Consider the following 115,343-nt stretch of genomic DNA (forward strand, 5'->3'; position numbering starts at 1 on the left):
CCTGTCCCAGACGTGAGCGCTCGCGAGCATCTCGCTCTCTGGCCGTTAGTCGCTATCATGCTGCTCATGGGAGTCGCTTCTCCATACTGGATGCGCGCGATCGATACCGCCGGCACCTACCTTGCGCGAGAGCCGCTACCCTCCGAACCAGCTGCTTCCATCAGTCCGGTTGACCAACAGTCGCAGACAACTGCCACCCAGGAGGCCAAGAAGTAAATGTCCCCTAACGTCCTGGCCCTTCTACCGGAGTTGGTCCTTACCATCACTAGCGTCATCGTCATGCTGGCCGAACCCTGCCTCAAACTCAACGCCAGCCGCAAGCCGCTTGGGTGGCTCGCCATCATCGGAACGATTCTTTCTATCGTTGCCAGCTGGTACCAGATCGAGTTCGGAACGGTGCACGCTTTCTACGGAACCATTCAGGTTGACGCCTTTTCGATCCTCTTTCACTTTGTTATCGGTTCGGTCTTGCTTGTAACGCTCCTTGGCTCACTGGACTACTTCGAAGGCAACGCCAGCCACACCGGAGAGTACTTCGCACTCACACTCTTCGGCACCGTGGGCATGATGCTGATGACCTGTTCGGTCGAACTTTTGATGGTATTTGTCGGTCTGGAGATTTCCTCGATCTCCACCTACATCATGTGCGGCTTTCGCAAGGGTCAGGCAACAGGTACCGAGTCCTCTATCAAGTATTTCCTGCTCGGCTCCTTCGCTACAGCCTTTTTCCTCTATGGCGTAGCCTTGGCCTTCGGTGCCACGGGCTCGACCAACGTCTACGCAATCGCCCACGGCCTTGAGACCACTACGACCCCAGCCCTCGCCTTTACCGCGCTGGCGCTGATCCTGATTGGCCTTGGTTTCAAGGTGTCCGCTGCTCCCTTTCACGTCTGGACTCCGGATGTCTACCAGGGCGCGCCCGCCCCGGTCGTCGGTCTTATGTCGACTGCGCCGAAGGCAGCGGCCTTTGCCGTCCTGCTTCGCATTACCTTCACCAGCTTCCCGGTCTACCAGCATCGTTGGTCCATCCTCATGTGGTGCCTGGCTGCGCTATCCATGACGATAGGAAATCTAGGAGCCCTGCTACAGCGCGACGTCAAGCGTATGCTTGCTTACTCCAGCATTGCCAACGCCGGCTATCTTCTTGTCGCCTTCACCGCCTTCCCCTTCGACGGTATCGCCGCGGCCTGTTTCTATACTGCGACCTACTCCGCAATGAATGTCGGGGCCTTCGCGGTCATCACCCAGATCAGCGGCTACGACGAACGCGTCCGCACCATCGACGATTACACAGGACTGGCCCAGAAGCGTCCGTATCTTGCCGCGCTGCTCTCCCTGTTCCTCCTCTCGTTGATAGGAATCCCCTTCACCGGCGGCTTCTTCGGCAAGTTCTACGTATTTTCTGCTGCAATCCACGGCGGTAACGTTTGGCTCGCTGTCATCGGTTTGCTCAACAGCGGCGTCGCATGCTTCTACTATCTGCGTCTGCTGGCCACCGTCTACACACGGCCCGGCACTGAGAGCACCCGCCTCGAACAGCTTCGCCCAATCAGCGTCCCTGCGGCCGTCGGCCTGGCCCTTGCTGCGGTTGCGACCCTGGCTCTCGGAATTCTGCCCAACGGCGCTGTCTCCTTCGCGGAGTTCGCCAGCCACTCGACCTTGATCGAACAAGGCCGCCAGGAGTGTGCGGCGTCTCCTGACAACTGTCACCTGCAGCTCGACTTCGACGTCAAATAGGCAGCGATAGCTAGCCAACAACAAGGAAGGAAAAGCCTCCGCGAGTCGCGGAGGCTTTTCCTTGCTACAAACTTCAATCGTTGAAAGCTTACTTTACCTTCAGGAAGATGATGACGAACGTGAAGAGTGCAAGCGACTCGATGAACGCGAGGCCAAGAATCAGGAAAATAAAGATTCCAGGACGTGCGCCCGGGTTACGTGCCAGCGCCTCGGTTGCTGAAGCGGTCGCCTTACCTTGACCCAGGCCGCAAAGACCAGCCGCGAGGGCCATGCCCAGACCTGCAGCCAGCGGAACCCACTGGTTGGCAACTTCGCCACCCTGCGCAAAAGCCGGCGTTGCAAGCAGCATCGCGGCCAACGACATAAACAGATATTGCAACTTCTTCATGGTGTTACTCCTGCCTCCGTTGGATACGCCGCCAGTGGGTGGTTGATGCTCACCGTGCTGGCACCCTCACGCTATGCGGCGTTGTTGCACACTGCGAGAGGAGGCCCCAAGCAGCGAAGCTCAAAATTTCTAGTGATCGTGTGCCACTGCGAGTGACAGATAAATCGCCGCCAGCAGCATGAACACGTAAGCCTGAATAACTGCCACACCGAGATGCAGCCCCAGAAACACCAGAGGAATTCCAATCGGAATCAGCGAGAAGAACGCGATGGTCAGCAGGTCACCGGCAAACATATTCGCGTACAACCGGACGGTCAGCGACAGGACACGCGCAAAGTGCGAGATGATCTCGATCGGAAGCAGCAACGGGTACAACCACCAGACCGGACCGAGAAACTGCTTAATATACGCAACGCCATTCTCCCGGACACCATGGTAGTGGTAGTAAAGGAAGGTAATGATCGCAAACCCCAGCGGCACAACGACGTTCGCAGTCGGCGACTCGAGACCCGGGATTAGGCCGAGCAGATTGCTCAGTAGAATGAACAAAAACAGCGCCGTTAGGTAGCTTACAAATCGCTCGTATCCATGGCCGATGATCTGCTCGCCCTGTTCCGAGACAAACTCGTGAGTCATCTCCGCCAGATGCTGCACGCCGCCTGGTTTTTCAACGTTCAGCGACACCCGCACCAGGGCGAAGTAGGCAACCAGGACCAGAAACACCAGCAACTCCATCGCGAATGCATTCGTGATCGGAGCCTGGGGATAGGTCGGGTGCACATGCAAAGCACTCAGAAACGCCGTCACGGGCGCGGCAAAGTACTGATTCAGAATTCTGGTAAGTAGTAACTGTGTTGGCATATAGAAAATCAGTAATTCTGTTTCGGAAGTCACGAATGCCCGGTCTAGACCGTCCACGCCTTTATCAGCCTCAAACCTTCAATCGTGAGTGCGAACACACCCAGAGCGAGGCCAGCGGCAAGCGCGTAGACCGAACCATTCAGAACCTTAAGGCTAACATAAAGAAGCACCACGGTCAGCCCTAGGCGCAAGAAGAAACCGAACAGGAGCAACCCCATCGGCTTTGCCTTTCCGCCGCCATCCATCCGCACCATAACGGCCGTCATCAGGCGCAGCCACTCGAACAGCCCCGACCCCGAGATCAGCGTGCCCACCAGTAGCAAAACGGCAGATTGCCATCCCAGCTTCCACCACACCAACGGCGCTGCCAATACCGTAATGATCACCAATAGCCGCAGCGCGCTCAAAATCGTTCGCTGAAAGTCCGCGTCGCTGAAATTCTCCAACGTTCTCACTTCCCTGCCCTCATTTATCTCTTCAGCCGCGTTTTATATATCGCGACGCTGTCCTGAATATCTGCACAAACCCCGCTGCCGCCCCCAACAGGATCCCCACAATCGCGATCCAGCTCTGATGAAAGTGATGGTCCAGCCAACTCCCCCCCAACCAGCCAATCACGCACCCAGCCGGTAGCGCAAGCGCCAACTGAATCATCGACTCGGCCTTCACCAGGTCTCCGAGCGCACCCTTCCCCCCGCCACCAGATGCGTTACCGTTGTTCCCTGCTCCATCGTCCGCCATAGAAGGACTATTACACCACGCATACCCTTCAAAGGGCATATTTGTCTCGCCAGAGATCTGCCAACACCTCGCTATACTGAGATGTCAGCAACATCCAGCCAAAGGATCCATAGTGTACGAGTCGGAGTTCGAAAAAAATCTCTACCAGCAGCGCCGTGACAAGCTTCAGCAGATAGCCGCCCTCGGTCAGCTCGACGGCCTCAGCTATGCGCAGGCAACCTACCCCAATAGCTACGCCGCCAGCCACACCATTCCAGAGCTCCGCGCTGCCTATAACGACTTCACCGCTGAGCAGCTTGACGCGAATCCTATCCGCGTCAGTATCGCCGGCCGCATCATGGCCATCCGCGTCCAGGGTAAAGCTGGTTTCGCGCAGCTCCAGCAGGGTGGTCAACGCTTCCAGATCTACGTTCGCAAGGACGACGTCGGAGAAAACGCCTTCGCTATCTACAAGCTCCTCGACTTGGGCGACCACATTGGTGTCCATGGCCATCTCTTCCGCACACGAACCGGCGAGCTCACCGTCCACGTCGGCAGCTTCGACAACCTGCCCGCCCTGACATTCCTTGCCAAGGCGATGCTAGCGCTACCAGACAAATACCACGGACTCGAAGACACCGAGCTTCGCTATCGCCAGCGTTATGTCGATCTCTTCATGAACACAGGCGCTGCCAAAGCCGCTGCAACAGAACCTGGTGATGGATCACAGCCTGCTCCCGCAGCCGCCGAACCTGAAACCCCCAATGTCCGCGAGGTCTTCGTCAAGCGCGCTGCCATCCTTCGAGCCATCCGCAAATTCTTTGATCGTCGCGAGTATCTCGAAGTCGAAACTCCCATGATGCACCAGATCGCGGGAGGGGCCGCGGCGCAACCGTTTATCACGCACCACAATGCGCTCGATCTCGATCTCTTTCTCCGCATCGCACCCGAACTCTATCTGAAGCGGCTAGTTGTCGGCGGCCTCGATCGCGTCTACGAGATCAACCGTAACTTCCGTAACGAAGGCATCAGCACACGTCACAACCCCGAGTTCACCATGCTCGAGTTCTACCAGGCGTACGCTAACTATCACGATCTGATGAAGCTCACTGAGGAGCTTGTAACCTTCGTCGCTACAGAAGTGAATGGTTCTCTTCAGACCGCCTTTAACGGCCATGAAATCGATCTGAGTAAGTGGACGAGGCTTTCCATGCGCGAGGCCATCATCAAATGGTGGCCGAAAAATGCGCCGATTCAGCCCACAATGGACGATTTTTCTTCAGAGTCCAAATTTAGGACCTTGCTAACCGAAGGAGAAAAGCTGGCTTCACCAGAAGTCGCAGATGGGCGAGTACTCAATGAACTGGGCGGCGATTGCCACTTCGTTCTCTTTGAACTTATGGAAAAACTCAGTGTTCCTTACGGCAAAGCGATCTCGGACTTCTTCGAGTTGAGAGCTGAGTCGATCAAGTCCGCATCGAAGTGGAGCGACGAATGGGAAGAGCCATTGATTCAACCCACGATCATCTATGACTTCCCGCTCGCCGTTAGTCCCTTGTCCAAGAAAAAGCCCGACGAACCTAACTGGGTCGAACGCTTCGAGTTTTACATTGGCGGCTTTGAAGTCGGTAATGCCTTCTCCGAGCTCAACGACCCCGACGACCAACGCGCACGGTTCGAACAACAGATGACGGAGAAGGAACGCGGTGACAACGAGGCCCATCAGATGGATGAAGACTACGTTCGCGCCCTCGGCTATGGCCTCCCACCCACCGCTGGCGAAGGCATCGGTATCGACCGTCTCACCATGCTCCTGACCAACTCCAAATCCATTCGCGATGTCATCCTCTTTCCTCTCCTCCGCCCTCTAGCGGAAGCCCAGACCAAACAAGTCACTGCTCTGGAAGCCAAACATGGAGAGTCGGCAGAATAGCCCGATAGGGGCTGCGTTGCCCGTCGCGCGGCCCCAAACGAGTTATCCTTATACCGTGGCTACCTCCGCAACAACCGATAACGTACTTGCGACAGCGAAGCCCCACTCCCTGCTCGCTGACTACGCCACGCTCTTCAAAGTCCGCATCTCCACTATGGTCATCATCACCGCGGGAGCCGGTTTTTATCTCGGCTGTCTTCGCAGCGGCATCAGCCCATTCCAGATCGACGGACTTAAGGCTCTCGTCGCCATCGCCGTCGTCACCTGCGGCTCCAGTGCGCTCAATCAGGCTCTCGAACGGAAGTCTGACGCGCTGATGAACCGCACCTTTGACCGTCCCATGGCCGCCGGACGCATCTCTCTCTCACACGGTCTCATTCTTGGTTTCGCAGCAACCTTTCTCGGCTCCGCTTACCTTGCCTTTACAACCAACCTTCTCACCGGAACTCTCACTCTGCTCACCGCAGTCGGCTACGTTGCAATCTACACTCCGCTCAAGCGCGTCACCACCATCAATACCTTCATCGGAGCCTTTCCCGGAGCGCTTCCGCCCCTCATAGGCTGGACCGCAGCCCGCGGCATGATCGAGTGGCCCGGCGTCGCTCTCTTCGCCATCCTCTTCGTCTGGCAGTTCCCACACTTCATGGCCATCGGCTGGATGTATCGAGAAGACTACGCGCGCGCCGGTATTCGGCTCACAACAAACCTTCCTAACACTCAGTACGCCGCGCAGAGCACAGCCATACAAGCGCTCTTCTACGCAGCCCTCATGATTCCGGTTAGCCTTTGGCCAGCTGTACTCCACTCCACCGGCTACGTCTACGCTACCGTTGCGACTGTCCTTGGCCTCGGCTACCTTTGGTACACCATCCGCTTTGCGCGAATCACACGCGACCCAGTGTCCGATGCATCCCTCCTTGTAGCTCGCAATCTCCTTCGTTTTTCCGTTATTTATCTTCCGCTCCTCCTAGCCGCCATGATGCTTGACGCCAAAGGACGCCTCATCTTTTAGACCAATGCACTCATCCACGAACCAGGTCAACCCGAACTACCGGACCCCATCCTCAGTCATTGCCTCGATCATCGCCGTCAGCGCTGTCGCATCACTATTCCTCGCATGGTTGGTCTACTATCATCCACCGGTCGACGTCGCGGGCACTCATCTGGCATTTCTCCCAGCGCTCGACGCGGTCCTCAACGCCCTATGCGCCATCTTCCTCGTCATTGGGTATCGCTACATCCGTCACCGCCAGGTGACAGCGCATCGCAACAGCATGTTCGGCGCTTTCATCGTATCGAGCGTCTTTCTCGTCGCCTATATTGCCAACCACGTCCTCCATGGCGACATGCTCTTTCCGAAGGCCTACCCAACGGCACGCTTCATCTACCTGTGGATTCTGCTCACGCCGCATATCCTCCTCGCGATCATCTGCCTGCCGATGATTCTCATTACCTTCTTTCTCTCTCTCACCGGACGATTCCCGGCACATCGCCGCCTCGCGCGCTGGACCTACCCCATCTGGCTCTACGTCTCCGTCTCCGGTGTCATTGTCTACGCGATGCTCGCAGCCTACCGCTAATCAGTCTTTGAACTCTCAAGCCACCACCGCCCCTATGCAGCCAGACACCCGCAAGCTCCTCCGTACCGGCCTCTTGATCTTCGGCACCGGAGCCGTCGCTGCCGCGCTCATATTCACCAGCTTCGGCGGTATCACCCGTCACCAGGGCCCGCACACCAATCTTGGCTGGCTTTCGCTGATGCTCGCCATGGGGTGCCTTCCCACCGGCTTCCTCACTCTGCTTCTCGCAGCGCTCAAACTGATCGGCGACCGCCGCCGCTAGTTCCCTGGGCGACCCGCCTTCGCACAGCGTCCCATCTGCTATCCTCAACGTTGCAAACCTGCATCGACCGGAGCATTTCACATGGCAAAAGGCGTCAACAAAGTCTTCCTTCTCGGCAACGTCGGCAAAGATCCCGAGATTCGTTCCACCGCCGGCGGCATGACCGTCGCCAGCTTTTCTCTCGCCACAGCCGATCGGCAGAAGGACGCTCACGGAAACTGGGCCGACAAGACCGAATGGCACAATATCGTCTGCTTCCAGCGCACCGCTGAGGTCGTCCGCGACTACGTCAAGAAGGGATCACAGCTTCTCATCGAAGGCAAGATCCAGACTCGCTCCTGGGACGACAAGACCAGCGGCGAAAAGAAGTACAAGACAGAGATCCTCTGCAACGAGCTCACGCTTCTTGGCGGAAAATCCGACGGCAGCGGCACAACCACCGGCGGCTACTCAAAATCCAACACTGCCAGCTTCGATCAACGCACCCCAGCCAGCCAACCAGACTACGCTGACGTAGGCATCACCGACGACGACATCCCATTCTGAGGTTTACCTGGGTTGATTCGCCAACAACTCTAAAAACTAGATACCTCGCCGCCGCCGTAGCTGTGGGAAAGTGGGCAACGCGCAGCGTTTTCCAAGCGATGTGGGAAAGTCGTTTCGTGACTTTTCCATATCGCGACTTTTCCACAGCTACTTCGCCGTTATGGGCGATTGCGGAGACCGTTACGCAGCGCCCAAGACGTTGAATGGACCATGTAAATCTTTATTTTTCTTTGATTTACGTTCGCGATCACTTCCGTCACCGGCGAACGTGCGCTTCAGTCCTCAACCGACGTCATGCTCGGGCTGGACCCAGATCAAAGGCCGGCCGTATTTCGTACGGCAGATGAAAAACATGAAGGCATCCATCCCCATCGAATGGCTCTCCGGCGATGCCTTTAACTTCTACGTGTGGGCTTGTGGTGCAATTCTGGCACGGGCTCACGCTCGCACTACCGATATCGCACTCATTGCTGGCTACTGCGGGAAAGCCTCAGTCCTGGGTGAGGCTCTCATCGAGTGGGCCGAACGCTACGGCGACCAGACCGAACTCGATCACGCAGCCCTCGTAGAGGCTGTGAAATATGACAGGCAGGTGCAGGCGATGATGGGGAAATGATAAAAAAGAGCGGGCTTCTCAACATGGCCAATGCTAACGAAGCCGGAGGAGTTATGAATCAGGTTGACAATCCATCGCGACCGTTTCTCCTTATGGAGGGCGGTCCATTCTTCAATCTTCAGAAACGCCTCGGCCTCATCAAGCAGAACAGCAATCTGATTAAGAGAAGAGCATTGCTGGCCGCACTGATGACATGGTTACCGCTGCTTCTATTGGCGGCATTGCAGCACCGCGCATTCGGACATCTTGTACCTGTTCCTTTCGTGCGCGACTTCAGCACCTATACTCGATTTCTTCTCGCGATCCCACTACTCATCCTTGCGGAAAACATTCTTGGGCCGAGAATCGCAAGCGCGGCTGCGCACTTTGTCAGTTCGCGTCTTGTACTTGAGAAGGACTATCGACGTTTCGACCAGTTCATAGCAGCAGGTCTTCACTCTAGAGATTCCATTATTGCGGAAGTTGTATGTGTGGCCCTTGCCTATTGCCTCTCGATCGTTGCATTCAGAATGACCGCAGTCCATGTAGACACGTGGTATGCCTCTCGCACAGATGATGGCATGACGCTTACTTGGGCTGGTTGGTGGCTCGTAGGATTCTGTATACCGCTCTTTCAATTTCTGGTCTTGCGGTGGCTCTGGAGACTCTTTCTCTGGTTTCAGTTTCTTGCGCGCGTTCGCAGTCTTGATTTGCAACTGTTTCCGACGCATCCGGACGAGGCTGGCGGTTTGGGCTTTATCGGAGAAGCACAGCGCTTCTTTGGCATTCTGCTCTTCGCCTTTTCCGCCGCATCCGCAGGTGTTCTCGCAAATGACATTGTGTACGACAAGATTCCGCTGCAAAATTTTGTGACCGCAATCGTTGCCTACGCTATTGCGATCTTGATAATTTTTGCTGGCCCCCTCGTTGTGTTTTCCGGGACACTTCGCCGAGTAAAACGTCATGGTCTTCATCAATACGGAAAATTGGCAACGGAATATACGAGTGCATTTCACAAGAGATGGATTGAAGGTGAAAACCCGAACCACGAAGCCTTATTGGGTACTGGAGACATCCAATCGCTTGCAGATCTCGGTACTAGCTTCAGCATTGTTGAAAAGATGAAGCCACTTCCGATCGATCCTCTCGACCTACTTCATCTCGTCCTGGCAAGCCTCCTTCCCATTACCCCGCTTCTGCTAACAGTCATGCCTCTCAAAGATCTTTTGAAGCTCTTACTCAAGGTGGTGGCCTAAACGCCACGTTCGGGCGGTCGTCGCGACCCGCGATCACGTAAAACGCTCAATCCAGGCTTCATACCACAGCGAAAGATTCTTTTCAGCCGGGATTCTGCACGAATCCTTTCACATCGACGATGCTCTTTTGGAGGCTCCTCGTCTATGGCGCGATCTCGACAATCCTGCCGTCGTTTCTTCTTCCGCAGCTCGCAGTGACAGAACTCCCTGGCGCGACCGAGCCGGACCTAAGGTTGTTCCACCGATTTGTAGAAACAGGACTAAAGTCGGGTTTCAGCAAATACATTTGTTCACCCGTCGCAGAAGGAGACCCTTCAGGTACATGAACTCCGACAACTTGCGTGGCAGTCGGACGGAACTGGTGATAGAAACTTGCTGTAACTTGGTTGTCCAGGCCCTCATGTGGGCGCTCGTTATTGAACACCTAGCGAAAGTTATCGAAGCGGCTTTGCTGTGCGCGAAGGGCTCCAGCCCTAATATTGAAAGCAGAGACAAGAATGTTGAAGCAATCAATGCACAAATTTGAGGTCTCGACGCGTGGCCAAGGGCTCTATGAGGTCACCTCGACCATCAGCGACTGGACAGAACACCAGAAGATGCTAGCTGGCCTTCTTACAGTGTTTTGCCGACATACCTCGGCTTCACTCTTAATTCAGGAGAATGCCGATCCTTCTGTACGCGGCGACATCGAGGCATATTTCGACCGTCTCGTACCGGAGGATGGGCCCTACGATCATAATGCCGAAGGACCTGACGATATGCCCGCTCATCTGAAAACGGCACTGACCCAGGTACAACTCTCGATACCGGTCATGAATCGCAGTCTCGTGTTGGGCACTTGGCAGGGCATCTATCTTTTTGAGCACAGGGTACGCCCTCATCGACGAGAGATAGTGCTGCACTTAATCGGAGATTAGCCTGCTCCCTCCCATCCAGATCTGCTGATGAGTAGGCTCGAGCACGAGGTGACGCAAGTCTTCTCGCTAACTCCACAAGCCGACTTGCCGTTGCCGATCCTTCTCATCTCGCGTATCAGGCCGGGATGAACAGCCATCCCGGCTTAAGGTTCTACCGATCCATATGCTCCAGAATTGGCGCGAGTAGATATGCAACGAAAAAGCCTCCACTCCAGATGAGGGCTGAACCCCAAAGAACGACTCTGCTCAGTTTGCTAACTTCACCGCATGTTGTTGGATCGTCTGCCGCACAGACGTCGCCGCGCTGAAGACGTGGTGCTACAACGTATGTCATCACAAAGCTCGCCGCGATCAGCGTTCCGGCGACACTGAAAGTCCATATCTTGTGACGGGACAAGCTCACAAGCCACGGCGCTGCAGATAGCAAGGAAGCAACCGCTGTGCCCATGCCGAGCAACACCAAAACGGATGGCAGAGCACAGCAGATGAGTGTGCTGAACGAACTGAACAGGGAGAAGTAGTTGAGCAGGGCCGCACGTCTGGCCCTTTGCTCTGGAGCGAGAGGAAGAGGCGTCAAGTTCATCGGACCTCCGTGATCGTCTTGTATCGCAGTGTGTCGGAGAGTTTCCCTTTAGGAGCCTGTGGAAGGACACCACTGACAGTCACGGTCTTGCCGAGCAAAGACACAACATCCAGACTGGCAGCCGTTGGAAACAGGGTATAACGATCCTGGGTGCCAGAGACTTCGAGAACCGGTGCGTTCGCCGTTCCTGTCAGCTTGCCCTTAACGATGATGTCCGCATCTTTGTGAGTGAATCCGTTTTTCTCTACCGCCTGGTTGAACTGCGCCATCGAAGCGCCGTTGCCAGGGACCAGTTTGATCGTGACAAGGCCGGTGTTGAGGTCGACATCGACCGAATTGACGCCCTCGATGCCTTTCATCGAGACACGGATTGCATGGGCACAGGGGGCGCAGTCCATCCCAAAGACCGTAAGGTTGACCTGCTCATACTCCGCGTGTGCCGCGAGTGGGAGCAAAGCAAAGAACACTACTGTAATCATCTTTTTCATAATGCTTCCTTTCAATGGGAGCTCGTGTGTGAGGAGTATTTGAGGTAGCTGAAGTTGATGGCGAAGCGAAGATGCTCCCGGCCGTAGATCGAGTCCGAAGCGTCGCGAAAGATGGGCCCCTGCACGCCGCCAGAGATGGCGACGTCTTTGAGGATCGCAAGAACGGAGGGTCCTAGCCAGACGGTTGTCGTGCTGCTGCCGGGCAGGATCGTGTCACTCTTCAGAACATTCCCGGTGTGCTCTCCGGTAAACTCTGCAAAGCCTCGATAGTCCCACTGGCCGTATCCGCGGCGAAGTTTGGCCGGACGATATCCATAGACTCCACTCCAGGAGATAGTGTCGGGACGGAGATCCTCCGAGGCCTCTGCAAACCTTGTATAGCCGATGCCGGCCCAGAGATACTGGCTCCTTGAAGCGAGGCCGGTCGCCAAAGTCCCGGCGACTCCCGGAGCGCGGTGGAGGCTCGCGAGTACACCAGAGTCCAGTTGCGGACCGGGAACGACAACGCCAAGTGACGCAGTCGATTCGATCCGCTTTCCGACGCTGTTGACCGAGTGGAAGAAACGCCACGAGGCACCCGCCGACCACTCGCTTCCAGACATGATGCGACTCTCAGGCAGCGATCCGCTGCCAAAGGTCGCGGGGAGAAAAGCGTTGATCGTCAGATGCGGAGTAAGACCGTATCCGACGCTGGAGCCGGTCGAAAGTTGCGTCCCTGGGAGCCGCTTCGACCAAAGATGCCGGTGTCGAAACTCAACTCGCGTTGCGAATTGACTGGGGTTGCATAACTGAAGACAGGGCCGTGGTCAGCAGCGAAGGCGATGCCTGACAGTGCAAACGCACATGCCAGAACCAGATAAAATTTCATAGATGCTCCTTTGTTTGAGCCAAATGAGGCGCACGCACACGTGAGGTGTGCAGGTCATCGGATCAAGGAGCGAATCAGATTCGGAGAACAGTTATTCTTGCGATGATTAAGCCTGGTGGCGAGTACGCATCGGCTATCTCGATAACGGAGGGCGGGACGCTCTGAGCCTGGAAGACAAACGGCTCAAGCCAATCCACGACCGCAAGATGAGAATCGATCACCGGAACGGAAGTTACAAGTTGAGGATGCTCGTCAGTCCGAACCTCGGTCCGGCAGCAGCCCATCTTCTCCATGCCGCCGCATCTGCCGTGCATAGCCTGGCAGCATGCACTCTCCTCCCGGCTCATCGGGCTGTCTGACATGCAGGCCAATAATGGCGCTGCCGTCAAGAGCAGGATGAAGATCGCGAAGATACTAGCCAAACGACGCATGCTTGTCCCAGTATATCCCTCAGCGAAGCGCACAGACATTGGCCTCAACAACGAGGCAGCGTAAGTAACGAGAAACGCTCTTGTGGTCAGTTGGATGAGAAGTCGGTCACTCGACTGATCTTCTGCGAGTACGTTACGGCTGCCAGCCTCCGCCGAGCGCCTGATACAACTGAACGTAGTTTTGCATCTCAGTATTCCAGGCAGCTGCCAGCGCCAGCTCTGAAGTAAAGAACTGCTGTTGAGTAACTAGCACTTCGAGGAAGCTCGTAACTCCGCCTGAATAACGTACGTTCGCAAGGCGCGCAGTCTCTAGGTAGGTATTTGTCTGCTCTTCGATCTTCATCCGAAAGAGTCGCGACTGGTTGTAACCGACAAGGCTGTTGGCTACATCGCCAAAGGCGTTCAGCGCTGTCTGTTTATAGGTCAACTCAGACTCATTACGCTGTGCCCAGGCAAGCTTGTAAGCACTCGTGATCGCGCCACCGGCATACAGCGGCTGTAACACCTCTCCACCCACCGACCACAACGTTGCTGGTCCTTGAAGGAAGCTGGTCAGGGCAGTGCTTGCCGCACCAAACTGACCTGTCAAAGATATCTGTGGGAAGTAGGCCGCCTTAGCCACACCCACGTTTGCATTTGCCGCAACTAAAAGTTCTTCACTCTGCCGGACATCGGGCCGGCGTTCAAGCAGGGCCGATGGAAGCCCGGTCGGAACAGTGGCCAGATGCGGTTGATCGACCAGAGCCAAGCCGCGAGCGATCGGCCCCGGGTTACGTCCCAGCAGAATGCTGATCTGGTTCTCAGTCTGAGCGATCGATTGTTGGCTGTTGATGACCTGCGCCTGAGCTTGTTGCAGCAGCAAGTCAGCCTGATACACATCGGTAATTGCAGCGTCGCCACCCGTGTATTTGATGGTGTTAAGCCGCACGATGTCGTTATCAGCAGCGACATTCTTCTGCGCATAGTCCAATTGATCGTCAAATTGCCGCAGCGCGAAGTAGGCGATCGCGATGTCAGAGATCAAGGTCGTTTGGACAACGTCTCGGCCATAGGTGGTCGCGAGCAACTGCGCACGCGCGGCCTCAGTCGCGCGCCGATACTTCCCCCAGAAGTCCACAATGTAATTGAGCGAGATGCCCAGCGAGTCGATGGTTGGCCCATTCAGAGCGAAAGAGTTGCGCTGATAATCCACGCCGCCTGAGGCAGAGAGATTGGGCAACTGGTTGGCACGTGTTATCCCCACCACCGCCTGCGCCTGCAGAATGCGCGAAGCAGCGATCTGCATGTCGTAGTTATTGGTCAGAGCTTCCTTGATGAGTGCTCGCAGCGCTTCGTCCTGGAAGACCGTCTCCCATTGCATCTCTGCAAATGGCTGTGCAGCAGGCTGGCCGGGCAGGTCAGGCGCAACGGCTCGGTATTGATCCGGAGTCACCACCACTGGGCGTTTGTAGTTTGGCCCTACTTTGCAACCGCTCAGCAGGAGAGCCAGCGCAAAGGCCGTGAGATTTCTCGTGCTGATCATGTCGTGGTCCCCTTCGAAGCGGACTCATCCTTCGCCTCGGGCGCCTTTTCCTTGCCGAAGAGGTTGCCGAAGCGTTCAATCACATCAAAGCTAACGGGAATAAAGAAGATCGCAAGCAGTGAAGCTGCCAGCATCCCGCCAATCACCACCGTACCAAGTACCTGTCTCGAGATGGCGCCCGCGCCCGAAGCTCGCCACAAAGGAACGCACCCAAGAATAAAGGCAAACGCGGTCATCAAGATCGGTCGAAGCCTCAGCTTTGCTCCGGAGAGCGCAGCATCGATCAACGATTTACCACCCTCGTACTCCGCCTTGGCAAACTCGACGATGAGAATAGCGTTCTTGGCAGACAATCCGATGAGCATCACGAGACCGATCTGCGCATAAACGTTATTGTCGAGCCGTCGCAGATAAAGTGCTGCAAAAGCACCAAAAACTGCGATCGGAACGCCGAGCAAAACGCTCAGCGGAAGCGTCCAGCTCTCATACTGAGCAGCCATGATCAGAAACACGATAAAGAAGGAGAGCCCAAAGACGACGATCGGCTTGACCCCCTGCGCGGCCTTGACCTCTTGAAACGACATGCCCGAATAGTCGAAACCCATCTGGCTGGGCATCGTCTTCTTGAATACATCTTGAAGCGCCGCAATCGCCTCAGTCGAGCTATACCCAGGCGCTGCGGAGCCGTTGATCTGCACGCATTGAAACTGGTTGTACTTCATGATGAACTCTGGCCCGCTTCGTGGGCCATTTCCCGTCAACGTGCTCAACGGCACCATCTGTTGGGTGGCGTTGGTCACATAAAACTTGCCCAGGTTGTCAACCGAAGTTCGATAGCTACTCTCTGCCTGGACATAGACCTGCCACTGCCGCCCGAATCGATTGAAGTAGTTCACGAGCGATCCGCCCATAAACGTCTGTAGTGTCTGGTAGACATTTGCCAGGCTTACCTGTTGCGTGAGCACCTTCTCCTGATCGACAGTGATTCCAACCTGTGGCACTCCAAACAACGCAGTGGTCATCACTCCAGCCAGCTCCGGCCGTTTGCGCGCCTCTGCCATAAATACCTCTGCATTTTTTGCAAGAAACTCAATTGGGCTTCCGGATCGGTCTTCAAGAATGAAAGTGAATCCGCCCGATGTTCCCACGCCCGGGATAGCCGGGGGCGGGAAAGCAAAAGCGATTCCCGCTGTAACTCTGGAGAGCGCACCCATCAAGTGTCGTTTGATTCCGAGGTAGCTCTCCTCGACAGTTTTGCGCTCGTCCCAATTTTTGAAAGAGACAAAGAAAAAGGAGCTGTACGTAGTATTCACGCCGCTCAGCATGCTGTAGCCGATGACCGTGCTGACATATTGCACGCCCGGCGTATCCATCATGATCTTCTCGACGACCTTCGACGCGTTTGAGGTACGTTCCAGCGACGATGCGTTCGGCAACTGCAACCCGCCATACATGTAGCCTTGATCTTCATCAGGAAGAAAGCCCCCCGGTGTCTTGTTTCCGAAATATCCGGCACCTACTGTGAACACCAGCAACAGTAGAAAAGCGAACCCCGCTTTATGAATGAAGTGCCTACAAGCGCTAACGTATCCATCAGTCACTCTGCCGAAGACGCGATTGAACCAGCGAAAGAAAGCTCCCAGCGGGCCGCGAGATTCTTTCCGTGGTCGCAGCAACATGGCCGAGAGAGCAGGGCTCAGCGTCAACGCATTAAACGCTGAGAACGCGACGGACACTGCAATGGTTACGGCAAACTGTTGATAGAGTCGTCCTGTGATTCCAGGAATGAACGCAGTCGGAATAAACACCGCGCCCAATATCAATGCAATCGCAACCACCGGGCCGCCTACCTCTTCCATCGCCTTGATGGTCGCGTCATGCGGAGTCATACCGTGCTCGATATGATGTTCGACGGCTTCGACAACGACGATCGCATCATCGACCACCAGCCCGATCGCCAACACCAGCCCGAAGAGCGAAAGCGTGTTGATAGAAAAACCCAGCAACGGAAAGATCATGAACGTTCCGACAAGCGAGACCGGAACTGCAAGCAAGGGAATCAGCGTAGCTCTCCACCCTTGCAGGAAGATGTAGACCACGATGATGACTAGCACCAGCGCTTCGAAGAGCGTGTGTTCAATCTCCTTGATACCGGCTGTAACTGCGAGCGTCGTGTCGAGTGCCACGATGTAATCAAGATCTTGTGGGAAGCGGGTCTTCGATTCCTGCATCAGCGCCCTGACTCCGGCGGCAGTCGCAACCGCATTCGCACCGGGAGCCTGGTAGATAGCAACCAGCGCTGCAGGCTTGCCGTTCAAACGGCCAATCATGTTGTAGTTCTGCGCGCCCAACTCCACTCGCGCTACATCCTTCAGGCGCAGAATGCCCTCACCTGACTTCGCCCGCACAATAATCTCGCCAAACTCCTCTGCAGAAGGAAGACGCCCCGGAGCACGCACCGTATAGGTGAACTGCTGTCCCAGCGGAGCAGGATTACCGCCGATCTGGCCCGCAGGGTTCACATTGTTCTGAGCTTGAATTGCGTTGATAATCTCCGGAACCGTGATGTTCAGGCTCGCCAGTTTATCCGGATCGACCCAGCATCGCATCGCGTACTGACCAGCTCCAAACACCGATACCGAAGCGACGCCCGGTACCCTCGTCAGTGCATCGTTCAAATTGATCGTGGCATAGTTCGCCAGAAAGATGTTGTCATAGCTGTTGTTGGGCGACGTAAGATCGATCAGCATCAACGGCGCCGCCGTCGACTTCTGTACCGTGATCCCTTGGTTGATCACCGCGCTTGGCAACTGCGAGTTCGCCTGCGACGCGCGCATCTGGGTCAGAATCTGATCAGTGCTGGCGACAGTATCGATGTTAAAGTCCACCGTCAATGTCATCTGACCGTTGCTGGCGTTCAGCGAATACATATAGTTCATGTTGTCGACGCCCGACATCTGCTGCTCAATCGGCGTCGCCACCGATTGCGCGACAGTCTGAGCATCTGCACCCGTATAGTTGCCGATAACCTGGATCTGCGGGTCCGCAATGTTCGGAAACTGCGAGGTCGGCAAGCTCAACATCGACACGATGCCTGCGAGAACCATCAGGATCGAGATAACAATCGCAACGATCGGCCTGTTGATAAAAAACTTGGACATAGTCAGTTGCCCTCGGGCACGGACGCAACGACATATGGTTTAGCACTGACGGGTGTACCTTCTCGCACCTTCATGAAGCCCTGAACGATGACCTTCTCTCCAGGCTTCAGCCCCTGCGTGATAATCCAGTTCGTCCCCACGCGATCGCCCACTTTGACCGGCCGAAACATCGCCTTGTTCTCCGGACTGACCACAACCACTTGATACATCGACTGCACTTCAATAACAGCTGCCTGCGGAACCAGCAGCGCACCTTTGGTCGTCCCGGTTTCAATGCGAACGTTGCCGAAACCGCCGGGACGAAGTATTCCCTCTTTGTTCGGAAAATCCGCTGCAAGCTGAATCGTCCCCGTCTGCGACGCAATCTCTCGACTGACCAGCATGATCTTGCCTCTCGCCGGAAAGGTATCTCCATTTGCCTGGATAAACTCGACCGGGAATGACGCTGACTGTCCTTTGCCGCCCCGGACCGCCCGTGAAATCAACTGCGCTCTGCCAAGGTAGTCGCTCTCACTGATGTTGAAGTATGCACGGATCGGATTGATATCCGAGACCGTCGTCATCTTGGTTGCAGTCCCCACAAGATCGCCAACGTTCGAGTTGGAAATACCCGCCAAGCCGTCTATGGGAGACAACACCTTCGTCCACGAAAGGTTCAACTCAGCCTGAACCATGTTTGCCTTCGCCGATTGAACCTGCGCCGTATTCGCCGCCAGAGTAGAGATGTCGGTGTCCAACTGTTTTTGTGGTATCGCGTGCTGCTCAGCGAGCGGTCGGTCACGCGTGACATTATTTTCCGCCTCCGACTGATTTGCCACAGCTACCGCTACCTGCGCCTTTGCCTCGTCAAGCGCGGCGATAAAAGGACGAGGATCGATCTCGTAAAGCAGTTGACCTTTGTGAACGAAGAACCCCTCGGTGTAGGCGCGCTTCAACAGATATCCCTGCACCTTCGGAGTGATATCCGCATTCACCTGCCCATTCAGTTGGGCTACCCACTGCTCATAGTTCGGAACATTCTGTTGCACGACGTTGGCAACTTCAACTTCCGGGGGCATGGGTGCTGGCGCAGCTTCCTTCTTCTCGCAACCGAGTCCCCCAAACAGCAGGATCGTACCCACAACGATCACGGCAACATCAGCGCTGAGCTTCGGTTTATCCGGCGAACAAGGTACGTCCGGATTGCTCCTCGGAAAAAGACTCCGAACTATAGATCGCACGTGCATTTTGTTCCCCCGACTAAAACAGGAGCCATATAGCTGATGAAGTATGTACTTGCCTTATATCTCACCTCGCTCTAAGGCACGACTAGCAATAGTGCTAGATTGCACCGCCTTTTATGCACCCAGTCGCCGTAACAGTATCCATTCGAGCCGAAACCATGTGATCTGAACTCATCAGACACGACATATTTCGTCAGTCTGACATAAGTTACGGCACAAATTCCGAACGCCGCGTTCGACATACATAAGTGATCGCGGTAAGAGAGTTCATGCAGGCCAGCTAGTAATCGCAATGTTGATTACTAAGGTGTCCTCCGCTTCACGCAAACACCTAAATTATGTAGTTACATGCAGCCAAATCGCAGTTAGACTGAAGCTTCTCTTGAATATCCGAAGTACCAGCTGAGTCTTTCGATTGTTGAGATTATGCCCCGATGAGCCAATCTGATTCTTGCGACAAAGACCACGCTCAATCGAGCTTACTGATTATCTCTTCTGTATGGTGGCCATCTTCTGCCAAGTTAGCCGTTGCGTTGGCCAACTATGGCTGCAAAGTCGAGGGCGTCTGTCCGCCGGACCATCCATTCTCCTTTGTCGACGGCATAACTAAAATCTATCCCTATCGTGGTCTGGATTCGCTGCAATCCCTCTACGACGCGATCTGTCAGAGCCAACCCTACCTCCTCATCCCGTGTGATGACGGCGTTGTATGGCAACTGCACGAGCTTCACCGAACCAGACCGGAGCTTAGACCGCTGATCGAGCGGTCCCTCGGCGCGCCTTCAGGATACGAACTCCTCTCCGGCCGCGCGGAGTTGCTGCAACTCGCGCAGGAGCTGCACATCCGAGTGCCCCGGACAACACAGGTCGCTAAGCCGGCTGACCTCGAAGAATACTTTTCCGCACCAGGCAGACCAGCCATTCTCAAACTCGACGGAACGAATGGTGGCAAAGGAGTACAGGTCGTACATTCACTCCAGGAGGCCAGGCGGGCGTTAACCATGATGCTTCGGCCGGCAACTCTTTTAACAGCCGTCGGACGCTGGCTTGTCATTCACGATGCGTTAGCACTCTGGAGCAGAACGAATCGACGACGCCCTGGTCTGGTACTGCAACAGTTCATCGCCGGTCGGCCAGCCAACACGATGATGGTCTGCCAAGACGGCAAAGTTCTCGCAATGGTAACGGTGGAGGTGTTGTGCGCACAGGGCTCAACCGGAGCTGCCATGGCGGTGCGTCTGATTGAAAACCAGGAGATCTGTACGGCAGCCGAACGGATCGCCGAGCGGCTCCAACTCTCAGGCTTTCACGGCCTCGACTTCGTCCTCGAGAGCGAGACTGGATACGCATACTTGATTGAGATGAATCCGCGTTGCACCCAGCTGGGACATCTTCCTCTTCCCCTTCAAGGTGATCTCGCTGGCATATTTTGCAGAGCGTTCACGGATGCCAATCCCCAACAGCAACAAAAGTCGTTCTGCGAGAACACAATTGTGTTCTTCCCCCAGGCGATCATGTCGAACGCAAAGTTCCCGTATCTACAGACCTCCTATGTTGATGTTCCGTGGGGCGAACCAAGACTGGTGCGCGAGCTCATGAACAGAGACTGGCGTGACCGCAGTTTTTTCGCCAGGCTTCATAACATGATCTGGCCCCCCGTTAGGGCGGCGGTAGATTTTGAAGCAATGGCGGGTCAAAGCGACCCGATCACAGAAATGCCGACGGTCGGTCCAAAAGGGCATTAACGTGCTCTCTAAATTACCGAACGGATTCATCGACATAGAGTTGGTGCGTGCTTCCGTTGGAAAAGACTCAAAGTCGACCCGGAAGATGTTTTGAATCATGCCCATTTGAAACGCTATGAACTCATGCTCGATTTTGCTCATCCGTTCATGCGGCAATTTATTGCAGGTATGTGAAAAAAAAAGTTCTCTCTGCAACTTCATCTCGAAATGTGTGTCTATGTGTTACACATCGATCGCAAGTCAAATTACCACCTGGGGCTCAACAGCGTAATCAGAGGTTGGGAAAATGAAGCAACCCATTGCGTTAACCGACGCATCTCCTTAACCTGATCCCAGACAGAATTTAGCTGGAAAATAGTTTGTAGCTAGTTCTGCCTATTTCGTGTTACCTTAGTCCCGAAGGGACTAACCCTTTTCGGTTCTTTACACTTTTTGTATTGCTACGTGTTCGCTGATCGAGACTTCTGTACTCGGAGGGATCACTTGACTACTGCACCTCATGTTCCTGTCTCTCCAATTGATTTGTTACGACCGAATTCGTTTAAATTCGACCAGAGATCGCAGCGCGTCTCCCGAGCCATATGTGCTTCGTGGGTAAAGCTGGACTTGCTCCTGCTGTCTTTCACGCTGCTCATGCTGCTGCTTGGCCCTGAGATCCGTGGTCACCAGCTGAGCTTGGCAAGGGTACTGCAGCTCCGCGTATCGCTTCTTAACTTTATGTTGGCCGCCACGTGCCTGATCGCCTGGCGCCTGAGCTTCAATCTCACCAAACTGCACTTTGACCGATCTAACGCTTCAGTGGCAATTCTTGGGGTCGAGACATTTCTACGCGTAACCTCGTGCGCCGGAATCGCAGCAATCATCATCTATCTTCGTCATCCGGATCGTCTGTCGATCTACACCATCGCGACCTTCTGGTTCGTCAGCATGATCCTGCTCACCGTTGGCCGCGCCATCCTCATTGCCTTTGAATACTATGTGCGGCCGTTGCTGCGTCAAAACAGGCAGGTTGTTATCGTCGGCAGTGGTCCCCGAGCCCAGCAAGTCGCGCACGAGTTGACAACCCACCCAAAGTGGCACTACTTCGTATTGGGCTTCGTTGACTCGGAGCCTCAGTGTGATCCACGTTGTGTCCTGGGCGGAATCGAACAGCTCGATTCCATCCTCATGCAGAAGGTCGTCGATGAAGTGATCATCGCCCTTCCAATGAAATCCATGTACGACAGCATCCAACAGGCGATTCTGGCGTGCGAACGTGCAGGGATACAGTCTGGCTACTCTCTGGATCTGTTCTCAACTGAGGTTGCCAAGCGGAGATCGTTTGAAGAGCACGACGCCTCCTCGGTTGTGCTTCACATGGTGCATAACGGCCACCACAAGTTCCTGAAACGTTCGCTCGACGTCATCTGCTCCGCCATCGGAGTCATCATTCTTGTGCCCCTGATGATACTCGTCGCAATTGCCATCAAGGCGACCAGTAAAGGCCCGGTCATCTTTCGTCAGAAGAGGTACGGACTCAACAAGCGAACCTTCTGGATGTACAAATTCAGAAGCATGGTGGAAGATGCCGAGGTCCGTCAGAAGGAACTCGAGCACCTCAACGAAAACGATGGCCACGCCTTCAAGATGCGCGATGATCCACGAATCACACGCATCGGGCAGATCATTCGAAGAACGTCCATCGATGAGCTTCCTCAGTTCTTCAACGTATTGCTCGGCGATATGTCGCTTGTGGGACCCCGGCCGCTACCAATGCGCGACGTTAACAACTTCTCGGAAGCCAGCCTGATGCGCCGCTTCAGCGTAAAGCCTGGGCTTACCGGCCTCTGGCAGGTGAGTGGAAGAAGCAATACCTCATTTGCCAACTGGATGAAACTGGATCTCGAGTACATTGATCGTTGGTCTCTTCTTCTCGATATGAAGATTCTGGCAAGGACCATCCCTGCTGTCTTCAAAAAGAGTGGCGCCCTCTAAAACCGCAACTCGTGACTTCATTCCATCTCTACGAGCCCCTGATCAGGGGCTCGTAGCTGTTTAATGCATCGTTCCATCACATGACAGCGGCTCCAGCGCAACAAGGATTCGTCTGGCCTTACCCTTCATCGGCCATCGCTCGCTAGGAACCGATGCAATCAAATGACGGTCATATGACAAGGCGATGACAACGTGGCTCTTCACTCTAACTAGTCTTCCACTTGACCGGATATAGCCATTCATCCGGCAAGTGATCTGCAACAAGCAGAGAAAGAAAAGTGAAGATCATGCCAAAAGTAGTCTGTCCCACCGGCCCCGTAGTCGATAGCCTCACCTCGCGTCGCGCCCCGTTTCAACCAATCAAGGCCAGCGCCGCCAAAACCCTCATCGCTCTTCTCGTTGGAGCATCCTCCTTCGGCGCCGCGGCCATTGCCCAGACCGCCGGCACCTATCAGGCAACCAACATCCTGTCAGACGGCTCGGTAACTGCACTCAAGACTGACCCCCAGTTCATCAATCCCTGGGGCGTGTCTGTTGGTCCTGCCTTCTGGATCAACACCCAGGACACCGGCCTTGACTACGTCGCCACCGCCACCGGGACCATTCCATTCAAGGTTGCCATCCCCGCAGCCTCAGGAACGGGAACCGGCACGCCGACAGGCACTGTCTTCAACCCATCGGCCAGCATCTTCAAACTGACCAACGGCTCCGCTTCCACCTTCCTCTTCTCCTCGCTCGACGGAACCATCAGCGGCTGGAACAGCGGTCTCGGCACGACCAACAGCACCGCCCAGACAGCCATCAACAACAGTGCCGCGAGCGCCGTCTACACGGATATCGCGCTTCTCACCAACTCTACCGGCACCTTCCTCCTCGCCGCCAACTTCGGCGCCGGCACCGACATCGAGGTCTACGACAGCAACTTTAAATCTGCCACACTGCAGGGCACATTTACTGATCCCACCCTCCCGGCGAACTACGCACCCTTCGCCGTCCACACCATCGGCTCTCAGGTCTTCGTCACCTACGCACTGCGCACGACCACCACGCCAAATACCTCTGCTCCTGTGGGCGGATATGCCGTTCCCCGTGCCGCCGCCACCACGTACATTCAGACCCCCGGCACCGGTAACGGAATCGTCGACGTATTCGACACTAACGGCAACTTCCTCAAGCGCGCCATCGACGTCGGCGGCAACCTCAACGCACCCTGGGGAGTAGCACTCGCTCCTGCCGGCTTCGGCATCTTCGGCGGCGACCTTCTTGTCGGCAACTTCGGCGATGGCATCATCAACGCCTACAACCCCACCACCTTCGCCTTCGCCGGTCAGTTGACCGACGGAACAGGCAAGCCCATCTCCTATCCCTCACTCTGGGAGATCACCTTCGGACAAAGCAACGCGACCCCAGCCGGCGCAGGCGACCCCAACACCCTCTACATCGCAGCCGGTCTCGCCAACGAAGCCCACGGCCTCTTCGCCGGAATCGCCAATACCACCACCGCAACCACCGCAGCAACCTTCGGCTTCAGCGCCTCAACCGCCGCAGCAACAGTCAAGGCCGGCTCATCCACAACAGCGACCATCAGCGTCGCCCCCACCAACAGCTTCAGTGGCAACGTAACGCTCGCCTGCAGCGGACCAACCGGCGTCACCTGTACCTTCTCTCCCAGCAGCCTCACGGTCACGCCTACCGTAGCAGCGACCACCACTGTCACCATTCAGACAGCGGCCAGCATGGCGCGCGTCGAACACAGCAAACCCTGGGCACAAGGCGCGGCCGCCATCACAGTCGCGTTCCTCATGCCCTTCGGATCGATCCTGGTCTTCTCCCGCAAGCGCGCAACCGGCAAAGGAAATCCGCTACAACTACTCGGCCTCGTCGCGCTCCTGCTTGTCTCCACCGGCATGGTCATCGGCTGCTCCAGCTCAATGAATCCGGCTGCCTCACCCGTTGCCTCTGCCCCAACTACGCCGACCACCCCAACCACGCCCGGAACACCGGCTGGCGTACAGATGGTCACAATTACGGCGACCTCCGGCAGCATCACCCAGAACACGATCATTGCCCTCACCGTGCAATAGGTCAGACGTCCTACCTCACCGGCCGCTGCAATCTAGGCGGCCGTTCTTTTTTTAACGAACTGGAAAAACATGAGCGATAGAAACTGAAGCCGCCTGCCACTTCGAGTCCCATTCAAGAAAACCGCCGTCGCAATGTTGTACGATAAGCCATGGGAATGAGGTCTCCCAAAACCGCCTGAGATACGGCTGATGACCTCTGCCAATTCGATGTTCTTAAACTGAAGAATAGCGAGAATTAACGAGGCAGATGATGTCCTATCTCTGGGTCACAATCGGTAGCGCGCTGGGTGGTCTCTTACGTTACGCAATCACCAGGCTGACACTCACACAAAGCATCGCATTTCCCTACGGCACGATCTTTATCAACGTGCTCGGCTCCTTCGTCATCGGATACTTCGGAACCCTCACGTTGCAAAGCGGCAGATATCCGGTCTCCGACAACGTTCGCCTCTTTGTCATGGTGGGAATCTGCGGAGGCTTCACCACCTTCTCTTCCTTCAGCCTTCAAACCTTCGATCTGCTCCGTTCGGGCGCCTGGGGCAGAGCGTTAGGCAACGTCTTCCTGTCAGTCATCCTGTGTCTGGCCGCAGTGGCTGCCGGACACCTCCTCGCGTACCAGTCAGTAACAAAAACTGCCATCGCCGAAACCGCAAACGAAGAATATACCGGCTGATACGGGCCTCCAAAACAACGCCGTACCACTTCATCGATCATGCGAGCTACACTACCCACATGATCGACGAAGCCACCTTCCGCCGCGAATCCGACCGTGCCCTTGAAGCCCTGAAGCAGTCCCTCATCTCTGCCGAGGACGACAACGGCACCTTCGAGTTCGAAGACAACAACGGCGTTATGAACATCATCTTCGAAAACGGCTCCAGCAAGTTCGTCATCACCCCGAACACTCCCATCCGCCAGGTTTGGATCTCCGCTCAGGCCACCAGCTTCAAACTCGACTGGTCCGAGGACGCCAACGCATTCGCTCTCGCCAAGACAGGAGAAGACCTAAAGACTCTTACCCAACGTCTCCTCCGCGAACACCTCAACGACCCCACCATCTCCCTCCCCTAGCCACAAAAGCAGTTCGCAGGCGTGCAAAACAAAAGTGCAGCAGTTTGCACAAAGCAAGTTAGAATGTCCTCACTGCCGGTGCCAATCTCAGCCCGGCTGGACAAATAGACAACCTACAACGAACTGCTCCGTACTTGGGAGGATGGGATAGCCATCATGACGCCGAAGCTGTCCGTTGCCATCATCACGTTAAACGAAGAGGTGAATCTCGCCCGCACCCTCGCCAGCGTTCAATTCGCCGACGAGATCATCGTCGTTGACTCCGGCTCCACCGATCGCACCCTCGAGATCGCCGCATCCTTCAAAGCCAAGCTCTACCTCGAGCCCTGGCAAGGCTTCGCCGCTCAAAAGAACTTCGCGATCGAGCGCTGCTCCGGCACCTGGGTTCTCTCTCTTGATGCCGACGAGGCCCTGACCACCGAGCTCCAAACCGAGATCCATCTCCTCCTCTCGGGCCAACCCACGGCGGACGCCTACCTCCTCCGCCGACGCAACTTCTTTCTCGGCCGCTGGATGCGTCACGGTGGCTACTATCCCGATCCCCATCTCCGGCTCTTCCGCCGTCACGCCGCAAACTTCGCTCCTCCCGCCCGCTTCACCGATCGTCCCGTGCACGAAACCATCGCCATCGGTGGGACCACCGAAACCCTTAACTCCGACCTCATCCACCACGCCTACCCAACACTCGAAAGCTACATCGAGAGCCTCAATCGCTACAGTACCCTCGGCGCCCAGATCGTCATCGAAAAGGGCCACACCAGCAGCTCCGCCCTGGCCCTGTGCTACAACGTACTCCTTCTCCCAACCCTCACCTTCATTCGAAACTATCTTCTTCGCCTGGGCTTTCTCGACGGCCGCGAAGGCCTCCTGCTCCACCTCTACCACTCCACGTACACCAGCTGGCAGTACGCCAAAGCCTGGCAGACCGTGCGCAAATCCACCACAACGCGGTAAAGTTTGCCGCTCCATCTCACGACTCTCGCTTCATCTCCTGGTGTAAAACAATCTCATGCCGAAACGCCTCGCCCTGGCTCTCCTCGTTGTCTCCGCGATCCTTCCCGCCACGCTCTCCGCACAAAACATCTCCACCAAAACAACCGGCATGAAGCACATCGACGGCTACCTCCCGCTCGACTGGGACGCCAAAGCCGGCAAGCTCTACCTCGAGATCCCCCACCTCGAAACCGACATCCTCTACACCCACTCCCTCCCCTACGGCACCGGCTCCAACGACCTTGGCCTCGACCGCGGCCAGATCTCCGAAGGACAGATCGTCCGCTTCGAGCGCACTGGCCCCAAGATTCTGCTGGTCCAACCCAACCAGCAATTTCGCTCCAGCTCCACCGATCCCGCCGAGTTTTTGGCCGTCCGTCAGTCGTTTCCCGAGTCCGTCCTCTTCGGCTTCAAGGTCGAAGCAGAAGACCCAAACGGCACCGTCCTTATCGATGCCACTGACTTCTACCTCCGCGACGCCCACGGCGTAGCCGAAGCCCTCAGCAATACCAAGCAAGGCAGCTACAAAGTCGATCTCACCCGCTCCACCATCGCCCTCGACGCCACCAAAGCCTTCCCCAAAAACACCGAAGTCGAATCCACCCTCACCTTCACCACCGACGATCCATCCAAAGGCGAGTTCGTCGCCAACGTCACGCCAGATCCTCACGCCCTCACCATCCGCGAGCACCAATCCTTCATCGAACTTCCCGGCCCCGGCTTCACCCCACGCCGCTTCGACCCAAGCGCCGGTTACTTCCCTACCAGCTACCGCGACTACAACGTCCCCGTCAGCGAATCCCTCGACCAGCAGTTCATCATCCGTCACCGCCTCATCAAAAAAGACCCGTCCTGCAGAGACGCTTGCGAGCCGGTCACCCCCATCCAGTACTACGTCGACCGAGGCGCAGCCGAACCTATTCGCACTGCCCTTCTCGAAGGTGCGCGATGGTGGGATCAGGCCTTCCAGGCTGCAGGCTGGGCCAAGGGCACCTTCCGCGTCGACATCCTCCCCGCCGACGCCGACCCCATGGACGTCCGCTACAACATCATCCAGTGGGTCCACCGCTACACTCGCGGCTGGAGCTACGGCGCCGCTGTAGTCGATCCCCGCACTGGCGAGATCCTCAAAGGCAACGTCACCCTCGGCTCGCTCCGCAGCCGACAGGACTACATCATCGACGAAGCCCTCCTAAGCCCCTACCTCGACGGCAAGCCACTCCCACCGGCAACCGATCCCATGTTAGCGATGGTTCTCGCCCGCACCCGCCAACTCGCCGCCCACGAGACCGGCCACACCCTCGGCCTCGCCCACAACTTCGCCGCCAGCAGCTTCCCCCACACACCAGAAGAGTCCGTCTCCGTCATGGACTACCCCCACCCCTGGATCACGCTGGATAAGAACGGCGTCCCCAATATCGCCCAGAGCTACGCCGTCAACATCGGCATCTGGGACAAGGTCGCCATCGACTACGGCTACCGCGAATTCGATACCGCAGGCAAGCCAAAAGAAGACCCCACCGCCCTCTACGCGATCCTCACCGCCTCGGAGAAGACCGGCCTCATCTACATCACCGACGAAGACGCTCGCCCTCTCGGCGGCGCACATCCCCACGGCCATCTCTGGGACAACGGCACCGACCCCGCTGACGAACTCGATCGCATCCTCACCATTCGCGCCGCCGCCCTCAAGCGCTTCGGCGAAGACGCCATCAGGACCGGTACCCCAATGGCCCAGCTCGAAGACACCCTAGTCCCCCTGTACCTCCTCGAACGCTACCAGACCGAGGCTGCGGCAAAAGAGATCGGCGGTCTCGACTACCGCTACAACCTCCGCGGCGACGGCCAGATCAACCCCACCATCGTCCCGGTCGCCGCCCAGCGCAAAGCCCTCTCCGCAGTCCTAAAAACCCTCTCCCCCGAAACCCTCACGCTCCCCGAATCGCTCCTCCAGATCCTTCCACCCCGCCCCCCAGGCCTTCCTCGCACTCGCGAATCCTTTCCCTCCGAAACCGGGCTCACCTTCGACCCCATCGCCACAGCCGAGTCCTCGGCCGACCTCACACTCGCCGTTCTCCTGGATCCCGCCCGCGCCTCGCGCCTCGTCCAATATCACATGCGCGTCCCGGACGCTCCCTCCCTCCGCAGCGTCCTCGAAGCCGTCTCCAAAGCCACTGCCGAGCGCCCCGAAGGCGGACACACCATGTCCTCTGAGGTCGAACGCGCCGTAGAATTCCGCGCCCTCGAAGCGATGCTCTCGCTCGCAGTCAATCCACAGGCATCCTCGCAGGCACGCGCCATCGCCCGCTCCCACGTCAGCGATGTCCTCAAACAGATCACCCTCGAAACCCAGGCCCCCCAGACCGACACAGCCGAAGCCATCCACCGCGCAGCCCTCATCGACCGCATCAACCAGTTCGAGCGCGACCCCGCAAAATTCGTCCCCTCCGCGCCCATCCCAGCCCCACCCGGCATGCCCATCGGCGACGACGAGGAGATGGACTGACCCATCCCAGCGATATCGTCCCACTCCCTAAGAACGAATGCGGACAGAGAAGCTGAGGTAAACCCCAGCCCTCTAAACATCGTTACACGAGGGCTACCGTACGTTCATCGGCTCAGCCACCGGATATTTGGCTGCGAGAATCTGCGCATACGTATTCTCCAACCGTTCGCGATGCAGCTCCATACCCCATCCCGGAGGCGCCCAAAACTTCTTATACGCCGCCTGTCCCATCCGGGCAGCCACTTCGGGATCTCTGAGGATCGCCATCTTCGCCTGAAGATCCGCTTGGTCCCCGCTCCGGAAGTACAAACCCGTAACCCCATCGACGACAGACTCGCGGGCAGCACTGGTATCCGGAACGATGCTGGGCACCCCATTTCCTGCGGCCTCTAAAACCACCAACCCGAGAGTCTCGTACCACAGCGACGGAAAGACAAGAGCACGCGCCTCACGCAGCCCATTCACTCCATCACGATGATTCATCCAGCCGGACAGAATCGCCTGTGGATTTGCTCGCGCAACTGCTTCACGGGCGCTTCCCTCCCCGATAAACCGGCACCGCACACCCTCCGCCGCAGCAGCACGCGCGAACAACACAGAACCCTTCTCCTGCTCCAGCCTTCCGAGATAAACAAATGTCTCACTCTCCGCTACATCCGCTGGTTCGTTACGATCAACCTCAATCGCGTTCGGCACCGAGTGAAAGTTCGCATCTTTCGGAAGATACGGACGGAGAACATCGATCGCTAACTGCGAAGAATAAATAAAGTTCTTGATTCCTGAGGGGATGTAACCAAACTGATCCTGCACCACACGGCGCCCCACCCGCCACAGCTTATGCTGGTAGCTCCTCACATCGCAGTCCCTGCAGAGACACGCAGCACTCAGTGGACGTAGTGTGCACTTCTCAAGCGTATCCTGCAGAAAAAACGTCCCGGTAGGACACGCAAGCAGGAAGTCATGAATCGTGAACACAATCTGAAAGTCGCGATCCACCGCTGCCCGAACCGCGCTTGAGGAGAGCGCCTTGGTCCAGCTGTGAACATGCACGATCGTGTTCTGCCGATCTAGCGTATCCAGAACCTCGCCTACATCTTTACGCGACTGCGGATTCCACCATCCTTTGCCGATGGCGCGCAACCGATTCGGATCATCGACGATATCGAAGTGGCCAACACAATGCACCGTCAGATTTGGTTGATTCCGCAGCTCTGGTGCTATCGGTCCAACACCGCAAATCAGAGACACCTGATGGCCGGCTTTTGCCAAGGCACGCGCACCATCCAGCGCTACCTTTGCAGCCCCGCCATTCACTGATGCGGTGTCGCTGAGCAAAACAACATTCATTTCGTTCGCCTCTCCGCTTCGGCAGTCGCCGCTTCCCTGGTCCTGCTCGCAAACATCTGCGACACCCATTGTTGCAACACTACCAAGACAAACACGGTATTTCCAACAAGATACCGCTTCCAAAGCCGTCTCGGCTCCATGACAAGCCGCCAAAACCACTCGAGGCCCGTCTTTTGCATCAGCAACGGTGCGCGCTTCGTCACACCTGCAACCAACTCAAAACTGCCACCAACACCAACCATCACCTTCGCAGACAGGCCGGAATTATCACGAATCCAGTACTCCTGTTTGGGCGCGCCCAGCCCCACAAATAGAAAATCGGGCGCTGCCTGTTGGATGCGCCCACACACCTCCGCGGCAAGTTTCGGATTATCCATAAAACCCATCGGGGGGCAATCGATCCCAACTACACGCAGGTTTGCATTATCCTCCGTCAGCTTGCGGGCCGCGCCTTCGCCTGCCCCCGGACGACCGCCAAGAAAGTAGACGCTATACCCATCCTCTGCAGCAACTTCACACAGGCGCACCATCAGATCCGTTCCATTCACGCGTCCAGGGATAGGCTGGCCCAGAAACTGGCATGCCCAGACCAGAGATACCCCGTCAGCGACACATAGATCGGCGCCTCGAATGAGGCCGGCAAACTCAGAGTTGTTTCGCGCAAGCTGAACGAATTGAGCATTGAGCGTAACGACGTGAATACTGTTTGACCTGGCATCACCCATCAACGTCGTAATGCGGTGAATTGTTTCATCCATTGTTACCGGATCAAGTTCGACCTGACCGAGACCGACACGATTCATTCCAACTCCTTTCAGCGGGCAAATGATCCGAAGCCGTCTCCGGGCATAGCGCTTTCTTATCAGAATCCAGCAGGTCTTTGTCGGCGTGTCGAGCAACCACTACGAATGAACTCTACTTAATGCTTGTTCCCAAAATAAGAGCGAATGGGGACATTCCACATGGTCCTGAAACTGTAGTAAAGATTCCATAATCGATACTTCAAGCTGGCGTTAGGTCGGAACGCATGCTCCCACCGACGCCGTGCGTGTATTAATTTCCTTCGTTCCGAATCCGTGAGTGCCGGCTCCAGATGATCCAGCACGAGCATCGTGCCCATCAACATCTTCTCTTGAGCCTGTGAAGTATTGGAGCCATGTTCGCGATATTCCAATGTACAGAAGGTATGCCGGACCAACGGTCTCTGCCTCGCAATCCTGAGGTAGAGATCGTAGTCTTCACCCATCGAAAAAGATTCGTTGAACATTCCTGCAGCCACAAAACTCTCTCTTCGCATCATGACCGCTCCCGGAGAGCCGATCAGATTGCTCTCCAGAAGAGGAAGGAAGTACTCCTTTCGCGGCCTGCAGATATGAGCGGCCCGCACCTCCACTCCATCATGATCAATGATCTTCGTAGGTCCAAAGCTCAGGCCAGCCTCAGGGTGACTCTCGAGAGCCCGCAGATGCGCCTCAATGGCGCCCGGCATCAGTCGATCATCCGCGTCCAGGAAGATAAGAAACTCTCCTGAACTCTTAGTGAATCCAAGATTTCTCGCAGCCGAAACACCTCGGTTCTCGGTGCGCAGTATCGTTATTCCCGGAGTTCGCTCGATCAAAGAGTCCGCAGGCACGGTAGATCCATCGTCCACCACGATGATCTCGACATTGGGATAGTCTTGATTCTTTGCACTGAGCACCGCCTCGGTCACATACTTCGGCTGGTTGTAGAAAGGAATAATGATCGAGACCAACGGTTTTAGAATATCGGCCGTGCTCATGATCAGTGACCCTCGCTCTGCAACGACTTGTGTTGTTTCTTTCCCAAACTTCCTGCCCTCTCGCTCCAGAAGACTCCAATTCAAAAGAGCGAGCGTACCGTCGGTTGCCAGACTCGACCATGCGGCACCGTGCCAACCGTAAAGAGGAATCAGCCAGACATTCAGTCCGAAATTCAAAGCGACAACGATAATCTGCGTGATACTTCGATAACGTTGCCGGCCAATCGCTGTAAGAACGCTACCCGAGGTAGCGTGCACACTCCTGAAGATAGGGATGAAGCAAAGCCAGCGCAAGGCCGAGGTGCCTTCACTGAATCCGCGGCCCGCCATAAGCGGGATCAACGGAGCCAGAACATACATACCCAAAGCAGTAGCTACGCTTACCAACAAACTATGTTTCATTAAGCGACGGCCAAGTCGAATCGGCCGATCGAAACCGGCCTCGGCCAGTTGAAACAGCCGCGGCTGCGCGGCAAGCTGTATCGATGTGAGTGGCGCTGTGCCCATCTCTATGATGCGATAGGCCATACCATAGATGCCATTCGCCGCGCTCATCCCGTAGTGACTGAGCATGGTCTTGTCGAGATCGTTGTAGGCGCTCGTCGTCGATGACGCAAACGCGTATTCCACACCCTCCTTCCCGTGTCGCCAGGCCAGGTATGGTAAGAACTGGGGCCAACCTAGTCGACGAGTCACAACAACCAATGCGGCAATCATTGCGATCGCAGAAGCAGCAGCGGAAGCTACCACCCACTGCCGCGCCGATGCACGGTGCAAAGTCACAAGCATGCCTATAGCAACAACCGTTCGAAACAGCGATGTCATCTGATTGAACAAAGCTGCAGTCCGCATATCCTGAAATGCTTGAAACGCCTGCGTTGCGCTTACGGTGATCTGTTCAAAGAAACAAGTGCCAATCGCCGTAATAAAAACAATTGCCGCCGTGGCCGGACTAACAATATGAGGAGCAATCAGATGCAGAACAAGGATCAGCAGACCGCTCATCACGGACGTAATCATCAGGATGTTGCCCCAATAGACCGCGAACCGGTTGTGGTCCGGCGATACATATCGCAGCAATACCATCCCGCTGCCTAATCTGCTGTACTCCGCTACCAGATTAACAAGTGCAAACGCCCCAACGACGATACCGTATTGCAATACGCCTAACAGTCTCGCTATGACGATGAAGTACGCCATGCGTAGACCGTAACCAAGTCCTTGCCCGAGGAACATCCATCCAGCATTCTTAGCAAGCACACTCTTGGACAAAAATTTCATGAAAGCAATTCCTGATGAAGACGTTCATACTTATTATTTTTATAACTGCTGCCGAAAATATAAGAATTCAGCGTCAGAAGAGGGACAGCCCAAAGAACATGGATGAGGTACGTCAAGTCCTGTCGAAGAGTGTTCGTTATAGATCTCGCTAAACTTCCCCCATGTTTGCCAAAGACAGTATGTGACCTGCCGGACGAGGGAGAGACAACGCTCAATCCGCGCGTCCCGCCCTCGGCTTTTTCCCTTCGCAATCGCGCCGCCCCCATCGCCAATCCACAACACGTCACAACGTAAAGAACCGAGAGTAAGTCGTTGGGCCAAACTACAGTGGCTTCGTCAATGTTGTAGAAAATTGTGATGACAACCAGTCCCACATACCAATCGTAAGTACCCTGGTAGTCGTTGCGGAAACAATACCAGGCATCTTTGATCGCTTTGAAGAGAGTGATAAAAAACAGGACGACACCCGTCGTACCTAACTGGAGAAATATCTCGATGATTCCGTTGTGGGCATAACCGAACGTCCAGTGGGTCAGGTAAATAACCCTCCCCGACTCTCCTTTGACCCCCTGCCAGAAGGCAAAGTAGCCATAGCCAAGCAGGGGCCGTTTGAGAATGGAGATTGCCAGAGCACGCCAGATTGCGGTTCGACCGGTCAGAGTTGGATTTCGCCCAAAGGCCTTCAGCACCTCCGCGCCGTACTCGATCCCGATAAAGGCCGCAAGCATAGCGAGGAATCCCCCTATGACAATGGCCATGACCAGAAGCCTGGAATCAACTCTCCGGCTTACCCGTAGTACGACCAGAAACATCAGGTAAATGAAAAGGATAAAGATGGCTGTAACCGAATGCGCCATATAGATCATCGCTAACATCAATAAAATCGACAGGAGCCAGACAACCGTGCTCCGTTTCCCTCGAGAAATTAATGCAGGACTTATCAGGTAGACGAACGACTTCGCTGCTCCCGTTCGATCGCTGAAGAGCCCCTGCCACCCCGAACCATTTCGAGCATCCCCGTGGGTCAAGCCAAAGCGTGGAAGAAGAATGACCACAAGAAGGCCGAGCACCGCTGTCAAAACGCCAAGCCTGCTCACCATCTCCATGATCTCGTCAGGTTCGAAGCGGATCACAAGGTAATAACCGAACAGAGTACTGACGAGATAGAGTGCTCCATAAAAAAGGGACTTTGCTGGACTCTGCGACCAGACAGCAGAGGCCATTGCAAGCAATGCGAGTAACGTCAGAATCTTGAAATGCACAGCAAGTGAAATAACACCGTTCAGCTTGGTTTGAATGAGCCATGCCACCATCAGATAAGAGATAGCCGCAAAAGCGTATCCGAAAATACCAGGGTCGTGTGTCGAAACGCCGCCCGGAGAGAACCCCCCGACCGCAGTACCCGACTGGAAAGAAAACGTGCCGTGAACGATAAGAAAGAGGAGAGGCACCATGAGCGCCCAGCTCAAACCCTGCCGTCCGGAAGAAACAGACCGCCGTGCCTCGTTTCTCGAATGACTCGGCTTTACTATTGCAGTCGACATCTGATCTCTCGTGAAAGTGGGCTATCCGGCAAGTGACGCAGCTAAAGTTTTACGAAGAGAATCTCTCCGGTGGATCATGGTGAACGCTCGATCCAGAAATAATCCGTTGAAGGCTCTCTGATCTACACAACTACGGAATTGGGTCTACTCCATCCGGTAGATCGCCTTGATATCTAGCGGCTAAAGCCACTTATAAAGCTTCTCAGGAATCGGGTAGGTTCGCTTGTTCAGTACAGCGCCCAGGATAGAAACGTGCGACGATCGGAGATTGGTCGCTGCCATCTGCGCAGCTTCCCGCCGCGTCGTCTCTGCTTCAAGAACCATGACGATTCCATCGCTGAGCTGCCCGAGCGCAATCGCATCTGCATACCGTGTCAGTGGCGGAGCATCAACAATGACGAAGTCGAACTCCGAACGTAGCTCGGCAACTCTAGCTTTGATTGGCTCTGAGCTCAGAAGGCTCGTCGAGTCCGCGGTAAGCCTTCCACAGGAGAGAAGCCACAGCTTGTCGATGCCGACCGGATTCGCAAACGATCGTATCGGACCGTCTTGCAGCAGTGCGTCCGTGAGGCCGAGAGGGTTGGTTGATCCCAGCAAATCTGGGAGTCCAGGAGAGCGGAAGTTAGCTTCGACAATGCAGACCGATCCGGATGTGTGCTTTGCCAGCGTCTCAGCGACCGACGCGCAGATCTGCGTGCAGCCGTTGCCGTGATCAATACCGGCAAACACCACAACACGCGGCGCATGCTGCGTTGGTGTGAGAAAAATCTGTTGCACCAGCCGAAGGGCTTCATCACTCGCCCAATCCCCGCCGCTATAGTGACTCTCCTCAAGTAAGGAAGAAACCGAATCACTTCGTTCGCGCTGCATCTGCTGCAATAATTCAAAGTTTTTACTCATTGGCTGCCTCCACTGCTCGCTTGCTCGAAGATGGACGTAATACGCTTCATGCCGATTCCGATAGTTCATTCTCAAGAACGAATAGAAACTGTGATCCAGAGGAATACGAGTTGAACCGCTCATGAAGATCTGCGAAGTCAGCCCATCTTGACGAAGTGGGATTCATCGCTGCTTCGTTGCGGCGGATTTGTTTATCGAATCGCATCAATGAGAATCCATCCTGTAACGAATAGCACTGCACCTGCAAAACCCAGTATCGGAACCCAGCCTCCGAAGCTGCGCTTCAACGCTGGAGCTAAATTCGAAAAAAAGCGTCTTCCCTTATTCCCCGACGCAGGCTCAAGAAACTTTGCAGGATCAAGATCAAGATCCCCCATCACTTCTTTGATAACTCCAGCGTCGATCATGTTTCTCTTCAAAGCACAACCCAGCGACAACGCGTTGAAGCAAATATTGTTTATATTTCGAGGAATTCCTTTACTCTGCTGAGCAATCACCTTAATCGCCGCCGACGTAAACATTGGCTTATCCGACTTATAACCCGCGACTCGAAGCCGGTGTGCGACGTAGAGTCCCGTCTCCTCCTCCGAGAGCGGCCGCAAATAAGCGATCATCGAAATTCGTTGCCGTAACTGCATCAGTTGGGGAGATGCCAGTTTTGCCGCAAGCTGCGGTTGGCCCGAAAGAATAATCTGTACCAGCTTTTGCTGCTCTGTCTCGAAGTTCGACAGCATCCTCGCAAACTCGAGCACAGAGTCGTCAAGATTTTGTGCCTCATCAATTACAACGACAAGGCGTTCTCCCTGACGCGCCTGTTCCACAAGAATGTCATTCAGTTTCGCCTGCAGTGCGATCAGACCTCCGCTCGTGTCTTCAACTCCAAGATCCGCAAGCAACGCAACCAGAAATTCGTGGGGGCTGGAGATCGTCTGGAAAAGAAAAACCGTCTTGGTACTTCCACGAAGCTGACGCATGCTTTCAAACAACAGGGTCGTCTTACCCATGCCAGGCATTGCAATCAACGCAACAAACCCGCGCCCCGCACCGACACCATACAACAAGGAAGCCAACGCTTCCCTGTGCGTCTCGCTGGCAAACAGAAACCGCGAGTCAGGTGTAGCACCAAAAGGCTGTTCACGCAGTTTGTAGTAGTTCAATATCATCGTATGAACCTAAGCTGCCTTCTTGGGCATACCCACCACAATTGGAATTCCAAGTGTCTCGATGACCTGATTGGGGGTATGAAATGTAGCATCGAAGTAATTGACGGCATAAGCAGTTGCGATGCTGAGGAAAAGGGCTAGGCCGAACGCGACAACCAGGACAATCGGCACACTGTATACCGGCAAAACAGGGATGGCCGGAGGAACAGCAATGGCCACGTTCGCGATTCCTGTCTTGTCGAGCGCATCCGTGGTTCGCTCCTGCTCCCGCTTCGAAAGGTAAAGCAGATAGTTATCTTCATCTGCCTTCGCTTCGCGCTGAAGATCATGCTGCGTCAAAGCCTTCTGGTCGAGATCGACCATCTGGTTTTGCATGCTCTTCAAGCTGAGCTGGGCCGCTGATACCGTCGCACGTTGAGCAGCAAGATCCGTTTGGGTCTTGGCTATGTCCTCACGCAACAGTTCATACGTAGGATCTCTGTCCGTGGTCTGCGTCAGATACTGCGTCTTCTCAGCGTCTGCAATAGCAGCTTGCGTCTGAGCAATCTCTTGGTCTACCTCTTGCACCAACGGATAATGCGGATCATATTTCAAAGCTAACTGCGTCCGTCTCGTCTGCGCCGCGAGCAGTGTCGCACGGTACTGATCGAGCAGACGGTCCGCTGAACTGGACGCTTGCTGCGTAGCGGATCGCGCTGGGATCACCGACATCTGTCTCTTATCGCTTTGTAGCTTCTGTTCATCTGCTGCCGCTGCCTGTTGAGCAGCATGTAGTTCACCGACAGTGAGAGCTAACTGCTGCGCCATGTCCGTGCGCACCATGTCAGGAGCAGCCACGCCCTCTTTTTGTCCGTACTCACGCAGCTTGCGCTCTGAAGCCTCCAAGGCCTGCCGGTATCTATCCGTCTCATCGGAAAAGAATTGATACGAACCCGGTGAGCGATGAACCAATACGTGTTTCTCCAGATAGAAATTAGCAAGCGAGTTCAGTACCGCATAAGACGTCTTCGGATTTTTTGAGCTATAAGTCACATCAATCAAATTAGAGTTGATTTCATTTGTAACTTTAATTTGCTTCGCAAGCTCCTTCACAGCAAACGCCACTTTATCTTCTCGTGTCCGGAACGGATGCAACAGCTGCCATACCGAAAATCCATGGTCATCCGCCAACCCGGTAGCGAGAACGACCTTCTCGAGTAAATCCGCGCTTTGAAGAAGCGCAGCCTCAGAGGTAATCTCCTCGAGAGTTACTTCCTGCGCGCCAGGTGGTAACTGAGCCGTGGACTCCGTACTTACCAGTGGATCCTGGCGCTCGCGATTAACCAGGATCGACATCTGAGATTTGTAAGGTGACGGAAATAGGAACGACAAAATAACAATGGCCGCAAAGGTTCCGAGGAAGACAAGAAACAGTAACTTCTTCCGGCGAAATAGCGGTGAGATCAGCTCTCGAGGCGAAATCATCCTAGGAACGTCTTTCGCCAAATAATCTGTAGTCATATTTGTCATGCGGTGACCACCTTTTGATTGCAAACATTAACCGGTTTTCTTCGCGATGATAGAAACGCACTCAGAATTGAGCTGGATCAAGGAAGGTGCCAGCGTTGAACGAGTACGGCACATACTTCTTGAACTGCACAATGAACTTCTCCGGAATAACAATCATGTCGCCCGGCCTCACTGTGGCGTCTTCCTCTAAATTCTTCCCGTTCAATACAGCCTTCAAGTCGAACTTCTGCACCTGGAACATGGATCCGTCGGGAGTTCGATGAAACAGGAATATCTGAGTCTTCGCCGTAGGCTGCAGTCCGCCGGCAACTGCGATTGCTTCCGAAACGGAGATGTTTTGCCGAAGCTCATACTGGCCCGGCTTGGCAACTTGACCAGTCACCGTAAACAGCGGCTTTTGAAAATCTTCCAGGTCGACATTCACGATCGGGTCGTGCAGCACTCCCGAGTAGGCCTGCTTCACTGCATCTGCCAGTTCAGGCACCGTAAGCCCTTCAACGTGGATACTCGGAGCGCTCTGCAGGTTGATATAGCCGTCGGGCTGTACCGTAACCGTCTGATTCAGTTCAGGAGACAGCGCGAACTGAATCAACAAAGAGTCCTGGCGATGAATCACATACCGAGGAAAGTGTTGTTGAAGTTGAGGCCGCGGACCCGAGCCTGCGGTTTGATTGGTTGAATTAGCCGCTAACGCTTTCGGTTGCTGAGCAACCATCGTGGATCCTGCAACTGCCAGGACCGCTGAAAGATAGAATGCATGATTGACGTTGATCCTGATCATAGGTTTTGCTCGCCTCTCCTTTTGGTTGCGACGGGCCGCGAAGCGCGTATACAAAAAGCGATTCAATCCCAGAACAATTGGCTCCCGGAACAGCTCTTGATGCTGCGATTCCTCAAACAAAAAAAACCGGGAACCCGACACAACACCACTCAACAAAACGAGTCGGCCAAATACAGTTCACATAAATGCAACACTGATGCCTCTCGCCTCTTTCAACACCGACCCTTCTCAATCAACACAATCGACTTATGTAACTAGCTTCAATCGTGCTTACCCTTAGCCTACAGGGAGTACAAGAAGCATCCAAGAACTAAATTCACTTAAGTGGATTGCAGTTTGATGTGTTCATAACTCGACTACATTGACATGTGCCTACTTTACCATTGAAGGACCAATGATTAGTGCGAAAACTTATGCATGCTATTCTCTCCTTCTGAGGCAATCATTTCGCAATGGTTCGCGGGAGGGCCAACCGTGAGAATCGCCAGACTGGATGGGATTCGCGGTTTAGCAATTCTGATGGTGCTGTTGCATCATCACGAGTTGCTGAACACCGGTTGGACCGGAGTCGATCTTTTCTTCGTGCTCTCAGGTTTTCTAATCACCGGCATACTCCTGAAATCCAAAAATAATGAAGACTACTGGAGCAACTTTTACCGGAAGAGAGTGTTTCGTATTCTGCCTCCTCTCATCCCCGTACTCGCTATCGGCATCCTGTTTTCACCTCATATAAGTCCATGGGCAGCAGCGGGATACATCTTCTTCCTCGGCAACGTTGTAGACGCAACAGGACACCCAGTCCTCATGCTCTTCCATACATGGTCTCTGGCTGTAGAGGAGCACTTCTACCTGCTATGGCCTATTGCAGTGCTTTATCTAAGCCGCAGAAGGCTTGCCATATTGGCGTGCGCGGTACTGCTCCTTGATCCGCTCCTACGTCTACTATTCACCCCTCACGTACCCGCAGTGGCCATCTACGTGCTTACCCCCTTTCGCCTCGATGGGCTCGCCGCCGGAAGCTTACTTGCTCTCTGCATGAGCCACGAGAGAACTACATCCATTCTTAAAACAATCTCCGTGTGGGCTTGCGCGGCAGCGTTGTTGATCTATGGTGGCGTGCATTGGTGGCTTGGAGAGGCATTCTCCTACCCCGAAAATCACCTTCTCTTCAATGGCATCGGTTACAGCCTGATTGCGGCAATCGCCTTCTTTATCACCGCACACATTCTTCTGAATGAAAATGCGATCTTCAGCCGCATCTTTTCATTTCCTCCATTGGCGGCTCTGGGTCGAATCAGTTACGGCGTCTATCTATACCATGCAATCGTCATCGTGGCGGGAGAAAAGCTATTCGGTCTAACCAGTCCAGTGTCAAAACATTCCCTTCGCCTCTTAGCCATCTTCGAGATCCCAGTGGCAATCACAATCGCGTACCTGTCGTTCCGTTTCTACGAGCAACCCATCATGCAGTGGGGTTCAAAACGCGCCGCCGCAGCTGCCTTAGCTCAAGCGCCCCAGCAAGTAGCATCCTCATAGCTGACTCGATCTGCAGCAACACCCAGTCAGACCCCCTAGAGGGATAAAAATGGTAAACACTTAGTAAGGGGTATATCTCTGTGAAGACGGTCTATCATCTGCTCGACGAAAGAGAGCCTTTCTCCGAAGTAAACGGCGGCGCCATCTCCAGATGGGCTGCCAATACGCTGCGTGATGGCGAAGAAGTTGTCATTTGCCCCTCATTCGATGACTCTTACGGATTCCCAATCGAACGTCTCTATGAGCTCCCACGTTGGAGTTCAGTCGGCACAGTTCATCCCGTGATCTACAGATCGCCCTGGCCAATTCAAAAATGGACCTATATCTACCTCTTTCAAGACTTGCTGCAAAGAGTCAAAGCAGGTGACGTGGTCTATGTCCATAATCGTCCCGCATGTGCCGCTACACTCGCGACGATTGCTGACAAATACGGCATCCAGGTCGTGCTGCACATGCACAATTCAATGCTCCTGCAAGCGAACAGCGGCCAGATCAACGCCCTTCGACACACGCCGATCGTCTTCTGCAGCGAGTTCCTTCGACGAGAAGCAGCTGCAGCATTGCCGAACAAATTTGAGAAGACATACATCGTCTACAACGGCGCAGACGGCGTAAAGTTTCGTCCACCGGAGCGAGATCACAACTCAATCCCCACTGTGATTTTCACCGGCCGCCTCGTTCCATACAAGGGCGTGCATGTATTGCTTGAAGCGATGCGGATCCTCGAAAAAAGCGGAGTCGTCGCAAAATGTCAGATCGTAGGCGGATCCGGCTTCGGCAACAGCAAAGGCACCCGGTACACAAGAAAACTGGAGCGCCTCAAGGCAAACAACACGGAACTCGTCGGCTACAAATCCGGCGCGGCACTCGCCGAGATGCTTCGCAACGCCAGCATCTTCGCCTGTCCCTCCATCTGGAACGATCCCTTCCCTCTCGCCCCCATAGAAGCAATGGCAACTGGCCTTCCCGTCGTCGCCTCCAATGTCGGCGGTATTCCAGAGGCGTTAGCCTACGGTGGCGGCCTTCTTGTCCCACCGAACAACCCCGAAGCACTGGCAGGCGCTCTCAGAAAATTGATCGAAGACCCAGCCTATCGCCAGGAGATGGGGCTCCGAGGTCACGCCTCCTATCTCGACTACTTCGTCTGGGACAAGGTCAGAGATCAGTACGAAGTAGTGATCGAAGAACTATCTGCGGACGCCATCGTTCACGCAACAGTAGGCTCAAAGGCGTAAAGGCCAGCCAACAACAGTCGAACGACCACTGCGTCCCTGAAACATCTTCTGCGTGCAACGTCCCTCTCACGAAGGAGAAGCTCCGATGAAAATTGAAGCCGTATGGTTGACAGTTCTATGGATCATCTCGACCACCAACCTGCATCGCGCGGCTGCGTTCCAGGCCGCCGCAGGAGCCTCGGATATCCCACCCGGCTCCGTCTTCACCCCACCCAAAGAGAACGCCTGCCAGTCGAAGTACGATCAGTTCTACATTGCGGAGCCCGGCGTCTACGTCTACTGGGGCTTCTGTGAGGCCGGCACTCCCGTTCCACTCTACGACTACGTTGGCCAGTACGATCTCACGTCATCAGCACACTCCTTCGGTGCAGGAGGAGTTACCGGAGGCGCCGAAGGCCCGGTAAACGACGGAGAGACGGCAGCCTCTGTCAAAACTGCAAGCTATGGCATCGCAAACCAGGGGCTTCCACTCAACACGCATCAAGGAACCGTCTCCGCCTGGATCAATGCGGACGCGCCCAACTACCCTGTTCCCGCCGTCCTGCTGCCCGCGGTCAAAGGCAAATCGATCGTCGCTCTCAGAGCTGGGAAGACCAACAACGAAATCTGTTTTAGTGGACTTTACACAAACGACGCCGCAGCGGCAGCGACGGTACAGAAGTGTGGCTACACGCCGAACACCTGGCACCGGGTCGCCTTCACCTGGTCCCAGGGCACTCTCAATCTCTACGTTGACGGCGTCCCCGTCGCCACCGGCAAGTATGAAGGCTCGCTCGACAACAAGGTCTTCTTCTACAAGCTGTTTCCCGGTTGTTGTCAGTCCACAACGCAGATGACGCTGGCCAAGATATCCATCTCGCACCTTGCGTGGAGCCCAGCCCAGGTCGCCGCAGACTTCGCACCTCAATTCCCTAAGATCCCCGAAGGCGGCGTCTTCGTCGGGTCACAAAAGCTCGGAACCATTCACAAAGATGTACTCGGCTTCGCTGGTCTGAGTCCCAACACCTCAACTCCACAGGTGCGCAATTCCCTGCTCTCCGGCCTCAAAGAAACCGGTGTAACCTCGCTCCGCTACGCCGAAGGCCAGGGAGGAATCGACGCCGATCTACAGGATTGGCAAGGCCGCGGCGCATGCACAAAAACGCAGGGGGCCGCAGGCAAGGTTGCCAGCACCGCCTCCAAGCCCGGTCCCGATGACTACATCGAAGGCATCGCCAAGCCGCTGAAACTCAGCATCGTCTACACCGTCAACTACGGAACCAACCCCCCAGCCTGCAACGCCGGCGGAGATCCTGAAGTCAACGGAGCCAGCCTCGTCCGCTACGCAAATCGAACCAGGGGGTACGGAATAAAATATTGGGAGATTGGCAACGAAGTCTATTCCAACTACAGCGAAACTGACTTCCATGACCAGCCCAACTCCGGCGATAGCTACGCAAAGTACGAGCCCGCTTTCTATAAAGCGATGAAGGCCGAAGATCCCTCCATCAAGATCGGCGTGCCCGTCAGCCTCTCCATCTACTCCTACCAGGCCGGGTTCAGCCTTCCCGTCTTCAATGGCGCCAGCTACGATGCGGTCATCTTCCACAACTACCCCGTCCACGATCCCATCACCGACGGCGCCACCCTCTATCAGGATCGTGTCGCCTCAAACGCAAGTCGTCTCCGTGGCGGACTCCTCGCCATCCAGACGGCTCTCCTCAACGCAGGCAAGTCTGCCGACTCCATCTGGGTCACCGAGTGGGATGGTGAGCAGGCCGGAAACATGTGGTCCAAGCAAACCATAGGAGCCGTCACCCCGCTCTTTGTCACCTCCCAGCTTGCCGAATACATGCAGGCCGGTGTCCAGGTTGCATCATGGTTTGCCCAGGGCAGTCCGAACGTCTGCTCCACCTTCAACTACGACTACAAGGGCGAAACAGCTTACAGCTGGTGGAAGTGCGGCATCCCCGCACTCGTCTTCACTGGTTCGGTTCCGAACAAAGGAGAGGTCGCCATCGGCATTCACCCCGGAGATCTCTATCCCGCTGGCCGCGCATTTCAGCTAATCTCGCAAAGTGGATTTGTGACCGAAGGCGAGCACATGCTCCGCACCCAGACCGACCTGCAAAAAGCTCCATGGCTCTTAAGCTACGCCGCGACACATGGATCGTCCTACGCAGTCATCCTCATCAACCGTGATCGAGATGAGGCCCACACGGTCCCAATCGCGTTTGCAAACAAGGCCGCAGGCAGATCGGTGCAGCAATGGACCTACGGCAGAGCCCAGTACGACAAGACACGTCAGGGCGATTGGTCGGCCGCCCCCGTCTCTTCAAAGAACGGACCGTGGAACTCAAACTTCACGGCAACCCTGCCGCCGTGGAGCATCAACGTATTCGTCTTCGACAACTGATCGAACATCAAACCAATCAGTCCTTGCAGTCACAAATTGAAAACGGATAGAGTGAACCTTCAAGCGGCACCAACAAATACGGGGATCTGTAACAAATGAAAACGCTCCTGCTTTACCTCGCAGTCTTCGGCTGGCAACTTCAAAGCAACACACCACAGACCGTCGTCCGCCTTGTCCATAGCGCGTCGATTACCGTCGCTGCTCGCGGAGAGATGATCGAACTCCTCAGCCCCCATGACGTAGTAGGTCTGCCCGTAAAGGTTCCAGGGCCCGACAACAACGGTGTCGCTTGGTTCGTCGATATCCGAAACCTCGGCCCCAACGACGTAACCATTCAAGGCTCTAATGTGGCTACCGTAGACAACGGCCCTCAATTTTCGATCCTTCTCCACCCCAAGGACGTCACCAGAATCCGCGCCGCCGGATCCAAGTACATCGCCACCAGACGCAACTAAGCCACCCACCAGGGAGCAGCCGCCTGTCCTCGCCAACGAATCGACAGTTGGCAGGATTTTTCTGCGGTAGATACTCGAAGAGGAAAATAGGCATCAAAGAAAGAAGAGTCCGGACGGCATCTTGCTGCAACGCTATCTCTCTATTTTTTTTAGAGTAATGCCGTAGTTGGTGTAGTCGCTTTCGCCTTTTTTTGTTTGTCATTCCCGAAGGGAATCTGCGTTCTACACCACGAAGAAAATTGCCATAAGGAGCGGATGATGAAGCTTGTTCAAACCCTACCGTGGAAGCGATGGATCTTTGCCGCAGCGTGCGGAGCGACGCTGGCTGGTGCGTGTGTGATGGCTCGATCGGTTCGGGCCCAGGCTGCCCAGACGACAACAACGCAGGTGATAACGGTTCCAGTTAAAGGACTTCCCGACACCCTCACCCCGGCAGACCAAAGGAAGGCTGCGCCAGACTTTACGCTGAACGATACCCAGGGCCATTCCGTGAGTCTGTCCGGATACAAGGGCAAGGTTGTTCTGCTCGACTTCTGGGCGACCTGGTGTGCGGCCTGCCAGTTTGAGGTTCCCTGGTACAGCGAATTCTCGAAGAAGTATGGAGAGAAGGGACTGACTGTAGTCGGCGTCTCCATGGACAAGGATGGTCTGACTTCGGTCAAGCCGTACATGGAACAGAAGAAGATGGACTACACGGTGGTGCTTGGCAACGACTATCTAGTGCCGCAATTCGGCTTGAAGACGATCCCAGTCACCTGGCTGATCGACCGTGAGGGCAGGGTCGCAGTCGCGCACGTCGGTATGGCCGACAAGGAGAGCTTCGAAGCGAATATTCAGAAGTTGTTGCAGGAGGGCGCTCCGCAGTAGTGGCCTGTCGGGAGAAAGCATTGAGAGTGAGGTGCCCCGTTATCGACGTTCTCTGCGAAAGTTAACAACTGTCGTGCAGCCGCCAGATAACGCCACTTCACAAGCTAAGCGCGATCTCCTCGATCCATCCGCAACGTCGTCCTCGACCCACACTCCCAAACGATCACGTCGATCTTGACGGCCAAGCCGGCACTAACACCAGATTCTCCCACGCGCCATCCTCGATTCAGCCAAGGCCTTTCCCAGTCTCAATCTTCTACTGCGGAACTGCTGACGGCATACCTAAAATGCTTTGTAGACGATCCCGGGAGCGGGCTGGTTAAGCAAGACGGTCACGACAAAAGCCACCAGCCCCAATGCACTGGCGTAGACCACTCGCGCATAACGACTGTCGAGCAGTGGCTCATCAGATAACTTGATCGACAGCAGAGCCGCTCGAAGCCACTCCCACGATGCCAATACCGCTGCGGCAAAAAGCCACACCGTCGCCCAGACTCCAAGCCATTGTGCGGCAGTCAAGGCAGCAAAGACCTGATCAATCTGCTTCCAGTCTGCCCAGAACCAGAAGAGCGTAAATGCAAACCAGCTGAAGGTCAGGCCTCGGCCAAACACAATGTAGATTGGGTTTGCCGCCAGCGCTTTATAGCCCTTGCGGCCCAGGCGACTGGTAAGCCATACCTGCCACAGCTTGTTGATCGCGACCCCTCCCCCTTGCAACACGCCGAAGACGACGAATTCCGTAGTCCGTCCATGCCAGATACCAATCAGAAAGAACGTCACGAAGAAACAAATGACAGCGAGGTACGGCTCCAGGGTCAGCGATGAGATGCGTCGCATGAGCGCCACCAGCAGCGGGTTGTAAACATATGTCTTCAGCCAGTTGGATAGCGTCATGTGCCACCGGCTCCAGAAATCCAGAAACGAGGACGCCGAGAAGGGACGATTGAAGTTTTCCGGGAGTTCAACGCGCATCAACCGTGCCAGTGCGATCACAATGTCGATATAGCCGGAAAAATTCGCATACAGAAACAATGGGTACACGATAACCAACCGGAAGGCGGCAAACAGCTTGAGCGACAGTGGTAACGGTTGAGAGATCTGCGTCAGCGCATCGGATCGCACCGCATCGAACAACATTGCCAACACATTGACTTTAAAGAAGCCGCGAACGATCCGTTCCAGTTGCAGGCCGATTACGCGCGGCCCAAGCGGGATTGGTTCTTCAGCAAACTGGTCCCTGGAGAACTCGTCAAACCGCTGGATCGGCCCGGAAACAAGTGTTGTGAAGTTAAGCGTGTAGATCAGGTAAGCAAAAATGCCGATATGCTGCTGTCTCTCGCGGTTGTCTTTCGCTTCAATCAATAAGTGAAGAACACGAAAGAAAATATAGGAAAGTCCAAGAGTGAAATAAGAAAAGTGTAAAAAGCTTCCGCCCGGAAGAAAGGTGTACTTCTTCAGCCAGACATAGGCGAGTAGCACAGCCAGCAGGCTTACGAGAAACGATCGCGACCAGCCGCGTTCCAGAAGAACAAGTCCGACATAACCCAGCAGCAGAAAGCCGAACAGCGGCAAAAAGACAATCGGGTTGTGCGCCAGCAGTCCTAGAAAGACAACACTGGCCGTCATGAGCACAATCGAACGCCAGACCCGAGATCGGCTCAGATTCGAAATCAAAGCGACGGCTAGGCCGAAGGCCACGAACTGAAATGACGCGCTATCCATCGTTATTTGCCCACCATCGATGCAGCCAGCGGCGACGATGCCGGATTGAGCGCAGGCACCTCCCCGTTGGTCAGTTCCTTGGCTAGAAGTTTCGAAATGACCGCATGACCATCGGCGTTAGGATGGCCATCCACTGCGAAGTAATCCTTCTCTGGGTTAGGTATCGCACGAAAGTCTCTCATGATGTCGATGTAAGCCACACCGTGGCTCGTCATGATGGAGCGAAGCTGATCGTCCACCTTGTAGGGGTCGATGTCCGCTGGCCAGTCGCCTCTTGAGATCAACGTGGCCTGGGCGCGATTCGGAAGTAACACTGCTGCCACAGGCACGCCTGCCGCCCTCGCTTGCCCTTCGATATCCGCAGCAAGCGCGTCTATATGCTGAAAGCGAGTCTGCCATTGCGGGTTCTGATCGGCTCTGAGAAACTCATTAGCTCCCCCCGATACCGAAGCCTTCACATAAAGACTTTGACTCTGATACATCAAGTGCCTCAGAAGCAACATCGATCGCGTATCGTCAAAGAGTTTTCGTAAGGCTTCCGAAACCGATCTTCCGGCGAACGCGGACTTGATCACATCCCAGCCGTTGGACCTTGAACTTGTGTGTGCTTGCACCGGGACGGCATCGTTCCCGTCAGACTTGCGCATTGCACGATCTGAATCAGTCAATGTCGGCAGGTCAGCCGTTATATCCACGGGGGTAAACACCCAAAGAATCATACTGGGATGCGCCGCCAAAACATCCCTCATGTGGAAGTTAAGAACCGACCCAAACCCCCACAGTTGGCCTTCGTTATAGAGTTCAACCTTGCGTCCCGTCAGGTGCGAAAGTTGCACAGGGAGCTCCGCGGCAAAGGTGTTCTCCCTTGCCACGCCATACCCAAACGCCATCGAACCACCGATCAACACAATCTTGTATGCATCCGGTGACTGAGCCCCACACTCGACGCCCGCCCGATGACCGCAGCTATTCAACTTGTTCTCCACCAGCGGGCCTTCCGGCACACGAGCCCACACGGTGCAGTTTGGAATAGCTTGCACACCCGTCGAAGGAAAATGGAGATTCAGGCAGTCCTGCACAGGGGTTTTATTCCTCGGAAACATCCGAGATCCCACCAGCTCCGTGCACGCCAATGTGAAGCAAATAGTCAGCAGACCAAGCGCGGGTAAGATTATCCAATCCCGCCGCGGCAACCTGGCCTCTGTTGTAATTCCTGGGTCGTTACGATCCGATTGAGTCATATTTAAGTTAAAGATTCTTCATGGACCGCAGCAAACCCCTGCGAAACCACTTTCATCGGTGCACTCTCCGGCTCTGCGCCCTCGACCGTCAATTCCCAACGTGTCAGTCCGGATTCTTCTTCCACCACTTTGGTAAACCCGAGCTTGGCATAGTGTTCCACTACCAGCTTGTTGCGATCCGTCGGACGATACGTTCCATACAGACTCCGAACGCCGGCTGCACGTGCATGCTTCAGAACCTCACGCAGAACCATGTGTTCCACTTTGCGTCCGAGCACGCGGCAACTCATCAACCACGTGTCGATCTCCCATGTTTCAGAGTCCCATGGGCGACAGATGACTACGCTGATCATGCCGTTGTTGCCGAAGATATCGTCCAGCCGCACTTGCAGCGTGAAGACGGCTAGATCGTTCTCCGCATCAGCAACCTCAGGATCAGTGTAGCGGCGAGTCGTGAGGTTATATTGATTCGACTTATTGATGAGTTGAACAATACGCGCCCTTCCAGCGTCATCAAAAGGCTGAAAGGTAATGGTCATGTCCAGCGAAGCAAGGTATGCATCAACGCCGCCAACCTGTTTTTGCAAGTCCGCTCGCTTGGCGTTGTCCTGATAGAACCCGGCGCGCTTCAGGTCTTCACTCGCAAACGCAACCGCCTCGAAGTAGCCGCCAGCAGCAAGGGTCCGCGCGTAATAAGCCGGATCTTCCGGAAGTTCAGGTACGGACACCTGCGGAAGCAGTTTGCGCACCAGGCCGCGCTCTGCTGGATTGTCATCGAGAAACACGAGCGAGTCGATCCCCAGCGACAACTCGTCGGCTATCGCTTGCAGGTTTGTTGCTTTGTCATTCCAGTTAGCCTGAAAGACCGCGATGTGGTCCAGCTTAAGCAGCATCTCGGGATGTTTCAGAAACGGCTGCCGCGCCACCTCGTCAGTATTCTTTGAGGACACAGCCAATACGATGCCGCGTTGCCGCAGATCGAGCGCCATCCGTTGCACCGCGAGATGCGCCTCCCCACGAGCATCGCCCTGCGCAATCTTGATGCCCTCCAGACCGTCGTCTCCTATCACACCACCCCACACGGTGTTGTCGAGATCCAAAACCAGTACCTTCCCGCTCTTACCGCGGATGGCCGCGACCTTTCGCGCCACATGATCGGAGTAAAGAGGTATGAGCGAATCGGAAAAAGAAAACTTGCCCATGTTCCACAACTGCGTATCGTGCCAGTCCGCCAGCCCGACTGTCTCTGCAAGTCCGGCTAGATCGAAGAGCACATCTCCCGAGCCGAGCACATACGCCGCAAGTTCGCGGTTGATGCCGTCGATCAGGCTTCTAAGAGTGCCAGGCAACGCGCGGTCGAGACTCCCAAAGAGAGTTTCGACAGGCGGTGCGAACGTCTGAAAGATGCACACCGCATTCGAGTTCGTCTTGATGCCATCGCGCAGGGCCTGCAAGTAGCCCATCACTCCCTGCACTGTTGCAGAGGAGGCGTCCGGGTCCCCCAGGGACAACTTCAAAGGCAACGCATGATAGTCAATGGCCAGAAGCACTGCATCCGGCTTTGAACTGTTGATCTTTGAATCTGGAGTAAGAGCCTCCTGCGCTACCTGATCGTACGAAGGCTGGATGACTTCAAGCGCGATACCGCGCCGCGCGGCGCTCGCCACCAGGGCCGGGACAAGCAAGTCGATCGTCGCGTTGCTAAGAACCGCCAGCCGGAACGGCACAAGCGGATCGAGAGACTTGTTCTCCGATTGTCTACGCGTGATCACCTTGGCCAATTTCGTCAACTGGTTCAGGTCCAATCCAAACTGTGCAAGGGATTGCAATTCGCGCCCCAGAGGGGCAGCAGAATCGTTCAACGCTTTTAGCCTCGCGGAGAAATCTGCGGGTGCGCGGGGTAGCCACTGTAAATCCGAGTAGAGTGAATTCATCGGTAACTTACCGTCCTCGTCCTTATGTAACTTATGCTGTGCCAAATAAGAGCGTAGATTGTCCGAGGCTTGGTCTATGCCTACGCCTTGAAATAAGACCTATAAGATAACGAACATTTTCCAGCTTGCCGATCTCAGATGTAGAAGCCTTGATGTCGAACTTCTTCTCAACGGTAAATATCAGGCAGATCGAGGTAAGACTATCCCACCCGTACGCATCTCTTGCTAATAATTCGTGGGTAAGCTCAGTTGAATTGTCATCGAAGACGCCTTTCAAATACGTTGAAAGTTGAGTCTAAAGCTATTAACCCATACTCACGTCCCTGACAGGTTTTGTCAACAACTGGTTCAAATACAGTTGCAAACTGCCAAGCACTCCAGTCAGGCGAGTAGCCATATGGTCTGCGTAGAGTGAATGTATCGGTAACTGAACTTCCTCGTCCTTAAGTACCCGCACTTCAAGTAAGAGCATAAATTGCCCCAAGGAGTTGGCCTATGCCCGCGCCTTAATAAGGCTCACAAGATCGCCAACATTTTCCAGCTTACCGATCTCAGAAGTAGAAAACTTGACCTTGAACTTCCTCTCAACGGTAAGTATCAGGCGAATATGAGAAACACTATCCCAACCGCTCACATCTTTTGCTGACAATTGAGGCGTAAGCTCAACCGTATCGTCATCGAAGACATCTTCGAATACCGTCGAAAGTTGAGCGTATATCTGCTGTTCATCCATCCTGAAAAATCTCCTGACTCTCTGATGTAGAGTACACTCTGCTACCCACATCAGAGCAGACGCATTAAATTTCAGAGAGCAAAACATCTGCGCTCATGGTCCGCCTAACAAAGTTTATCGTGCCGAGTCAGCCGACCGATGAAACTCTCCGACATCTGAATCCGCACAAATGCAGTGTTGTTTCTTCCGTTCTGAGAGCGAACACATCGGCTCGCTCTCTCTATGAGAGGCTGGGCTTAGTTGCCACTGAAGAAACTGCCCACCACTGCGCGTGCGTCTTGTTTCATAACGGCAATTTTGGAAAGTGAAACACGCTTCCGACTTTGCCGACTTCGCGGGCAAGTGATTCGTAAGTATCGCCAGAGTAATCAAAACGAGAAAGTCTCCCGTCGAAGACTTCTGTTGCGAGCAAAGGCTTCACTGCAATTTGAATTTGTAGATTTGATCCCTTTGGGTCCCCCGCTGAAGCAGTTTCTGTCAAGCTCTCTATGGTCCCACAGGTCTCAAGAAATTCCTCTCAGAACTGATATCGCCGCTCTGCCCGTTCCCTGGGTAAACCCCATTCGCAGGCAGGCTCTCAATCTGTGCCATTCTGGATTCACACTCCCAAACGATCGCACGCTATCTCGACATACAACCCGACACTTACACCAGCGATAACTCCACGCTTCACCACCCAATCACCATCGAAGCACCACGAATTTGCACTAAACGGACACGGAATATCGCTCGCGCCATCCCAACGTGAGACGCAATCGGACCCCGAAACCCGACGCGTGCTGAGGTCCCGGCACGTCCCTCCTCGTACGTACCGAAAATCCTGTCAAGCCCCTAAGTAGCGAAACCCCACGCCAACACAGGCGATTCCGTTGGCGTATCTACCCCCTCCAACTCCCTATAATTAAAGAAGGAAGGCAAATCATTTAGAGAGGGGCAGACATCGCAAGAAAAATACTCGATGGCCGGGCTCATCTCGAAACCCGACCATAACTATCTGATTCCAGATATCTTGCGCGCAACCCAAACAGAATCAATATCTTACAGTCACACGCACTTTCTAAACTAAACAAAACAGGCTACTTCCCCGCAAGATACCCAAGGGGGAGGGGGGTACCCAGCAGCCAACAGAGCCCGATATACTCAGAACCCGATGCCATCCACTCCTCCAATCCGTGTTCTGGTCGCAAAACCCGGCCTCGACGGCCACGACCGTGGCGCAAAGATCATCGCCCGCGCCCTCCGCGACGCAGGGATGGAGGTCATCTACACCGGCCTCCGCCAAACCCCGGAGATGATCGTCTCCGCCGCCATCCAGGAGGACGTTGACTGCATAGGCCTCTCCATCCTCTCCGGAGCACATAACGTCATCGTCCCGCGCATCACCACCCTCCTGCGCGAACAAAGAGCCGAAGACATACTCCTCGTTCTGGGCGGCACCATCCCCGACGAAGACCAGCCCAAACTAAAAGAAAACGGCGTCTCGGCCATCTTCGGGCCGGGAACGCCGCTTGAAACCACCATAAACTTCATCCGCGAGCATGTAAAACCTCGCCGCCTCCTGACGATCTAGCAACAACTCGGGCGCCCCACATCTCGACTCTGAGATGTGGGCATTCGCGCGAGAGCGCGAACCGCCTTCCTTACCAGGGCAACGGCTTCCCCAAATGGACGTAAGCGCCATTCGGCCCGCTATCCTGCAGCGTCGCCAACTCCACCGAGGTCTTCGCGCCCGTCTCGATGTCGAGCTGTGCGCCTTCACCGCCCATATCCGTCTTCACCCACCCGGGGTGGGCAGAGTTCACCTTGATCTTTGTATCTTTCAACTCATGAGCGAGATGAATAGTGAAAGAGTTGAGCGCAGCCTTCGAAGCGTCATACGCAAACGTCTTCGCATCGTAGACATAAGACCCCGGCGTAGCATGCAGCGTATTCGAACCTAGAATGCTCGAAAGATTCACGATCCGGCCACCGAGACTCTTCTTGAGGAGCGGCAGCAGAGTCTGAGTCAGCTCCACCACAGCAAAAAAATTCGTTTGGAACGTCTTCTGCAAAACATCTTTCGAAGTCGTCGAGGTCTCATTCGCCTTCCGGCCATCAAGGAAGATGCCCGCATTATTCACCAGAATATCGAGCCTTCCGTAGTCCTTCTCGATTAACTTGGCAACCGCCGCAAAATCGGCCGAGTTTTCCATATCCAGCTTCACCGCCCGAGCCTCGACGCTATCCTTCTTCAGCTCCGTAACCGCAGCCGCACCTTTGGCCTCATCGCGAACACCAATCAGCACCGTAATCCCAAGCTTCCCCAACTGCCGAGCCGTCTCCAGCCCAATCCCCTTGTTTCCACCCGTAATCAGCGCAACCTTCTTGTCAGTGCTCATCAACTCACCTCATCCTCTAGTCTGACTTCAAACCACCTCGGTATGAGATGCCCGAGACTTCAGATAAGCACCAAAACGTTCCGCGTATTTCGGCGGCAGACTCTGCTTCTTCATATCCTTGCCTACAACGACGTGAACCGTCTCCCCTTCGCACAGCAGCACACCATCCGTTACCCGCAGCACCTTATACCCGAACCGGATCACAGCGCCCCGCGCCGCCAACAGCCGCGTCTCCACCACCAACTCATCGTCGTACCGCGCCGGAGCACGATACCTGACATGCACATCCACAACCGCGATCCCGCAGCCCTCTTCCGCTTCCATCCGCTTGTAGTCCAACCCCATGCTGCGAATCAGCTCCACCCGCCCGACCTCAAACCAGATCAGGTAGTTCGAGTGGTACACCACCCCCATCTGGTCGGTCTCGGCATACCGCACCCGCACCCGCGCCTCACCAACATGTCTCGCTGCCAACACTTCAGTCATCCTGATAGTCTACCGAATCTGAACCGCGATTCAGACCGATGTCCTGGGTCAGGACTCCTAGTTAAGTCGTTCCCCAAACAGGCTTCCTCTTCTCCAGGAACGCCGCAACACCTTCTCGAAAGTCATGCGTCGTACGCGCTTCTGAGCTCGCTGCCAATGCTTCTGCAATTGCCGAATCCAACCAGGCCTTACTCTGTGCACGCAAAAGCCGCTTTGTAGCGGTAAGCGCCTCAGGGCTATTCGTCTTTAGCACACTCACCAATTCCACAGTTCGAGCGGCCAGCTTATCGAGCGGCACGACCTCATTCACCAGTCCCAATCGTTCCGCTTCCTCACTCGTAAATAACCGCCCCGTCAACAGCAGGTCCCGCGCCGCCTTCTCTCCAATTTGAAGCACAAGAAACGCTGATACCACTGCGGGCACGAATCCGATTCTCACCTCCGTATACCCAAACTTGGCGCCCGGCACGGCCAGTGTGAAGTCGCACATCGTAGCCAACCCCGTCCCCCCAGCTACTGCCGCGCCATGAACCGCTGCAATCGTCGGCTTCGGCAGGTCATACAGCGTCCGAAACAATAACGCGATTCGTTCGGAGTCCTCTTCATGTTCCGCCGCTGACCTGTCATTCATACCTTGGAGGGCACTCAGATCAAGCCCTGCACAAAACGACTCACCTGCTCCAGCAAACACCACCACGCGACAGTCTCCCGCTGCCGCCTCGCGCATCGCTGCAATTAGTTCCTGTTGCATCTCTGGCGTCAACGCATTCCGCCGCTCGGGGCGGTTTAATGTAATCGTGCAGACACCATATTCCTCTGTCACCAAGATCGTCGAATAACTCACGAACCCTCCCCAACGTGCTTCACTGCACCCTCTCCCCATACTTTCGCGAGATCTCCGCACTGGCTGCCAACAGCCCATCCAGCGGACGAAACGGTTCCAGCTCTGCACCCAACTCCTTCAACTGCGCAAGCAGAACCTCCGTCGCAACGTTCCCTACCAACGCGTCCTGTGCGAACGGACACCCACCCAAGCCGCCAATCGCAGCATCGAACCGACGGCACCCAGCCTCATATGCCGCTCGAATCTTCTCTGCAGTCTGATCCGGTCTCGCATGCAGATGAACTCCGATCTCTGTCCCCTCATGCACCGCAAGCACATCTGCGACGAGATCACTCACCTGTTTCGGCGTTGCCAGCCCGACCGTATCCGCCAATGAGATCTGAGTCACGCCGTTATCTGACAGCAGATCGCATGCCGCCACCACCTCATCAATGTCCCAGGCTTCACCATAGGGATTCCCGAACGCCATTGAGATATACGCCACCACATCCATCCCCGCCTTGTAGGCCAGCGTGCCAATCTTCTCCAACTCCTCCAGCGACTCTTCCGGCGTCTGGTTTTGATTCCGTTGCAAAAACGTTGGCGACACCGAATAGGGAAACCCTAGCGTCTGCACGCTTCCAGTCTTCACCGCCCGCTCCGCGCCCTTGGCATTCACGACGATCCCGATGATCTCCACATCATCCGGCGGATCGAGATACTCCAGCACCAACTCCGAGTCCGCCATCTGCGGCACTGCTGATCGCGAAACAAAACTTACAGCGTCGATATGCCTGAAGCCAGCAGCGATCAAAACCCGCAGATAGTCCGCCTTCACCTCCGCCGGCATATTCTTCGGCAAACCCTGCCAAGCATCCCGCGGACACTCGATAATCTTCACTACATTCGTTGCCACGTTCAACTCCTAATCTTCGTTTACCAATCACCTTAAACTTTTGCCATTCTGAGCGTAGCAGAGAGAATTCCTGCATTTCGCTTTTGCTGCTGCTTGTTTCTTGCTTGTCATTCCGCAGCGAAGCGGAGGAATCTGTTGTTACCACGTGCGCCGCGAGATCACGTCTGCAAAACTCCCGGATTAAACCTTGCCACCTGCGGATTCAAACTAGCCGCCTCCAGCGCAGTGATCAACACGTCCCGCGTCTTCACCGGATCAATAATCGCATCGATCCAAAGCCGCGCTGCACCATATCTCGGATCGGCCTGCGCATCATACGAAGACTTGATCTCGTCATAGAGTGCCTTCTTCTCCTCCTCCGAGAGCACCTTTCCCCCACGCTCCATTTGCTTCGCTCTCACCTCGGCCAGCGTATTCGCTGCGCTTGCACCGCTCATCACCGCATACCGCGCCGTCGGCCACGCGAATAAAAATCGCGGATCATAAGCTTTCCCGCACATCGCATAGTGCCCCGCGCCAAAGCTCCCGCCGACAATGACGGTTATCTTCGGCACAACCGAAGTACTCACCGCAGACACCATCTTCGCGCCTGCGCGAATGATCCCACTCCACTCCGCATCCTTTCCCACCATGAACCCATTCACATCATGAAGAAAGATCAGAGGAATTAAATTTTGGTTGCAATCCATAATGAACCGCGCCGCCTTCTGCGCACTCTCGGTATAGATCACTCCGCCAAACTCCGTCCGCTTCTCCCCTGCCTGCGGACCAACTGCCACCGTCTGTGACTGATGCATCTTCTGGTTCGCCACAATTCCCACGGCACGACCGCCAATTCGCGAATACCCACACAGCACCGTCCGTCCAAAATCCGCTTTGTACTCATCGAACTCCGACCGATCGACGATCCGAGCAATCACTTCGCGCATGTCATATACATTGCTGGCAGCCTTCGCCGGATCGGGATCGATCAACCCGTACAAATCCTCCGCAACAAACTTCGGCGCGTCCTTAGCAGCGTCATAGTCGACAACACTAAATGGAGCCTTCGCCGGCGAACCGATCTTTCCCACCAGCGAGCGTAACCGAGCAAGACACAAATGGTCGTTCGGCTCTTTGAAATCCACTGTCCCCGAGATCTCAGCATGCATAGCCGCCCCACCCAACTCCTCCGCCCCGGTCTTCTGTCCAATCGCCGCCTGCACCAACGACGGCCCGGCCAGAAACAGCCCGCTGCCTTCCGTCATCAATACCGTATCGGTCATCACCGGCAGGTATGCGCCGCCCGCCACACACATCCCCATAATTGCAGTGATCTGCGGCACGCCAAGCGAACTCATCACCGCGTTGTTGCGAAATACTCTGCCAAAGTCGTCCGTATCCGGAAACACATCCTCCTGAAGCGGCAGAAATACTCCAGCTGAGTCCACCAGATACAGTGTCGGGATCCGATTCTCCAGCGCAATCGTCTGCGCGCGCAGTACTTTTTTCGCTGTCATCGGAAAAAACGCTCCCGCCTTCACCGTCGCGTCATTCGCGACGATCATGCACAGCCGTCCGCTCACCCTTCCCAGCCCAGTCACCACTCCGGCTGCGGGTGCCCCGCCGTACTCCCCGTACATTCCATGCGCCGCCCAAAGCCCAAGCTCCAGAAACTCCGAACCTTCATCAAGCAGCAACGCCAATCGCTCACGTACGGTCAACCGGCCCTTGGCCTTCTGCGCCTCTGCAGCCTTCGCACCGCCACCCAGCCGAATCTCACTCTCCTCAGCGCGCAACGCCGCCATCAGCACCCTTAGTGCCGCCTGATTCGAACCAAACCGTGCCGCTTTCACATCCAACTTCGACCCCAGCAAACTCTCCAACTTCAATCCTCCGCCCCTGCATCGTTCAAAAACATGTCAGCTTAGCATCTTAGCTATACATTGCACTCACCGTCTTGCCCGAACACGTGTAGGCTATCTTCGATACAAATCCAGATCATTTATACGGAGACGGAATGACCATCCGCACTCAGCTTGCAACCCTGATCCTACTCGCCGGTACGCCCCTCTTATCCACTCTTGGAACCGCCCAAACCGCCCCGACCGACCTCGATAAATCCATCGATCTCTCCGTCAGCAGTCACGTCAAGGTCCAACATCTTTTAACCGAGCTTCAACAAGCGGTCTCTCAACACAACGCCGCTGCCGTCGCCGCGCTCGTCCACTACCCCATAAAAGTCAATCCGGGCAAGCACCCCATCACCATCAAAAACCCGAAGGCATTCATCAAGGACTACGACCAAATCATCACGCCAGACATCGCAGCCGCCATCTATAAGCAGAAATACGACGCTCTCTTCGTCAACTCTCAAGGTGTCATGATCGGCGACGGCGAAGTATGGATCACAGGCTTCTGCCTCGACAAAAACTGCAAAAACTCAGACATCAAAATCGGCACCATCCAGGACACCAAAAACCTAAAACCGTAACTCGTTGCATAGTTCAAATCTGTGAGAAGTAAGTGCTGTCCCGCCTCTGCTATATCTTCGAAGGAAGATGCTTATACCTAAGCAACGGACCGACGCACTCCTCGTCATCGACGTCCAAAGCGACTTCACGCCCGGGGGCGCCTTAGCTATAGCAGATGGCGACACCATCATTCCCCTTATCAACACCCTCGCAAAGAAATTCGATCACGTCATCCTCACCCAGGACTGGCACCCCGCCCAGCACATCTCTTTCGCGACCACCCACTCCAACAAGCAACCGTTCGAAACCATCGAAGCTCCTTACGGTCCCCAGACCCTGTGGCCCGAACACGTCCTCCAACACACAGAAGGCGCAGCCTTCCACCCAGATCTAAAAATCCCACACGCCGAGCTCATCCTACGCAAAGGATTCCGCCGACACATCGACAGTTACTCGGCGTTCCTCGAAAACGACCGCTGCACCCCGACAGGACTCGCTGGCTACCTTCGCGAACGTAACCTACAACGCCTCTTCCTCTGCGGCCTCGCCTACGACTTCTGCGTCTGCTTTTCCGCCATCGACGGCAAAGCCCTCGGCTTCGAAACCATCGTCATCGAAGACGCCTGTCGACCAGTCAACTTACCTGGCTCCGTCGACGCCACCAACGCCGAGTTGGCCACAGCCAGCATCCCTCGCATTCGCTCAAATGACCTGCTGACGCGCTAGTCGGCTGACCCGCTGCCCGCGAGTCCCAACTCGCCAGCCCGAGCCTGCATCGCCCGTAGACAGTTCCCTACGTGCTCCTCTACGCTTAGCCCCAACAGCTCCGCACCACCGGTAATATCCTCTCGCAGCACCGCCCGCGCAAACGCTTTGTCCTTCATCTTCTTCTTCACGCCAGCCACCTCGACGTCATGAATTGACTTACTCGGTTTTACCAGCGCACACGCGGTCAGAAACCCTGCAAGCTCATCGCAGGCAAATAGCGCCTTATCCAGATGCGTTTCCCGCGGCGTCCCAGAGTAGTCCGCATGCGCGAGAATCGCATGAAGCACCACTTCTGGCCACCCCAACTCGCGTAGCCGACTTACGCCCACAAACGGATGCTCATCCAAATTAGGGTGCCGCTCATAGTCCATATCGTGCAGCAGGCCCGCGCTCGCATACATCTCGACCAACGAATTGGCGTCAGCCCCACTCAGCCCCAACCTCGCGGCCTCCAGCGCACCATATGACTCGGTACAAATGGATACCGCCATGCCGTGCTTCCGCAAACTCTCGCCCCTGGTCCATTCTTGCAACAACTCCAATGCCTGCGCTCGCCCAAACTCTCCAGCCATCCAGCACTCCCCTCTTTCTCTCGCCTAAGCTCTCGCTTCCACCTTTACAAGTTACCAACTTGGTTCATCTTCGGTTTTTTTAGGTCTTTTTAGCCGAATCAGCGGGTTTCCCCTTGACTCCAAAGTACACCAGTGTCAATCTAGGCACATCACACGCTCCGTTATCGGACATGTGTGGGTCCTTGCTCTGGGTCCCTTCGCTACAAGACAACTTATGGCAACCATGATGGCACCTGTCGAACAACGTGAGGTACTACGTTGCGACCACTGCAGTTTGGTGCAGTTCCGGACAGCCAACACGCTGTGCCGCCGCTGCCACAAATGCCTCGAGGTCGAAGAGCCCGAACCGGCTCCCGCACCACTGGCGCTGGTTCCCCCACCCACACCCCAGGAAGGCGGCCTGCAAGTAGCCCACGCCGTTCGCGACCTGCGCCACGTGCGCAATCTATCGCAGCGTCAGCTTGCAGCGCGTATGGGAGTGCCACGCACCTATATCTCCAAGATCGAGAACGGCAAGGCCATGCCAACCCTGTCCTCGCTCGACCGTCTCGCCCGCGCTCTCCAGGTCGACATCTCCGCCCTGCTGCGCGACTCCAACACACGTCACCGCGATGAGACTGCGGTCCTCATGACCGATCCATTCCTCGCCGAGATCGCACTGTATACATCGCAGCTCGACGAACTGCAACGCTCCATCTTCTTGAACCATGTTCGCGAGCTCGCCGCCGGACGCCGTCGTACCGCCTAGATAGCGGCCTGCAGCTCCGATCGCCACCTCCATGGAGAGCGCTGTAACCAACAAAAGCGCTCTCCTCTCCGTCCAGCGCTCATGAGCAAAAAGCTGCGCTGAGCGTTACTACAACAAAAAACTCCACCCAGGTCCAATCGATGGGCAGCTAAGTCATCCGAAAACGGGTAGCCCATGCGACCGGCGATTGGCTGAGAACAACCGCAAGTTCTGGCACAGATCCGCGTCAATGATCACTTTTTAGGCTCTTCAAGATAGAGGCGTTCATTGCACACCCCACATCGGTGTGCTAGCGTCAATATCTGCGAGGTCGCTTTGCGCGCATCAACACCTTTATCGAATCACAGCCGCGTCCCTAATCGCAGCCATGAGCTCTCTCCGGACGAGCAGAGTATCTACCGCCAGCTAGATCCAGCAAAGATTCCCCAGCATATCGCCATCATTATGGACGGTAATGGCAGGTGGGCCGGCAAACGCGCGCTCAAGCGCTTCCTCGGCCACCAAAAGGGTGCCGAATCCGTGCAGTACGTGGTTGAAACAGCCTCGCGTATCAACCTGCCCTGGCTCACCCTCTACGCTTTCTCGCTTGAAAACAACCTCCGCCGCCCAAAATCTGAGGTCAGCTTCCTGATGAAGCTCCTCAAGAGCTACCTCGTCGGCAACGTGAAGCGCATGAACGACAATAACGTCCGCATGGCATATATCGGCCGCACCCACGACCTCCCGCAAGAGGTTCAGGACACCATGCAGTGGGCATCCGAAGCCACGTCAAAGAACACCGGCACAACCCTCACCCTGGCTCTCAACTACGGTGCCCGCTCCGAGATCGTGGATGCAGTCCGCAGCATCCTCACCGATCTCACCACCGAAGCCCACACCCGCGGCTGTTCCGTCGAGGATCTCCTCGGTGCAGGCGCTCTGGAATCCCTTGACGAGTCGAGCGTCGCTCGCGCCCTCTACACCGCGCACATGCCCGACCCCGACCTCGTCATCCGCACCTCCGGCGAACAGCGCATCTCCAACTTCCTCCTCTGGCAGATCGCCTACTCCGAAATATTTGTCACCGACCGCCTCTGGCCTGACTTCAACGGCCTCCATCTTCTCGAAGCGATCAACGCCTATCAACACCGCGAACGCCGCTTCGGTGGCCTTGGCGAAAGCTTCACCGACGAAGACCTCGACAACCTGCAACCTGCAGAAGAGGTCGCCGCCGAGATCAAGGATCGCCTTATCCCCAAATCAGAGACTAAGTCCGAAGCAAAACCCGACGCAGTCCTCACTCGCCGCTGAAATTTTCTACCCGCGACAAGCCGCGTAAAAAGAGCGCATACTCCTGCGGATATAATCTCTCTAAACCGTGCAACCTTTTTACTATCAGCGCATTTAGCACATTCACGATACAACTTCCCTTGACTTCATGGTTTCAATGAACCAGAGGAAAAGAAGTCAAAGGAAGGAAATCATGAATACCCTGTTACGTAAGCTGCTCTGCTTTTCTCTTGCCTCGGTTCTCGTCTCCACTCAACTGGCTCTTGCTCAATCAACTACCCCGACGGACCCCGTCCCATCCCAGATCCAACAAGCCCAAACCATCTTCCTCACCAACTCCGGCGCCGACCCCAACTTCCCCATCGACGAAACCAAAGCCTTCAACGATGTCTACGCGGCCCTGCAGACCTGGGGCCGCTACAAGCTCGTCAACTCCCCAGATCAAGCCGATCTCGTCTTCAAGCTTAAAGACATCGCCCCTATTACTGATGTGACCGGGAATCGCGTGGGCGTCTATTCCGTCTCCAGCCCAGCCTTTCAGCTCACTATCCTCGACCCCAAATCCCATATCGCTCTCTGGACCATTACCTCGCCCGTAAATGTTACGGGTAAGAACCAGGTATTAGCGCGCTGGGTCACTATCGCGGAGACCAATCTTGTAAGCCGAGTCAAGGTCGTCGCCGGTCAGCCGCTCTCTTCAGACGAGACTGCTGACCTCACCACCGCCCCCAAATACCACACCACCAGATCAATACTGATCCTCACCGGGGTCGTCGGCGGCGCTGCCGTCGCAGGTGTACTTATCGCGCACCACGAGTTGGCCAATCAGAAATCCTCGCAGGATGCCTTTTGCAACGCAAACAACATCCCTCTATCCCAGTGCGCGGGCGGCTAACCGCCCTGAGTCTCGAATCAACTAGCCTAAAGCAACCCGCCCGGACCGTCAGTCACGACGGTTTCGGGCAGCTGCTTCAACCCGCGGACAAACTCCCCCAACGCCGGACGAACCGTGGCAAACATCGGGTCATTGCTCTGCATCAGCGCAACCTCTGAAAACAGCTTCAGGCCAATGCCAAGAGATGCGACCGTATCGCCATCAAACGGCAACCGAGCCCGCATCCGCTCCACGATCCCAAGAATGTCGTCATGGTTTGCGGCTTCAAAGGAAAGAGTCCGTCCTTCCACCGGCTCTCCCTTCGCTCCCGTCAGCGCTTCAACCGTAATTTTGTAGCGGTAAGAGTTCATCTCAAGCCCTCTCGATCTGCTTCGCTGCGGCATCGATGATGTCGGTGATCGCATGAATCTGTTCGGTTGTCAGCGGTCCCTTTTTCATTCGTAGCGCCATGCGAAAGTTTTCGACTGCCCGTTCAATCTGCGGCGCGCGATCGCTTCCCTGTTCGCTGCGTGTCCGATCCATCCTCGCGAAGATCGCTTCTACCATGGACTTGTTCTCCGCCAGCGACTTTGAGCCCTCCTCGGTAATCGTGTAGAGCTTCCTTGCGCCGTCCGAAACCACAGTTGCGTGTCCCATCTCTTCGAGCATCGTCAGCATCGGATACACCACGCCCGGGCTCGGTGCATACGTCCCTCCCAGCCGCTCCTGAATGGACTTGATGATCTCGTACCCGTGGCTCGGCTTCTCTGCGATCTGTTGCAAAATCACGTACCGCAGGTCCCCCGCACCGAAGAACCGCATCGGCCCTCCTCGACCGCCGCGAAACCCATGCCGCGCACCTCCGAAATCGCCAAATCCTCCCCGATGTTTATCGTCCCTATGTCTCTCTCCGCGGCTTTCTTCTTCTCCGCAGAAACCTCTGAAATGTTGATGTAGTATTCTCATGTCCAGATAGTAATAAGATATATCTAAACATGTCAAGATATAAAATAAAATATATTCCGATCATTCGATATATCCTGTTCAAGCCAGCATGAAACGCATTCTTACCGCCACAGTCCTCATCCTCGCCGTCTTCGCTCTCATCTTCTTCGGGCAGCTCTGGATGATCACCCTTTTCTCCGCTATTGTGGCCGAGCTGGCCGCCTACGAATATCTAAAACTTGCCGCAGTCGGCGCCGAAGCCCACGGTGCCACCCTCCGCATCCCCGTCTGGTGGATGGCCCTTGGCACCGCCCTCGCCTTCGTTGTAACGCTACCCAACGTGCCGGTTGAATCGCAGTTACCAGTCCTCAGCGGTCTTACCCTAATCCTCTTCGCCTGGAACGGATTCCGCGCCCCCCTTATTCAGGTACTACCCGACACAGCCCAAGGCCTCTTCGGCCTCATCTACATCGCCTATCCACTCACCCTCGTTCCTCTCCTCTGGAAGCAAGAAGACGGTCCCGCCCTGGTCCTCTTCCTGATGGTCTGTGTCTGGACAGGCGACATTGCCGCCCTTTACATCGGTCGCGCCTTTGGCAAGCGCAAGCTCGCACCCCGCCTGAGTCCGGGCAAGACATGGGTTGGCTCCATCGCTTCGATTGTCGGTAGCATGCTGGCAGCCAGCATTGTCATTGCCATCGCCGACGCCCTCACCGCTCGCGGCAATACCCTTCTTCACATCTCCGAACCAATCTGGCAGTCGCTCCTGCTCGCTGCGATCCTCAACGTCGCAGCCCAGCTGGGCGATCTGCTTGAATCAGCCATCAAGCGCGGCGCTGGCGTCAAAGACTCCGGCACCATGCTTCCCGGTCACGGCGGCATCCTCGACCGCATCGACGCGCTCCTGCTCGCTGCTCCCGTCCTCTGGTTCGCCCTGCTGCTGAAAGACCACTTCAATCTTGGCCGCTTCTAGCTACTCCATCCGCCAACGTCCAAGGTCAACCTACTACTTTTAACAGTTATCGACTTCGGGCTCCAACAAGTAGCTTGGTGCCAGCAGGTCGAGGACTTACGGCGTCGGCTACCTCTGCCCTAATAGGGCTAAGGTCCAATTGTTCCGCCTGTACGATAGGCCTACCGTCTGCCTTGCACATGATCTAGCCAAACAAATCTGCACTTTCACCCGAAAAATTCGCGAGGTAGAAAGAAAAGATATGAGCTTATTCGAGAGATCTTCCCCCCACTCGGCTCCAGAGTCTTCACCCACCCCTCAGCCTGATTCGAAACTAACCTGGCTCATTCCTAAGACGACGAGCAAGCTTGCGATCTTGACCGCGACAGTAGCGACCATCCTCTCTTTGCCAGTCGGATCGCACGTCTTCGCAAAGAGCGGACAGCAGCCCGAAGCAAAAGAGGCGTCCTCCAACCCAGCTTCCTCCATCGATCCCGACGCCATAGATGCGGTAAAAAAAATGGCCGCCTATCTACACACGCTAAAGTCGTACCAGATCATCGACAATGTCACCGAGGATGACGTCCTCGACGACGGATTGATCGTTCAATCCACCAGCAAGGTCGATTACCTCCTCGCACGGCCCAATCGTATGCGGATCGAGGTCACCTCCGACGATCAGCACAGGCTATATCTTTACGATGGCAAAAACTTCACCGTCTGGGGTAAGCTCGTCAACTATTACGCTACCGTTCCCGCCCCGCCAACCATCGGTCAACTCTTCGAAGACGCCATTGAAAAATACGACATCGAACTGCCCTTGTACGACCTCTATAACTGGGGCACAAAAGACGACGATATCAAAAAGATCAAAACCGCAATCGACATTGGCCCCAGCGCAGTGGACGGTGTCACCTGTGAACACTATGCCTTCCACCAGGAAGGTGTCGATTGGCAGCTCTGGATTCAGCTCGGAGAGTTTCCTCTGCCGCGCAAGCTCGTCATCACGACCCTGACCGACGAAGCCAGGCCGCAGCACAGCGACACGCTCACCTGGAACCTCGCACCGTCATTCAACGACGGCGCCTTCGCCTTCGATCCGCCGCCTGATGCCAGGCGCGTCATCCTCGAAGGTGAGAACTCCGACGCCACAAAGACAGGAAAATAAAGGGATATCTATGAAGCGATCAACTCAGCTCTTTGCCGTCTTCGCCATCGCCATCCTGGTATCTGGAATGACACTTTCCGCCCAACGCGGAGGCCGCGGAGGTGGTGGCGGCGGCGCGCGGGGTGGTGGTGGAGGCGGTAACCGTGCCAGCGCCAGATCCAGCGTCAACTCCCCCCAAACCCGCAACGTTAACCAGAACCGAAACAACAACGTAAACCGCAATAACAATACCAACATAAACCGCAACAACAACGTAAACGTGAACCGCAACGTCAACGTAAATGTCAACAACAACTACCACGGTGGCGGGTACTACGGTGGCGGAGGTTATTACGGTGGTGGTTGCTGTTACCACCCCGTTGCAGTTGCTGCTGCAGTCACAGCCACGGCAGTCGTAACGGCCGCAGTCGTCGGTTCCATCGTCAACCAGCCGCCCGCTGGCTGCGTTACTACAATCGTCAACGGACTTGCCTACCAGCAGTGCGGAAGCACATGGTATCAGCCACAAATGTCAGGAAGCTCGACGACCTATGTCGTCGTTAACGCACCAAGATGACCGAGCCAGCCCTCGAACGCCAACTTCGAGGGCTGGCTGAAGCTTTAGAGGCTGAGTAAAGACTCATCTCCGCTCGTAGTCTTCAAATCTGCGAAAATAAAGAACGTGAAAAAGTTAGCGATCCTCGGCTCGACCGGCTCGATCGGCCACAGCACCCTCTCCATCTGCGAATCCTTCCCCGACCGCTATCAAGTCATCTCTCTCGCCGCCGGCACCAACATCGACGTAGCATTCGCTCAGTGCCTGCGCTGGCGTCCAAAGGTCATCTCCCTCGCCACTGAAGGCTTAGCCACGACTCTCACCGCCCGTCTCAAAGCCGAGGGCGTGACCAACATCGAGATCGTCCACGGCACAGCAGGTAGCGTCTACGTGGCCACCTTGCCCGAGGTCAACTTCGTCGTCTCAGCAATCGTCGGCGTGGCCGGCCTTGAAGCCACCTACGCGGCAGTCTGCGCAGGCAAAACCATCGGCCTCGCCAATAAGGAGTGCCTCGTTGCCGCCGGCGAGCTCATCATCGCCGCTGCAAAACAGCACAGCGTCGCGCTCCTTCCCATCGACTCCGAGCACAACGCCATTCACCAGTGCATGCGCGGCGGAACCGCAGCCGAGGTCAAGCAGATCTGGCTCACCGCCTCCGGTGGCCCGTTCCGCAACACCCCCCTCGCCGACTTCGAGCACATCACCCCGCAGCAAGCACTCAAACACCCGACCTGGGTCATGGGACAACGCATCACCATCGACTCCGCCACCATGATGAATAAGGGGTTCGAGGTCATCGAAGCCTGCCGCCTCTTCAACCTGCCCGCAAAGCAGGTCCGCACCACCATCCACCCTCAATCCACCGTCCACTCGCTGGTCGAGTTCGTGGACGGCAGTATCCTCGCCCAGATCTCCGTCACCGACATGCGCCTCCCCATCCTCTACGCCCTCGCTTACCCCGAGCGCGTCGCCGTAACCGACAAGGAAGCGCTCACCTTTGACCTCACCACCCTCAGCCAGCTCGACTTCTCCGTTCCCGACTTAAGCCGTTTCCCTTGTCTCCGCCTCGCCTACGAAGCGGCAGAGGTCGGCGGACAGGCCTGCATCGCCCTCAACGCCGCCGACGAGATCGCCGTGGCTGCCTTCCTCGAAGGACGTATCCCCTTCCTTGGCATCCCGCGTACAATAGAGACTGTGCTGCAGCTAACATCCGGTAAACATCCGGCGTCTATCCTCGATGTGCTAGATGCAGATCTTGCCGCGCGTGAGTGTGCGCGCGAAGTGATTGCCCGCCAATTAACCGGCGCCCGAAGGTAGCAATAAACTCGAAGCAAAGGTAACGAGGTCCCGCTCTCTCCATGTCAACAATCATCCAGCTTGCCATCGTTCTTGGCATCATGGTTCTGGTCCATGAATTCGGCCACTTCGCCGTTGCCAAGCTCTGCGGCATTCGCGTCGAAGTCTTCTCCATCGGCTTTGGCAAGCGTCTCTTCGGCTTCCGCCGTGGCGACACGGAGTACCAGATCGCCGCCGTGCCCCTCGGCGGTTACGTCAAAATGGCCGGCGAGATGGGTTTTTCCGGAAACGAACTCTCTCCTGGCAGCGTGGCGCCCACTGACCCAGGCGACTTCAACGCACATCCACGCTGGCAGCGTATCCTCGTAGCCCTCGCTGGTCCCTTCGCGAACTTCATCCTCGCTCTTGGCCTCATGACCGGCGTCTCCATGCTCCACAACGAGGTGCAGGAGTTCATCGATGGCCCGGCCAACACGGATTACATCGCGATCAATACGCAGGCCGCAAAGGCCGGCATTCGCAGCGGCGATACCATCGTTCACTACGACAGCATTGAGAACCCCACGTGGGATCAGGTTGGCATCCGCTCGCTTCTGAATCTTAATCAAACCATTCCGTTCTCTTTTGTTCATGACGGTCAGCGCTCGGACACCAAACTCTTCATTGAATCCAAAGGTGCGCCGGACGACTTCTCGCTCGACAAATTGGGACTCGTTCCGAGGATGCAGGCCACGCCTGTCCAGGTCGACTCGCTTGAGCCGACGATGCCCGCGGCTCGCGCCGGTCTTCAGCCGCACGACAAGATCCTGAGCATCGACGGCCTCCAGCTTCACTCAGTTCAGGCTTTGCTTGGATATCTGCAGGACCAGGCTGGAAAACCCGCTTCCTTACTCATCCAGCGCACTGGTGCGGACGGTGTCGCTCAGACGATTCCCATCCAGATCACGCCTGAGCTTGCAGAGACTCCTGGTGGGCCTAAGGAGAAGGATTATCGGCTTGGTTTTGTTGCGGTTCAGCCGCCGGTGAAGGTTGAGCGTCTGCCTCTGGGCAAGGCAATGGCTGCGTCGTGGCAGTTCAATAAAAAGGGTTCGCTGCTGATTGTTGAAGTTCTTAAGCGGCTGTTTACGCGGCAGGTTTCGGTCAAGAGTCTGCAGAGCCCGATAGGGATTGGACAGCAGATTCATCAGGCTGCGCAGATGCCGGGGTGGATGCCGCTCATCGGATTGATGGCTTATATCTCGTTGAATTTGGGGATCTTCAACCTGCTCCCCATTCCGATTCTCGATGGTGGCATGATCCTGTTTCTGTTGATCGAGACGATTATGCGGCGGGATGTGAATCAGCAGATCAAGGAGCGGGTGTATCAGGTGGCCTTTGTATGCCTGCTGGCGTTCTTCGCGTTTGTGATCTTCAACGACCTGACGAAGCTGAATCTCTTCACCAAACTCAAACCGTAAATCTGAAGATTTTCGCAGAAAAATTTACCCCGGCTCGAGCCTGACTCGATCCGGGGTTTCTTCGTTTTTGCTGGTGTTTTTGAGGGGTGTTTTGGAAAAAGTGTGTTTTTAACGTGGTGTTTCGATGGTGAAAACGTGGTGAGTTGCATGGTGAATGTGGTGCGTTGACGACCACTTTTTGAGCCGCGAAAAATACGCCACCATATTCAACTATTTTTTGCGTTGTGCGACGAAGCCTGACGCAGCTCAGCGACGATCTCGCCGACAGCCTTGCGTGCGTCATCTTCCCTGTCCGGCGGGAAGCTGATTGCTCCCACGCGGGCGTGGCCACCGCCGCCGTAGCGCTCGCAGATCGCCGCCAGATTTACCAGCGCAGAAGGAGCTAGCTTGGTCCACGGATTTGTACCGACCGACACCTTGGTGCGAAAGCTCGATTTGCTCAGCCCCACGTTGTACGTCGCGTCCGGATGCAGGTAGTACGGAATGAATTTGTTGTAGCCCTCTGTCGGCTGGTCGGTGATGTCGAACGTAATCACGCCCTCATCGACCGTAGCGCGTTGCCTGATCAGCTCCAGCGCTGCCCAATGCCGCTCCATCAACGGCCCCAGAAGGGCCTGCACGAATTCTTTGTCGAGAACCTGTTGAAGACTCATCTCGGTAAGCAGTGGAATCAGCCGCGGTACCAGAGTGTTGTCCGGGGAGCTCTCGATTACCATCGTCAGCTTCATCGCAGGCTCGGCCATCTCGACTGCGGCCTTCGCGCTCTCATAGCGAGCGCCATCGACTATATCCGCCCACTTGATCAGCTCCAGCACGGGTGCGGTGTCGAAGCCAAAGTTGACCTGCGCGATATCGGCGATCAGGCTCGTGCATGAGATGTAGTTCGGGTCGAAGAACTTTCGCATCCGCTGCGATCCGTCGGCCTGGCCAGCCTCAAAATTCTTCTGGTCTTCCGGAGTGAGGAACGCGCTCTGATGATGATCGAACCACCACGTCACCTTCGGCGAGGCGGAGTATTTGAAGTCCACGATCGCATTCTCTTCGCTGCTGAACGCACTCTCGTCAAACAGCGCTCCAGCGCGGTGGACCAGACCGTGATAGGAGTACGAGTCGGCCGTCTTCACGCGTTCCCTGTGGAACCGCGTGAACAGCGAAGCCGAGCAGGCTCCATCGAAGCACTTATCGTGATAAAAGATTTTGCAGTCCAAGCGACGATCTCCCGTGCTCGACACCTCTCTTACAGGTGCGAAGACTCCAGCATAGCGCACATGGTATGCTCTGCAGCCAATCCTCCCTGCGGAACTTCCGGTTGCTCAGCCGCGTATACAGTTTCAAACCAAGAGGACACCCATTGGATACTCATCAGATCGAAGCTCTCTTCTCGTCGGACGAGAACACGCAGCCACCAACCACGCCGCATAGCGAGCCACCGTCTGCGTGGCATCGTGTCTTCTTCGGTCCCGACGGGCTGCGAGCCGGCTGGAGCATTCTTATCTTCATCGCTCTCTTCGCCGGATACCTCTACGCGGCCAACATCATCTCCCATAAGATTCACCCGCCTACGCACCACGGCGCGTCGGACAATACCTTTTCGCCAACAGTCATGTTCATCAATGAGGCTATTCCACTGCTGGGGGTTCTTCTCGCCACCTGGATCATGGCGAAGATTGAACGTCGCCGCGTTGGGGCCTACGGTCTCGGCGGTACGCGCAAGGCTCCTCACTTCATTGCTGGTCTTGCGTGGGGCATTACGTGTCTTACACCACTCATCTTGATTTTGTGGAAGGGTGGCTACCTGGTCTTCGATAGCCGTCTTCTCTTCGGCAGCGACATCGTACGCTACGGAATCTGCTGGATTGGCGTCTTCTTCGCCGTTGGTTTGCTTGAGGAGTACTTCACCCGCGGGTATCTCCAATACACCCTCACGCGTGGCTTTACCGGGCTCTTCCGGTCAGTCTTCAAGACGCGTAATAGTGAGGCGCTTGGCTTCTGGACCTCTGCCGTGATCTTTTCTGTCCTCTTCGGGGCCGCTCACGGCAGCAACCCCGGCGAATCTCCAATCGGCTTGTTTACTGCGAGTCTCGCGTCGATGATGTTCTGCCTGAGTCTATGGCGCACAGGCTCTCTCTGGTGGGCGATCGGCTTTCACACATCATGGGACTGGGCCCAATCCTTCCTCTACGGGGTAGCCGACAGCGGGACGATCGCAGAGCACCGATTTCTTGCCACTCATCCGGTCGGCAAGCCTCTTCTGAGTGGAGGCGCCACTGGCCCTGAGGGCAGCGTCTTTATTCTTCTCATCATTGCGCTGATCGTCGCGGTGATCCTCGTTACCCTGCCGCGCACCCATGCAGGCTATGAACGTCTGCCTGCGGAAGACGTCGAGCTGTAGCCAGCATCAGGCGACTGACCCACCCTGGTACCGGCTGTAGGCGAGATCCAGTTCACGTTCCATCGTACGCAAGACGTCGTCGCCGATACGGCCTTTGTCCCTAAGACCGATCAGCGTGCGCCGCTCGGCCTGAAGCGCCTGATCCATGATTGTGCGCAACCTGAAGATGGCTTCGGTATCGACAGCTTCGAGTTCTCCGTCGCCGCCTCCACCAACCGCAGCCAGCTTGTGGCGGTAGCGATGGATGATGTCGTCGTACAGGTGCTCGGCGCCCTTGCCTTCGATCTTTCGCCCCTCTTCGAGCTGGTGAATCGCGGCTGCCAGCACAATTCTTCGCGCTTCTTTTTCTTCCGGATCCATACCTGGCGAACCTGCCAGTCCGAGCCTGCGAATGAGCGCGGGCAGCGTCAGTCCCTGAAGCACAAGCGTTACCAGAATTACGCAGAAGGCCAGAAAGACGATCAGATTTCGCGTCTCCGGCGGCCTTCCGTTTCCCAACACCTCCGGTACTGAGATCGCCGCAGCCAGAGCCAGAACGCCGCGCATCCCGGTCCATCCCACCACGAACACCTCTGTTTTTTTGAGCGGCTCCTCTTTGTGGCCCATACATTTGTTGCCTAGAAACTCTGCGATCTTGACTGCTGGAAACACCCACATCATCCGCAGCAGGATCAGCACGAAGGTGAACACCGCGCCATATAAGATCAGGGTTCCTGTCCCAAACTTTCCTCGTATACCAGCGAGCACATACGGCAACTGCAGGCCAATCAGGACAAAGACGAGGCCGTTCAGCATGAAGGTCAGCGCATCCCACGCTCCGTTCACCTGCAGTCGCACCGACGGCGAAAAGAAGTTCACGCTCTGCCTGCTTAAGTAGAGGCCGCAGACTACGACAGCGAGGACACCGGAGGCGTGAGCGCGTTCGCCCGCGATATACGCGGCATACGGAACGACGAGGCTGACCACCAACTCGATCGGTCCGTCGTCGATGAACTTCTCCAGCCATCCCACCACAACGCCGATCAGCAGACCGATTACGACACCACCCACGACGAGAGTGAGCAGCCGCACCGCACCACTCGCAACCGTGGGCGATTCTCCGCGAAGAATGATGCCAAGGCCCATCTCCAACGCCAGCAGGCCGGTCGCGTCGTTCAGCAGACTCTCGCCTTCTAGGATGTCGACGATTCTTCTTGGCAGCCCGATGCTCTTCGCGATGGATGTTGCTGCAATCGCATCTGTCGTCGCGACGACGGCGCCCAGCAGAAATCCTGCTTTCCAATCGAGCGCTGTGATGAAGTGATCGGAGAAGAGCGCTACACCCCACACGGTGAAGGCAACGAGGCCAAACGCCAGCAGACCGATCACCACTCCATTTCGTTTGAACTCTCGCAGCGACGCCGACCACGCCGACGCGTACAGAAGCGGCGGGAGAAAGATCACGAACACAATATCCGGATCGAGCGGGATGCGCGGCATACGCGGAAAGAAGCTGATGACCAGCCCCGCGATGACGAGCACGATGGGATATGGCACCTTCAGCCGGTTCGCCATCACGGCAAAGAACGCCACCAAAACCAGCAGCAGCAAAATCAGTATCTCTACTGCATGGAAGCTCTCACCCAACTCCATCGCCAACCCTCCGTATCGTCTCGTCCGGCCATCGTAGATCCCTACGCTTCGTAGCGTCGTCCTCAGTAAAACAAATTAAACTCCAGCGCGCTGATTTCTCAAGCCCTTAATGCCAGAACGATGTGGCTTTCGAGCTATTTTCAGGCTTGCTCCATTTACACTTCGGTCAGGCCATGAACCCGTACGAAGCCATCTCCGCCGCTACTACTCCCGAAGAAACCCGTGCCGCGATGCAAGCCCGACGTCGCCTGAGACTCGTCCGCATTGTCGTTATCTTTACCGTGCTGGTGGTCGTAGTCGCCACAATCGGTTTTTTCTACGGTCGCCACTGGACGCGCCAGGCGATGCGCGATGCTCTGCCTCAGCTCGACGGATCCATTTCTATCTCGGGCCTCTCGGCTCCTGTCACGGTGCTGCGCGATAGCCATGGGGTTCCGCATCTCCGCGCCAGTACGCTCGATGACCTCGTGATGGCCCAGGGGTACGTGACCGCGCAGGACCGGCTGTGGCAGATGGATGCTCTCCGCAGGCACGCCTCGGGAAACCTCGCGGAGATCCTTGGAGCGTCGCTCATCGCACATGATCGCGCTCAGCGTACGTTGCAGATTCGCGCTGCCGCCGATCGCGCGTTGGCCATATTGCCGCCCGATCAGCTTCATCTTCTGGAGAGCTACGCTGCCGGTGTTAACGCCTCGATCGCCACGCAGAGCGCCCACCTTCCGCTTGAGTTTCGCCTGATTCGCTACCAACCCGCTCCGTGGACGCCGCGAGATTCGCTGCTCGTCGGCCTCGTCATGTTTCAGGACCTTACGACCAGCTTTCCGCAGGAGTTGAACCGCGAGGCCCTGACGGCGCGGCTCCCGGAGAATCTCATCGCCGACTTGTATCCTGTCGGCTCGTGGCGTGACCATCCGCCTGCGCAGCCCATCGTCGATCTCACTGCGCCGCAGACGGATATTCCCGACGTGCCGCTCGACGAATCGCAGACGAAGCTTCGCAGGCCTGCAGTCTCCTCGGCATCGGTCGAAGATCTGCTTGCCTTGCAGCAGACTCTGAAGAACCCCGTCTGCGAAGGCTGCTTTGCTGGCTCCAACGACTGGGTGGTTTCGGGGGCGCACACGGCGACGGGCAAGCCGCTTCTCTCGAACGACATGCACCTCGCCCACAACGTCCCCGGGATCTGGTATCAGGCAGACCTTGAGGCTGGCGATCTGCACGTATCGGGCGTGTCTCTGCCAGGAGTGCCGTTCATCATCGTCGGCCACAACGCTCACGTCGCGTGGGGCTTTACCAACCTCGGCGCGGAGGTGCAGGACGTTTACGTCGAGCACACTCGCGGCTCGGGGAGCACTGGAGAATACGAGGCTGCGGACGGTAGCTGGCACCTGCTCCTTCATCAGCAGGAGATTATCCACGTCAAGGGAGCAAAGGACATCGTGCTCGATGTCCCCGCTACACAGCATGGCACGGCCGTCACGCCGATCATCTCCGGGATCTTTCCCTCAGAGAAGCGCAGCTTGTCGCTCCGTTGGACGATCTACGATCCTGCGAACGTCACCCCGTCGTTTCTTGCGATCAATAGCGCAACAGACGGTGCGAGTCTCGTCTCGGCCTTCTCCACCTTCGGCGGACCTGCGCAAAATCTCGTCTATGCGGACGATCAGCGCCACATTGGATACCACTCGGTCGGCAAGATCCCCATTCGCGGCAGCATCGCGGCGCCCAGTCCCATCAGCCCCGTGCCCGCCGACGCGCTCGACGCGACGCAGGAGTGGGTCGGCACGATTCCCTATGAAAATATGCCGCGATCGCTCGATCCTCCGAACGGCATCCTCGCCACCGCCAACGCTCGCGTCACCAGCGACGACTACCCATACCCCGTCACGCTCAACTGGGCCGCGCCCTACCGCAACGAGCGCATCTGGAAGGTGCTCGCCGAACGATCCGCCGCCACGAAAGACCATCTCACGCCAGCCGATATGCTCACGCTCCAGACGGATGTCTACTCCGATCTCGACCACGTCATCGCGCAACGCCTCGCCTACGCCATCGACCACACCACCAAGCCTGAGTTCACGACCGACAAGTCTGCCGCTAAGCGCCTTCACCAGGCTGCCGACCTTCTCCGCGACTGGAATGGAAGCATGGACGCTGACGCGGCTGCACCCGCCATTGTCGTTGCTACCCGCGCTGCCCTCTGGACTCTGCTGCTCAATCCTCAATTGAAAGGCCAGCCGGAGGCACGGTTCGACCTTCAGCCCAGCTCAACTCCCCCCACAGCCGCATCGCTGTATACGTGGGGCAACAAATCGTACGCCGAAGAGTGGCTGATCATGCACACGCCCAGTCGCTGGCTTCCCTCAACCAATGTCACCTGGGACGATCTCCTCACCGCTGCCGTCTCCAAAGCTCTTGTTGATGCGCACGCGCCGGCAGACCTCACGAAGTGGCGCTTCGGCCAGTTCCACCCCATCGACATCGAACACCCCATCTACAGTCAATCGCCCATTCTGCAGCGCGTCATCGGTCTTCCCATCGGCACGGGCGTTCAGCCTCAGAGCGGCGACGACGCCACGGTCAAACAGGTTGGCCGCAGCTTCGGCCCTTCCGAGCGGTTCACCGCCGACCTCTCCGACCTCGACCACAGCACGTTGAACCTTGTCCTCGGCGAGTCGTCCAATCCTGCCAGCCCGTGGTTCATGGACCAATGGCCTGCGTGGTATCACGGCACAACCTTCCCCATGCCCTTCACCAACGCTGCCGTTGACGCCGCAGCGACTCACACCCTAACCCTTACGCCCCGTTAGCGGCTCCGTGAAGTAAAGGCCTAATCTCTGTCTGGGCATTCACAACGAACAAACCACCTTCTTTCACTCAGAGTATTTATTCAGCCAGACGCACGTCAGAATCCCGTCATACACTAAACAGCAGATGCGACCCTGCCTTATTCTTCTTGCCCTCACTCTTCTCGCAACACAAGCACATGCTCAATGGGACATCGAAGAGTCCCACACCACCGCCAGTTTGCGCGGCATCCATAACGTTGGCGGCGGAGTCGCCTGGGCCAGCGGCACTAACGGCACAGTCCTTCGCACCGAAGACGGTGGCTACCTCTGGCAGACCTGCACCATCCCACCGGGCGCAGAAAAACTCGACTTCCGCGGTGTTCAGGCCTTCGACGAGAACACCGCAATCGTCATGTCCAGCGGCCCCGGCGACCAATCCCGCATCTACAAGACCACCGACGGTTGCCAAACGTGGAAGCTCGTATTCACCAACCCCGACAAAGAAGGCTTTTTCGACGCGCTCAGCCTTATCGCACCGAAGCGAGACGCACTTGGCCGTCCCCTCAAAAGTTCGCATGGTTGGGGTTACGTACTCGGCGATCCAGTGGATGGACTCTTCCGTCTTTTCTCGACGAGAGACGGCGGCGAAACATGGCATCAAAGGCTTGCAACCGAACGAGGAGCAAAGGGGGAAGGGTGCAAGATCGACGACTTCAGGGCGAAGAGGAATGAAGCGGCGTTTGCGGCGAGCAATCAATCGCTTCTTACGCTCACCGGCGATTATCTTCTGTTCGTGAGTGGCGGCTCCGAGCCTCGTCTCCTCTACAATGACGTTTTCTCCTTGGACGGTTCACTCTGCCACGAGTCCATTCACTTCCTCAAGCTTCCTTTAGCAAGCGGTGGGCCATCGTCCGGAGCCTTTGCTGCAGCCCCTACCCCTGACTACCGGGATCGTAGCAATCGCCCCGACAAACTAGTGATCGTCGGTGGCGATTACTTACACCCGGACGATGAGGCAGGTACCGCTGCCACCGTAGTCTCGGCAGGAGTACCTTTCCGGCAAAGCGTGAAGGAAGCCAAAACTCCACCACGCGGCTATCGCTCCTCCGTAGCCTACGACGCAGACCAAAAATTCTGGATCACAGTAGGCCCCAACGGGACTGATATCTCAGATGATGACGGTAAGAATTGGCGTCCGTTGAAGCCCTCAGCTACCGATCCAACCGATGCTGACAAAAACTGGAACGCGCTCTCGCTTCCCTTCGTCGTTGGGTCGCACGGACGTATCGGGAAGCTCCGCACCATCACGCAAAGCGCTCCGGCTGCGCCTGACAAACTCAAGAGTTCGCCATCAAACTAAGTTCACTGCTGCTGTTGGGGTGTGGTTGGCTGCGTGGGCGACGACGTGCCAGTACCCGAAGTCGGGCTCGATCCGAATCCCGAACTAGGCGTCGAACCAAACCCCGAGCTTGGTGTTGAGCCGAAGCCCGAACCCGGCGTTGATCCAAAGCCTGTGCCGCCGGTCGCCCCTGTTCCCGAGTTCATCGACCCTGCCGACCCAAGACTGCCACTTCCCGACGCCGTAGCCGGCCCACCGCCGAACATACTTACATTGGCCTTCAACTGCTCGATCCGAGGATCGTAGATGAACTCCCACGTGTTGTACGTCGTCTGTTCGTTCAACACAATGATCGAAGTCGCTTCCTTGGGAAGCCCCACGCCTACGAACGGCGCTCCGCCTCCCGTAAAGCTCGTCGCCGATTGGCTCGTAACGCCGGGAGAGCCCGAAGTTGTCGCCCCCGAGGTATCGGTTCCGCTCGTAGCTCCACCTGTTGGAGTCGAACCCGCCGTCGGCGAACTTGTGGCTCCCAAGCTATTCGTTCCTGGCGACGAGGAACCAAACGCACTTGATCCTGATGATGAAGAACCGAAGGCGCTCGACCCTGATGACGAAGACCCAAACGCGCTCGATCCAGAGGAAGACGAACCGTACGCACCAGCACCCGGTGATCCGAACGCCGACTGTGAAGTGGAGCCGGTAGCGCCCGCGCCGATCCCGCCAGACGAAGCAAGCCCGGCCGCCGAACCCAGCCCTGGCGCCAGCCCGGTCAGCGGCTTGCCGAAGAATCCCTTTACCGTCGTCTTCGCCTCGCCGACATGAATCAGCCGCCAGTCCGCCTTTCCGGTCATTGGATCGACATAGCGCTGGCGCAGGTAGCGCTGATTGTTTGTCTTCTCGAGCGCCTCCATCGTTGCCGGAAACTGAGCGCCATTCTTTCTGCCGTAGAGCTGGATCGCCCGCACATACTGGTTTCCGCGATGCACTGCCTCGACCTCACGCTCGCGCTGCAGCTCCTTGGACACCTTGGGTGCCGCAATGCTCAGCACCAGCAGAATGAAAAAGATCGCAACGATGAGCCCCACCAGCATGAAGCCCTGCTCACTGTTCGCACCACAGGTCTTGTCCGCGCGTCCGCAATATCTACGCGAATCGAAACCACGATGCCGAAGCCAGGAGCAGACCTTCTTCATCCTCAACCTTTCAACGCGCCAGCAACGGCAGCGTCTGCCGATTGTTATTCGCCATATCCTCCACGACAATGGAGTTCGCCGAGATCGTCAAAATCTTATACTTCCGCTGCACGATCTCGCCATCGGATGCAAGAAACACATCGTCTCCATGGAGCAGAAATGCTCTGCGCGTCCCATCGGCTGCCGTCGCGGTACCGAAGAACTTCAGGTCGATCGGCGGTGGCGGTGGTGGTCCAGGCGGAGGTGGCAGCGGCCCCGGCGGCGGTGCTTTAACCTGTCGTACCGGCGCAATCGGCTTTGGTATATCGATCGGCGCTGAGCTGGCCGAGAAGATATTTCGCCCGCTCCCCGAGTAGACCAGCGACTCCGTTACGAGCATCGGCTCCATGCGCAACGTTGGATCAAGTTGAGCGGATGTCGTCCCCAGCTTCTTTGCTGCTGCACCCGCAACGTTGCCCGCGGGCACGGCAAGCCCAGCTCCGGATGTTGCTGCAGTTGTCGTCTTTACCGGAGCCGTTACGACAACTGGCGGTGCAACCGGCGCCGGGCTGTCATCGCGCAGCTCGTAGTAGAGAACCGAAGCCGCAACCAGCACAAACGCACCGATCACAGCGCCCTTCTTCTGTTGGTCCGCAGTAAGCCGTATCATCGGCGGCCTCCCGCAGAGGGACTCGTGGCATTGCTGTCAGTCGCGCCCTCAGGTGCATCCGTGCTCGTACCAGCCACACTCTTCTCGGAGCCTTCCGTTCCCACCGGCGACCGCAGATACGTGGTCATTGCCAGCCGTAAACCTACGGTTCCACTCTGCTGGCCGGTCAGCGTTACTCCCCTGATCAGGAAGAACATCTTGTCGCGTTCCAGCGAGTTGATTAGCACAACCAGAGGCCGATAGTCCCCGCTCAAGCTCGCGTCGATACGCGCCTCGGTCAGCGCTCCCGCAGTCCCGTCCATCACAGACGAGTAGGCGTACTGAACGCGGGTCAGCTTGACTCCCTGCTTCTTCGCCAGCGCGCCCATCTCACCAGCCATCTCGGCGATGGAGAACGGCAGACGCTGCTTATAGAACTTGTCAGAATCCTTGGTTGCCTGCGCGAGCTTCTCGTCGAGGCCCTCCAGCGGCTGTCGCGCAATCTCCGCGGTCTTCATCGCTATGGTCTGGTCGGCCAGCGCTGCGGCATCATCGCTCGTCGCAGCACGCCACGCGAACGCCATGTGCGCCAGCAGATAAAGATTCACCAGGCCCAGCACCGCCACGCCCGCGATGTGCAGATTGAGGAGCGTGCCCAGTTTCCGCGCCTTCTCGGCCCACTGCCTCGCCGCAACCGCACTCCGTTTCTTCTCAGCTACAGTTGTCATCGCGGCGCTCCCTTCTGCATGGGCGCCTTCACGATGCCGCCCTTTGGTGAGGAGCCTCTCGGACCCTTGGGCCTCGTCTTCTTCACAACTGGCTTTGCAGAATCACTCTCGTCGCCATCCTTCGTCGTCGCAACATCTTTGATTCGCTTTTCGGGAAGCGGGTTATAGCCACTCAGGACATCGAACTGCACTGCACCGGGGGGTAGTTGCAACGCATTCGCTGCATGGCTGCCCTCCTGTGTCTGCGCCTGCTCGGACGCCAGCCGCGGCGAAAGAAACCGTTGCGACGTCTCAAGATTTCTCACCAGCTGCACTGCCTTCTCGCGGTCGCCGCTTACGCGCAGGCGAATATTCACATCGCCTTCCTTCGTAATTACGGGCTCGATGCTCGTCACCTGCACACCGACCGGCAGTACCTTTTCGAGATCCATCATCACAGCCGTCCAGCTAAAACTCTTCCTCGCAAATACGGCATTGAGAAACTGCGAGCGGTCGAGCACGGCCATGTTCTGCGGTTGCCGCATCCTGGCCTCGTTCGCCTGACGCTCATGCTGATACCTCTGCGTCTTCGCCTTCAACGCATTCATCTGCGCCTGCGCCGCAGTGGCCTTCGCGTTCAGCGAGTGCAGGGCAAACCCCAGCCCCACAGCGAGAACACCCAACACCACCATTGCAAGACGGAGCTTTGCGAACAGCGGTCGCAACTCAACAAACGGACGGTTCGCAAGATTGACAGAGATCCGCATCAGTTCCTCAGCGCTCCCCGGACGCCAGCCAGCCAGCCCCGCGGCACGCTCGCCGTCACCGCTCCTGCCTGCATCATTCCTGCATCCACCATCTCGCGCACCCGCAGACCCTCCAGCCCGCTCTCCGCCATCACCGCCGACAACGTCTCCGCTCCCAGCGTCCCAGCTACCAGCAACTGGTCAGGCACCGTCTGCAATGAGTCCTCAAAGTAAGCCGCCGCTACGCTGACAGCCTGCGCGACCTCGCGGGCAGCGGTCTCCATTCCAATCTCACGCGCAACCGAGGCGGGCATGACATCGTCCGCATCAAACCGACCCCATCCCTCTGGTCCGAGCGCCTCCTGCTGCGCCCACTCCTGCGCCGAACTCTCCCGATCCACCAGCGGAATCGCCGTCGATACGACAGTCACCGGCGCGGACACGTTCGCATTCGCGCTCATGTCGACAGAGCGATGCAGCAGCAGTGTCCCCGCTTGCACAATCGCAGTCGTCACCGCACCCAACCCAGCATTCACTACCAGCGAAGGCGACGGCGTCTCATCCAGCCCTGCCAATGCGGCCAATGTGCTCGGCAACACGGCTCCGGGCAGATACCCGGCGCCCAGCACCACCGCCTCATACTCTTCCAACACGGCTTTCGGTATCGCTACAGCCAGCAGCTTGATCGTTCCCTTTTCGTTCGACATCACCTGGTAGCTCACCATGGCGTCATCTGCGTCGAACGGCAACAGCTTCTTCAATCGAAAACGCACCAACGGCAACGCCTCGGCGGCCTTCGAGGGAAGTTGATCGAAGTCCAGAAACAAAACTCGCGCCGCCGAATCCGGCACAACCAAAGTAACGTCGCGCAGCCGGCCCGCGCCCCGCTCCGCCCGCTCAGAGCCGCGCCCCGAAACCACATCGAGCGCCTTCCGCACCGCCGCCGACACGCAAAACGTATCAACAATGTTGCCAACCTTCAGGCCAGGCGCCACCGCGCCATCCGGCAGATCCACCCGCGCCACAGTCGTCAACAGGGCAGCCGCATCTTCAGCCCGCGCTGCCACTATGCCCTCGGCGCGAACCTCTACCGCCAGCCGCGGCCGCGTCCCCAAAGTCTTCGGTAAAATTTCCATTCAGTCCTAGACTACCTTGCTCTATCGATTGCCACTACGTCACCATCGTGGTGCATAAGCGCAATCGCGCTGCTGCGGCCTGCCTACCTGCCCGCCTCGATAAACGTAACCTTGTTGATCTCCTTCAAGGTCGTAATCCCATCCCTCACGCGCTCCAGTGCCGAATCGCGTAGAAAAGCCATCCCCTTCTGCTTTGCTTTCTTGCGAATCTCGCTTCCCGGCTTCTTCGCCAGCAGCATCTCGCGAATCTCGTCATCCAGCTCCAACAGTTCATGAATCGCCGAACGTCCCCGGAAGCCCGTCCCATTGCACTCGATACACCCCGGTCCCTCGCGGAAATTAAATCCTCGCCACTCCTCCAGCTCCAGCCCGCTCGCCAGCAGCTCCGCGTCACTGTAGTGCACATCTTTCACGCAAAAATCACACACCTGTCGCACCAGCCGCTGCGCCAGGATGCAGTTCAGCGCCGAGACAAAGTTGTACGGCTCAACTCCCATATTCAAAAACCGTCCCAGTACATCGACCACGTTATTCGCGTGCACCGTCGTAAACACGAGGTGTCCCGTCAGCGCCGAATTGATCGCAATCTGCGCCGTCTCCGCATCGCGGATCTCTCCGACCAGAATCTTGTCCGGGTCATGCCGCAGGATCGACCGCAGCCCTCGCGCAAACGTCAACCCCTTCTTCTCATTCACTGGAATCTGCGTGATTCCACGAATCTGATACTCGACCGGGTCTTCAATCGTGATGATCTTATCTTCTTCCGATTTAATCTCGTTCAGCGCAGCATACAGAGTCGTCGTCTTACCTGAACCCGTTGGCCCCGTCACCAGCACCATGCCGTACGGCTCTTTGATATACCGTCGAAATCGCTCGAGATCCTTCGCCGCAAACCCCACCACATCGAGCGATAGCGACTTGAACTTCTCCGACATCGACTCTTTATCGAGCACACGGAGCACAGCATTCTCGCCATGCACGGTCGGCATGATCGACACACGAAAGTCGATCAGCCTGCCCTTGTACCGAACGCGGAACCGTCCGTCCTGCGGCACGCGCCGCTCCGCAATATCCAGCTCGCTCATGACCTTGATACGCGAGAGAATCGTCTGGTGGTGCTCGCGCGCAATCGGAGCCATCGCCTGCTGCAACACACCGTCGATGCGGTACTTCACCAACAGCGAATCATCAAACGTCTCGAGGTGAATATCCGACGCCCGCCGCTCCAACGCGGTAAAGATCGTCGTATCCACCAGGCGGATGATCGGCGAGATATCGTCCTCGCTCGTCAGCCGCTCAATCGAGATATTCGAGTCCTGGTTCTCATCACCGTGCAGCACATCGAACGCAAGTCCTTCACTGGCCTCATCGAGCACGCGCTGCGACTGCTCGGTCTTCTTCAACAACTCGGTAATCTGGCTGAGTGTCGCAACCCGTGTCACCAGTCGCTGTCCCAGCAGCCCCGAGATCTCATCGAGAACCATCAACTTCGAAGGATCAGACACCGCTATCGCGAGCCGCCCCTCCATCTGCTCCAGCGGCACAAAGTTGTACCGGAACATCATGTCCACCGGCACGCTCTTGAACAGCTCATGCGAGATCTTGAAGTTCTTCAGGTCAACGAAATCAGCGTGATAGCGGCGCGCCAGAATCTGTGCGCGCTCCGCTTCACTCATCCCCGCCTCATTGATCGGTATTGCCAAAGGTGCTACTGCCATATAGCTAAGACTCCTATTTCATTCAACCGTTACTCCCACCAAGGCGTCATTAACACAGCATTCAAATGATCAGAGTCGCCATACCAGTATGTCGAGATTCATCTCGAACTGGATTGCCGTCCAATCTTCTATTATTCAGCAAAATCGCTTCTTATGGTATTCTCCGCCCATCTGCTGGGCCCCGTATCTACCCCTTCTGGAGGAGCACCCCATGAGCACCGCGGCTACCCCATTCTCCGCTCTTGCCCCCAAAGCCATCAACTGGTCCATTGCCCTCAGTATTCTTCTCATCCTCGCCGGTCTGTTCGCCATCCTGATTCCACCGCTCTCCGGGCTCGCTGTCACGCTCATCTTCGCCTGGGCAATGATATTCAGCGGCATCACCCACTTCGTCTTCGCCTTCAAAACCCACACCACCGGCGGTGTCCTGTGGGAGATCATCGTCGGTGCCGTCTACCTCGTTACCGGGGTCTACCTGCTGATGCACCCGCTCGACGCCCTCATCGCCCTCACCCTCATCCTGGCCGTCTACCTTTTCTTTGAAGGAATCGTCGAAGTCGTTCAGTCGTTCCAACTCCGCCCCCGCCACGGCGCGAACTGGCTGCTGGTCGACGGCATCATCACCCTCATTCTGGCAATCATGATCTGGCGGTCGTGGCCTGCCAGCACCGTGTGGGTCATCGGGACGCTGGTCGGCATCAGCATGATCTTCAGCGGATTCTCCCGCCTCATGCTCTCGCTCGCAGCCAAACGCGCACTCAATAACGAAAATTGAAGCCAGAGTCCTGCCGGACGGGGCCTCCTGCGCGGAGCGCGGCCACTTCGTGGCGTGTGTACCGGTCACGCAACTTCACTCGGCAACGATCCTCCCGCTGGTCGGCCCGAGCATCGCGAGGACCACGCCTCTCCCTCACCTCGAAAAGGTATACAAGTCACGAAGTGACCGCCACGCGCGCAGCGGGCCCGTCCGGCAGGACATCATCTTTTGTAAATTAAGGCTGATCCGAATTGAGCGAAGCAATGAGCGCATCGGCCTGCGCCATCGACCCATCCAGGCTCACCATCAGCACATCCACATCGGTCGACATCTTCACTGACGTACCCTTCAGCGACCCAATCGCCCGCGCATTCAGGTTGTGCTTCAAAAACGTCACCTGATCGTGAAACGCCGTGATCACCGGCGTCATCCGCGCCTCGGTCTGCCGCATCGACTTGATGTAGTTGGCCTCACTCAGCCGCGACTGCCGCAGCATCACCGCCGATTGCGCCTTCAGCTTCTTGTTCTCCATCCCATCGATCTCCTTCTGCCACTCCTTGAAGAGATCGTTGGAGACCTGGTCGATCGAATCGATGCGATTGTGCAGCTTCTGTGCGCTGTCGGCGGCCTTTTCATACTCGCCGTTCAACTTCTTATAGTTCTTTTCCAGCGATCCACCCTGAAACCCCGTCAGCGCCTGAAACGATTCCATCGTTGTTTTGATTTGTTCCTTCGCCTGCTGCTGGTCCTTCTTCGAGTCCTTCACCCGCGACACGAGGATGTCCCGCTTCTCTTTCCCGAATGTCTTCATCGCCTTGTAGTAGGAGCTGGTACACCCGGCCAGCACGAGCAGCGGAGCGGCCCCCGCCACGCATCGCAACACCCAACGTCGAGAGATAACTGTCAACTCATTTCACCCCGTCAGAGCTTGACGAATTGTAACCTCTCCCGCAAAAACCAAGGCGAATTCGCCTCTAACCAGCAACAGGAAGCCAGTCTCCCCGTGAACGCAGCCAAAGTTCAATCGCAATCGTGTTGATCGAAAAACCAATCCAGAACGCAACGCCGAAGAACTGCGCTGGCTCAAGATGCGTCAACCGGCTCGTCGCAAAGAACACGCCCATCACCGGACGAGTCGTCGCAATGCCGAGAAGAATCGCAACCGCTCGCAGCATCCATCGCATCTTCTCAAGCGCTTCGCCCCGCCGCATCGCCACAAAGGCGCGCGCGAGGGAAAACAAAAAGAGGCTATTGAAGAGCAGAACGGCGGACCGCTCGATCCACCCTCCAACCGGATGAGAGCTCATGGCATACGCAGTCACGCCTACCCAGGCTCCCAGCGGAAAGAAGAGACGTTCTGCCCACACCGCGCTGAATCGTCGCAACAAAACGAAGGGGCACAGTAGAACAAACGCCATCGCGGGAAGAATATGGGCAAGCGTCAACGCTGCATGCGAAGCAAACACCGCATCAAGCGCCGCCGTTGGTGAACCGGCTTCAGCCCCAACCGGCGTCGGATGAGCAAGCACCACAACGCGACGCAGCACTACCGCGACCGCGATCACAACACAAACCCAGAAGCCCACCTTCAGCCATCCGGGATAGACATCACGAGATGAGTTCTCTCGCATCCCGATTCCCCGTACCGGAGCTTTTGCATCCATACGCTCTCCCTCGCTGCGAGGCCGAGCCGCTACACGACAACACACGGAACGGCCACCAAAAGGTACGCAACAAAGAGTCCCGCCGTTCCCTACTGGCCGCCGCCCGAACCCGCGCTCAAGCTGAAGATTGGCAGATACAACGCAATCAGAATCGTCGTCACGACAAGCCCCATCATGATCAGGATCAGCGGCTCGATCAAACTCATTGCCGCCGTAAGATTCGTCTGCACATCCTCTTCAAAGAACTCCGCAACCGAGTTCAGCATCTGCGGCAGCGCACCAGTCGACTCGCCCACCTCGATCATCTCGATCGCCAACTCCGGAAAGACCTTCGTCGACTGCAAACTAACCGACAAGCCTTTACCTTCGCGCACCGTCTCGACCGACCTGTAAACCGCACTCGCAATCTGCTTTGAATCGATCGACTTCGCCGCCGTCTCCAGCGACGGCACCAGTGGCAAACCACCCGTCAGCAGCGTCGAGAGTGTCCGCGAGAACAACCCGACCTGATACTTCAGCCACACACTTCCAAATACCGGCAGAGCAATCCGAATCCGATCCAGCATACTGCTGCCCGCATCCGTCTTCGACCACCGATAGAGAAAGAATCCAACCGCCCCCACTACGACAGCGACATAGATCCCATACTCCTGCGCCTCTTTTCCTAAGTTCAGCAAAAACGTCGTCAGCGCCGGCAGCTTCGTCCCCAACTGGTCATAAAGCTGAGCAAAGCGCGGCACCACAAACGTGATCAAAAAGATGAACAACCCGATCACCATCACCACGAGCAGCGCCGGATAGATCAAGCTCGCCTTCAGTTTCTTCCGAAAGGTCAGCGACACCCGCTGAAAGTCCAGAAACCGCTGCAATACCTCTTCCAGATTTCCCGACCGCTCCCCAGCCAGTAGCGTCGTCGTATACACAATCGGAAATCCACCCTGCGCCTCAAACGCCTGCGAGATCGACTCACCCGTCTTCACCCGCGCCGCGACATCCTCAAGCTGCGCGCGAAAATGAGGCAGCTTCTGCCTCCGCGCAAGCAGCTCCAGCGACCCCAGAATCGGCAATCCAGCCTTGATCAGCGTCAAAAACTGCTGATTGAAGATCAGAAAGGTCTCAAGCTTCACCTTCTTCTTACTTCCTCCCCCCAGCACGCTCTTTGCCTTGACCGAATAGACGTAGTACCCCGCCTGCGTAAACCGCGCCTTCAGCTCCTCCGCAGTCGCCGCCGCGTGGCTCTGCTCCATCACTCGTCCGCGCTCATCCGCCAGCTTGATGACAAACTCAGTCATAACCCTCTAACCCACCACCCTTGAAATAGCTTCGTTCATCCCCGTAGCTTCATCTTAGACGGTCTCACAGTAAATTAGCCCTCACAGCCGCGCCTGCAAATACAACTACCTTGCAGCATCACGAACGCGAGCAAGTTTTTTCTATCGAAGAACCAGCAATTTACCGCGAAAGCCTGCAGCGAAGGCTTTATCATGCACACATCGAATCGGAGGCATCTGTTGCGGGCTCAAGCTACAGCCATTCTGGTATTGCTTCTCTTTGCGTCTCTCTTCACGCGCGCAGCGGTCGCTCCCGCACAACCACCTCTCACGGTCGAAGGCCTTGGCAAACCCACCGTGGCGCTCGACGGCACATGGCAGTTCCACACCGGTGACGATCCCGCCTGGGCCTCTCCCAACCTCGACGACTCCCAATGGGAGAGCATCCAGACCGACAAGCCCTGGGGTGCGCAACAGCACTTCGGATACACCGGATACGCCTGGTACCGGCGCCATATCGACTTCGCCCCGGGCCCAAGCGACAAGCTCGACCTCTCTCTTGCCGTCGGTTATGTCTCCGACGTGTACGAGATCTACTGGAACGGCACGAAGATCGGCGGCTATGGCACAATGCCGCCCCATTACCGCTCCTACTGGGGCGGTCTGCCGCAGGTATACAGCCTCGGCAAACCACAGCCCGGTGTACTCGCGTGTGGAATAACATTCCCGCCTCCTCTGACTCAGGTTCAAGCGGCGGCCTCTATGCCCCTCCCCGCCTTGGAACCGCCGACGCGATCACGGCTCTGCTTACAAGCCGTAATTATCTCTGGCTCAAAGGCAGTCAGTACTCCTTCGCAATTGTTCTTTTCTATGGTCTGGTCGCCATCCTGGGCATGCTGGCGTGGTTGCAGGACCGAAGCCGGCGACTCCTCCTCTGGATGTCGCTCTTTGCCTTCGCTCCAGTCGTGTTGGAGATCATCGGAGGCTTTCGCATCCCTTTCCCCACCAACATCGTAATGGCGATTCAGCAGCCGTTCTTCTCAGTTCTGGACATCTGTCTCTGGTTTCTCCTGCTGTATCTGCTGCAGCTCGAAGATCACCCGCGCCTGGTGCGATGGACGCGCATCCTTGCCTGTATCTCCATCGCCAGCACGTCTCTCGACGGCCTCACAGTCTTGTACTGGGGAGATTGGGGCCGACTCTCGCAGATAGCCGATGCCGTGTTTACCGTGTCCTTCACCTCCGTCGAGATCTGGCCGTTGGTCTTGATCTACTTCGGCTTCAGAAAGAAGCTGGGCACTCCAACCTGGCTGGTAGTCTTCTTCGCCTTTCTCAGCCAGATGCTCCTCGTAGTCAAAGCCGCTGCTCTGCAGGGTGAGAGATTCACGCACTGGACACTCGGCTCAACGATCGACAAACCAATCTTCGTTGTGAACGACAATCCGTTCAACCTCGCGGCGATCGTAGACACACTGCTGTTTGTCTCCATCGTGTACGCCGTCTATCGTTACTCCGTCGAGCAGAACAACCGCCAGCTAGCCGTCGCACAGGAGTTCAAGAGCGCACAGGAACTACAACGCGTCCTCATTCCTGAGACGCTGCCTCCCATCCCAGGATTCGCCGTCACCAGCGCCTACCGCCCCGCCGCCGAGGTCGGTGGCGACTTCTTCCAGCTCATCGCAAAGGCCGAGGGATCCTCTCTCTTCATCCTCGGCGACGTCAGCGGCAAGGGCCTCAAGGCCGCCATGGCCGTCTCGCTCATCGTCGGCACCGTCCGCACACTCGCCGAGATGTCCGACGATCCCGCCGAGATCCTCTCCGGCCTAAACCGCCGCCTGCACAACCGTCTTCAGCAGGGCTTTGTCACCTGCCTCATCCTCAGCCTCGAACCTGACGGCCTCTGCACCTTCGCCAACGCAGGCCATCTCCCGCCCTACCTCAACCAGAACGAGCTCCACCTCCCGCCAGAGCTCCCCCTCGGCCTCGTCGCCTCCGCCAGCTACGACAAGGTAACCATCCAGCTCGAAGTCGGAGACCGCCTCACTCTCTATACCGACGGCCTCCTCGAAGCCCGCAAACCCTCAGGCGAGATCTTCAGCTTCGACCGTCTCCAGCAACTTATCGCCACCAAGCCCGACGCCAAGCAGGCCAGCGACGCCGCCGTCACCTTCGGTCAGGAAGATGACATCACCGTCCTCACCATCACCCGCCTGGCTACCGGCGTCGAATCCACCACGGTCCTCGAAGCTCCGACGTTGGTCTCATCAACGGCCTGACCAGCAGGCGGCGCGCGCGACCAGAGTCTTCACGCTGTGTCCAGTTCGACCCTTGCCCTTCATCGACTTAGTCCTCGAACGAACGAGATGACACTAGCCCTGCTGGCTCAGTTCGCTGACACCCACCTTAGCTGGCAACCACTGCGATTTTATTCAACGTCAACTCCAGCGTCTTCCTTGCGTCTTCAATAGCTGTACGATTTCCTTCCAGCCGGCTGATCATCAAGGCCCCTTCAAGCATCGCAATCATCGAATTCGCGATGCGTCGCGGCTCCACATCCTCGCGAATCTCTCCGTTAGCGATTCCATCCGCCACAATGCTGGCCAACCTTGCCTTCCACGACTTCATCGCAGCACATACCAGGTCGCGCAGCACCGGGTTCCCATCATCTGCATCGATAGCCGTATTCATCAACGGGCATCCTCCAGGAAAGACGCCCGGCGTCTCCGCAAACCGCCTCACCGAATACTTCAGCTTATCGACCGCGCCCGGAATCGCATCCTGCCCCTCCCGTCGAGCCTTAGACACCCGCGTCCACGCATACTGAAACGCCTCCGCCGCAAGCTCCTCCTTGCTGGCAAAGTGCCGATAGACTCCACCCTTCTCCAGCCCCGTGGCATCCAGCACATCCTGCATGGAACAACCGGCAAAGCCCCGCTGATTGAAGATCGGAGCTGCCTCCTCGATGATTCTCTGTCGCGTCAAGTCGCCTTTACTCATACCCTTACCTCGCTCGCTACACCCCGCCCGAAGATCCTACCCGAAGAAAACGCATCGAGCAGCACTTCTCCTGAATCAGATGCTTAAAGAAACCGATCAGTCTCTTTTTTGGAGAACGAACCGGCGATTCGAGAGGAGATTGATCAAACTATGGCTACAGCTACCCTCGTTGAACCGGTTCTAAACGCTCCCCGGACACCCGCAAAAGCCACTCAGGCCTCCCGGCCCCGGCCAATCATCAACCCCTGGGTCGTCGCCCTCACCGTAACCCTGGCCACCTTCATGGAGCTGCTCGACACCTCCATCGCCAACGTCTCCCTCCCCTACATTGCAGGCGGCCTCGGCCGCTCCTACGACGAAGTCACCTGGATTCTCACCACGTACCTCGTCGCCAACGCCGTCGTGCTGCCCATGTCCGCGTGGCTCTCCCGCGTCTTCGGCCGCAAGACCTACTACATGGCCTGCGTCACCCTCTTTACCGTCACATCGTTCTTCTGCGGCATCGCCCCCACCCTCGGAATCATGCTCCTCTCGCGCGTCCTGCAGGGCATCGGCGGCGGCGGCCTCGCCCCGGTCGAACAAGCCATCCTGGTCGACGCCTTCCCTCCCGCCAAACGCGCCTCCGCCTTCGCCCTCTACACCGTGGCCATCGTCACCGCACCTGCCATCGGCCCCGTCCTCGGCGGCTGGATCACCGACAACTACAACTGGCGCTGGGTCTTCTTCATCAACATCCCCGTCGGCCTGCTCTCCCTCTTCCTCACCAACCGCTTCGTCCACGACCCCGAGTCCTACGCCGAAGAGCGCAAGACCGTCCGTGTCAACGGCAAGCTTCGCATCGACGGCATCGGTATCGCCCTCGTAGGCCTCGGCTCCGCAGCTCTCGAAGTCCTCCTCGACCGCGGCCAGATCGACGACTGGTTTGGCTCCCCCTTCATCATCTGGATGTTCGTCATCGGCGTTGGCTGCCTCACCGCGGCCGTCTTCTGGGAGCTCCACGTCCCCGACCCCATCATCGACTTCCGCCTGCTCAAGATCCGCAACTTCGCCTTCGCCAACTTCTTCTACTTCATCTTCGGCTTCGGCCTCTTCGCCTCCACGACGATGATCCCCCAGCTCCTCCAATCCCTCTATGGCTACCGCGCCATCGACGCCGGCCTGGTTCTTGGGCCTGGCGCTCTGGTCATCACCTTCCTCGCCCCGGTAGGCGCGCAGCTGGTTCAACGAGGCATCGTCAAACCCCGCATCCTGCTCTTCGGAGCGGTGATGATCGTCGGCATGTCCTTCCTCCACTACGCCCACTTCAACCTCGACACCGACTACAAGCACTACGCCCTCGCCCGCGCCCTGCAAGGCCTCGGCTACGGCTTCTTCTTCGTGCCGCTCTCGGTCATCGCCTACTCGCAGCTAAGCCCGGCGCAGAACAACAAAGCATCCTCGCTCACCAACTTCTTCCGCAACTGGGGCGGCAGCTTCGGCATCGCCTTCATCACGACCATGTCCGAGCGTCGCCAGAACTTCCACCAGGAGCGCGTCGGCTCAACCATTGCATCGTCGTCAGGCACCTTGCAGCAGAACATCCACCAGACCGCCGCCTACCTGCAATCCCACGGCTTCTCCCCAGCCGACGCCGTCACCGCAGCCTACGGGCGCGTCTACGACCAACTCCACGCCCAAACCCAACTTCTCGCCTTCATGGACTGCTTCCACATCATCGGCGTCATCACCCTCATCGCAGCGCCTTTGGTCCTGCTCACCAAGAGTTTCAAACCCAGCGGCAAATCCGAAGGCGCCCACTAACTCTTCCGTCCCCGCGCACCGGAGAGCTCATCCTCTCCGGTGCGCGACTTTGGCAAACTAAGCAATCCTTAGCCGACCTTTGCAAATGAGACCTTCGGAAAGTCGATGTCGACCTGCGCAGCGTTGTTGAAGTAGTTCGTCAGCACGTTGAGCGCAACATGCGCGATAATCTCCGCGATCTCTCCATCACCGTAGCCAGCCTCACGCACCGCCGCCACATCCGCATTGTTAATCTGGCCGCGCGTCTCAAGCACGCGGCGGGCAAACGTCAACGCCGCGGTAGCATGTGCATCTTTACCATGCCCACTGCGGGCCTCCCCAATCTCCTCTGGTGTCAGGCCAACCATCTTGCCAATAGCAGTATGCGCGGACAGACAGTAGTCGCACTCGTTCTCCTGCGACGTCACAAGGGCCAGCTGCTCCCGTGTCTTGGCGTCAAGCAAACCTTTGCCGAGCGCACCGCTTAGCCCGAGATACCCTTCGAGTACAGCAGGCGAGTTGACCATCACTTTAGTCATATTTGGAACGATCCCGAGCGCACCCTTGACTGCGGTAAGCAGATCCTTGGCCTTGCCGGTCGCAACGCTGGGTTCAATAGTGGAAAGACGTGAGATAAGATTTCTCCTCATTGCTTGAAGTAAGCTGCAAGCCTTAACCTCTGGCTTCACTTCGTTTTATACCGAACGTTCGGTAAAGTTACAGATATTCTGCATATATCGGACGGGTTTTTAAAAAGAGCCGACCGAACGGTCGGAATACTCTAATAAAGTTGGAATCAAGGGAGAACTCACATGGCGCATTCAATCGTCAGCGACTCCGAGCTGCTCATGCGGTCCGCAGAGGTATTTCGTACCTACGGCTTTGAAGGGACAAGCCTTAGCCGCCTGTCTCAGGCGACAGGGCTCGAGAAGGCAAGCCTCTACCACCGATTTCCCGGAGGAAAGCAACAGATCGCTTTAGCGGTCGCGGAGGGAACTCGCGCGTGGCTCCAACAGAACCTCTTCGAGCCGCTCAAAGAACCCGGAGATCCCCGCAAAAAGCTTCGCGCCGTCACAGAACAACTGCGACTTTGCTATGTAGACGGCACGATGCCCTGTTCCTTTGAGGTGCTCTCTCTCGCCGGCGGAACCGCAGAACTTAACGAGATACTCAGGGGAGCCCTACAGGCCTGGCTCAAAGCCTTCGCCGAGATCGCAAAGGAAAGCGGCCTGCCGGTCTCTGAAGCGCGTAAACGAGCCGAGCTGGCCATCATCCAGATCGAAGGCTCCCTCATCCTTGGCCGCGTTCTCGACAACACCAAAGCCTTCCATAAAGTTCTGGACGAGTTACCCGCACTCCTTACCCGCGAGTAACTCGGCAGACTTCCTATGAGCGGCGCATCACCTTTGCCATCAACGCCCACAACAAAAAAGCTCCGGCCAATGCCGGAGCTTCTTTCTAAAGACTCTCAAAGACTAAACGCTGAAGCTCGACCCACAACCGCAGGTGCTCTTCACTGCTGCATTCTCGAACTTGAACCCGGCGGCCTCAAGCGTCTCCACGTAATCCACCGTGCAGTTGCTGAGGTACATTGCCGAAGTAGCGTCCACAAACACCTTTAGATCCTCGAACTTATAGACCTTGTCCATCATGCCGCTCTGATTCTCGAACGACATGGAATATTGAAAACCCGAACATCCACCACCGACCACACCAATGCGCAGCCCTGCAGGAACCGGGCTCTGTGTCGCCATGATCTCCCGAACCTTATTGATCGCGGCAGGCGTCAGGGTTACAGGCGTAGTCGAAGCAGGCGCTCCAACAACGACTTCAGGGGTAACGGTTGCAGTGGACATCGGCAAATCTCCTTGTCTCATCGAGACTACTTAAAGTGTATGCGCCTGCCACGACTCCGGCAAGCCCTGATTGTATAGATGCGTGGCCACCCCTTCCGATTCAACCTGTCTAAAAGATAGAAAGGGCCGCACCTTCCTGCTACCATCAGGCCTGTACGGCCATGAAACTTCTACTGCTTATCTCGAACGCCTTCATCAACACCATGGGCATCACCCAGCCCTCGCCAAAGGCGGCGAACCGTGCTGCCTGGTTCATCGTTATCATGCTCTCTGCTGTCATCGGCGTCGTCGCCACCATCGCGGCCCTGGCGATCCATTGGGCCTCCCACCGCTAGATTTGCCCCGTTACAACCTGGTTCCCCCTCCCAAAAATGCTTTTTATTGCCATATTCAGGGCGTATCATTGCCGCAAGACGGCCCACTACCAAAGAAGCCACAGCCCGGTACCTGGACCGCCAAAAACGTCGGCCCTGTTACAGGGCGGAGGAACCGCTATGAGCGCTTTACCTGTTCTCCTAATTGTCTGGGCGGTATTCGCAGCCTGTTTCCTCGCGCTACTCGCCTACAAGGGACAGCTCACCCGCTACGAAGAAGACCAACTGTTCCTCAATGAGACCGTCTCCCATGAACAGCAGGTTCAGTCGGAGATCGTCCGCAAGGTCAACCGGATAGCACCCTTTGTCCGTGTCTTTGGCGTCGCCGCCGCCGTCATGACCGCCGGCATCGTCGGCATCTTCACGTATGACGCCTGGCAGCATCTTCGGTAGATCCTTCAGGAGGATCGAAATTCGCACAAATGGTTTGACTTCAACCTCGCGATCTGCCGCCACACCAACACTTATCGATAAGCCTTCACCGGAAGCAGCAAATTCGCTCTCCCAGTGAAGGCTCTCGTCTTTTGCCGCGAAGCTTAAGCGTTATACGTCGACGAAGAGGTCTTCCCGCCTCGTCCTGTCCAGTTCGTATGGAAGAACTCGCCTCGCGGCTTATCGATGCGCTCATACGTATGCGCTCCAAAGAAGTCGCGTTGCGCCTGCAGCAGATTCGCGGGCAGCCGCTCCGTTCGATAGCCGTCATAGAAAGCGAGCGCCGTTGAAAACGCCGGCATCGGCACACCAATCTCGATCGCGTGAATGATCGCCTTGCGCCACGACCACTGAAACTTGTTCAGCACATTCGAAAAGAACTCATCCATCAGCAGATTCTGCAGCTTCGGATCCTTATCGAACGCCGCCTTGATGTCGCCAAGAAACACACTCCGAATAATGCAGCCGCCCCTCCACATCAGCGCGATGCCCCCCATATTCAGATTCCACTTCTGCTCCTTCTCCACCGCGCGCAGCAACATGTAACCCTGCGCGTAGCTAATCATCTTCGAGCAATAAAGAGCGCGTCGAACATCCTCGATAAACTCGTTCTTCTCCGAGATCGTCAGCACCTTCTTCGGCCCCTGCAACACCTTCGAAGCGGCAACACGCTCGTTCTTCAGCGCCGACAGGCACCGCGCAAACACGCTCTCGCCGATCAACGTCACCGGCATCCCAAGATCGAGCGCCGAGATCGCCGTCCACTTCCCCGTCCCCTTCTGCCCCGCCGTATCCAGAATCTTGTCGAGCATGGGCGTCCCGTCGTCGTCCTTCTTTGCAAAGATCGTCGCCGAGATCTCAATCAAATAGCTATCGAGCTCGCCCTTGTTCCACTCCGTAAATACATCATGGAACTGATCCGCAGTCAGCCCCAATCCATCCTTCAACAACTGATACGCCTCGCAGATCAGTTGAATATCGCCATACTCAATTCCGTTGTGCACCATCTTCACGTAGTGCCCTGCGCCATCTTCACCAACCCAGTCGCAACAGGGAGTTCCATCCTCCACCTTCGCCGCAATCGCCTGAAAAATCTCCTTTACGTGAGGCCAAGCAGCCGGATTTCCGCCGGGCATGATCGAAGGACCGAACCGTGCACCCTCTTCTCCACCCGAAACACCCGTGCCAATAAACAAGATCCCCTTCTTCGCCAACTCCTTCGTCCGGCGATTCGTGTCGGTAAACAACGAGTTCCCACCATCGATCAGGATGTCGCCCTTCTCCAGATACGGCAGCACATGTTCAATCGTCTGATCGACAACCTCGCCTGCCTTCACCATCAGCATCACGCGGCGCGGCAGCTTCAACGACTCACACAGCTCTTTGGCGGAGTGCGTTCCAACTACCTTCGTTCCTTTGGCCTCATCACTTAGAAACTCGTCGACCTTGGAGGTCGTGCGGTTGAACACGGCAACCTTGTACCCGTGGTCGTTCATATTCAGCACAAGGTTCTGGCCCATCACAGCCAGCCCAATCAATCCGATATCGCAAGTTGCCTCTGCCATCTCATGTCTCCATAGCGGCCCCGTCAGGAGCATCGCAAACGAACGTTTTAATCACTCGCCATCATTCAAATGGCGCAACTACGAGTGACTTTTCTATCACACGCTAGAGACGTTAAGATAGCCGCGCCCTGTCGCCACGCGGTCAAAAGAGATGCCATCTCTACCGTGCGTCGCGAAAAGAAAAGCCCCGGCAAGAACCGGGGCCTTTTCACGACTGACTTTCACAACCTGCTGCGAGAAAATTCACTTCCCTTTCACAGCAATTACCTCAATCTCAACCAGCGCCCAGGGAGCCGCTAACGCAGCAACCTGGACCGCACTCCGAGCTGGCTTATTGGGCTGATCCTTCGTGCCAAAGAACTGCGTATATGACGCTTGCAGGCCAGCGAAATCTAGCTTGTTCCCTTTATCGGGATCTCCCGCCAGAAACACCGTCATCTTCACTACATCCTTCATGTCCAGCCCTTGCTCTTTGAGCAAAGCCTGAATCTTGTTCAATGCGCTCAGCGCCTGCGTCTTGGTATCTCCATACACAGCAGCCGTTCCCTTCGCCTCATCCGCCGGCGTCACCGGAGAAGCAAGCTGACCGCTCAGATAAAGCGTGTCACCGGCCCACACTCCGTTCGCAATAGGAGACTTCTCATTCGGTTGCAGATGCTTCACCACGACCTGGCCCTGCATCGCACACGCAACAGCCATCAACGCCGCCGCCATCACACCTTGCTTCATCGTCATCATTCTCTCCCTGTCCACCATCGTCAGCTCATCACTGCGCCAGCAGGATCACCCGATAACTTCGCCATCTTCACTTTGTCCGAGATCATTCCAACCGCACGACGCCCGCTCAGCGCCGCGCCCTCCTGCCAGCCAACGATGTGGCTTGCGGTATCGCCTGCAAAATAGATAGGACCATCCGCCTGAATGATCACATCATACCCACTCTTCCCACCGCCGTAGCTGTTGATCCAGGAGCCCTCATTCCATGGCACGCGGCTCCATCCGCAGAACACAGGATTCTTCAGCTCCTTCCCATGCCCCGGATGCAACTTATCGATCGAAGCTCTCGAAGCTTCAAGCTTCTGCGCAAGCGTCAGATTATAAAACGGAGTATTCAACTCGTCCGTATAACCCGACACCACCACGCCGGTCGGATGCATCAACCGCGACGACGGATACCAGATCGGGCTCGGCCCCTCCATCAGATACGACAGACCGCCATAGATGTTGTAGTCCTGCTCCCAGAACCTTCTGCTCTCCCACGCAATCTTGTACGCGCCACCCATCGTGCTCTCGTCCACTACCGTCTTGAACGGCTTCGACAGATCGTTCGGGATCTTCTTCAGCATCGAAAACGGCATCGCGATAATGCAATACGAAGCCTCCACCTGCTTCGTCGCGCCGCCCTGCGTATACGACACGCGAACACCCTTCGGCGTCTTGCGAATCTCCGTCACCGGCGAGTTGAACTGCACCACCGGCCCTAGTGCCTTCGCAAACGCATATGGTATCCGATCCATTCCACCCACTGGCTGCATCATCGTCGCCTGCCAGTCCCACGCCTCTTCCACAAAAAGATCGTTCCAGAAGTTCTCATCCAGCAGAACCCGCATGTCCAGCGGCGTCTCATCGATGCCCTGCTGATCTCCCGCCCCGGGAGGAGTCTTATATCCAGCCCTGTCCGACCCCGTATAAGCACCCTTGTCATCCAACGGGCCATAGATCTTCAGGAACGTCGTCATTCTCTCGCGGTCTTCTTTCGCCAACTCCGAGTCCAATGCTCCATGAGCAATACACTTTGAAAGCAACTCCGACACATGCCCCCGCGTGTCGTTGATCGCCTTCCTTTGCACCACAGGCTTGCCATCATTCGCCAGGTCGTTCTGCAGCAGCGTGGAGCGCGACGTATTAACCTCCACCTCCAGCGGAACGCCCAGCTCCCTACAATAGTTCAGCATGGTGAAGTGAACGCTCGGCAGCCGCGCCGGTCCAAAGTTCTGGTAGTTTCCCTCTTCCCATTGAACCGGCTGCTTGCTCCCATCGCAAAAGCAGACCTCGGTTCCGTTCCTTCCAGTCCAGTTGCGTCCACCCGGCCGCTCGCGAGCCTCCAGCAGAGTCACCTCGTACCCTAGCTTCTGCAGCTCATAGGCTGAAACCAGCCCGCCAATTCCACCACCCAGCACCACCACCTTAACGCCCTTGCCGGACCCGGCCGCCGCCTGAATCATCTCCACCTGCGCACCCTTCATCGGTGCCAGACCCAATGACTGCATCGTTGCAAAAGCAGCACTGTAGCCGCCAACCTGTCCTACACGCATCAAAAAGTTGCGTCGGGAGATCCCCATCAAGCCACCTCTTTCTTCGATGAATTGAAATCCAATGCAAATGCAGAAGAACGAACACTTCCAAAAAGCGTTAAAGGAATGCAGCTCCGCCAAAGACACCGCGGAAACCGCATATCTCGAAGCAATGGGAACGATTAAAACTGGATTTTGAAAAAGTTGTGTCTACTCTATCGCAAAACCGTGGGCCAGTCAGCTTTTTTCAAATGCAGCTGCTGAGCGTTAGAGAAAGGATGGAGCGTCATCGCCCAAAAGAGGCAGCTCACCACACATCAGGATCAACGTCGAATTACCAAAGGAAAGTCTCTACAGACGCGAGGCAACTGAAGGCCCTGCAACGTTATAAGATAACGCCATCACTAGTGAGGTTTTATGGCCACGTCAGCTGCCTCTGCACATCTCCCTAACGCCCGGACGCTCGGGCATGTCACGACGCAAGCCGCAACCGTCCCCTGGTACGCCTGGTGCGGTGCGCTCGCCGTCACCTCCGCCACAATCGGAGGAGCCTGGGACGTCTCCTGGCATCGCTCCATTGGCCGTGACACCTTCTGGACACCGGCCCACATGGCCATCTACGCCTGCGGAGTTCTTGCCGCCATCATCTGCGGCTACCTCATCCTCTCCTACACCTTCGGAAGCTCCGCGAAGCTTAAGGCCGCATCGGTCAGCGTGCTCGGCTTCCGCGCTCCTCTCGGCGCCTTCATCGCCGCCTGGGGCGGCATCGCGATGATCACCTCTGCGCCATTCGATAACTGGTGGCACGCGGCATATGGTCTCGACGTCAAAATCGTAAGCCCGCCTCACACGCTGCTCATACTCGGCATCCGATGTGTCGGTGTCGGTGTCCTCTTCCTCATCCTCGCCGCGATGAACCGCGCCGTATCAGAAGGTTCACAATCGAACGATCAGGCATACAAGACACTTCAGCGGCTCTTCCTCTACGTTGGCGGTCTCATCGTCGGCGGCCAGATGTTCTTCCTGCTCGAGTTCACCTGGCGTGGGCACCTGCACTCAGTACAACCCTATGTCGCCATGGCGATCGCAATCCCGCTCGTCTTCGCAATTCTGTCGCAGGCCTCGCGCTATCGCTGGGCTGCAACGTACACCGCCTCGGTCTACACCATCTTCGCAATCGCTGAGATCCTCATCCTTCCCCTCTTCCCCGCACAACCAAAACTCGGCCCTGTCTTCTATCCCGTCACCCACATGGTTCCGGCTGCATTTCCCATCCTCATCATCGCGCCCGCCATCGCACTCGACCTCCTCTGGCAGCGCGCCCGTACCTGGAAGCCCTGGCAGATAGCACTCGCATCCGGCGTCGTCTTCATTGCAGTGCTTGCTATCGTCGAATGGCCCTTCGCCAGCTTCCTCATGACGCAGGCATCCCAGAATCGCCTCTTCGGTACGATGTACTTCGACTACGGCACACGTCCCGAATACACCGTGCCTCACTTCGTAAATCCCGATCAGGGATTCACACTCTTCACCGGTCTGCTGCGCGCAGCCATCTATGGCTCCATCGGCACATGGATCGGTTTGAGCTTCGGCCGCTGGATGCGGGGCGTGCAACGGTGAAGTTCCCGACCTCTCTTCGTCTTGTCGTTCTGATCCTTCTCGGCCTCTTCGCTGCTCCTCAAATTGCACGCGCTCACGTCGGCAGCAAAGACGTCTTTCAGCAGGTCGAAGCCGGCCCGTACAAGCTCTTTGTCACAATCCGCATGCCGACTGTCATCCCCGGCGTAGCTACCGTTGAGGTGCGTTCAAGCGGCGCTCCGGTCAACGGCATCCACATCACACCTCTTCCCATCACCGGCGAAGCGTCAAAGCACCCTCCTACATCAGACCCCATGCAGCGCTCTGTCGCCGACCCCGCTTTCTACACCGGCAGCATCTGGATGATGGCCAGCGGCTCCTGGCAGGTCCGCTTCGAGATCGCTGGAGACGCCGGCAATCAAACCGCCGCCGTACCCGTACCCGCCGTCGCCCTGTCTACGCTCAAGATGCAGCGTAGCCTCGCCATTCTCCTCGGAATCCTCGGCATCTTCCTGGTCGTGAGCATGGCTGGCATCGTTGCCGCTGCCGTCCGCGACGCGCGCCTCGAGCCGGATGCAATCCCCTCCCCCAGCCGCAAGCGCCGAGCAATCCTCGCAACCGTCGGCAGCCTCGCATTCATGACTCTCCTCATCTGGGGCGGTGCAACCTGGTGGAACGTCGAAGCAGCCAGCTACTCACTCGACGTCTATCACCCTCTCACCGTCAACCCTGTGCTCAACGGCAGCCAGCTCGATCTCAACGTGCTCGCCTACGACGGCGGCAAGGAGCGCGACTCCCGCTCCAACAAGGACTTCCTGCCCGACCACGGCCACCTCATGCACCTCTACGCCATCCGCCAGCCGGAGATGGACGCAGTCTTCCATCTGCACCCTGAACTTGCCGGAAACGGCGACTTCCGCATGTCTCTCCCTGCAATGCCATCTGGCGAGTACAAGCTCTATGGCGACATCGTTCACGCCAACGGCTTTCCCGAGACGCTTGTCTCCACCATCACCATCCCCGCCGACATGCCAGGAGGCACACCAGGCCCCGACGACGCCACCGCGCATCCCCAGCCCCTCAGCAAGGGCCAACTCGGCGACTCTTACAAACTTCCTGATGGATTTGTGATGGTCTGGGATCGGCCTTCGACCATCACTGCAGACACCGCCTACACCTTCCGCTTCCATCTGTTGAATCCTAACGGCCAGCCCGCAACCGACATGCAACCCTACATGGGCATGGCAGGCCACGCAGCCTTCGTCAAAACCGACGGCACCGTCTTCGCCCACACCCATCCTGACGGCTCAGCCCCGATGGCAGCGCTGGCTCTCGCCAACGAAGGCGGCGCGATGCCCGCTGGAATGGATATGGGCGGCATGGACATGAGCGGCCACGACAAACCACTCTCAAACACAGTCGAGTTTCCCTACGGCTTCCCCTCCTCAGGCCGCTACCGCATCTTCGTTCAGATGAAGCACGGCACCACGATCGAAACAGGAGCCTTTGACGTAACAGTCCCCTGAATCTGTACGCGTCCGTTATCCGATATCCCCGCTTTACGGCCAATCTCAATGAGTTCTATAAAAAGGGATGTCAAGAAAAAAGTTTTCCCCTCGACCGGACAGCGAGAAGATTTTTGTCTCGAGATCCAGCCCACTGCCTGTGAGTGTGCCCCTCGATTCGCTCGAGAGGTTCCTTTGTGGCTTGTTTGCATATCCGTGGCTTTCATCTTCCAGTGGTGACGACGCCGATCGAGTCTTAGACTTCGCAAGCGGGCCTTGGTATTTGGGTGTCAACCATGGTTCTATTAGAGGCTCGTGGCCTATCGCTATTTCTGGTTATCCGAGGAGGCATAGCGTGACTCAGTGACTCGGTGCCGAAGCACACAGGGCCAAACTCATTGACTGATACTCACCTCGAACCGAGCGTCTCGAGAACCCGACTGACCACCACCAGAGAGAATCGCCGGAGATGGAAAGGCCTCTTCATCAGAGACGCTCAAGCTTCTTGCCGATGCAATTGTGTGGCGTCGAAATCCGCTCCTTTCTTCCAAATCGTCAGAGTGATGCTGGCAATCTTTCGTGCCAGGGTGAGACGCGCCATCGTCGGTCGTATCCCTTTCTCAAGAAGAGCAATATAGAAATCGTACAGAGGGCCAGGGTGAGTGCTAGCGGAGATCGCAGCCCCTTTGAAGAGATTCTTCACCTCGGGATTGTGGTTGTTATTTAGGCCGCGCACGGTCATGCGCTCCTGGTTTCGTTGCAGTTTCCCTCTGACATAGCGGTACTCACCGCTGTCGTGGGTTTTCAGCGCGAAACCACTGTAAGCCCACAGCTGACGCTTGGTACGGAAACGGTGTGGCGTCTGCAGCTGCGCAACCAGCAAGGCTGCACGAATCGGACCGATCGAAGGAATCTGGCGAAGCAATTTCACGGCATGATGCTTGCGGCTCTCGGTCAGCAAGTCGCGTCGCGCTTGCTGACGCACCGGCTGCAGCAGATCCAGTTGCTGATAGAGCCGTTCGGCCCGGAGACGAACTCCGGGTTCCGGGATCTTGCCTAACCATTCTGCGCGATGCCGCGGTGCATAGACGCTGGTACCGCTGCAGGCAATGGCCCAGCTTCGGTAGAGTGCTTTGATTCGACTCATGACCCGGACAAGATCCTGCGTAATGGTCACGTAGCTGCGACCTAGTTCCTTTAAGGTGCGCATCCCGTGCTCGCCGTGGTAAACCGGCGTGAGTTGGTTGCCACGCAGCAGCTCTGCCAGCTTTCGCGCATCGATTCGGTCACTCTTGCTGCCGTCTTTCAACAGGGCGTTCTTGCGCGGATCGCAGACCACGAGACGGGTGACGTGAGGTTTCAGCAGGTCATGTAACCAGGCCGCAGAGGTCCCTTCTTCGAAGGTCACCGATAAACTTCCGTGCAGCCCCTGGAGGAACTCAAGGATCGTGGCCGCTTTCGTCTCCAGAATACTTTCCATGATCAACTTGCCCCGAAAATCCGTGACTGCAACCGAGATCGTTGCTTGGTGGACGTCCATGCCGATATATTTCTCTTGGCTCATAACGGCGCTCCTTTCGGTAGGTGGTGATACGAATAACCACAACCTACAGCAAAGTGGGCGCCTTTTATATTGCGTGACTCGTCGATAATGCACTCATTGACACCCTGTGGAAGATCGAAGGATCGAACTTGAGCTTTACTTCTTGGGCCGCGACTCCGGCGGCACAAGACCCGCGAGGCGGTAGTACACAACGAGCTGACCGTAGTGTTCACCGCTATGCTCGATGATGCCGTATGCAATGTCGATAACGCGCGATTTCTGCTGAGGGAAATAAACAACCTCCGTCATCAGGCCTTTTTCGCCTTTTGACTGGATAGCGTTTGCGCCATCGGCGAAGGACTTTTTGACGAACGCAACGATGTCGGCCTTGGACTTGTATTGCTCTCGCTTCGGATCTTCTGCCGCGGGAGGCTTCTGCCCCATCGCAGGATTCGTGAAGTAGTAGCATGAACCCGCCGCGTGCAGTAATTGCTCGGCGAAGCTCCGCTGCGCGGGTGTCGGCCTGAAGTCATATTTGTCCTCAGGAAAATCTTCGGCCAGCGCCGTCAGCTTGCGGCCAATCTCGTTCCAGGAATCGAGCACGACTTTCGATTCCGGATCGGCAGGTTTGACGGCTGCATCTTTCTTCATCGTGTCCTGGGCATGGGCGGCAAATGCAAATGCCAGCAGGACGATAGCGAGGAACGTTGTTCTTTTCATTTCTTACTCCACGATTGATTTTCGCGAATCAAATTTCAGCTTCCTATTTCGCCTGTACCAGCCCCTCAACAACCGCAGCAAGTTTATCGAGTTGCTCGTTCCAGCCCTCTGCCTGGCCGCTATTTTTCGCACTCTCCATGGGTTCACTTCCAATAAAGGTGAGCTTAGTCTGGTCGTTTCCAATGTCTTCGAAAAGGATCACGTCGGCCGAATCGTCGATGGCTTCATGTTCTATTCCATATTGCGCAGGGTCAACCCTGTTTCCATTCGAGTCGGCAAAGTACATGGTGGAAACGATCTTTTCGTGCAGAACAATCTCGCGGTATTCACCGCCAGTCCAGCCCTCTTGCCCATCGGGCGTTCTCATGCAGAAGAGGAACTTTCCCCCTACGCGAAAGTCAATTTTGCAAACTGGCGCGGTAAAGCCCTTCGGCCCCCACCACTGCATCGCATACTTCGGGTCTGTCCACGCCTTCCAGACCAACTCACGTGGGGCATCAAAAATTCTTGTAACGACCATCCGCTCAATTTCGCTAACCGTGTTTTCTGCCATCTCTGACCTCCTCTTTCTTCATTTGATTTACGACCACTTCCAACTTGTCAAAACTCTCTTCCCAGAACCGGCGATAACTAAAGGCCCACTCGCTGACTGTCTTGATTGCCTCGGGCCTAAGCGTGCATACGCTTTCGCGTCCGCGCTTGGTCTTGATCACAATCCGCGCCCGCACCAGATAGGCGATATGTTTTGAAATCATCTGCTGCGAGAGTGCAAACGGCTCCGTCAATCCATGCACAGAGGCAGGCCCATGGGAGAGTCGTTCGACCATTGCCCGTCGGGTTGGATCCGACAACGCCGCAAATGTTGTACCTAGTCTATCCACAACCATATGGTAGTGGGTAGCCGTCGAATGTCAATTGATATTGTTGCGAGCCGGTTACATTCCCTGGTCTTTGAAACCTTAGACCGACGCTTGATAGATCGCCCATTTACTCACTTGAACAGGATGGCTAGACTTTGGTCGGCCAGTGTCCGGCGACCTTTCCAGGCGTGATACTCGGTTGAGGTCCCTCGAGGTTGACCTCGAAGGCCGCTGTTGAATTCGGACTTATATGGGTCCGCTATCCAGCTTATGGAGTACGGAATTCCGACTTATAGTGCAACCGCAGGAACGAGGCCACCAAAAAATCCTGTCAAGCCTACAAATGGCGTAAGTCATTATAAAAAGGTAGCTTCCGCGTGGCGTATTAGTTATATCGCCCACAATATAATGGATATAGATGAGTTAGAGTTTGTCGTGACGTTACGCGGTGGTCAGGATGAACTCCGATAACCTGTTTAGAATCACATTTTTACCTCTAAGTTATTTGAAATCACATTTTTGCAGACACCTAAATCAGCAAACTACTGATAATAAGCATGTTAACGAGGGGTATGGGGGGGGTGGGGGTAGTATCAAATCGTATGGCTGGGATAACCTCGTTTAGTCGATCGCCGGGAGGCGGCCGGAAGACCCAAGCAGAAACACGCAACCGACAACGAAGCTGTAGACGGCCGTAAGTCCGACAAAGAACCGCATAACCTTCGGGTGGGGTGCGCTTCCGTGAAACAGGCCGCATGCCGAAGCCGTCATCAGCGTGTTCATCATCAGCAAACCGGCCAGAAACATCGCCATGCCTCCAATGCCCTTGGCGACACCGCCCAGGTTAGCAGCCAGCAGAAATAGTGCGAGTTGGCTGGGTGTCTCCGCACCGAACCCATGGATAACTCCGACGCCAAAGGCAATCGGCCCGGTGTAGTTGAGATCTTCTTCATTGGTTGCCGAGATGGCGTCTTGCCGCGCCGGATAAAACCTGCGCCGAAGGCGGCGGTATCCGCGAATAATGAGCGCAGCGCGTGAAGGTGGAATGGCGTGAGGATCTCCCCACACCAGACTCCCCATCACATAGATCGCAAGAACGATCAGCGTCAGCCCGACCAGACGTTCGGCCCATGAATCAAGACGGTGCGGCAGCGCCAGTTGAAACAGAACGACCAAACTGCCAAGCAGCGCGATCATCGCAGCATGACCAGCGGCATAGAGAAGCCCGAGTCGCATCGCGCTCGAAGGCTTCTGCTGAACGCTGGTGATATCCGAGATCGCCGCGATGTGATCGTAGTCAAACCCGTGACGAAACCCGAGCACCGCGCAGGAGACGAGAGTGATTTCGAGAGATGCATTCATAGCGACGCTTCAACCTGGGTTTCGTGTGTCAGTGCGAGTTGTACACTCAGGAAATCCAGCACGCTATCCGCGCCGAATCCGGTCTTTGAGGACACCTCGAAGACCGGCATCCCCGACGAACACTCTCTATAGTACGACGCGCCGCCAAGACCCAGCGTTTTGGACATTTCTCCAGTCATCAGACCGATTTGGCAAAGGGTGGCGTAAGCTGCAGAAAGCGATGTTTTGAAAACACATCATTCATGCAGGAACAACTTCATACAGATGCGAATCGCGCGAAGACGCAGCGAGCAGGAAAGGAGCGAGACCTTGTCAGAGAAAAAGAACCTGACCGAACATGAGTTGAGGCGGGACCTTGTGCGATTTAGTAAATGGCTTTCTCGTCTCGGCTTTACACCTGGGACATCAGGAAATCTGTCGGTCAGGTTAGACGATCAACGTTTGCTGGTCACTCCCACCGGCGCCAGCAAGTATCTGCTGACACCAACCGATATGGTGATAGTTGACCTTCAGGGGCGTCAGCTTGCCGGCACCAGGAAAGTTACAAGTGAAGTCAGCATGCATCTTGCTGTCTATCAACATAGAGAAGATGTCGCGGCGGTTATTCACTCCCATCCGCCTATCGCCACGGCTTTCGCCTGTGCCGGACGCGCGTTGGATGAGATGTTCTGTCAGGAGGCGGTCATGACTCTCGGAGTCGTACCCTTGGCGAGATACGCCACGACCGGGACCGAGGAAGTCGCCGACAGCATCATCCCGTTCATTCCGGGACACGAAGCGATCCTCATGGCCAATCATGGTGCAGTCAGCTACGGCACGTCTCTGCTTGAAGCATTTCTAAAGATGGAAACAGTCGAACACCTCGCACACATTGCCCTGATCACACATCAGCTTGGATCTGCTCTACCTCTCCATGCGGACCAGATAGAACACCTTCATCGTGCCAAAGCGAAGTACGTGAAGAACTCCAATGACATATCTAACGCCGAACGATCTGCTGGATCTGGAAGACTATCGGATGAACGCAATCCTAATGATCTTGCCCGAACAAAAAAAGAGATCACGGTATTTTCATCAGCAGCAAGCCATCTGCCTCTCAGCTAACGTGAGTGCGCCGGATCGTTGACAATTCAAAGTGCTTCCCGATTGATCGGGAATATCAGGTTCTTTTCAGTAGAGTTCTGCTCGTATTAGGAGCAGTTTCTGAGCGTCGCGTGCTACTCGCCAGCCTGTTTTATGCCAAGACTATCCTGAACGGTGTTCGGTTCATCATCAGATCCTAAAGGCACGAGTTCTGTCGGAAAACTCGAGGTCGGTTGATTGATCGAAGTAGCCTTCAGTTGATAACCGAAACGCCCGCAACCGAGCAGGATCGTGAAGCTTTTTCGAGGTTGAATTGTGCCTGGGAAGTTCTGCTTGTTTTCTTAAAGTGCGTTGCATACACTGGCGCTTTCAAAACGACTACACAGGGACGACAGGAATGAGCCGAAAGCGGCGAATGAATAGACGGCAGAGATCTATGGCCTTGGCTCTCTCTCTAGGGCTCCCGATAGGAGCAGTATTGGGCTTTATCTGGCGCAATATGGCTCTTGGAGTAATCTTCGGAATTGCGTTTGGAGCAGCCTTAGGCATAGCAATTGGCCGGTATAAATTGAAATAGCGCAAGACCATTAACTTGTAGGGCAATCGGTCTCCGATAGCGAGGGATGACCAGATAACTTAGTGGTGCCCGGAGGGGGACTTGAACCCCCACGACCTGATAAGGGTCTGCGGATTTTAAGTCCGCTGTGTCTGCCGATTTCACCATCCGGGCTCTACAAACAAAAAGCAGCCTGCTTGAATTATGCTAACGCATTTCCTGCCAACCCTTTATAGCCGTATCCAACTCTGGACCAGAGTTAATCTTTTTGTTGAAATGCATTTCCAAAACTACGCTCTGTGTGTCGAATATCATTCCAATAACTTTCTTCTATTTTGTTATGAAGAATGTCATAAAACCCGTGATAATCGCCTCTCTCTATCGCGATCTGTCGCTTGATTGTCGAGAGTCCCTCTGCTATAAGAAATATCAGCACGTCAAAAACCAATCGTAGGTTTATTAGTAACCAATTAGTGTGATTGTGTCCCCCGAGTGCGAGTGTCAATCTGAAGTCGTGAAGGGGCGACGCGTTCCACTCTTTCTGTGACGTTGCCTTGTTAAAACCGAGACCGATGTAAGCGTTCGATTTATACGAACGTTGGGGATGAAAGTGCGACTTGAGCAGCTCTATGAAGTTGCCTAGTACGACGAACCATTTCCCTTGCATCGAACGCCACTGTAGTTGGCGATGTGAATTTGTACGCGAAAATGTAGCATTTTCCACTTTTCCTTTTTTGCTCTGCCTCTTAACCATGCATTTGCAAGCTTCAAGAGGTGTCGTTGAAATACACTGCTACTCCCTCCCCAGGCCACGTTGTTGTATCGCCTTCTCGCGCCCTTATTACCCCCTCTTGGAGACTGAGTAAGCTCTGCGTATGGCCGCGCAAAAAACCTCGTGAACGCAATAGCGCGCAGACCATTTTGGGTCTTGTATTAATTTGCGGCCTACTAATGGCGCTCTCTGGTTGCGGCTCGGGGTTTCATGGAGCGTCCCTTGGCAGTCTCCAAATCACACCCAATACCGTTAACTTTGGAGCTGTAGCTGTTGGACAAGCGGCCAGTACCGGCGTAGCCGTCGTTAATGAGAGTAGTTCGTCCGTTGTCATCTCGAACCTGAGCTTTGATGGTGCCACTTTTTCAGCCAATAGCACCGACACGCTCCCAATCAGCATCCCTGCCGGTGGCAGTCATACACTTCAGGTTCAGTTCAAACCAACCGTCGCTGGACCAGCGACCGGGCAGCTGACTGTCAGCAGTAACTCAACCACAGACGGCACCGCAGTCGTACCTCTCGCGGGAATGGGGATGGCGCCAGCGAGTTCGCAGTTGACGGTGAGTGCTACCAACCTCAGTTTTGGCAGTGTTCCGGTGAGTTCTTCGACAACGCAGTCGATAACGTTGACGTCTACCGGTACTTCCCCGGTAACAGTCAACTCGGCCTCCACGACCGGAACCGGCTTTACCATCGTCGGCGGCAACTTCCCGATAAACCTGAACCCCAATCAGACTGCTACTGTACAGGTTCAATTTCAACCAACAATCGCTGGCCCAGCTCTTGGGCAACTCACGATCGGCAGTAATTCGGCCACTAATGCCAACTCCGTAGTGGCCCTCAGTGGTACAGGTACTGCAATCGGTCCTTCGGATCTCACCCCACAGCTCTCGGTCAGCACTGTCAACCTCAGCTTCGGCAGCGTCACCGTCAACTCTTCAACCACCCAGTCGATCACCCTCACCTCCACTGGTACTTCCCCGGTCACCGTCAACTCGGCCTCCATCACCGGAACCGGCTTTACCATCGTCTCTGGAAGCTTCCCGGTAACCCTGAACCCCAGCCAGACCGCCACCATGCAGGTTCAGTTCAAGCCCACCGCAACCGGATCAGACACGGGCCAGATCACCATCACCAGCGACTCCGCTACCGCAAGGCCGGCAGTCGTCGCTCTCAGCGGTGCCGGCACCGCCGCACTCAACCCGCAGCTCTCGGTCAGCACTGCCAATCTCAGCTTCGGCAGCGTCACCGTCAACTCGCCAACCACCCAGGCGATCACTCTTATCTCCACTGGTACTTCCCCGGTCACGGTCAACTCTGCTTCCATCACCGGAACTGGATTCACCATCGTGGGGGGAAGCTTCCCCACCATCCTGAACCCCAGCCAGACCGCCACCATACAGGTTCAGTTCAAGCCAACCGCAACCGGATCTGACTCGGGCCAGGTCACCATCACCAGTGACTCCGCTACCGCAAGCACTGCTGTCGTCGCTCTCAGCGGCACCGGCACCGCCGCACTCAACCCGCAGCTCTCGGTCAGTACTGCCAACCTCAGCTTCGGCAGCGTCACAGTAAACTCGCCAACCACCCAATCGATCACCCTCACCTCCACCGGAACTTCCCCGGTCACCGTCAACTCGGCCTCCATCACCGGAACCGGCTTTACCATCGTCTCTGGAAGCTTCCCGGTTACCCTGAACCCCAGCCAGACCGCCACCATACAGGTTCAGTTCAAGCCCACCGCAACCGGATCTGACTCGGGCCAGGTCACCATCACCAGTGACTCCGCTACCGCAAGCACTGCTGTCGTCGCTCTCAGCGGCACCGGCACCGCCGCACTCAACCCGCAGCTCTCGGTCAGTACTGCCAACCTCAGCTTCGGCAGCGTCACAGTAAACTCGCCAACCACCCAATCGATCACCCTCACCTCCACCGGAACTTCCCCGGTCACCGTCAACTCGGCCTCCATCACCGGAACCGGCTTTACCATCGTCTCTGCCAGCAGCGGCTTCCCCACCACCCTGAACCCCAGCCAGTCCGCCACCATACAGGTTCAGTTCAAGCCAACCGCAAGCGGATCAGACACGGGCCAGGTCACCATCACCAGCGACTCCGCTACCGCAAGCACGGCAGTCGTCGCTCTCAGCGGTACCGGCACCGCAGCACTCAACCCACAGCTCTCGGTCAGCACTGCCAACCTCAGCTTCGGCAGCGTCACCGTCAACTCGCCAACCACCCAGTCGATCACTCTCACCTCGACTGGTACTTCCCCGGTCACGGTCAACTCCGCCTCCATCACCGGAACCGGCTTTACCATCGTCTCTGCCAGCAGCGGCTTCCCCACCACCCTGAACCCCAGCCAGTCCGCCACCATACAGGTTCAGTTCAAGCCAACCGCAAGCGGATCAGACATGGGCCAGGTCACCATCACCAGCGACTCCGCTACCGCAAGCACGGCAGTCGTCGCTCTCAGCGGTACCGGCACCGCAGCACTCAACCCACAGCTCTCGGTCAGCACTGCCAACCTCAGCTTCGGCAGCGTCACCGTCAACTCGCCAACCACCCAGTCGATCACTCTCACCTCGATTGGTACTTCCCCGGTCACGGTCAACTCCGCCTCCATCACCGGAACCGGCTTTACCATCGTCTCTGCCAGCAGCGGCTTCCCCACCACCCTGAACCCCAGCCAGTCCGCCACCATACAGGTTCAGTTCAAGCCAACCGCAAGCGGATCAGACATGGGCCAGGTCACCATCACCAGCGACTCCGCTACCGCAAGCACGGCAGTCGTCGCTCTCAGCGGTACCGGCACCGCAGCACTCAACCCACAGCTCTCGGTCAGCACTGCCAACCTCAGCTTCGGCAGCGTCACCGTCAACTCGCCAACCACCCAGTCGATCACTCTCACCTCGACTGGTACTTCCCCGGTCACGGTCAACTCCGCCTCCATCACCGGAACCGGCTTTACCATCGTCTCTGCCAGCAGCGGCTTCCCCACCACCCTGAACCCCAGCCAGTCCGCCACCATACAGGTTCAGTTCAAGCCAACCGCAAGCGGATCAGACATGGGCCAGGTCACCATCACCAGCGACTCCGCTACCGCAAGCACGGCAGTCGTCGCTCTCAGCGGTACCGGCACCGCAGCACTCAACCCACAGCTCTCGGTCAGCACTGCCAACCTCAGCTTCGGCAGCGTCACCGTCAACTCGCCAACTACCCAGTCGATCACTCTCACCTCGATTGGTACTTCCCCGGTCACGGTCAACTCCGCCTCCATCACCGGAACCGGCTTTACCATCGTCGCAGGAAGCTTCCCGATAACCCTAAGCCCCAGCCAGACCGCCACCATACAGGTTCAGTTCAAGCCAACCGCAAGCGGATCAGACATGGGCCAGGTCACCATCACCAGCGACTCCGCTACCGCAAGCACGGCAGTCGTCGCTCTCAGCGGTACCGGCACCGCAGCACTCAACCCACAGCTCTCGGTCAGCACTGCCAACCTCAGCTTCGGCAGCGTCACCGTCAACTCGCCAACCACCCAGTCGATCACTCTCACCTCGATTGGTACTTCCCCGGTCACGGTCAACTCCGCCTCCATCACCGGAACCGGCTTTACCATCGTCGCAGGAAGCTTCCCGATAACCCTAAGCCCCAGCCAGACCGCCACCATACAGGTTCAGTTCAAGCCAACCGCAAGCGGATCAGACACGGGCCAGGTCACCATCACCAGCGACTCCGCTACCGCAAGCACGGCAGTCGTCGCTCTCAGCGGTACCGGCACCGCAGCACTCAACCCACAGCTCTCGGTCAGCACTGCCAACCTCAGCTTCGGCAGCGTCACCGTCAACTCGCCAACCACCCAATCGATCACCCTCACCTCCACCGGAACTTCCCCGGTCACCGTCAACTCGGCCTCCATCACCGGTACCGGCTTTACCATCGTCTCTGGAAGCTTCCCGGTAATCCTGAACCCCAGCCAGACCGCCACGCTGCAAGTTCAGTTCAAGCCCACCGCAACCGGATCTGACACGGGCCAGGTCACCATCACCAGCGACTCTGCTGCCGCAAGCACCGCAGTCGTCGCTCTCAGCGGTACCGGCACCGCAGCACTCAACCCACAGCTCTCGGTCAGCACGGCCAGCCTCAGCTTCGGCAGCGTCACAGTCAACTCTCCAACCACCCAGTCGATCACCTTGACCTCGACCGGAACCTCCCCGGTCACCGTCAACTCCGCCTCCATCACCGGAACCGGCTTTACCATCGTCTCTGGAAGCTTCCCGGTTACCCTGAACCCCAGCCAGACCACCACCATACAGGTTCAGTTCAAGCCCACCGCAACCGGATCAGATACGGGCCAGGTCACCATCACCAGTGACTCTGCTACCGCAAGCACCGCAGTGGTCGCCCTCAGCGGTACCGGCACCGCAGCACTCAACCCGCAGCTCTCGGTCAGCACCGCCAGCCTCAGCTTCGGCAGTGTCACCGTCAACTCTCCAACCACCCAATCGATAACCCTCACCTCCACTGGTACTTCCCCGGTCACAGTCAACTCGGCCTCCATCACCGGTACCGGCTTTACCATCGTCTCTGGAAGCTTCCCGGTAACCCTGAACCCCACCCAGACCGCCACCATACAGGTTCAGTTCAAGCCCACCGCAACCGGATCTGACTCGGGCCAGGTCACCATCACCAGTGACTCCGCTACCGCAAGCACCGCAGTCGTCGCTCTCAGCGGCACCGGCACCGCAGCACTCAACCCGCAGCTCTCGGTCAGCACTGCCAACCTCAGCTTCGGCAGCGTCACAGTAAACTCTCCAACCACCCAATCGATAACCTTGACCTCGACCGGTACTTCCCCGGTCACAGTCAATTCGGCCTCCATCACCGGAAGCGGCTTTACCATCGTCTCTGGAAGCTTCCCGATAAGCCTGAACCCCAGCCAAGCCGTAACGCTACAAATACAATTCCTTCCAGCAACAGCTGGGGCTGATACCGGGCAGATCACTATCACCAGCAACTCCACCACCGGTAGTCCGGCAGTCGTGGCTCTCAGCGGTATCGGCACAGCCTCGAATCCGCAGCTAACGGTCAGCACCACGACTCTCAGTTTTGGCAGTGTCGATGTAAATTCCTCGACGACTCAGTCCGTAACCCTCTCCTCGACAGGCACTTCCCCGGTGACAGTCAACTCGGCCTCAATTAGCGGAACCGGCTTTACCATCGTGGGGGGAAGCTTCCCAGTCACCCTAAATCCCAGCCAGACCGCCACCATACAGGTTCAGTTCAAGCCAACTGCCGCCGGCTCAGATACCGGACAGATCACCATCAGCAGCAACTCAACCAGTGGAAGCCCGACGAACATTGCGCTGAATGGGACTGGCACTGCCGTGTCTTACTCTGTCAATCTTAGCTGGGACGCACCGACAACTTCGACCGACCCGGTAGTCGGCTATAACATCTATCGGTCTGTAGGCACTGGGGCATTCCAACTTGTAAATTCGTCGCCAGATGCCACGACTACCTACGTAGATAACGCAGTCTCGAGTGGTACAACCTACAATTACCTTGCGAAAAGCGTAGATTCCACCGGTGTCGAGAGTACCGCCTCCAACGAAATAACAGTAGCAATTCCATAGCCACAGGGAGGGGTGAATGGGTTCATAATGCATCCCAGTCACGCACTCTCCTATGTTTTCACATTTCAAACATACATCGAGACAATCGGGACGGTCAGGCTGAGCGGACTTCGACAAACAGTAGTAAACTCTGGTCGCTTAATGTGTAATTTTTTTGGCAGTGTATGCAATACCCTGCATTCCAGCTGATTATTGCGAAGTACCTCGTTATCACGAAGTCGGTAATCACCCCAAAATCAACAACTAAATCAACACACCCACGTCTGGCCACACGGCCTCGCTATGGCCCTTGTCGTGCTAGTTACCTGGCAGATCCAACTGTTCGAAGCCTGTCCTGCTAGCAAAACGCAGATGTAACTCACAGGGCGAAGCTTTGTCTCGCTGAATGTCGTGAATACAGTGCGGCAAAAGGAGAGCAACTATCATGCTAACCTCGCAAACTTTCGGTGTAGAAACTCAAGACACTACGGCCTGGTGGGTGCTCTATACCCGCCACCAGCATGAAAAGACAGTGGCTGAGATGTTGTCGGCAAAAGGCTTTGAGGTTTTTTTGCCCCTCTATGAGTCGATGCGGCGCTGGAAGGACAGAAGCAAAATGCTTACGCTACCCCTGTTCCCATGCTATGTATTCGTCCGAGGAGGCATCCATCGCCGCTTGCAGGTCGTGACCACTCCCGGAGTTCACATGATCCTGTTTCACGGCGAAAACGTGGCAATCATTCCAGAGATTGAAGTAGATGCGATTCGAAAAGCGGTCGAAGGACCTTTTCGCGTTGAACCGCATCCGTTCCTTAAGTGCGGTGAACGCGTTCGCGTCACGCGTGGTTCCCTTGAAGGCGTCGAGGGTGTTCTAGTTCGCAAAAAGAACCTATATCGTCTAATCCTTTCCGTCAGCATGATGGCCCAATCCGTTGCGGTAGAGATTGACGCCACCGATGTGGAGCCTCTGCCGGTG

Annotated in this window: 104 protein-coding genes, 1 tRNA gene and 1 riboswitch (2 of these 106 running past the window's edge); of the genes, 49 read left to right on the forward strand and 56 right to left on the reverse strand. The window is 56.4% G+C overall.

Features of this window, described 5'->3' with window-relative positions:
* Together RBB82_RS01915 and RBB82_RS01920 are read left to right on the forward strand one after the other, a co-directional pair.
* Positions 1–216 carry the 3' portion of a complex I subunit 4 family protein gene (locus RBB82_RS01915; RefSeq protein WP_433973428.1) on the forward strand. The gene continues 1,356 nt to the left of window position 1, outside the view, so only the last 216 of its 1,572 coding nucleotides appear in the window; its start codon lies off the left edge, out of view; it ends in the stop codon at positions 214–216.
* Positions 217–1,737 (forward strand): NADH-quinone oxidoreductase subunit N, encoded by a 1,521-nt coding sequence (locus RBB82_RS01920; RefSeq protein ID WP_433973429.1) that lies wholly within the window; start codon positions 217–219, stop codon positions 1,735–1,737. It abuts the gene before it with no gap.
* An 88-nt stretch (positions 1,738–1,825) separates the two neighbouring features.
* Here RBB82_RS01920 and RBB82_RS01925 read toward each other — a convergent pair whose 3' ends face one another.
* From RBB82_RS01925 to RBB82_RS01940, 4 genes are all read right to left on the reverse strand, one after another.
* On the reverse strand, positions 1,826–2,125 hold the full coding sequence (locus RBB82_RS01925) for an ATP synthase F0 subunit C (protein WP_260740272.1): 300 nt from the start codon (positions 2,123–2,125) through the stop codon (positions 1,826–1,828).
* A 129-nt stretch (positions 2,126–2,254) separates the two neighbouring features.
* A complete protein-coding gene (gene atpB / locus RBB82_RS01930) occupies positions 2,255–2,986 on the reverse strand; it encodes a F0F1 ATP synthase subunit A (protein WP_433973430.1) in 732 nt (243 codons plus the stop codon).
* A gap of 44 nt (positions 2,987–3,030) precedes the next feature.
* Positions 3,031–3,441: an ATP synthase subunit I gene (locus tag RBB82_RS01935; protein ID WP_433973431.1), complete on the reverse strand. Its 411-nt coding sequence runs from the start codon at positions 3,439–3,441 to the stop codon at positions 3,031–3,033.
* Between the two features lie 22 nt (positions 3,442–3,463).
* A complete protein-coding gene (locus tag RBB82_RS01940; protein WP_433973432.1) occupies positions 3,464–3,766 on the reverse strand; it encodes an AtpZ/AtpI family protein in 303 nt (100 codons plus the stop codon).
* 73 nt (positions 3,767–3,839) lie between these two features.
* Between RBB82_RS01940 and RBB82_RS01945 the strand changes: the two genes are divergently transcribed.
* From RBB82_RS01945 to RBB82_RS01985, 9 genes are all read left to right on the forward strand, one after another.
* Complete coding sequence (locus RBB82_RS01945) at positions 3,840–5,639, forward strand: lysine--tRNA ligase (protein ID WP_433973433.1); 1,800 nt, start codon at positions 3,840–3,842, stop codon at positions 5,637–5,639.
* Positions 5,620–6,651: a heme o synthase gene (gene cyoE, locus RBB82_RS01950; protein ID WP_433973434.1), complete on the forward strand. Its 1,032-nt coding sequence runs from the start codon at positions 5,620–5,622 to the stop codon at positions 6,649–6,651. Before RBB82_RS01945 ends, cyoE begins: the two co-directional genes overlap by 20 nt.
* Positions 6,652–6,655: 4 nt before the next feature.
* Positions 6,656–7,219 (forward strand): DUF420 domain-containing protein, encoded by a 564-nt coding sequence (locus RBB82_RS01955; protein ID WP_433973435.1) that lies wholly within the window; start codon positions 6,656–6,658, stop codon positions 7,217–7,219.
* Positions 7,220–7,226: 7 nt separating this feature from the next.
* Positions 7,227–7,481 (forward strand): hypothetical protein, encoded by a 255-nt coding sequence (locus RBB82_RS01960; protein ID WP_433973436.1) that lies wholly within the window; start codon positions 7,227–7,229, stop codon positions 7,479–7,481.
* Positions 7,482–7,562: 81 nt separating this feature from the next.
* Positions 7,563–8,027, forward strand: coding sequence for a single-stranded DNA-binding protein (locus RBB82_RS01965; RefSeq protein ID WP_433973437.1), 465 nt, complete (start codon positions 7,563–7,565; stop codon positions 8,025–8,027).
* Positions 8,028–8,379: 352 nt separating this feature from the next.
* Positions 8,380–8,643, forward strand: coding sequence for a DUF2252 family protein (locus RBB82_RS01970; RefSeq protein ID WP_433973438.1), 264 nt, complete (start codon positions 8,380–8,382; stop codon positions 8,641–8,643).
* Between the two features lie 53 nt (positions 8,644–8,696).
* Positions 8,697–9,878: a hypothetical protein gene (locus RBB82_RS01975; protein WP_433973439.1), complete on the forward strand. Its 1,182-nt coding sequence runs from the start codon at positions 8,697–8,699 to the stop codon at positions 9,876–9,878.
* A 322-nt stretch (positions 9,879–10,200) separates the two neighbouring features.
* Entirely contained in the window at positions 10,201–10,404 is a 204-nt protein-coding gene (locus tag RBB82_RS01980) for a hypothetical protein (protein ID WP_433973440.1), read from the forward strand.
* Positions 10,376–10,795 carry a secondary thiamine-phosphate synthase enzyme YjbQ gene (locus tag RBB82_RS01985; protein WP_433973441.1) on the forward strand — a complete coding sequence of 140 codons (420 nt, stop codon included), beginning with the start codon at positions 10,376–10,378 and terminating at the stop codon, positions 10,793–10,795. The genes RBB82_RS01980 and RBB82_RS01985 overlap by 29 nt, the downstream gene beginning before the upstream one ends.
* Before the next feature lie 151 nt (positions 10,796–10,946).
* On the opposite strand, the gene RBB82_RS01990 is transcribed toward RBB82_RS01985, so the two are convergent.
* The 8 genes from RBB82_RS01990 to RBB82_RS02025 form a co-directional block, all read right to left on the reverse strand.
* A complete protein-coding gene (locus RBB82_RS01990; protein ID WP_433973442.1) occupies positions 10,947–11,378 on the reverse strand; it encodes a hypothetical protein in 432 nt (143 codons plus the stop codon).
* The gene (locus RBB82_RS01995; protein ID WP_433973443.1) at positions 11,375–11,866 is read right to left on the reverse strand and encodes a heavy-metal-associated domain-containing protein; all 492 of its coding nucleotides are present in this window, start codon (positions 11,864–11,866) and stop codon (positions 11,375–11,377) included. The genes RBB82_RS01990 and RBB82_RS01995 overlap by 4 nt, the downstream gene beginning before the upstream one ends.
* Positions 11,867–11,877: 11 nt before the next feature.
* Positions 11,878–12,468, reverse strand: coding sequence for a hypothetical protein (locus RBB82_RS02000; RefSeq protein ID WP_433973444.1), 591 nt, complete (start codon positions 12,466–12,468; stop codon positions 11,878–11,880).
* 59 nt (positions 12,469–12,527) lie between these two features.
* A complete protein-coding gene (locus tag RBB82_RS02005; protein WP_433973445.1) occupies positions 12,528–12,734 on the reverse strand; it encodes a hypothetical protein in 207 nt (68 codons plus the stop codon).
* Positions 12,735–12,808: 74 nt separating this feature from the next.
* Entirely contained in the window at positions 12,809–13,165 is a 357-nt protein-coding gene (locus RBB82_RS02010; RefSeq protein ID WP_433973446.1) for a hypothetical protein, read from the reverse strand.
* Between the two features lie 133 nt (positions 13,166–13,298).
* Positions 13,299–14,687, reverse strand: coding sequence for an efflux transporter outer membrane subunit (locus RBB82_RS02015; RefSeq protein WP_433973447.1), 1,389 nt, complete (start codon positions 14,685–14,687; stop codon positions 13,299–13,301).
* Positions 14,684–17,848: an efflux RND transporter permease subunit gene (locus RBB82_RS02020; protein ID WP_433973448.1), complete on the reverse strand. Its 3,165-nt coding sequence runs from the start codon at positions 17,846–17,848 to the stop codon at positions 14,684–14,686. The genes RBB82_RS02015 and RBB82_RS02020 overlap by 4 nt, the downstream gene beginning before the upstream one ends.
* A 2-nt stretch (positions 17,849–17,850) precedes the next feature.
* Entirely contained in the window at positions 17,851–19,068 is a 1,218-nt protein-coding gene (locus RBB82_RS02025) for an efflux RND transporter periplasmic adaptor subunit (protein ID WP_433973449.1), read from the reverse strand.
* Positions 19,069–19,505: 437 nt separating this feature from the next.
* Here RBB82_RS02025 and RBB82_RS02030 point away from each other — a divergent pair, with 437 nt between their 5' ends.
* From RBB82_RS02030 to RBB82_RS02060, 7 genes are all read left to right on the forward strand, one after another.
* On the forward strand, positions 19,506–20,816 hold the full coding sequence (locus RBB82_RS02030) for an ATP-grasp domain-containing protein (protein WP_433973450.1): 1,311 nt from the start codon (positions 19,506–19,508) through the stop codon (positions 20,814–20,816).
* 606 nt (positions 20,817–21,422) lie between these two features.
* A complete protein-coding gene (locus RBB82_RS02035) occupies positions 21,423–22,790 on the forward strand; it encodes a sugar transferase (RefSeq protein ID WP_433973451.1) in 1,368 nt (455 codons plus the stop codon).
* Positions 22,791–23,077: 287 nt separating this feature from the next.
* The gene (locus tag RBB82_RS02040; RefSeq protein ID WP_433973452.1) at positions 23,078–24,874 is read left to right on the forward strand and encodes a TIGR03118 family protein; all 1,797 of its coding nucleotides are present in this window, start codon (positions 23,078–23,080) and stop codon (positions 24,872–24,874) included.
* Positions 24,875–25,016: 142 nt separating this feature from the next.
* Positions 25,017–25,080: riboswitch (Fluoride riboswitch) on the forward strand.
* Positions 25,081–25,121: 41 nt separating this feature from the next.
* Positions 25,122–25,547: a fluoride efflux transporter CrcB gene (gene crcB, locus RBB82_RS02045; RefSeq protein WP_433973453.1), complete on the forward strand. Its 426-nt coding sequence runs from the start codon at positions 25,122–25,124 to the stop codon at positions 25,545–25,547.
* Between the two features lie 59 nt (positions 25,548–25,606).
* A complete protein-coding gene (cyaY, locus tag RBB82_RS02050; RefSeq protein WP_433973454.1) occupies positions 25,607–25,945 on the forward strand; it encodes an iron donor protein CyaY in 339 nt (112 codons plus the stop codon).
* 156 nt (positions 25,946–26,101) lie between these two features.
* Complete coding sequence (locus RBB82_RS02055) at positions 26,102–26,899, forward strand: glycosyltransferase family 2 protein (RefSeq protein ID WP_433973455.1); 798 nt, start codon at positions 26,102–26,104, stop codon at positions 26,897–26,899.
* A gap of 55 nt (positions 26,900–26,954) precedes the next feature.
* A complete protein-coding gene (locus RBB82_RS02060) occupies positions 26,955–29,444 on the forward strand; it encodes a zinc-dependent metalloprotease (protein ID WP_433973456.1) in 2,490 nt (829 codons plus the stop codon).
* A 93-nt stretch (positions 29,445–29,537) separates the two neighbouring features.
* Here the strand turns inward: RBB82_RS02060 and RBB82_RS02065 are convergent, their stop codons facing one another.
* From RBB82_RS02065 to RBB82_RS02100, 8 genes are all read right to left on the reverse strand, one after another.
* Positions 29,538–30,791, reverse strand: coding sequence for a glycosyltransferase (locus RBB82_RS02065; protein ID WP_433973457.1), 1,254 nt, complete (start codon positions 30,789–30,791; stop codon positions 29,538–29,540).
* Positions 30,788–31,594 carry a WecB/TagA/CpsF family glycosyltransferase gene (locus RBB82_RS02070; protein ID WP_433973458.1) on the reverse strand — a complete coding sequence of 269 codons (807 nt, stop codon included), beginning with the start codon at positions 31,592–31,594 and terminating at the stop codon, positions 30,788–30,790. Before RBB82_RS02070 ends, RBB82_RS02065 begins: the two co-directional genes overlap by 4 nt.
* A gap of 116 nt (positions 31,595–31,710) precedes the next feature.
* On the reverse strand, positions 31,711–33,852 hold the full coding sequence (locus RBB82_RS02075; protein ID WP_433973460.1) for a glycosyltransferase: 2,142 nt from the start codon (positions 33,850–33,852) through the stop codon (positions 31,711–31,713).
* Complete coding sequence (locus tag RBB82_RS02080; protein ID WP_433973461.1) at positions 33,849–35,396, reverse strand: O-antigen ligase family protein; 1,548 nt, start codon at positions 35,394–35,396, stop codon at positions 33,849–33,851. Before RBB82_RS02080 ends, RBB82_RS02075 begins: the two co-directional genes overlap by 4 nt.
* 180 nt (positions 35,397–35,576) lie before the next feature.
* Positions 35,577–36,296: a CpsD/CapB family tyrosine-protein kinase gene (locus RBB82_RS02085; protein WP_433973462.1), complete on the reverse strand. Its 720-nt coding sequence runs from the start codon at positions 36,294–36,296 to the stop codon at positions 35,577–35,579.
* A gap of 191 nt (positions 36,297–36,487) precedes the next feature.
* Positions 36,488–37,459 (reverse strand): ExeA family protein, encoded by a 972-nt coding sequence (locus RBB82_RS02090; RefSeq protein ID WP_433973463.1) that lies wholly within the window; start codon positions 37,457–37,459, stop codon positions 36,488–36,490.
* 9 nt (positions 37,460–37,468) lie between these two features.
* Positions 37,469–38,992, reverse strand: coding sequence for a GumC family protein (locus RBB82_RS02095; RefSeq protein WP_433973464.1), 1,524 nt, complete (start codon positions 38,990–38,992; stop codon positions 37,469–37,471).
* Positions 38,993–39,029: 37 nt separating this feature from the next.
* Positions 39,030–39,749 carry a polysaccharide biosynthesis/export family protein gene (locus RBB82_RS02100; RefSeq protein WP_433973465.1) on the reverse strand — a complete coding sequence of 240 codons (720 nt, stop codon included), beginning with the start codon at positions 39,747–39,749 and terminating at the stop codon, positions 39,030–39,032.
* Positions 39,750–40,223: 474 nt separating this feature from the next.
* Between RBB82_RS02100 and RBB82_RS02105 the strand changes: the two genes are divergently transcribed.
* From RBB82_RS02105 to RBB82_RS02125, 5 genes are all read left to right on the forward strand, one after another.
* Positions 40,224–41,285 (forward strand): acyltransferase family protein, encoded by a 1,062-nt coding sequence (locus tag RBB82_RS02105; RefSeq protein ID WP_433973466.1) that lies wholly within the window; start codon positions 40,224–40,226, stop codon positions 41,283–41,285.
* Between the two features lie 80 nt (positions 41,286–41,365).
* Positions 41,366–42,520 (forward strand): glycosyltransferase family 4 protein, encoded by a 1,155-nt coding sequence (locus RBB82_RS02110; RefSeq protein ID WP_433973467.1) that lies wholly within the window; start codon positions 41,366–41,368, stop codon positions 42,518–42,520.
* Positions 42,521–42,605: 85 nt separating this feature from the next.
* Entirely contained in the window at positions 42,606–44,915 is a 2,310-nt protein-coding gene (locus RBB82_RS02115; RefSeq protein WP_433973468.1) for a LamG-like jellyroll fold domain-containing protein, read from the forward strand.
* A 95-nt stretch (positions 44,916–45,010) separates the two neighbouring features.
* Entirely contained in the window at positions 45,011–45,370 is a 360-nt protein-coding gene (locus RBB82_RS02120) for a hypothetical protein (RefSeq protein ID WP_433973469.1), read from the forward strand.
* Between the two features lie 255 nt (positions 45,371–45,625).
* Positions 45,626–46,237 (forward strand): TlpA family protein disulfide reductase, encoded by a 612-nt coding sequence (locus RBB82_RS02125; RefSeq protein WP_433973470.1) that lies wholly within the window; start codon positions 45,626–45,628, stop codon positions 46,235–46,237.
* A gap of 282 nt (positions 46,238–46,519) precedes the next feature.
* Here the strand turns inward: RBB82_RS02125 and RBB82_RS02130 are convergent, their stop codons facing one another.
* The 4 genes from RBB82_RS02130 to RBB82_RS02145 form a co-directional block, all read right to left on the reverse strand.
* Positions 46,520–47,959 (reverse strand): MBOAT family O-acyltransferase, encoded by a 1,440-nt coding sequence (locus RBB82_RS02130; RefSeq protein ID WP_433973471.1) that lies wholly within the window; start codon positions 47,957–47,959, stop codon positions 46,520–46,522.
* Between the two features lie 2 nt (positions 47,960–47,961).
* Complete coding sequence (locus RBB82_RS02135; RefSeq protein WP_433973472.1) at positions 47,962–49,062, reverse strand: SGNH/GDSL hydrolase family protein; 1,101 nt, start codon at positions 49,060–49,062, stop codon at positions 47,962–47,964.
* A 140-nt stretch (positions 49,063–49,202) separates the two neighbouring features.
* A complete protein-coding gene (locus RBB82_RS02140; RefSeq protein WP_433973473.1) occupies positions 49,203–51,134 on the reverse strand; it encodes an HAD-IIIC family phosphatase in 1,932 nt (643 codons plus the stop codon).
* A gap of 493 nt (positions 51,135–51,627) precedes the next feature.
* Positions 51,628–51,867: an acyl carrier protein gene (locus RBB82_RS02145; RefSeq protein ID WP_433973474.1), complete on the reverse strand. Its 240-nt coding sequence runs from the start codon at positions 51,865–51,867 to the stop codon at positions 51,628–51,630.
* 1,150 nt (positions 51,868–53,017) lie between these two features.
* Between RBB82_RS02145 and RBB82_RS02150 the strand changes: the two genes are divergently transcribed.
* Positions 53,018–53,437, forward strand: coding sequence for a cobalamin B12-binding domain-containing protein (locus RBB82_RS02150; RefSeq protein ID WP_433973475.1), 420 nt, complete (start codon positions 53,018–53,020; stop codon positions 53,435–53,437).
* A gap of 70 nt (positions 53,438–53,507) precedes the next feature.
* On the opposite strand, the gene RBB82_RS02155 is transcribed toward RBB82_RS02150, so the two are convergent.
* The 5 genes from RBB82_RS02155 to RBB82_RS02175 all read right to left on the reverse strand — a co-directional run bounded on the left by RBB82_RS02155 (position 53,508) and on the right by RBB82_RS02175 (position 58,341).
* Positions 53,508–54,245: an SDR family oxidoreductase gene (locus RBB82_RS02155; protein WP_433973476.1), complete on the reverse strand. Its 738-nt coding sequence runs from the start codon at positions 54,243–54,245 to the stop codon at positions 53,508–53,510.
* A 27-nt stretch (positions 54,246–54,272) separates the two neighbouring features.
* Positions 54,273–54,722, reverse strand: a complete 450-nt coding sequence (locus tag RBB82_RS02160) for an acyl-CoA thioesterase (protein WP_433975461.1) — start codon at positions 54,720–54,722, stop codon at positions 54,273–54,275.
* Positions 54,723–54,792: 70 nt separating this feature from the next.
* Positions 54,793–55,575 carry an enoyl-CoA hydratase/isomerase family protein gene (locus tag RBB82_RS02165; protein ID WP_433973477.1) on the reverse strand — a complete coding sequence of 261 codons (783 nt, stop codon included), beginning with the start codon at positions 55,573–55,575 and terminating at the stop codon, positions 54,793–54,795.
* Positions 55,576–55,594: 19 nt separating this feature from the next.
* A complete protein-coding gene (locus tag RBB82_RS02170) occupies positions 55,595–56,470 on the reverse strand; it encodes a hydroxymethylglutaryl-CoA lyase (protein ID WP_433973478.1) in 876 nt (291 codons plus the stop codon).
* Positions 56,471–56,628: 158 nt separating this feature from the next.
* Positions 56,629–58,341 carry an acyl-CoA carboxylase subunit beta gene (locus RBB82_RS02175; protein WP_433973479.1) on the reverse strand — a complete coding sequence of 571 codons (1,713 nt, stop codon included), beginning with the start codon at positions 58,339–58,341 and terminating at the stop codon, positions 56,629–56,631.
* Positions 58,342–58,469: 128 nt separating this feature from the next.
* On the opposite strand from RBB82_RS02175, the gene RBB82_RS02180 reads away from it, so the two are divergent.
* On the forward strand, positions 58,470–58,943 hold the full coding sequence (locus RBB82_RS02180) for a hypothetical protein (RefSeq protein ID WP_433973480.1): 474 nt from the start codon (positions 58,470–58,472) through the stop codon (positions 58,941–58,943).
* A gap of 67 nt (positions 58,944–59,010) precedes the next feature.
* A complete protein-coding gene (pncA, locus tag RBB82_RS02185) occupies positions 59,011–59,649 on the forward strand; it encodes a bifunctional nicotinamidase/pyrazinamidase (protein ID WP_433973481.1) in 639 nt (212 codons plus the stop codon).
* Here the strand turns inward: pncA and RBB82_RS02190 are convergent.
* Positions 59,646–60,263, reverse strand: coding sequence for an HD domain-containing protein (locus tag RBB82_RS02190; RefSeq protein ID WP_433973482.1), 618 nt, complete (start codon positions 60,261–60,263; stop codon positions 59,646–59,648). The genes pncA and RBB82_RS02190 overlap by 4 nt on opposite strands.
* A gap of 214 nt (positions 60,264–60,477) precedes the next feature.
* Between RBB82_RS02190 and RBB82_RS02195 the strand changes: the two genes are divergently transcribed.
* The 3 genes from RBB82_RS02195 to RBB82_RS02205 all read left to right on the forward strand — a co-directional run bounded on the left by RBB82_RS02195 (position 60,478) and on the right by RBB82_RS02205 (position 63,175).
* A complete protein-coding gene (locus RBB82_RS02195) occupies positions 60,478–61,011 on the forward strand; it encodes a helix-turn-helix domain-containing protein (protein ID WP_433973483.1) in 534 nt (177 codons plus the stop codon).
* 315 nt (positions 61,012–61,326) lie between these two features.
* Positions 61,327–62,301: an isoprenyl transferase gene (locus tag RBB82_RS02200; RefSeq protein ID WP_433973484.1), complete on the forward strand. Its 975-nt coding sequence runs from the start codon at positions 61,327–61,329 to the stop codon at positions 62,299–62,301.
* Positions 62,302–62,473: 172 nt separating this feature from the next.
* Positions 62,474–63,175: a hypothetical protein gene (locus tag RBB82_RS02205; protein ID WP_433973485.1), complete on the forward strand. Its 702-nt coding sequence runs from the start codon at positions 62,474–62,476 to the stop codon at positions 63,173–63,175.
* Positions 63,176–63,201: 26 nt separating this feature from the next.
* Here the strand turns inward: RBB82_RS02205 and RBB82_RS02210 are convergent, their stop codons facing one another.
* Entirely contained in the window at positions 63,202–63,525 is a 324-nt protein-coding gene (locus tag RBB82_RS02210) for a DUF3861 domain-containing protein (RefSeq protein ID WP_433973486.1), read from the reverse strand.
* Between the two features lies 1 nt (position 63,526).
* Positions 63,527–63,976 carry a PadR family transcriptional regulator gene (locus RBB82_RS02215; RefSeq protein ID WP_433973487.1) on the reverse strand — a complete coding sequence of 150 codons (450 nt, stop codon included), beginning with the start codon at positions 63,974–63,976 and terminating at the stop codon, positions 63,527–63,529.
* Between the two features lie 232 nt (positions 63,977–64,208).
* On the opposite strand from RBB82_RS02215, the gene RBB82_RS02220 reads away from it, so the two are divergent.
* From RBB82_RS02220 to rseP, 5 genes are all read left to right on the forward strand, one after another.
* Positions 64,209–65,072, forward strand: coding sequence for a phosphatidate cytidylyltransferase (locus RBB82_RS02220; protein ID WP_433973488.1), 864 nt, complete (start codon positions 64,209–64,211; stop codon positions 65,070–65,072).
* Between the two features lie 241 nt (positions 65,073–65,313).
* Positions 65,314–66,219, forward strand: a complete 906-nt coding sequence (locus tag RBB82_RS02225; protein ID WP_433973489.1) for a DUF2092 domain-containing protein — start codon at positions 65,314–65,316, stop codon at positions 66,217–66,219.
* A 10-nt stretch (positions 66,220–66,229) separates the two neighbouring features.
* Positions 66,230–66,775 (forward strand): hypothetical protein, encoded by a 546-nt coding sequence (locus tag RBB82_RS02230; protein WP_433973490.1) that lies wholly within the window; start codon positions 66,230–66,232, stop codon positions 66,773–66,775.
* Between the two features lie 105 nt (positions 66,776–66,880).
* Entirely contained in the window at positions 66,881–68,071 is a 1,191-nt protein-coding gene (locus RBB82_RS02235; protein ID WP_433973491.1) for a 1-deoxy-D-xylulose-5-phosphate reductoisomerase, read from the forward strand.
* A gap of 41 nt (positions 68,072–68,112) precedes the next feature.
* Positions 68,113–69,507 carry an RIP metalloprotease RseP gene (gene rseP, locus RBB82_RS02240; protein WP_433973492.1) on the forward strand — a complete coding sequence of 465 codons (1,395 nt, stop codon included), beginning with the start codon at positions 68,113–68,115 and terminating at the stop codon, positions 69,505–69,507.
* Positions 69,508–69,713: 206 nt separating this feature from the next.
* On the opposite strand, the gene RBB82_RS02245 is transcribed toward rseP, so the two are convergent.
* Positions 69,714–70,715 (reverse strand): phosphoesterase, encoded by a 1,002-nt coding sequence (locus RBB82_RS02245; protein WP_433973493.1) that lies wholly within the window; start codon positions 70,713–70,715, stop codon positions 69,714–69,716.
* A gap of 143 nt (positions 70,716–70,858) precedes the next feature.
* On the opposite strand from RBB82_RS02245, the gene RBB82_RS02250 reads away from it, so the two are divergent.
* Positions 70,859–71,899 carry a lysostaphin resistance A-like protein gene (locus tag RBB82_RS02250; RefSeq protein ID WP_433973494.1) on the forward strand — a complete coding sequence of 347 codons (1,041 nt, stop codon included), beginning with the start codon at positions 70,859–70,861 and terminating at the stop codon, positions 71,897–71,899.
* Between the two features lie 6 nt (positions 71,900–71,905).
* On the opposite strand, the gene RBB82_RS02255 is transcribed toward RBB82_RS02250, so the two are convergent.
* Positions 71,906–73,531, reverse strand: coding sequence for a Na+/H+ antiporter (locus tag RBB82_RS02255; RefSeq protein WP_433973496.1), 1,626 nt, complete (start codon positions 73,529–73,531; stop codon positions 71,906–71,908).
* 173 nt (positions 73,532–73,704) lie between these two features.
* Between RBB82_RS02255 and RBB82_RS02260 the strand changes: the two genes are divergently transcribed.
* Positions 73,705–76,338, forward strand: coding sequence for a penicillin acylase family protein (locus tag RBB82_RS02260; RefSeq protein WP_433973497.1), 2,634 nt, complete (start codon positions 73,705–73,707; stop codon positions 76,336–76,338).
* A 124-nt stretch (positions 76,339–76,462) separates the two neighbouring features.
* A complete protein-coding gene (locus RBB82_RS02265) occupies positions 76,463–77,677 on the forward strand; it encodes a WD40/YVTN/BNR-like repeat-containing protein (RefSeq protein WP_433973498.1) in 1,215 nt (404 codons plus the stop codon).
* A gap of 2 nt (positions 77,678–77,679) precedes the next feature.
* Here the strand turns inward: RBB82_RS02265 and RBB82_RS02270 are convergent, their stop codons facing one another.
* From RBB82_RS02270 to RBB82_RS02295, 6 genes are all read right to left on the reverse strand, one after another.
* Positions 77,680–78,849 (reverse strand): type II secretion system protein, encoded by a 1,170-nt coding sequence (locus RBB82_RS02270; RefSeq protein WP_433973499.1) that lies wholly within the window; start codon positions 78,847–78,849, stop codon positions 77,680–77,682.
* Positions 78,850–78,859: 10 nt separating this feature from the next.
* Entirely contained in the window at positions 78,860–79,498 is a 639-nt protein-coding gene (locus tag RBB82_RS02275; RefSeq protein ID WP_433973500.1) for a hypothetical protein, read from the reverse strand.
* Positions 79,495–80,205: a hypothetical protein gene (locus tag RBB82_RS02280; protein ID WP_433973501.1), complete on the reverse strand. Its 711-nt coding sequence runs from the start codon at positions 80,203–80,205 to the stop codon at positions 79,495–79,497. Before RBB82_RS02280 ends, RBB82_RS02275 begins: the two co-directional genes overlap by 4 nt.
* Positions 80,202–80,951: a PilN domain-containing protein gene (locus RBB82_RS02285; RefSeq protein ID WP_433973502.1), complete on the reverse strand. Its 750-nt coding sequence runs from the start codon at positions 80,949–80,951 to the stop codon at positions 80,202–80,204. The genes RBB82_RS02280 and RBB82_RS02285 overlap by 4 nt, the downstream gene beginning before the upstream one ends.
* Positions 80,951–82,066 carry a hypothetical protein gene (locus tag RBB82_RS02290; RefSeq protein WP_433973503.1) on the reverse strand — a complete coding sequence of 372 codons (1,116 nt, stop codon included), beginning with the start codon at positions 82,064–82,066 and terminating at the stop codon, positions 80,951–80,953. Before RBB82_RS02290 ends, RBB82_RS02285 begins: the two co-directional genes overlap by 1 nt.
* 83 nt (positions 82,067–82,149) lie before the next feature.
* On the reverse strand, positions 82,150–83,784 hold the full coding sequence (locus RBB82_RS02295; protein ID WP_433973504.1) for a GspE/PulE family protein: 1,635 nt from the start codon (positions 83,782–83,784) through the stop codon (positions 82,150–82,152).
* A gap of 211 nt (positions 83,785–83,995) precedes the next feature.
* On the opposite strand from RBB82_RS02295, the gene RBB82_RS02300 reads away from it, so the two are divergent.
* Entirely contained in the window at positions 83,996–84,559 is a 564-nt protein-coding gene (locus RBB82_RS02300) for an HdeD family acid-resistance protein (RefSeq protein ID WP_433973505.1), read from the forward strand.
* 217 nt (positions 84,560–84,776) lie between these two features.
* On the opposite strand, the gene RBB82_RS02305 is transcribed toward RBB82_RS02300, so the two are convergent.
* The 3 genes from RBB82_RS02305 to RBB82_RS02315 all read right to left on the reverse strand — a co-directional run bounded on the left by RBB82_RS02305 (position 84,777) and on the right by RBB82_RS02315 (position 87,497).
* A complete protein-coding gene (locus RBB82_RS02305; RefSeq protein WP_433973506.1) occupies positions 84,777–85,448 on the reverse strand; it encodes a DUF2959 family protein in 672 nt (223 codons plus the stop codon).
* 67 nt (positions 85,449–85,515) lie between these two features.
* Positions 85,516–86,205 (reverse strand): DUF2306 domain-containing protein, encoded by a 690-nt coding sequence (locus RBB82_RS02310; RefSeq protein WP_433973507.1) that lies wholly within the window; start codon positions 86,203–86,205, stop codon positions 85,516–85,518.
* Positions 86,206–86,294: 89 nt separating this feature from the next.
* Complete coding sequence (locus RBB82_RS02315) at positions 86,295–87,497, reverse strand: type II secretion system F family protein (RefSeq protein ID WP_433973508.1); 1,203 nt, start codon at positions 87,495–87,497, stop codon at positions 86,295–86,297.
* Between the two features lie 192 nt (positions 87,498–87,689).
* Here RBB82_RS02315 and RBB82_RS02320 point away from each other — a divergent pair, with 192 nt between their 5' ends.
* Both RBB82_RS02320 and RBB82_RS02325 read left to right on the forward strand, forming a co-directional pair.
* Positions 87,690–88,493, forward strand: coding sequence for a hypothetical protein (locus tag RBB82_RS02320; protein ID WP_433973509.1), 804 nt, complete (start codon positions 87,690–87,692; stop codon positions 88,491–88,493).
* Complete coding sequence (locus RBB82_RS02325; protein ID WP_433973510.1) at positions 88,415–89,752, forward strand: PP2C family protein-serine/threonine phosphatase; 1,338 nt, start codon at positions 88,415–88,417, stop codon at positions 89,750–89,752. Before RBB82_RS02320 ends, RBB82_RS02325 begins: the two co-directional genes overlap by 79 nt.
* A 127-nt stretch (positions 89,753–89,879) precedes the next feature.
* Here the strand turns inward: RBB82_RS02325 and RBB82_RS02330 are convergent, their stop codons facing one another.
* On the reverse strand, positions 89,880–90,473 hold the full coding sequence (locus RBB82_RS02330; RefSeq protein WP_433973511.1) for a TetR family transcriptional regulator C-terminal domain-containing protein: 594 nt from the start codon (positions 90,471–90,473) through the stop codon (positions 89,880–89,882).
* 150 nt (positions 90,474–90,623) lie between these two features.
* On the opposite strand from RBB82_RS02330, the gene RBB82_RS02335 reads away from it, so the two are divergent.
* Complete coding sequence (locus RBB82_RS02335) at positions 90,624–92,273, forward strand: DHA2 family efflux MFS transporter permease subunit (RefSeq protein ID WP_433973512.1); 1,650 nt, start codon at positions 90,624–90,626, stop codon at positions 92,271–92,273.
* Between the two features lie 68 nt (positions 92,274–92,341).
* Here RBB82_RS02335 and RBB82_RS02340 read toward each other — a convergent pair whose 3' ends face one another.
* The gene (locus tag RBB82_RS02340) at positions 92,342–92,902 is read right to left on the reverse strand and encodes a carboxymuconolactone decarboxylase family protein (RefSeq protein ID WP_433973513.1); all 561 of its coding nucleotides are present in this window, start codon (positions 92,900–92,902) and stop codon (positions 92,342–92,344) included.
* A 162-nt stretch (positions 92,903–93,064) separates the two neighbouring features.
* Here RBB82_RS02340 and RBB82_RS02345 point away from each other — a divergent pair, with 162 nt between their 5' ends.
* Entirely contained in the window at positions 93,065–93,625 is a 561-nt protein-coding gene (locus tag RBB82_RS02345) for a TetR/AcrR family transcriptional regulator (protein ID WP_433973514.1), read from the forward strand.
* Between the two features lie 102 nt (positions 93,626–93,727).
* Here RBB82_RS02345 and RBB82_RS02350 read toward each other — a convergent pair whose 3' ends face one another.
* Positions 93,728–94,108 carry a HesB/IscA family protein gene (locus RBB82_RS02350; RefSeq protein ID WP_260740435.1) on the reverse strand — a complete coding sequence of 127 codons (381 nt, stop codon included), beginning with the start codon at positions 94,106–94,108 and terminating at the stop codon, positions 93,728–93,730.
* Between the two features lie 161 nt (positions 94,109–94,269).
* Here RBB82_RS02350 and RBB82_RS02355 point away from each other — a divergent pair, with 161 nt between their 5' ends.
* Together RBB82_RS02355 and RBB82_RS02360 are read left to right on the forward strand one after the other, a co-directional pair.
* Positions 94,270–94,443, forward strand: coding sequence for a hypothetical protein (locus tag RBB82_RS02355; protein WP_433973515.1), 174 nt, complete (start codon positions 94,270–94,272; stop codon positions 94,441–94,443).
* Positions 94,444–94,602: 159 nt separating this feature from the next.
* The gene (locus tag RBB82_RS02360) at positions 94,603–94,875 is read left to right on the forward strand and encodes a hypothetical protein (protein WP_433973516.1); all 273 of its coding nucleotides are present in this window, start codon (positions 94,603–94,605) and stop codon (positions 94,873–94,875) included.
* 143 nt (positions 94,876–95,018) lie between these two features.
* Here RBB82_RS02360 and gnd read toward each other — a convergent pair whose 3' ends face one another.
* The 3 genes from gnd to RBB82_RS02375 form a co-directional block, all read right to left on the reverse strand.
* Entirely contained in the window at positions 95,019–96,479 is a 1,461-nt protein-coding gene (gene gnd, locus RBB82_RS02365; protein ID WP_433973517.1) for a decarboxylating NADP(+)-dependent phosphogluconate dehydrogenase, read from the reverse strand.
* Between the two features lie 243 nt (positions 96,480–96,722).
* On the reverse strand, positions 96,723–97,217 hold the full coding sequence (locus RBB82_RS02370) for a RidA family protein (protein ID WP_433973518.1): 495 nt from the start codon (positions 97,215–97,217) through the stop codon (positions 96,723–96,725).
* A 20-nt stretch (positions 97,218–97,237) separates the two neighbouring features.
* Entirely contained in the window at positions 97,238–98,821 is a 1,584-nt protein-coding gene (locus tag RBB82_RS02375) for a flavin monoamine oxidase family protein (RefSeq protein WP_433973519.1), read from the reverse strand.
* A 369-nt stretch (positions 98,822–99,190) separates the two neighbouring features.
* Here RBB82_RS02375 and RBB82_RS02380 point away from each other — a divergent pair, with 369 nt between their 5' ends.
* The gene (locus RBB82_RS02380) at positions 99,191–100,393 is read left to right on the forward strand and encodes a hypothetical protein (RefSeq protein WP_433973520.1); all 1,203 of its coding nucleotides are present in this window, start codon (positions 99,191–99,193) and stop codon (positions 100,391–100,393) included.
* The gene (locus RBB82_RS02385; protein ID WP_433973521.1) at positions 100,345–101,877 is read left to right on the forward strand and encodes a hypothetical protein; all 1,533 of its coding nucleotides are present in this window, start codon (positions 100,345–100,347) and stop codon (positions 101,875–101,877) included. Before RBB82_RS02380 ends, RBB82_RS02385 begins: the two co-directional genes overlap by 49 nt.
* Before the next feature lie 475 nt (positions 101,878–102,352).
* On the opposite strand, the gene RBB82_RS02390 is transcribed toward RBB82_RS02385, so the two are convergent.
* The 6 genes from RBB82_RS02390 to RBB82_RS02415 all read right to left on the reverse strand — a co-directional run bounded on the left by RBB82_RS02390 (position 102,353) and on the right by RBB82_RS02415 (position 106,508).
* The gene (locus tag RBB82_RS02390) at positions 102,353–103,420 is read right to left on the reverse strand and encodes an IS110 family transposase (protein WP_433973522.1); all 1,068 of its coding nucleotides are present in this window, start codon (positions 103,418–103,420) and stop codon (positions 102,353–102,355) included.
* A 135-nt stretch (positions 103,421–103,555) separates the two neighbouring features.
* Entirely contained in the window at positions 103,556–104,119 is a 564-nt protein-coding gene (locus tag RBB82_RS02395) for a DinB family protein (protein WP_433973523.1), read from the reverse strand.
* Between the two features lie 43 nt (positions 104,120–104,162).
* On the reverse strand, positions 104,163–104,672 hold the full coding sequence (locus tag RBB82_RS02400) for an SRPBCC family protein (RefSeq protein ID WP_433973524.1): 510 nt from the start codon (positions 104,670–104,672) through the stop codon (positions 104,163–104,165).
* Positions 104,653–105,006, reverse strand: a complete 354-nt coding sequence (locus tag RBB82_RS02405; protein WP_433973525.1) for an ArsR/SmtB family transcription factor — start codon at positions 105,004–105,006, stop codon at positions 104,653–104,655. The genes RBB82_RS02400 and RBB82_RS02405 overlap by 20 nt, the downstream gene beginning before the upstream one ends.
* A gap of 594 nt (positions 105,007–105,600) precedes the next feature.
* Positions 105,601–106,341, reverse strand: a complete 741-nt coding sequence (locus RBB82_RS02410) for a hypothetical protein (RefSeq protein WP_433973526.1) — start codon at positions 106,339–106,341, stop codon at positions 105,601–105,603.
* The gene (locus tag RBB82_RS02415) at positions 106,338–106,508 is read right to left on the reverse strand and encodes a hypothetical protein (RefSeq protein WP_433973527.1); all 171 of its coding nucleotides are present in this window, start codon (positions 106,506–106,508) and stop codon (positions 106,338–106,340) included. The genes RBB82_RS02410 and RBB82_RS02415 overlap by 4 nt, the downstream gene beginning before the upstream one ends.
* A gap of 142 nt (positions 106,509–106,650) precedes the next feature.
* On the opposite strand from RBB82_RS02415, the gene RBB82_RS02420 reads away from it, so the two are divergent.
* The gene (locus tag RBB82_RS02420) at positions 106,651–107,445 is read left to right on the forward strand and encodes a class II aldolase/adducin family protein (RefSeq protein ID WP_433973529.1); all 795 of its coding nucleotides are present in this window, start codon (positions 106,651–106,653) and stop codon (positions 107,443–107,445) included.
* 619 nt (positions 107,446–108,064) lie between these two features.
* Here the strand turns inward: RBB82_RS02420 and RBB82_RS02425 are convergent.
* Positions 108,065–108,154 (reverse strand) — tRNA-Leu (locus RBB82_RS02425).
* A gap of 777 nt (positions 108,155–108,931) precedes the next feature.
* Between RBB82_RS02425 and RBB82_RS02430 the strand changes: the two genes are divergently transcribed.
* Positions 108,932–114,388: a beta strand repeat-containing protein gene (locus RBB82_RS02430; protein ID WP_433973530.1), complete on the forward strand. Its 5,457-nt coding sequence runs from the start codon at positions 108,932–108,934 to the stop codon at positions 114,386–114,388.
* A 424-nt stretch (positions 114,389–114,812) separates the two neighbouring features.
* Positions 114,813–115,343, forward strand: partial view of a UpxY family transcription antiterminator gene (locus RBB82_RS02435; RefSeq protein WP_433973531.1) — the 5' portion only. It continues 114 nt past the right edge of the window; only the first 531 of its 645 coding nucleotides appear in the window; its start codon is at positions 114,813–114,815; its stop codon lies off the right edge, out of view.

Origin of the sequence: Tunturiibacter lichenicola (assembly GCF_051013355.1) — a bacterium.
Classification (GTDB): domain Bacteria; phylum Acidobacteriota; class Terriglobia; order Terriglobales; family Acidobacteriaceae; genus Edaphobacter; species Edaphobacter lichenicola_F.

What these genes read in the sequence shown, in the direction of transcription:
- RBB82_RS02080 (WP_433973461.1), bottom strand. Translation starts at nt 35,396, where the DNA reads ATGTCGACTGCAATAGTAAAGCCGAGTCATTCGAGAAACGAGGCACGG.
- RBB82_RS02275 (WP_433973500.1), bottom strand. Translation starts at nt 79,498, where the DNA reads ATGATACGGCTTACTGCGGACCAACAGAAGAAGGGCGCTGTGATCGGT.
- RBB82_RS02330 (WP_433973511.1), bottom strand. Translation starts at nt 90,473, where the DNA reads ATGAGTAAAGGCGACTTGACGCGACAGAGAATCATCGAGGAGGCAGCT.
- RBB82_RS02430 (WP_433973530.1), top strand. Translation starts at nt 108,932, where the DNA reads ATGGCGCTCTCTGGTTGCGGCTCGGGGTTTCATGGAGCGTCCCTTGGC.
- RBB82_RS02370 (WP_433973518.1), bottom strand. Translation starts at nt 97,217, where the DNA reads ATGATGACGATGAAGCAAGGTGTGATGGCGGCGGCGTTGATGGCTGTT.
- RBB82_RS02000 (WP_433973444.1), bottom strand. Translation starts at nt 12,468, where the DNA reads ATGTCTGGAAGCGAGTGGTCGGCGGGTGCCTCGTGGCGTTTCTTCCAC.
- RBB82_RS02340 (WP_433973513.1), bottom strand. Translation starts at nt 92,902, where the DNA reads ATGAGGAGAAATCTTATCTCACGTCTTTCCACTATTGAACCCAGCGTT.
- RBB82_RS02180 (WP_433973480.1), top strand. Translation starts at nt 58,470, where the DNA reads ATGACCATCCGCACTCAGCTTGCAACCCTGATCCTACTCGCCGGTACG.
- gnd (WP_433973517.1), bottom strand. Translation starts at nt 96,479, where the DNA reads ATGGCAGAGGCAACTTGCGATATCGGATTGATTGGGCTGGCTGTGATG.
- RBB82_RS02140 (WP_433973473.1), bottom strand. Translation starts at nt 51,134, where the DNA reads ATGAATTCACTCTACTCGGATTTACAGTGGCTACCCCGCGCACCCGCA.
- RBB82_RS02415 (WP_433973527.1), bottom strand. Translation starts at nt 106,508, where the DNA reads ATGTCCAAAACGCTGGGTCTTGGCGGCGCGTCGTACTATAGAGAGTGT.
- RBB82_RS02220 (WP_433973488.1), top strand. Translation starts at nt 64,209, where the DNA reads ATGAAACGCATTCTTACCGCCACAGTCCTCATCCTCGCCGTCTTCGCT.
- RBB82_RS02125 (WP_433973470.1), top strand. Translation starts at nt 45,626, where the DNA reads ATGATGAAGCTTGTTCAAACCCTACCGTGGAAGCGATGGATCTTTGCC.
- RBB82_RS02395 (WP_433973523.1), bottom strand. Translation starts at nt 104,119, where the DNA reads ATGAAAAGAACAACGTTCCTCGCTATCGTCCTGCTGGCATTTGCATTT.
- RBB82_RS02255 (WP_433973496.1), bottom strand. Translation starts at nt 73,531, where the DNA reads ATGGAGTTGGGTGAGAGCTTCCATGCAGTAGAGATACTGATTTTGCTG.
- RBB82_RS02295 (WP_433973504.1), bottom strand. Translation starts at nt 83,784, where the DNA reads ATGGCAGTAGCACCTTTGGCAATACCGATCAATGAGGCGGGGATGAGT.
- RBB82_RS02350 (WP_260740435.1), bottom strand. Translation starts at nt 94,108, where the DNA reads ATGTCCACTGCAACCGTTACCCCTGAAGTCGTTGTTGGAGCGCCTGCT.
- RBB82_RS01955 (WP_433973435.1), top strand. Translation starts at nt 6,656, where the DNA reads ATGCACTCATCCACGAACCAGGTCAACCCGAACTACCGGACCCCATCC.
- RBB82_RS02020 (WP_433973448.1), bottom strand. Translation starts at nt 17,848, where the DNA reads ATGTCCAAGTTTTTTATCAACAGGCCGATCGTTGCGATTGTTATCTCG.
- RBB82_RS02040 (WP_433973452.1), top strand. Translation starts at nt 23,078, where the DNA reads ATGCCAAAAGTAGTCTGTCCCACCGGCCCCGTAGTCGATAGCCTCACC.
- RBB82_RS02210 (WP_433973486.1), bottom strand. Translation starts at nt 63,525, where the DNA reads ATGAACTCTTACCGCTACAAAATTACGGTTGAAGCGCTGACGGGAGCG.
- RBB82_RS02065 (WP_433973457.1), bottom strand. Translation starts at nt 30,791, where the DNA reads ATGAATGTTGTTTTGCTCAGCGACACCGCATCAGTGAATGGCGGGGCT.
- RBB82_RS01985 (WP_433973441.1), top strand. Translation starts at nt 10,376, where the DNA reads ATGTTGAAGCAATCAATGCACAAATTTGAGGTCTCGACGCGTGGCCAA.
- RBB82_RS01965 (WP_433973437.1), top strand. Translation starts at nt 7,563, where the DNA reads ATGGCAAAAGGCGTCAACAAAGTCTTCCTTCTCGGCAACGTCGGCAAA.
- RBB82_RS02100 (WP_433973465.1), bottom strand. Translation starts at nt 39,749, where the DNA reads ATGATCAGGATCAACGTCAATCATGCATTCTATCTTTCAGCGGTCCTG.
- crcB (WP_433973453.1), top strand. Translation starts at nt 25,122, where the DNA reads ATGATGTCCTATCTCTGGGTCACAATCGGTAGCGCGCTGGGTGGTCTC.
- atpB (WP_433973430.1), bottom strand. Translation starts at nt 2,986, where the DNA reads ATGCCAACACAGTTACTACTTACCAGAATTCTGAATCAGTACTTTGCC.
- RBB82_RS01995 (WP_433973443.1), bottom strand. Translation starts at nt 11,866, where the DNA reads ATGAAAAAGATGATTACAGTAGTGTTCTTTGCTTTGCTCCCACTCGCG.
- RBB82_RS02360 (WP_433973516.1), top strand. Translation starts at nt 94,603, where the DNA reads ATGAGCGCTTTACCTGTTCTCCTAATTGTCTGGGCGGTATTCGCAGCC.
- RBB82_RS02225 (WP_433973489.1), top strand. Translation starts at nt 65,314, where the DNA reads ATGAGCTTATTCGAGAGATCTTCCCCCCACTCGGCTCCAGAGTCTTCA.
- RBB82_RS02320 (WP_433973509.1), top strand. Translation starts at nt 87,690, where the DNA reads ATGCACACATCGAATCGGAGGCATCTGTTGCGGGCTCAAGCTACAGCC.
- RBB82_RS02120 (WP_433973469.1), top strand. Translation starts at nt 45,011, where the DNA reads ATGAAAACGCTCCTGCTTTACCTCGCAGTCTTCGGCTGGCAACTTCAA.
- RBB82_RS02155 (WP_433973476.1), bottom strand. Translation starts at nt 54,245, where the DNA reads ATGAGCACTGACAAGAAGGTTGCGCTGATTACGGGTGGAAACAAGGGG.
- RBB82_RS02315 (WP_433973508.1), bottom strand. Translation starts at nt 87,497, where the DNA reads ATGACTGAGTTTGTCATCAAGCTGGCGGATGAGCGCGGACGAGTGATG.
- RBB82_RS02380 (WP_433973520.1), top strand. Translation starts at nt 99,191, where the DNA reads ATGGCCACGTCAGCTGCCTCTGCACATCTCCCTAACGCCCGGACGCTC.
- RBB82_RS02130 (WP_433973471.1), bottom strand. Translation starts at nt 47,959, where the DNA reads ATGGATAGCGCGTCATTTCAGTTCGTGGCCTTCGGCCTAGCCGTCGCT.
- RBB82_RS02325 (WP_433973510.1), top strand. Translation starts at nt 88,415, where the DNA reads ATGTCGCTCTTTGCCTTCGCTCCAGTCGTGTTGGAGATCATCGGAGGC.
- RBB82_RS02300 (WP_433973505.1), top strand. Translation starts at nt 83,996, where the DNA reads ATGAGCACCGCGGCTACCCCATTCTCCGCTCTTGCCCCCAAAGCCATC.
- RBB82_RS01920 (WP_433973429.1), top strand. Translation starts at nt 217, where the DNA reads ATGTCCCCTAACGTCCTGGCCCTTCTACCGGAGTTGGTCCTTACCATC.
- RBB82_RS02230 (WP_433973490.1), top strand. Translation starts at nt 66,230, where the DNA reads ATGAAGCGATCAACTCAGCTCTTTGCCGTCTTCGCCATCGCCATCCTG.
- RBB82_RS02280 (WP_433973501.1), bottom strand. Translation starts at nt 80,205, where the DNA reads ATGACAACTGTAGCTGAGAAGAAACGGAGTGCGGTTGCGGCGAGGCAG.
- RBB82_RS02215 (WP_433973487.1), bottom strand. Translation starts at nt 63,976, where the DNA reads ATGCGGTTCTTCGGTGCGGGGGACCTGCGGTACGTGATTTTGCAACAG.
- RBB82_RS01940 (WP_433973432.1), bottom strand. Translation starts at nt 3,766, where the DNA reads ATGCCCTTTGAAGGGTATGCGTGGTGTAATAGTCCTTCTATGGCGGAC.
- RBB82_RS02355 (WP_433973515.1), top strand. Translation starts at nt 94,270, where the DNA reads ATGAAACTTCTACTGCTTATCTCGAACGCCTTCATCAACACCATGGGC.
- RBB82_RS02270 (WP_433973499.1), bottom strand. Translation starts at nt 78,849, where the DNA reads ATGAAGAAGGTCTGCTCCTGGCTTCGGCATCGTGGTTTCGATTCGCGT.
- RBB82_RS02410 (WP_433973526.1), bottom strand. Translation starts at nt 106,341, where the DNA reads ATGAATGCATCTCTCGAAATCACTCTCGTCTCCTGCGCGGTGCTCGGG.
- RBB82_RS02060 (WP_433973456.1), top strand. Translation starts at nt 26,955, where the DNA reads ATGCCGAAACGCCTCGCCCTGGCTCTCCTCGTTGTCTCCGCGATCCTT.
- RBB82_RS02115 (WP_433973468.1), top strand. Translation starts at nt 42,606, where the DNA reads ATGAAAATTGAAGCCGTATGGTTGACAGTTCTATGGATCATCTCGACC.
- RBB82_RS02375 (WP_433973519.1), bottom strand. Translation starts at nt 98,821, where the DNA reads ATGGGGATCTCCCGACGCAACTTTTTGATGCGTGTAGGACAGGTTGGC.
- RBB82_RS01990 (WP_433973442.1), bottom strand. Translation starts at nt 11,378, where the DNA reads ATGAACTTGACGCCTCTTCCTCTCGCTCCAGAGCAAAGGGCCAGACGT.
- RBB82_RS02335 (WP_433973512.1), top strand. Translation starts at nt 90,624, where the DNA reads ATGGCTACAGCTACCCTCGTTGAACCGGTTCTAAACGCTCCCCGGACA.
- RBB82_RS02190 (WP_433973482.1), bottom strand. Translation starts at nt 60,263, where the DNA reads ATGGCTGGAGAGTTTGGGCGAGCGCAGGCATTGGAGTTGTTGCAAGAA.
- cyoE (WP_433973434.1), top strand. Translation starts at nt 5,620, where the DNA reads ATGGAGAGTCGGCAGAATAGCCCGATAGGGGCTGCGTTGCCCGTCGCG.
- RBB82_RS02400 (WP_433973524.1), bottom strand. Translation starts at nt 104,672, where the DNA reads ATGGCAGAAAACACGGTTAGCGAAATTGAGCGGATGGTCGTTACAAGA.
- RBB82_RS02260 (WP_433973497.1), top strand. Translation starts at nt 73,705, where the DNA reads ATGAACCCGTACGAAGCCATCTCCGCCGCTACTACTCCCGAAGAAACC.
- RBB82_RS02290 (WP_433973503.1), bottom strand. Translation starts at nt 82,066, where the DNA reads ATGGAAATTTTACCGAAGACTTTGGGGACGCGGCCGCGGCTGGCGGTA.
- RBB82_RS02070 (WP_433973458.1), bottom strand. Translation starts at nt 31,594, where the DNA reads ATGAATCGTGTCGGTCTCGGTCAGGTCGAACTTGATCCGGTAACAATG.
- RBB82_RS02310 (WP_433973507.1), bottom strand. Translation starts at nt 86,205, where the DNA reads ATGGATGCAAAAGCTCCGGTACGGGGAATCGGGATGCGAGAGAACTCA.
- RBB82_RS02085 (WP_433973462.1), bottom strand. Translation starts at nt 36,296, where the DNA reads ATGAGTAAAAACTTTGAATTATTGCAGCAGATGCAGCGCGAACGAAGT.
- RBB82_RS01975 (WP_433973439.1), top strand. Translation starts at nt 8,697, where the DNA reads ATGAATCAGGTTGACAATCCATCGCGACCGTTTCTCCTTATGGAGGGC.
- cyaY (WP_433973454.1), top strand. Translation starts at nt 25,607, where the DNA reads ATGATCGACGAAGCCACCTTCCGCCGCGAATCCGACCGTGCCCTTGAA.
- RBB82_RS02205 (WP_433973485.1), top strand. Translation starts at nt 62,474, where the DNA reads ATGAATACCCTGTTACGTAAGCTGCTCTGCTTTTCTCTTGCCTCGGTT.
- RBB82_RS02345 (WP_433973514.1), top strand. Translation starts at nt 93,065, where the DNA reads ATGGCGCATTCAATCGTCAGCGACTCCGAGCTGCTCATGCGGTCCGCA.
- RBB82_RS01970 (WP_433973438.1), top strand. Translation starts at nt 8,380, where the DNA reads ATGAAGGCATCCATCCCCATCGAATGGCTCTCCGGCGATGCCTTTAAC.
- RBB82_RS02090 (WP_433973463.1), bottom strand. Translation starts at nt 37,459, where the DNA reads ATGATATTGAACTACTACAAACTGCGTGAACAGCCTTTTGGTGCTACA.
- RBB82_RS02075 (WP_433973460.1), bottom strand. Translation starts at nt 33,852, where the DNA reads ATGAAATTTTTGTCCAAGAGTGTGCTTGCTAAGAATGCTGGATGGATG.
- RBB82_RS02405 (WP_433973525.1), bottom strand. Translation starts at nt 105,006, where the DNA reads ATGGTTGTGGATAGACTAGGTACAACATTTGCGGCGTTGTCGGATCCA.
- RBB82_RS02195 (WP_433973483.1), top strand. Translation starts at nt 60,478, where the DNA reads ATGGCAACCATGATGGCACCTGTCGAACAACGTGAGGTACTACGTTGC.
- RBB82_RS02005 (WP_433973445.1), bottom strand. Translation starts at nt 12,734, where the DNA reads ATGAAATTTTATCTGGTTCTGGCATGTGCGTTTGCACTGTCAGGCATC.
- RBB82_RS02285 (WP_433973502.1), bottom strand. Translation starts at nt 80,951, where the DNA reads ATGCGGATCTCTGTCAATCTTGCGAACCGTCCGTTTGTTGAGTTGCGA.
- RBB82_RS02265 (WP_433973498.1), top strand. Translation starts at nt 76,463, where the DNA reads ATGCGACCCTGCCTTATTCTTCTTGCCCTCACTCTTCTCGCAACACAA.
- rseP (WP_433973492.1), top strand. Translation starts at nt 68,113, where the DNA reads ATGTCAACAATCATCCAGCTTGCCATCGTTCTTGGCATCATGGTTCTG.
- RBB82_RS02030 (WP_433973450.1), top strand. Translation starts at nt 19,506, where the DNA reads ATGAGCCAATCTGATTCTTGCGACAAAGACCACGCTCAATCGAGCTTA.
- RBB82_RS01925 (WP_260740272.1), bottom strand. Translation starts at nt 2,125, where the DNA reads ATGAAGAAGTTGCAATATCTGTTTATGTCGTTGGCCGCGATGCTGCTT.
- RBB82_RS02385 (WP_433973521.1), top strand. Translation starts at nt 100,345, where the DNA reads ATGGATCGGTTTGAGCTTCGGCCGCTGGATGCGGGGCGTGCAACGGTG.
- RBB82_RS02145 (WP_433973474.1), bottom strand. Translation starts at nt 51,867, where the DNA reads ATGGATGAACAGCAGATATACGCTCAACTTTCGACGGTATTCGAAGAT.
- RBB82_RS02390 (WP_433973522.1), bottom strand. Translation starts at nt 103,420, where the DNA reads ATGAGCCAAGAGAAATATATCGGCATGGACGTCCACCAAGCAACGATC.
- pncA (WP_433973481.1), top strand. Translation starts at nt 59,011, where the DNA reads ATGCTTATACCTAAGCAACGGACCGACGCACTCCTCGTCATCGACGTC.
- RBB82_RS02010 (WP_433973446.1), bottom strand. Translation starts at nt 13,165, where the DNA reads ATGCGTCGTTTGGCTAGTATCTTCGCGATCTTCATCCTGCTCTTGACG.
- RBB82_RS02055 (WP_433973455.1), top strand. Translation starts at nt 26,102, where the DNA reads ATGACGCCGAAGCTGTCCGTTGCCATCATCACGTTAAACGAAGAGGTG.
- RBB82_RS01980 (WP_433973440.1), top strand. Translation starts at nt 10,201, where the DNA reads ATGAACTCCGACAACTTGCGTGGCAGTCGGACGGAACTGGTGATAGAA.
- RBB82_RS02015 (WP_433973447.1), bottom strand. Translation starts at nt 14,687, where the DNA reads ATGATCAGCACGAGAAATCTCACGGCCTTTGCGCTGGCTCTCCTGCTG.
- RBB82_RS02135 (WP_433973472.1), bottom strand. Translation starts at nt 49,062, where the DNA reads ATGTTTCCGAGGAATAAAACCCCTGTGCAGGACTGCCTGAATCTCCAT.
- RBB82_RS02150 (WP_433973475.1), top strand. Translation starts at nt 53,018, where the DNA reads ATGCCATCCACTCCTCCAATCCGTGTTCTGGTCGCAAAACCCGGCCTC.